The following is a 115,343-nucleotide window of genomic DNA, read 5'->3' on the forward strand; positions in this document are numbered from 1 at the left end:
GGGCTTGGCCGGTGGTTTCGTCGGACATCTGCTCACAGTTGCCATGGTCGGCGGTGATCAGGGCTTCGCCGCCGACTTTTTCCAGGGCCTCGACGATACGGCCGACGCACAGGTCGAGGCATTCCACGGCTTTTACTGCCGCTTCCAGGTTACCGCTGTGGCCGACCATGTCGCCGTTGGCGTAGTTGACCACGATCACGTCATAACGCTGGTGCTCGATGGCATCGACGATCTTGTCGGTGACTTCCGGCGCGCTCATTTCCGGCTGCAGGTCGTAGGTGGCGACTTTTGGCGACGGGATCAGGATGCGTTCTTCGCCCGGGAACGGTTCTTCGCGACCACCAGAGAAGAAGAAGGTCACGTGGGCGTACTTCTCGGTTTCGGCGATGCGCAGTTGGGTCTTGCCGTTTTTCGCCAGGTAATCACCCAGCACGTTTTCCAGGCTTCCCGGGGCAAAGGCCGACGGGGCCGGGATGTTGGCGGCGTATTGGGTGAGCATCACAAATTCGACTTTCGGCTGGCGGGCGCGCTCGAAGTCCTTGAAGCCAGCATCGACAAACACATGGCTCAGTTCACGGGCACGGTCGGCCCGGAAGTTCATGAACACCACGGCGTCGCCGTCTTCAACCTTGACCGGCTCGCCGATGGTGGTGGCCTTGACGAATTCATCGCTCTCGCCACGGGCGTAGGCGGCTTCGAGGCCTTCCTGGGCGGTGGCGGCGTTGAACTCGGCGTTGCCGTCGACGATCAGATTGTAGGCTTGAGAGACGCGGTCCCAGCGGTTATCACGGTCCATGGCGAAATAGCGCCCCACCAGGCTGGCGATGCGGCCCTTGCCCAAGGCAGAGAAGGTGGCGTCCAGCAGTTCGATGGATGATTGCGCGCTTTTCGGCGGGGTGTCGCGGCCATCGAGGAACGCGTGCAGATAGATCTTTTCGGCGCCGCGCTTGTAGGCCAGTTCGGCCATGGCGACCAAGTGGTCCTGGTGGCTATGCACGCCACCGTCCGACAGCAGACCCATGAAGTGCACGGCCTTACCGGCGGAGACGGCTTTATCTACCGCCGCGCAGATGGTCGGGTTTTCGAAAAACTCACCGTCGCGGATGGATTTGGTCACGCGGGTGAAGTCCTGATAGACCACTCGTCCGGCGCCCAGGTTCATGTGGCCGACTTCCGAGTTGCCCATCTGGCCGTCCGGCAGGCCCACGTCCATGCCTGAACCGGAGATAAGGCCGTTGGGTACGGTCGCGGTCAGACGGTCCAGTACAGGCTTTTTGGCCGAGTACACGGCGTTGTCGTGGTGGCTTTCACTGTGTCCGAAGCCATCGAGAATTATCAGGACCAAAGGTTTAGGCGTGGTAGTCATAGATCCTCTCGCGGCGGTAATTAATGAAGGGGATTGAAAAGGGAGTGGCAGTTTAAAGCGAAGTTCCGGTGGCGTCACCGCTTTACGGGGGTTGGCCGACCATGGCGGCTGTGTATACTTACCGCCATTTTAACGCCCTGGAACCTCCTTGATGGTTGATCACCTGATTGCATTCGCCACAACCCACTATTTGCTCGCCGGTGCGTTCGTCGTACTGCTGGCTCTGCTGATCGCTCACGAAATGAGCCGCGGTGGCCGCAGCCTCAGCACGGCCGAGCTGACCGCACTGGTCAACAAGGATGAGGCCGTCGTTGTCGACATCCGTCCCGCCAAGGATTTCGCCGCCGGTCACATTGTCGGTGCGTTGAATATTCCCCAGGACAAACTGATTTCGCGTCTGGCCGAGCTGGAAAAGCACAAGGCCAAGACCATCATTCTGGTGGACGCCCAGGGCCAGCACTCCGGCACTCACGCCCGCGAGATGCTGAAAACCGGTTTCACCGCCGCCAAACTGTCCGGCGGTATTTCCAGCTGGCGCGCTGATAATTTGCCGTTGGTGAAGTGAAATGAGCCAGGTTGTCGTTTACTCCAGCGATTGGTGCCCTTACTGCATGCGGGCCAAGGCTCTGCTTGAGAAAAAGGGCGTTGCCTTCGAAGAGATCAAAGTCGATGGCAAACCCCAGGTGCGCGCCGAAATGGCCCAGAAAGCGGGACGCACGTCCGTGCCGCAGATTTGGATCGGCGACAAGCATGTCGGTGGATGCGATGACCTGTTTGCCCTGGAGCGCGCCGGTAAATTGGACACGCTGCTTCACGTCTGACTCCTAAACCCTAAAAGACCCCAAGATCAAGAAGGATCTGAGATGACTGACCAACAGAACACCGAAGCGGCAGCAGAAGAGGCTCAAGGCCCACAATTTTCCCTGCAGCGTATTTACGTGCGTGACTTGTCGTTCGAAGCGCCAAAAAGCCCGGCGATCTTCCGTCAGGAATGGAGCCCAAGCGTTGCTCTGGACCTGAACACCCGCCAAAAGGCCTTGGAAGGTGACTTCCATGAAGTGGTGCTGACCCTGTCGGTAACCGTCAAGAATGGCGAAGAAGTGGCCTTCATTGCTGAAGTGCAACAGGCCGGTATCTTCCTGATCCAGGGTCTGGACGAAGCGTCCATGAGCCACACCCTGGGCGCGTTCTGCCCGAATATCCTGTTCCCGTATGCCCGTGAGACCCTGGACAGCCTGGTCACCCGCGGCTCGTTCCCTGCGCTGATGCTGGCTCCGGTGAACTTCGATGCCCTGTACGCTCAAGAGCTGCAGCGCATGCAACAGGAAGGCGCACCGACGGTTCAGTAAGACCGAACCTGACGCAGAACTAAATGTGGGAGCTGGTTTGTGTGGGAGCTGGCTTGCCTGCGATAGCATCACCGAGGTGTGACTGACACACCGAGGTGCTTGCATCGCGAGCAAGCCCGGCTCCCACTCAAGCCCGCTCCCATATTTGTTTTGTGTGTTACTTGAAGCCCAGTTGTCGCCAGCCTTCATAGACCGCAACCGCCACGGTGTTGGATAGGTTCAGGCTGCGGCAGCCTTCGCGCATGGGCAGGCGCAGGCGATGACCGTCAGGCAGTGCGTCGAGAACGTCTGCCGGCAGGCCACGGCTTTCCGGGCCGAACAGGAAGGCGTCGCCTTCGGCGAAGCTGGCATCATGAAACGGTCGCGAGCCTTTGGTGGTGAAGGCAAACAGCCGGGGATGGTTCAGGCTTTCCAGGCAACTGGCGAGGTCGGCATGGCGTTGCAGGGTGGCGTACTCGTGGTAGTCCAGCCCGGCGCGGCGCAGGCGCTTGTCGTCCATGTCGAAGCCCAGCGGCTCGATCAAATGCAGGTGGCAGCCACTGTTGGCGCAGAGCCTGATAACGTTGCCGGTATTCGGCGGAATTTCTGGTTGAAAAAGGATGACGTGAAACATGCACGGCTCCGAAGGCAAAGATGCGCTGCATTCTACCCCTGAAGAAGACCCCAGGCCGAAGCTATTGCCAAGGGTTTTGGGCTCGCTGGCAATTGTCGGCTTGATGGTGGGCTTGATGATCGGCCGGCTGACCACGCCTGACCCGGTTGAGCTGCAACAAGTCGAGCCTGCGGTCGATGGCTTGGTGGTGTGGTTCAACAGCGAACCCAAGCTGCACGGCGAGCATATCGACGGCACTGTGGCGTTGTTGTTCGACGCGCTTGGCAAGGCTCAAGGCGGGCAATTGAAGGTTAACGATAAGGACGTGAACTGGCGGCTGCGCAAGACTGATGGTGGCTTGCTGCTGAACCTGGTGGCGGCCAGGCCGTTGCGGGGGGAATGGTCGGGAGAGAAGGTCGATGGTCGCTGGCGATTGGAGATCCATCTCCAGGAGCAATAAAAGAGGGAATCCCCGGCCTGCCTGTACCAAGGTTCCCAAAACGGGCTGGGGCTACGGGCGGGTTGCCTCATAAGCCCCGGGTATAAAGAAGGGAGTTCCCGGCCTGCCTGTACCAGGGCTCCCAAAACGGCTGTGGGGCGCGACGCGATCCGCATCAAGCATCCCGGGTGTAAAGAGGGGATTCTCGGCCTGCCTGTACCAAGGTCCCCGAAACTGGGTAGTGACAGAGGTATTGCAGGGCGCGTGCCAGAGTTGTGGAACTGTGCCAAAAAACTTGTGCAGAAAGCGCAAAGCCCCGGATTACGGGGCTTTGGTGTTTTTGACGTTGGATGTTTTTTACGCAAGGCGGGTGTTTCAGGCTTTGGATAAGTGCGCGATGCCGGTTCGTGGTGCATTGAAGCGGTGCACGGTCTCAAGCCTTTTGAAGATCAAAATGTGGGAGCGGGCTTGCTCGCGAATGCGGTGCATCAGTCACCAGATATATTGACTGACACATCGAATTCGCGAGCAAGCCCGCTCCCACATTTTGGATCTTCAGTGGAATGGAGGGCGGCGATCAGCCCTCATCGCTCTCGTCATCATCCCCACCGTCAACCTTCATCCCCAGCTCCTTGATCTTGCGGGTCAAGGTGTTGCGGCCCCAGCCCAGCAGCACGGCGGCATCGCGACGGCGACCGGCGGTGTGCTTGAGGGCGGTTTCGATCATGATCCGCTCGAAGGCCGGTACGGCACTGTCCAGCAGGTTCGATTGGCCACGGGCCAACGCCTGATCAGCCCACTGGCGCAGCGCCTGTTCCCAGTTGGTCACGGGGGCCGAATCCTGCGGCAGGCTCAGCAGCTCCGGAGGCAGGTCGCTGATATGCACCTCGCGTCCGGACGCCATCACCGTGATCCAGCGGCAGGTGTTTTCCAGCTGACGCACGTTGCCCGGCCATGGCAGGTTCTTCAGGTATTCCTCGGTTTCGCTTTTCAGCAGCTTCGGCTCGACGGCCAGCTCCTGGGCGGCGCGGCTGAGGAAGTGGCGGGCCAGGGTCGGAATATCTTCGCGCCGGTCCGACATCCGTGGGATGTGGATGCGGATCACATTCAGGCGGTGGAACAAGTCTTCACGGAATTTCCCGGCATGCACCAGGGTTTCCAGGTTCTGGTGGGTGGCGGCGATGATCCGCACATCAACCTTGACCGGCGTATGCCCGCCAACCCGGTAAAACTCGCCGTCCGCCAATACCCGTAGCAGTCGCGTCTGGGTATCCGCAGGCATGTCGCCGATTTCGTCGAGAAACAGCGTGCCGCCATCAGCCTGTTCAAAACGACCACGGCGCAGGTTGGCCGCACCAGTGAACGCGCCCTTTTCATGGCCGAACAGCTCGGACTCCATCAAATCCTTTGGAATCGCCGCCATGTTCAAGGCGATGAACGGCGATGCCGCCCGTGGGCTGTGACGGTGCAGGGCGTGGGCCACCAGCTCTTTACCGGTGCCGGATTCGCCGTTGATCAGCACGGTGATGTTGGAGTGGCTCAAGCGCCCGATGGCGCGAAACACTTCCTGCATCGCCGGCGCTTCACCGATGATTTCCGGGGTGCGGGTCAAAGCGGGCACCACCTCCTGGTTCTGTTGTTCCTGGGCGTGCTGGTTGGCACGCTTGACCAGGGCCACGGCCTCGTCGACATCGAATGGCTTGGGCAGATACTCAAAGGCGCCGCCCTGATAGGACGCGACAGCGCTGTCCAGGTCCGAGTGCGCCGTCATGATGATTACTGGCAAGCGCGGGTGCTGCTCGCGAATCCGCGCCAGCAAGTCCAGGCCACTGGCGCCGGGCATGCGGATATCGGAGATGATCACGTCGGGCTGCTGGCGGGCCAGGCGGCTCATCACCCCGTCGGCGCTGTCGAAGCTTTGGGTGGTCATGCCCTCCTGTTGCAAGGCTTTCTCCAGGACCCAGCGGATAGAACGGTCGTCATCGACGATCCACACAGTTTCACTACGGCTCATGTCGATGGGGCTCCTTGTTCCAGTGGCAGAAAGATCGAGAAGGTGGTGTGGCCAGGATGGCTTTCACATTCGATCAAGCCCTGGTGCTGGCTGATGATGTTCTGGGTAATGGCCAGGCCCAGCCCGGTACCGTCCGGGCGGCCGCTGACCATAGGGAAGAAGATGGTTTCCTGCAGTTCTGCCGGGATGCCTGGGCCGTTGTCGATGATCTCGACCTTGGTCACCAGGCGATGGCGCACATGGCCAATGGTGAACTGGCGTAGGGCGCGGGTGCGCAGGCTGATGCGGCCCAGGCGCAGCTCGTTCTGGCTGCTGATGGCCTGCATGGCGTTGCGCACGATGTTGAGTACCGCTTGAATCATCTGTTCGCGGTCGATCAATACATCGGGAATGCTTGGGTCGTAGTCACGCACCAGGGTGATGCAGCCCTGGCTTTCGGCTTCAACCAGATGGCAGACGCGCTCCAGCACTTCATGGACGTTGGTCATCGCCAGCGACGGCAGCTTGTTGGAGCCAAGCATGCGGTCTACCAGGTTACGTAGGCGGTCGGCTTCTTCGATGATGACGTTGGTGTAGTCCTTGAGGTTCTCGTCTGGCAACTCACGGGCCAGCAACTGCGCTGCGCCGCGAATCCCGCCCAGAGGGTTCTTGATCTCATGGGCCAGGCCGCGCACCAGCATCTTGCTGGTTTCCTGCTTGGACAGTTGCGCCTCTTCCTTGGTGATCCGCAGTAGACGGTCACGGGGATGGACTTCCAGCAAGAGCAGCGTGGCACCGTGGCTCAGGATCGGGGTCACGGCGTAGTCGACGGTGAGGGTCTGGCCGGTGAGGGCCGTGAGCATCGCTTCGCGCTTGGTGAACGGGTGTGCCTGCTCCACGGCCTGACGCAAGGAACTCAACGCCTCGGCGGACTCGGTGAACAGTTCGCTGATGAATTGCCCATGGCTGCGCTGACCGCTGATGGCCAGCAGCATCTCCGCCGCGGGGTTCATGTACTCAAGGCGCAGTTCGTCATTGAGCAGGATGGTCGCGGTGGTCAGGTTGTCGAGTAGCAAACGGTGCAGTGCGTCGCTGATGGTCATTAGGACCTCTTTTGGAGCAAGGCGCAGGCTTGAGGCGCGCGCTGATACAAGGAAAATGCAAAAACCAAACCAAGGCTCCGAAAAGAAGCGTTAAAGCCCTGAAATAGGGGGTTGAGGCGCGAAACTGTGGCGTTCTGCCAGCTTGAGGGTGAAGTTTCGAACCAAAATGGGCTGGGTTAGTGGGAAGGGTGCAAGGTATTGCACCAATATAGTGCGGTTTTGCAAAGTCTGTTCAGGAAGCTGTCGCATCAGCACGTGAATGCACACAATCCAAATGTGGGAGGGGGCTTGCTCCCGATAGCAGGTTGTCAGTCAGCACCTGCATCAACTGACTCACCGTTATCGGGAGCAAGCCCCCTCCCACAATTTTTAATCGAGTGTGCAGCCCTTAACCTTTGTAGATACACAGCTCGGCGGTGGCGCGGATCATTGCCAGTTGGCGCAGCGGGTCGTTCAGAGGTTTGTGATTCGCCTGGGCCAACCACTGCGGACACTGTGGGTTGGTGCGCTCCGGGGTGAAGTCCGCGAGCTGTTGCAGCAGGCGCTTTTGCAACTGGTCCAGTTGCGGGCGAATGGTCCCGACCAGATCAGGGCGCGGGTCATTGGGTGCCTTGCCTTGCAACTGCCAGTCGGACAGGTGGGCGTACTGCACCAATTTATTCGCCTCGATCTGTGCCGAGAAAAATTGCTCGGCTGCCGCCGGTGCCAGTGTATAGCTCGGCGCCTGAGCCACCACGCTGGCAATCACATCCTGCTCCCGCTGCCGGTCTTCGACGGGCTTGTGGCTGTCCCATTTGCTCAGGGCGACCTGATCTGCGACGGCCAGTCGTTCGGCAATGCTGTCGAGCAGCGAGGCGAGGGTGGGGGGTGCAGCGAATGCGCTGGCGCTGACGAACATCAAGGCAAACACGAATCGAAATTTCAAAGGAGATCCCCTGTAGGAGCGAGCTTGCTCGCGAAGGCCGTTAACGATAACGCGTAAATGTTGAAGAAATGCGGTGTCTTTGCGTTTTTCGCGAGCAAGCACTAGGCGTCCCCTCGCTCCTACAAAATCTGCGCAAAAAAAAGACCTCCCGAAGGAGGTCTTTCTCGTTACGCCACGTTAAGCAGCGCTACCGGATCAGCAGCTGTAGTACAGCTCGTATTCCAGTGGGTGTACGAAGGTGCGGACCTTGATTTCTTCTTCGCTTTTCAGGGCGATGTAGGCATCGATAAAGTCGTCGCTGAACACGCCGCCTTTGGTCAGGAACGCACGGCCCTTGTCCAGCTCTTCCAGGGCTTCTTTCAGGCTGCCGCACACTTGTGGGATCTCTTTGGCCTCTTCAGGCGGCAGGTCGTACAAGTTTTTGTCGGCGGCGTCGCCTGGGTGGATCTTGTTCTGGATGCCGTCCAGGCCGGCCATTACCAGGGCAGCGAAAGCCAGGTACGGGTTGGCTGCCGGATCCGGGAAGCGAGCTTCGATACGGCGAGCGCGAGGGCTGGACACGTAAGGAATACGGATCGAAGCGGAACGGTTGCGAGCCGAGTAGGCCAGCATCACTGGTGCTTCGAAACCTGGGACCAGACGCTTGTAGGAGTTGGTCGACGGGTTGGTGAAGCCGTTCAGGGCCTTACCGTGCTTGATGATGCCGCCGATGAAGTACAGGGCGGTGTCGGACAGGCCGGCATAACCTTCGCCAGCGAAGGTGTTCTTGCCATCTTTGGCGATGGACAGGTGAACGTGCATACCCGAACCGTTATCGCCGTACAGTGGCTTAGGCATGAAGGTAGCGGTACGGCCGTAGGCATCAGCCACGTTGTGTACGCAGTACTTCAGGGTCTGGACTTCGTCAGCCTTGGCTACCAGGGTGTTGAACTTCACACCGATTTCGTTCTGGCCGGCAGTCGCCACTTCGTGGTGGTGAACTTCGATGACCAGGCCCATTTCTTCCATGGCGTTGCACATGGAGGTACGGATTTCGTGGTCATGGTCGAACGGAGGAACCGGGAAGTAGCCGCCTTTGATACCTGGACGGTGGCCTTTGTTGCCGCCTTCGATGTCCTGGTCGGACATCCAAGAACCTTGTTCGGAGTAGATTTTGAACATGGAGCCGGAGATGTCGGACTTGAACTTCACTTGGTCGAAGATGAAGAACTCAGGCTCAGGGCCTACGAATACGGTGTCGCCGATACCGGTGGACTTCAGGTATTCCTCGGCACGCTTGGCGATCGCACGTGGGTCACGGTCGTAGCCTTGCATGGTCGACGGCTCGATCACGTCGCAGACGATGATCAGCGTTGGGTCTTCGGTGAACGGGTCGAGTACGGCGGTGCTGTCGTCCGGCATCAGGATCATGTCGGAAGCTTCAATGCCTTTCCAGCCAGCGATGGAGGAACCGTCGAACATTTTGCCTTCTTCGAAGAAAGCATCATCCAGCGCGTCGCGAGCCGGCATGGTCACGTGGTGCTGAGTGCCTTTGGTGTCCGTGAAGCGCAGATCAATCCATTTGACGTCATGATCTTTGATGAGTTGAACCGACTTCGACATAGTGTCCTCCGGGTGGCTTCGGGCTGGGTAGTGGAGTAGCCCTTAGAATGTGGGTGATGCCGGCGCGAATACTCGACCAAGGCAACCTGCCTCACAAGGGAGCAAATTGCATGCCAGTGCGCCAACATGGCCTTTTTGCCTCAAAATGGCCCTTATAAAGGTGCAATCCGTTAAAACGGCACAAATCGCGCACTGCAATGTAGCGTTAAAAACCACAAATGCCCCGTTTTAGTGCGCTCAAAGCCGTTTGTATATTAACTGGTTAAACCTTGAGCTATTTCCGCTATAATCCGCGCCCCCCTTTTTCGGCTGGCCCTGTGCGCGCTGTTTCCATGAAATTAATCGTTAAAGTCTTCCCCGAGATCACCATCAAGAGCCGACCGGTACGGATGCGTTTCATCCGTCAATTGGCCAAGAACATCCGTGCCGTGCTCCGCGATCTGGACCCGGCTGTGGTGGTGAACGGCGTGTGGGACAATCTCGAGCTGGAAACCCGCATTACCGACCCCAAAGCCTTGAAGGACATGACCGAGCGCCTGAGCTGCATGCCGGGCATCGCGCATTTCCTGCAGGTTGACGAGTACCCGCTGGGGGACTTCGACGACATCACCGAGAAGTGCAAACAGCACTTCGGCGCTGAGCTCGAAGGCAAGATCTTTTCCGTGCGCTGCAAGCGTGCTGGCAAGCACCCGTTCAGCTCCATGGACGTTGAAAAATACGTCGGCAGCAAGCTGCGTCGTGAGTGCGCCGCCGCCGGAATTTCCCTCAAAGAACCGCAAATCGAAGTGCGGATGGAAATTCGCGACCAACGGTTGTTTGTGATCCACAGCCAGCACAACAGCATCGGCGGCTACCCGCTGGGCGCGCTGGAACAGACCCTGGTACTGATGTCCGGCGGTTTCGATTCCACCGTGGCGGCCTACCAGATCATGCGTCGCGGGCTGATGAGCCACTTCTGCTTCTTTAACCTGGGCGGGCGTGCACACGAATTGGGCGTGATGGAAGTTGCGCACTATATCTGGAAGAAGTACGGCAGCTCCCAGCGCGTGCTGTTTGTCAGCGTGCCGTTCGAGGAAGTCCTGGGAGAAATTCTCGGCAAAGTCGATAACAGTCATATGGGCGTAGTATTGAAGCGTATGATGTTGCGCGCTGCGTCCCGGATTGCCGATCGGCTACAGATCGAGGCGCTCGTGACCGGCGAGGCGATCTCTCAGGTGTCCAGCCAGACGCTGCCAAACCTGTCATTGATCGACTGTGTGACCGAGAAGCTGGTATTGCGCCCGCTGATCGCCAGTCACAAACAGGACATCATCGACCTGGCGAACGAGATCGGTACCGCCGACTTCGCCAAGCACATGCCTGAATACTGCGGGGTCATCTCGGTGAACCCCAAGACCCACGCCAAGCGTCACCGCGTGGAGTACGAAGAACAACAGTTCGACATGGCGATTCTGGAGCGTGCGCTCGAGAACGCCAAGCTGGTACCAATCGATCGCGTGATCGACGAACTGGGCCAGGATTTGCAGATCGAAGAAGTCAGTGAAGCGCTGGCCGGCCAAATCGTCATCGACATCCGTCACCCGGATGCCGCTGAAGATGAGCCGCTGGACATCACTGGCATCGACGTACAAACGTTGCCGTTTTATGCATTGAACGCACGTTTCAAGGAACTGGATGACAGCCGTCAGTACCTGTTGTATTGCGACAAAGGCGTGATGAGTCGCCTGCATGCCCACCATTTGCTCAGTGAGGGGCATGCCAATGTGCGCGTTTATCGACCGAGCTAAGAGCCCGGGGCTGTTTGCCTGTGGCCTGCGTCACCGGCCCCCCGACTCTGCCGTCAAGCTGTAACGGCAAGGCCTGACTCTACTGTTAATCGCTGCCACGACCTGTCAGCACACCGAATCCTCTGATCGAGATACACAAGTGATCGAAAATCTACGCAACATCGCCATCATTGCTCACGTTGACCATGGTAAGACCACCCTGGTAGACAAACTCTTGCGTCAATCCGGCACCCTGGAGCGCAACGAGCTCAACGACGAGCGCGTGATGGACTCCAACGACCAGGAGAAAGAGCGCGGTATTACCATTCTGGCGAAAAACACCGCCATCAACTGGAACGGCTACCACATCAACATCGTGGATACCCCGGGCCACGCCGACTTCGGCGGCGAAGTTGAGCGTGTAATGTCGATGGTTGACTCCGTTCTGCTGCTGGTTGACGCTCAAGACGGCCCTATGCCGCAAACCCGTTTCGTGACCAAGAAGGCTTTCGAAGCCGGCCTGCGTCCAATCGTGGTCATCAACAAGGTTGACCGTCCAGGCGCACGTCCGGACTGGGTTCTGGACCAGATCTTCGACCTGTTCGACAACCTGGGTGCTACCGAAGAACAGCTGGACTTCAAAGTCGTCTACGCCTCGGCCCTGAACGGCATTGCCGGTCTGGAACACACCGACATGGCTGAAGACATGACCCCGCTGTACCAGTCGATCGTCGACAACGTACCTGCGCCGAAAGTCGACCGCGATGGTCCGTTCCAGATGCAAATCTCCGCACTGGACTACAACAGCTTCCTGGGCATTATCGGCGTTGGCCGTATCGCTCGTGGTCGCGTCAAGCCGAACACCCAGGTTGTTGCGATCGATGCTGATGGCAAGCGCCGTAACGGTCGTATCCTGAAGCTGATGGGTCACCACGGTCTGCACCGTGTAGACGTTGAAGAAGCTGCTGCCGGCGACATCGTCTGCATCAGCGGCTTCGAGTCGCTGTTCATCTCCGACACCCTGTGCGACCCACAGAACGTTGAAGCGATGAAGCCGCTGACCGTTGATGAACCAACCGTTTCGATGACCTTCCAGGTTAACGACTCGCCGTTCTGCGGCCGTGAAGGCAAGTTCGTCACCAGCCGTAACATCAAAGAGCGTCTGGACAAAGAACTGCTCTACAACGTTGCCCTGCGCGTTGAAGAAGGCGACACCGCTGACAAGTTCAAAGTCTCCGGCCGTGGTGAGCTGCACCTCTCGGTACTGATCGAAACCATGCGTCGCGAAGGCTTCGAAATGGGTGTTGGTCGTCCGGAAGTGATCATCCGTATGGTTGACGGCGTGAAGCACGAACCGTACGAAAACGTGACCATCGACCTGCCAGAAGAATCGCAAGGTTCGATCATGGAACAGATCGGTATCCGTAAAGGCGACCTGACCAACATGGTTCCGGATGGCAAGGGCCGTGTGCGCCTTGAGTACAACATCCCGGCTCGTGGCTTGATCGGTTTCCGTAACGAGTTCCTGACCCTGACCTCCGGTGCAGGCATCCTGACCTCGATCTTCGACCGTTACGACGTGATGAAGTCTGGCGACATGTCCGGCCGTCAGAACGGCGTGCTGGTTTCGGTTGCTACCGGTAAGGCTCTGACTTACTCGCTGGAAACCCTGCAGGCTCGCGGCAAACTGTTCCTGGGTCACGGTGAAGACGTGTACGAAGGTCAAATCGTCGGCATCAACAGCCGCGACAACGACCTGGGCGTTAACCCAACCAAAGGCAAGAAGCTCGACAACATGCGTGCTTCGGGTAAAGACGAAACCATCGCTTTGGTTCCGCCTATCCGCTTCACTTTGGAGCAGGCTCTGGAATTCGTTCAAGAAGACGAATTGTGCGAAGTCACTCCTAAGTCCATCCGTCTTCGTAAGAAGATCCTGGGCGAAAGCGAGCGTACCCGCGCTGCGAAGAAGTCCGGTAACTAAGTCTCTTAGTTAGCTGACAAAAAAACGCCCCCGACCGCAAGGTCGGGGGCGTTTTTGTTTGTCTGGGGTTTGTGCGGTGACTTTGCCGGCCCCTTCGCGAGCAAGCCCGCTCCCACCTTTGACCGTGTTCCTTCAGGATGAACGCGGTCAAAGGTGGGAGCGGGCTTGCTCGCGAAGGCGGTGGTTCAGGCAACAACAAACTCAGAACTTATCGAGCGTCCTGAAATTAGTCTCACGCACCACTTCTTTCGGCTTGTACGCGCAATACCCCGGCCGTGGCCCGATCTTGGGGTGATTGCGGCAAGTATCCGGGCGCTTGTCATAAATAGTGCAGAAGCGGGTCTTACGATCCAGGTACAGACAATCGTTGTTGCTCATGCGCTGCAGGGTAAAGATTTCGGATTTTGAGTTGAAGCGCTCGACGATCCCTTCCTTCTGCAGCCGCTTGGCGATGTTCTTCGGCGGATCACCGCGCTCGAACTCATCGACGATGCCAATCCGGATCAGGTCCTTGATCTTCACCTCGACCGGCAAGGTGCAGCAGCTGGACACGCAGCCGCCGCACATGTGGCTGGAGTACTTCTGCCACGTTTCGAGACGGTCGAGTTCCGCGGCGGCGATCAGTTGAGGCTTCATCAGGTTTCCAAGAGGGGCGTTATCCGGGCGCGGGATGATACCGGGATTGGTGGTTTTTTGAACAATATTTTGCAGGTTTCAGCTCAAAGGCGGCTCTGAGGATTAAACGGGCACGGCCCCTGCATCCTTTTCCAGGCAATTGGGGATGATTGAAAAAACTGCCGAACCGCTGGCGTTGCCATTTGTCAGACCGTCTAGGCTCTAGCCTTTCCCTTCTTCTATCTCGCCCGAGGTCGCACCGATGTCTCAGGAACCGCTTGTACGAGAAGCAGAGGTAGCCGCATTTCGCGATGCCGTCTTGACCAAACTCACCTACGCGGTGGGCAAGGATCCCGATCACGCGTTCGACCACGACTGGTTCGAGGCCATTGCCCTGGCTGCGCGAGACCATATGGTCGACCACTGGATGGACCATACCCGGCATATCTACCGCAAGGGACAGAAGCGAGTCTATTACCTCTCTCTGGAATTCCTGATCGGCCGCCTGCTCTTTGACAGCTTGAGCAACCTCGGGCTGCTGGAGGTGGCGCGTGAGGCGTTGAGCGAGCTGGGCGTGGACCTGGAGCGCATTCGCCTGCTAGAGCCTGATGCGGCCCTGGGCAACGGTGGTCTTGGGCGGTTGGCGGCGTGCTTCATGGAAAGCATGTCGACCTTGGGGATTGCCGGCCACGGCTATGGCATTCGCTATGAGCACGGTTTGTTCCGGCAGGCGATTGTCGATGGCTGGCAGCAGGAACAGACCGAGCGCTGGCTGGATTTTGGCAACCCGTGGGAGTTCGAGCGGGCAGAAGTGATTTATCCGATCGGCTTTGGTGGTGCTGTGGAGACCGTGCTGGACGCCGCCGGCAAGTCGATCCAGGTTTGGACGCCCAATGAAACCGTACGGGCGGTGGCCTACGACACACCGGTCGTCGGCTGGCGCGGCGCCAGCGTCAACACCCTGCGGCTGTGGCGTGCGCGGGCGGTGGAAGACTTGCACCTGGAGCGCTTCAACGCCGGTGATCACTTGGGCGCCGTGGCCGAAGTGGCCCGCGCCGAAAGCATCTCTCGGGTGCTTTACCCGGCTGACAGCACCGAAGCGGGGCAGGAATTGCGCCTGCGCCAGGAGTACTTCTTCGTCTCTGCCTCGTTGCAGGATTTGCTGCGCCGCCACAAAAACATGCACGGCTCGGTGCTGAGCCTGGGTGAACACGCGGCGATCCAGCTCAATGACACTCACCCGTCCATCGCCGTGGCCGAGTTGATGCGCCAACTGGTGGACCTGCACGACATCGCCTGGGATGCGGCTTGGCAAGTCACCGTCGAAACATTGTCCTACACCAACCACACCTTGCTCCCCGAAGCCCTGGAAACCTGGCCGGTGGGTTTGATGGAGCGCATGCTGCCGCGGCACATGCAGATCATCTACCTGATCAACGCCCAGCACATCGACTCCCTGCGGGCCAAGGGCATTCATGATTTCGACGTGCTGCGGGCGGTGTCGTTGATCGAAGAAGACAACGGTCGCCGCGTGCGCATGGGCAACCTGGCGTTCCTCGGCTCCCACAGCGTCAACGGCGTGTCCGGCCTGCACACCCAGTTGATGCGCAGCACGGTGTTCTCCGAAATGCACAAGCTCTACCCGGAGCGGATCAACAACAAGACCAACGGCATCACCTTCCGCCGCTGGCTGTTCCAGGCCAACCCCAAGCTCACGGCGATGCTGGTGGAAGCCCTGGGCCCGGACATCCTCGACAACATCGAAACCCGCCTGGTGGAGCTGGAAACGTTTGCCGAGAAGCAAGCCTTCCGCAAAGCCTTCGCCGAGCAGCGCCTGCACAGTAAAAGGGCACTGGCGGACATCATTCATGAACGCCTGGGGATTTCGGTCAACCCGGCGGCGATGTTCGACGTGCAGGTCAAGCGGATCCACGAGTACAAGCGCCAACTGCTGAATCTGCTGCACACGGTTGCCTTGTACCAGGCGATCCGTGCAGAGCCGGGCACCGATTGGGTGCCCCGGGTGAAGATCTTCGCCGGCAAGGCGGCAGCCAGTTATCACCAGGCCAAGCTGATCATCAAGCTGACCAACGACATCGCCCGTACCGTGAACAACGACCCAACAGTGCGCGGTTTGCTCAAGGTAGTGTTTCTGCCCAACTACAACGTCAGCCTGGCGGAAAGCATCATTCCGGCTGCCGACCTGTCGGAGCAGATTTCCACTGCCGGCTTCGAGGCCTCGGGCACCAGTAACATGAAGTTTGGTCTCAACGGCGGGTTAACCATTGGCACGATGGACGGCGCCAACGTCGAGATGTGCGAGCGTGTGGGGGCTGAGCACATGTTTATCTTCGGCCTCAGCGCCCAGCAGGTGGAAGCGCGCAAACACGCCGGCGAATTCAACGCCGGGCCGGACATTGCCGCCTCCCATCGTTTGAACGACGTGCTGCAAGCGATTCGTGGTGGCGTGTTCTCGCCGGATGATCCGGGTCGTTATGCCGGGCTGATCGATTCGTTGGTCGACTACGACCGATTCCTGGTCTGCGCCGATTTCGACTCCTACTGGGATGCCCAGGCGCGGGTCGAGGCGCATTGGCACGACTCTAAAGAGTGGTGGCGCTCGGCGGTGCTCAACACGGCGCGCATGGGCTGGTTCTCGTCGGACCGGACGATCAGGGAGTACGCGACGGAGATCTGGAAAGCATTGGATTAGCGCTGAAAATCCAGTGTGGGAGTGGGCTTGCTCGCGAATGCGGTGAATCAGCCAGTAAATATATTGACTGACACCCTGTTTTCGCGAGCAAGCCCGCTCCCACAATGGGGCCTTGTCGATATACTAAGCGCCGGCTCTGCCCGCCTTGGGCTGCTTAGGGATATCGACCATGCAATGGATCTTCATGCTGATTGGGTTGCTGTTCGGTTGGACACTCGATGAGAGGTTCAGTGATGCGCTCATCGGCGGGCTATTCGGCTTGGGGGTTGGTCAGGCGATTCGTCTCTGGATGCTGGTCTCGCAGACGGACGAGCAGGGCCGTCAGTTGGAGTCGACCAAGAATGCATTGAAGGTGGTCGAACAACGCCTGGCATTGCTGGAAAGGCCTGGCGCAGAGCCGGTCGTATCCAGTGCTGCGGTTGAGTCCCCCGAGCCCCTCGAGCCTTTTTTTACCGAAGATCCAATTCCCGATACCCCAGCGGCAGCCCCGCCTACGGAGCTTGTCTGGGATTTACCCGTCGATCTGGAGCCTGCCTACTCCGCGATAGCGGTCGAACCGAGTCGCCCATTGCCAGCGGACGTCTGGAGTGCCGCGCCGGTTGAGCGCGCCCCTGAGCGACCGGCTGAGCCGGTTGTGCCACGTGGGCCCAACTTCATCGAGCGCGCCATCAGCGGCGCCCGCAACTGGCTGTTCGGTGGCAATACCGTGCTGCGGGTGGGTGTGGTGCTGTTGTTCCTCGGCCTGGCCTTCCTGCTGCGCTATGCCACTGAAGGTATGGTCGTTCCAATCGAACTGCGTTACGCCGGCGTTGCTGCCTGTGCCTTGGGCTTGCTGGGCTTGGGCTGGTGGTTACGACTGCGCAACAGTAACTACGGGTTGATGCTGCAAGGCACCGGGGTCGCTGTGCTGTACCTGACGGTGTTCGCCGCCATGCGCCTGCACCCGTTGTTGGATCCCGGCGCCGCGTTGGGCCTGCTGGTGGCGGTCACGGTGTTCTCGGCGATCCTGGCGATTACCCAGAACGCCTTGGGCCTGGCGTGCGCTGCGGCCCTTGGCGGGTTCGCCGCGCCGATACTCACCTCGACCGGTGCGGGCAGCCATGTGGCGCTGTTCAGCTACTTTGCGTTGCTGAACGCCGGCATCCTGGGGATAGCCTGGTTCAAAGCCTGGCGTCTGCTCAACCTGATTGGTTTTGTCGGCACCTTCGGCATCGGCTTCGCCTGGGGCATGCGCTCCTATACGCCAGAGTTGCTCTGGAGTACTGAGCCATTCCTGGTTCTATTTTTCCTGATGTACCTGGCTATCGGCCTGTTGTTCGCCCGACGAAAACTGCTGGAGATGACCGACGCCCCTGAAGACGACAGCCGTGGCGCATTGCTGCGCTGGTCGGCGGCCAAGGGCGATTATGTCGACGGCAGCATGCTGTTCGGCCCGCCGCTGGTAGGTTTTGGCTTGCAGTTCGCGCTGGTGCAGCACCTGGAGTTTGCCGCTGCGTTCAGTGCGTTGGGCCTGGGCATCATCTACATGGGCCTGGCTCGCCTGCTCCAGGGTGGTCGCGCCTTGTTGCTGGCGGAAACGTGCTTGGCCCTGGGGGTGATCTTTGCCAGCCTGGCCATTCCTCTGGGGCTGGACGCACGCTGGACTGCGGCCGCCTGGGCGGTGGAAGGTGCCGGGATCTTCTGGCTGGGCTTGCGCCAACAGCGGCCGTTGGCTCGCGCTTTCGGCTTGCTGTTGCAGGTGGGCTCGGCAGTGGCGTTCCTCAGTGAGCTGCGTGTGGGCGAGAGCAACCTGTTGGACGGCGCACCGCTGGGTGCCTTGCTGTTGGGCGCCGCGTTGCTGTTCAGCTTCTATCAGTTGCGCAAAGCCCCACTGGAGCAAGCTGCAGATTGGGAGCGTCAAGGTTTGCCAGTGCTGGCCAGTGTCGGCCTGGGCTTCCTGTATTTGCTCGCACCGTTGCTGCTGTCGACTCACGGCACGGCCATCAGTTGGGCGTTGGCGGGGCTGGTGACCTTGGTGGTCGGCCTGCGCATCGGTTCGCGGACCTTCCTGTTCACCGCGTTTGCCGTGCAGTTGCTGGGTGGTGCGTTGTTCCTGCTGCGCTTGCAGGGTGCGAGCAGCGATTCGGGGGCGGTATTCAGTGCCGGTTGGAGCGGCTTGCTCACAGCCTCATTGATTGGCCTGGCTTTGATTGGCGGCATGCTGCTGGCGGCACGGGATGAGATGGTGCGCAACGATGTGCGTTTGTTGCGCGGCCTGTCGGTCGTGCTGTTGGCTGGATTGGTGTTGATCAACCTCGCGGTGCTGTTTGTCCTGCCTTGGGAGACGGCGAGCGGCGTGTGGGCGGCCAGTGGTTTGCTGATCATCTGGCTGAGCCTGTACCTGCAACAGCGGGTCAGTTTTGTCTTTGGATTGCTGCTGCAGGTGATCGGCGGCTGCTCTTTCCTGCTGGCGATACCGGACCTGTTGGGGCCGCTGACCAGCGAAGGTTTGCGCCCGCTGGGTCATAGTGGTTTCTGGACGCCGATGGTGTTGGGGCTGGCCGCGTTGGTGGGCGCTTGGCGCTTGCAGCGAGGGAGCCAGTCGCCGGTGTTCGAAGTGCTGAAGCTGAACCAGATGTCCGATCTGCTGTTGGTGTGGGGCGCGGCCTGGTGGACGTTGGCGCTGACCAGCGAGGTGCTGCGTTTTGCACCTCAGGCTGTGCAGGGCACCTTGTTGTTGGCCGTCGCCGCCATGAGTGTGGCGATCTGGGCGGTGCTGGCTCTGCGCATGCAATGGGCGTCGCTGGGGCTGCTGTGCACGCTGCTGATACCCGCGGCGGGCGTGGTGTTGCTGGGGGGCTGGGATTCGCGTTATCACCCGGCGGCGAACTTCGCCTGGTTGGCCTGGATCGCGGTGTTTGCCGTGCACTTCGTCTCCTTGCGCCGCCTGGCTTTGATCATCCCGGGAAAAATCTTGAGCGCCGCCCATGTGCTGGGCTGCTGGCTATTGATTGGCGTGTTGGCGCTGGAGCTGCGTTACGGCCTGTTGCTGCTGTCGGAGCAGTACAACGCCTGGCGCTGGCTGGGTTGGGCGATTCTGCCGAGCCTGTACCTGGTGTTGGCGGCCTCGCCACGCAGTTGGCCATGGCCGGTGTCCGCCTATCCGCGCGAATACCGTGTGTTTTCCGCACTGCCGTTGTCGGTGTTGATGTTGGGCTGGTTCTGGCTGGCCAACATTTTCAGCGACGGGACTGCCGAACCACTGCCTTATTTGCCGCTGCTCAACCCCTTGGATCTGGGGTTGTTGTTCGCGCTGCTGGGTGTGTATTTGTGGTCGCGTAGCGCGGCACCACAGATGGGCGTTCAGGGTGAACGGATTGCCCAGGGCGTCGCGGGTATTTCGTTGTTCGTCTTCTTCACTGCGCTGGTGATGCGTACCGCACACCATTGGGGCGGCGTGCCGTTCCAGCTGGATGCGTTGCTGGAGTCGATGCTGGTCCAGGCCGGCCTGTCGATTGTCTGGACCCTGATTGCCCTGAGCCTGATGATCGGCGGCCATCTGCGCCATCGTCGTGAGGTGTGGCTGATTGGTGCTGCGCTGATTGCCGTAGTAGTGGCGAAATTGTTCTTTGTCGAGCTGAGCAACCGCGGTGGCCTGGCGCGGATCGTGTCGTTTATCGGCGTCGGCGTGCTGTTGTTGGTGGTGGGCTATTTCGCGCCGCTGCCGCCCAAGCGTGTTGAGCCTGTGGTTGAAACTGAAGGAGCGTCCTCTTGATCGGCAAGCTGAGTGTGGCGGTGTTGGGCCTGTGTACAACGTTATCGGCATGGGCCCAGGAAATGCCCGGTGACTTCACCACCCAAGTGCCGCTGGCGGTGAGTGGCGAAGGCCCGTGGTATCGCCTGGAGCTGCCGCTGGCGGTGCAATTGAGCGCTCGTCAGGCGGATCTGAGCGATGTGCGGGTGTTCAACGCCGCCGGTGAGCCGCAGGCTTATGCGTTGGCTCGGCAGTCGGCGCAGCTGTCGGAAAGCCGCAGCGTGGCCAACGTCAAATGGTTCCCGTTGTACGTCGCTGCTGATGCCAGTGAGGCCGCGCCCAGCGTGCGCGTGCAATCCAGCGCCAATGGCACGTTGGTGCAAGTGCAGCCGGCGAGTCAGCTGGAAGTGGGCGAAGAAGTGCTGCGTGGTTGGCTGCTGGACGCCAGCGCGATCAAGGCACCGTTGCAGCAACTGATTCTCGACTGGACCAGTGAGCGTGACGGCTTTCAGCGTTTCAGTATTGAGGCCAGTGACGATTTGCAAAACTGGCGATCGTGGGGTGACGGACAGGTTGCCCGGTTGTCCTTTGCCGACGAGCGGGTCGAGCAGCATGAAGTCGGTTTGCCAGGGCAGTCGGCGCGTTACCTGCGCCTGTTGTGGAAGGGTCAGCCAGCGCCGGTGCTGACGTCGGCCCAGTTGGAGAGTGCCAGCGTCCACAGCTTGCCATTGCCGTTGGTGTGGTCGCAGCCGCTTGCGGGCAGTCGGCTGAAGGCAGGGGAATACAGCTGGCAGTTGCCCACCGGGCTGAATGTCGAACGCCTGCGTATCGACTTGAGCCAGCCCAACAGCCTGGCGCCGGTGACATTATCCGGGCGACGGGAGAGCAATCAGGCCTGGCAGCCATTGAGCAGCGGTTTGCTCTACCGACTGACCCAGAATGGGCAGGACGTGGTGCAGAATGAATTGCAGTTGCCAGGTCAGACAGTGACCCAGCTCAAGCTGGACGTGGATGAGCGTGGTGGTGGCCTGGGTGTCGAAGCGCCGGCCTTGAGCTTTGCCGTGCGCGCCACGCAGTTGGTGTTCCTGGCGCGTGGCGAGCCGCCATTTACCCTGGCGTTGGGCAATCCTTCGGTGAAAGGGGCGAACTTGCCGCTATCGACGCTGATTCCCGACTATAGCGTCGAGCGCCTGGCCGGTTTGGGGCAGGCCAAGGTAGCGGGGCCGGTGTTGGTGCTCAGTGCTCCCGCCGTGCCAGCGCCAGCGCCTACGGGCACGAACTGGAAGAAATTCGGCTTGTGGGCCGTGTTGCTGCTGGGTGTGGCGGCGCTGGGGGCGATGGCCTACAGTTTGCTGCGCAAGCCACCGGTCAAACCTTAACGGCGTCTCATGAACTCTATCGGAGTTAAATCCTCTGATAGGAGGAAATACGCCTCGACTCGCGTTAAACTGCGCGGGTTTTTAGCCCCCCCCATTCTCCGGAGCCTTCCATGTCCCGCGTTACCCTGAGTCGCTATTTGATCGAGCAGACCCGCAGCAACAACACGCCTGCCGATCTGCGCTTCCTTATCGAAGTGGTGGCGCGTGCTTGCAAGGAAATCAGCCACGCCGTCTCCAAAGGCGCGCTGGGCGGCGTCCTGGGCAGCATGGGCACTGAAAACGTGCAAGGCGAAGTGCAGAAGAAGCTCGACGTGATTTCCAACGAAATCCTCCTCGAAGCCAACGAATGGGGCGGTCACCTGGCCGGCATGGCGTCCGAAGAAATGGACAATGCCTACCAGATCCCGGGCAAATACCCGAAGGGTGCCTACCTGTTGGTATTCGACCCGCTGGACGGTTCGTCGAACATCGACATCAACGCGCCGGTCGGTACCATCTTCTCGGTACTGCGTTGCCCGAACGAATACCTGAGCCAGAACGAAGCCTTGAACGAAAAGGCCTTCCTGCAGCCAGGCACCGAGCAGGTCGCTGCCGGCTATGCCATCTACGGCCCGCAGACCATGCTGGTGCTGACCCTGGGTGATGGCGTCAAAGGCTTTACCCTGGACCGTGAAATGGGCAGCTTCGTGCTGACCCACGAAGACATTTCCATTCCTGCGACCACTCAGGAATTCGCCATCAACATGTCCAACCAGCGCCACTGGGAAGAGCCGGTCACCCGTTACGTGGGCGAGCTGATGGCAGGCGAAGAAGGCCCGTTGAAGAAGAACTTCAACATGCGCTGGGTTGCTGCGATGGTGGCCGACGTGCACCGCATCCTGACCCGTGGTGGCCTGTTCATGTACCCACGTGACAGCCGCGAGCCGTCCAAACCGGGCAAATTGCGCCTGATGTACGAAGCCAACCCGATGTCGTTTCTGGTAGAGCAGGCGGGCGGTGCGTCCACCGACGGTCACCAGCGTATTCTCGACATCCAGCCTGAAGGCCTGCACCAGCGCGTAGCGGTGTTCCTGGGTTCGAAGGAAGAAGTTGAGCGCGTGACGGGTTATCACAAGGCCTGATTAAGTCCCCTTGTGGCGAGCGGGCTTGCCCGCGTTGGGCTGCGCAGCAGCCCTGAAATCTGACATTTCGTTTTTCTGACCCGCAGCAGCGCCCTTCATCGAGGGGTGCTGCTTCGCACCCCAACGCGGGGCAAGCCCGCTCGCCACAAAGGGCTTTTTTGTTTTCGTCTTTCGGGAACCAGACCCCCCTTTTCCCTTCTAAGCTTCTGGCAGACCCCCCAGGCTGCTTTGTCTCTCCAGGAGCTATTCCATGTCGTTACGCCGTCTTGCCCTGTTGTCGTTTTGCGTGCTTTTAGCCGCATGCAGCAAGGTCACCCAAGAAAATTACACGAAGCTTTCGGCAGGCATGCCCAAGGCCGAGGTGGAGTCGTTGCTGGGTAAGCCGACTGATTGTTCCGGCGCGCTGGGCATGTCCAGTTGCACGTGGGGCGATAAAAACAGCTTTATCAGCGTGCAGTACGCCGGTGACAAAGTTCTGATGTTCTCCGGGCAAGGCCTGAAGTAAACCGGGGCGAAAGCCTGCGGGAGAAAAACAATGATGCGTTTTGTTCTCTACCTCTGCGCCAGCCTGTTTTTGGCGGGCTGCGCCAGCCATTCTGGCGATGATCTGCAACCCAAGACCGTTGGCAGCGTCAACCTCCACCGTTACCAGGGCACCTGGTACGAGTTGGCCCGTTTGCCGATGTACTTCCAGCGCAACTGCGAGCAGTCCGAAGCCCGCTATTCCTTGCTGCCCGATGGCGACATGTCAGTGTTCAACCGCTGCCTGACGACCGACTGGAAGTGGGAAGAAGCCAAGGGTACGGCCACACCGCAGGTTGCCGGCAAGACCGACAAGCTCTGGGTTGAATTCAATAACTGGTTTACCGCGTTGCTGCCGGGCGTCGCCAAGGGCGATTACTGGGTGTTGTATGTCAGTGATGACTACAAGACCGCCATCGTCGGTAGCCCGAGCCGGCGTTATATGTGGCTGCTGTCCCGCACGCCGACGGTCAGCGCCGACACCCGCGAAGACCTGCTGAGCAGGGCACGGCAGCAGGGGTACGACACCACCCGATTGATCTGGCGAACGTCGGATAAGCAGATGGCGAAGTCTTCGCAATAATTTAAGAGCACCATCGATCTAATGTGGGAGCGGGCTTGCTCGCGAATGCAGAGTGTCAGTTGATAAGTATTTGACTGATATCCCGCATTCGCGAGCAAGCCCGCTCCCACATTTGTTATGTGTCGTTCTTAACCCAACAAATCCCGCAAGACCTGAGTAAACGCCCGGCTGCTGTCTTCTTCGCCAGCATGATGTCCGTCGCGGATCACCCACTGGCCGTTGACCAGTACATCGCGCACTTGCCGATCCCCACCAGCAAACAGCCAGCGATTCAGAATCCCGTCTTCACTGGCTGTTGCCAGGTACGGATCGTTGCCGTCCAGCACCAGCCAGTCGGCGCGCTTGCCGACTTCGAGTCGACCAATCGGTTGTCCCAATGCCTGAGCTCCGCCGTCCAGCGCCGCATCAAATAATGTGCGGCCGACCATCGGTTGATCGCTGCGGTACAGCCGGTTACGCCGCTGATCTCGCAGGCGCTGGCCGTATTCCAGCCAACGTAACTCTTCCACCACGCTCAGTGAGACATGACTGTCGGAGCCAATCCCCATGCGTCCACCCTGAGCCAGGAAGTCTACGGCCGGGAAAATGCCGTCGCCCAGGTTGGCCTCGGTGGTCAGGCACAGGCCGGCAATCGCCCGGCTCTTGGCCATTAGCGTGACCTCTTCCGGATTGGCGTGGGTGGCGTGTACCAGGCACCAGCGTTGATCGACCTCGGTGTTTTCATACAACCATTGCAGGGGACGACGGCCGCTCCAGCCCAGGCAGTCATCGACTTCTTTTTGCTGTTCGGCGATGTGGATGTGGATCGGGCACGCCTTGTCGCTGGCGGCCAACACTGCGCTGATCTGCTGCGGCGTAACGGCGCGCAGCGAGTGGAAGCACAGGCCCAATTGCTGCGCCGGTTGCGCTGCCAGAATGGGTTGCAGGCGCGACTGCAGGTTCAGGTAGTTTTCGGTGCTGTTGATAAAGCGCCGCTGACCTTCGTTGGGTGCCTGGCCGCCGAAACCCGAATGGCTGTACAGCACCGGCAGCAATGTCAGGCCGATACCGCTGCTGGCGGCGGCCTGGCTGATCTGCCGGGATAACTCTGTCGGGTCGGCGTAAGGCTGGCCGCTGACGTCGTGGTGTACGTAATGAAATTCAGCGACCGAGGTGTAGCCGGCCTTGAGCATCTCGATATACAGCTGGCGGGCGATGACCTGAAGTTGCTCGGGGCTGATCTTGCCCACCATGCGATACATCAGGTCGCGCCAGGTCCAGAAGCTGTCATTGGGGTTGCCGGCCACTTCCGCCAAGCCCGCCATGGCGCGCTGAAACGCGTGGGAATGCAGGTTGGGCATGCCCGGCAGCAGCGGGCCCCTGAGCCGTTCGGCACCGTCTGCGTGGGCATTGGCCTCAACGTTGGTCAGCAGGCCGTCGGCGCTGACTTCAAGACGTACATCATTGGCCCATCCATTAGGCAGCAGCGCGCGTTCGGCAAAGAAAGCGGACATGGTTCGTGCACCCCATCGTGTGTTATTTGTATATACATATACAGACGTTTGCCTGCTCGGTAAACTCCGGCAAGCTAGGCTTCTTTTTTCACCTGCAAGGATTTCCTGTGCCGACTCCGCCTGCCAACTCTTCGCTGGCTGCCCACATGGACGAAAGTCCGGCGCCCTTGTATGCCCGCGTCAAACAGATGATCAGCCAGCAGATTTTGAGTGGAAACTGGCCGCCCCATTACCGTGTGCCATCGGAAAGTGAACTGGTCAGCCAGTTGGGTTTCAGCCGCATGACCATCAACCGTGCCCTGCGTGAATTGACCGCCGAAGGCCTGTTGGTGCGCATGCAAGGCGTCGGTACGTTCGTGGCCGAGCCCAAGAGCCAGTCGGCGTTGTTTGAAGTGCACAACATTGCTGATGAGATCGCTTCCCGCGGCCATCGCCATACTTGCAAGGTCATCACCCTCGGCGAAGAGGCGGCAGGTTCCGAGCGCGCCGTCGCCCTGGAAATGCGCGAAGGCGGGCGGGTGTTCCACTCGTTGATCGTGCACTACGAAAACGATATCCCGGTGCAAATCGAAGACCGTTTCGTCAACGCCCTGGTCGCGCCGGAATACTTGCAGCAGGACTTCACCCAGCAAACGCCGTATGCCTATTTGAACCAGGTCGCGCCGCTGACAGAAGGCGAGCACGTGGTCGAAGCCATCCTGGCCGATGCCGAGGAATGCAAGCTACTGCAAATCGAAACCGGCGAGCCTTGCCTACTGATCCGCCGTCGCACATGGTCCGGTCGCCAGCCGGTGACCGCCGCCCGTTTGATCCACCCCGGTTCCCGTCACAGCCTGGAAGGACGTTTCAGTAAATGAGTGAAGTGAAAGTCTGGCGCGCAGCCGATTACGTGCGCATGCCGTGGAAAAATGGCGGCGGCAGCACCGAAGAAATCACCCGCGATGCCGGTGAGGGTCTGGACGGTTTTGGCTGGCGTCTGTCGATTGCCGACATTGCCGAGTCGGGTGGATTCTCGAGCTTTGCCGGGTACCAGCGGATCATCACTGTGCTGCAAGGCGCGGGCATGATCTTGACGGTGGACGGCGAGGATACGCGCGGGCTGTTACCGCTGGACCCGTTCCCGTTCAAGGGTGAAAGCCAAGTGTCCTGTCGGTTGGTGGGCGGGCCGATCCGTGATTTCAACCTGATCTACTCGCCGCAACGCTATCAGGCACGGTTGCAGTGGATGGATGGGGCGCAGCGCTTCTTCAGTGCTGCGCAAACGCTGTTGGTGTTCAGCGTGGCGGATGAAGTGGCCGTGCTCGGTGAAGTGTTGAGCCGCCACGATTGCCTGCAATTGGACGGTAACACTGGCTTGCTGGACGTATCCGTCAGCGGTCGATGCTGCGTGATCGAACTGACCGCGCGCGATTAAAAAATGTGGGAGCTGGCTTGCCTGCGATTGCGTTGGCACAGCCAATAAATCAGCTGCCCGACACTCCGCCATCGCAGGCAAGCCAGCTCCCACATTTGATCTCCACAAGCTCTGAAATCTGTTTCCCTACCCCGCACCAACTTGTTACCGAACGCCCCAGCATGGCGCAAAACCTTGTTTTGGTAACAAGCCTCCCTCGCTTCAAAAACTCTCTGTAAGAAATTTCATCAAGCTACGAAGCCTTATTTTCCAAGGCTTTCACATGGCCCACTAAAAAATCTTCAACCCTTGCCCGCCAAGTTGGCCGCTTGATTGCATATGCTTGTATGTACAAGTAAAGATGTGTGCGTAAGAGTCCATGAACATCCTCTTCGCACCAATCATGTTCGCGCATAGCGTTGAGGAGTTTTTTTCGTGACTACCAAGCCTACAAAATACCGTGACGTCGAAATCCGCGCTGCCCGCGGCAACAAGCTCACCGCCAAAAGCTGGCTGACCGAAGCGCCGTTGCGCATGCTGATGAACAACCTCGACCCACAAGTGGCCGAAAATCCGAAAGAATTGGTGGTGTACGGCGGTATTGGTCGTGCGGCACGTAACTGGGAGTGCTACGACCAGATCGTCGAAAGCCTGACCAACCTCAATGATGACGAAACCCTGCTGGTGCAATCCGGCAAGCCGGTTGGTGTGTTCAAGACCCACAGCAATGCCCCGCGCGTGCTGATCGCCAACTCCAACCTGGTACCGCACTGGGCCAGTTGGGAACACTTTAACGAACTGGATGCCAAGGGCCTGGCCATGTACGGCCAGATGACCGCCGGCAGCTGGATCTACATCGGCAGCCAGGGCATCGTCCAGGGCACCTACGAAACCTTCGTTGAAGCCGGTCGCCAGCACTACAACAGCGATCTGAAAGGTCGTTGGGTCCTGACCGCAGGCCTGGGCGGCATGGGCGGCGCTCAGCCTCTGGCCGCGACCCTGGCCGGCGCGTGTTCGCTGAACATTGAATGCCAGCAGGTGAGTATCGATTTCCGCTTGAGCAGCCGCTATGTCGATGAGCAGGCCACCGACCTCGACGACGCCCTGGCTCGCATCGCCAAATACACCAAGGAAGGCAAGGCGATCTCCATCGCGTTGCTCGGCAACGCCGCCGAAATCCTTCCGGAACTGGTCAAGCGTGGCGTGCGCCCGGACATGGTCACCGACCAGACCAGCGCCCACGACCCGCTCAATGGTTACCTGCCGGCCGGCTGGACCTGGGACCAATACCGCGCTCGCGCCAAGACCGAACCGGCTGCCGTGATCAAGGCCGCCAAGCAATCGATGGCCGTGCACGTTAAAGCGATGTTGGACTTCCAGAAAATTGGCGTACCGACGTTCGACTACGGCAACAACATCCGTCAGATGGCGCAAGAAGAAGGCGTGGAAAACGCATTCGACTTCCCGGGTTTCGTACCGGCTTACATCCGTCCGCTGTTCTGCCGTGGCATCGGTCCATTCCGTTGGGCTGCACTGTCGGGTGACCCACAAGACATCTACAAGACCGACGCCAAAGTAAAAGAACTGATCCCGGACGACGCCCACCTGCACAACTGGCTGGACATGGCGCGCGAGCGCATCAGCTTCCAGGGTCTGCCGGCGCGGATCTGCTGGGTTGGCCTGGGCCAGCGCGCCAAGTTGGGCCTGGCATTCAACGAAATGGTACGTAGCGGTGAGTTGTCCGCACCGGTAGTAATCGGTCGTGACCACCTGGACTCCGGCTCCGTAGCCAGCCCGAACCGCGAAACCGAATCCATGCAGGACGGTTCAGATGCTGTGTCCGACTGGCCACTGCTCAACGCCTTGCTCAACACCGCCAGCGGCGCGACCTGGGTCTCGCTGCACCACGGCGGCGGCGTTGGCATGGGCTTCTCCCAGCATTCGGGCATGGTGATTGTCTGCGACGGTACCGACGAAGCGGCCGAGCGTATTGCACGCGTGCTGCACAACGACCCGGCCACGGGTGTGATGCGTCACGCCGATGCCGGTTACCAGATCGCCATTGATTGCGCCAAGGAGCAGGGGCTGAACCTGCCGATGATCAAATAACAACCGGCTCGGTTCCTGTGGGAGCTTGGCTTGCCCGCGATGCAGGCGACTCGGTTTATCCGTAAACCGAGGTGATTCCATCGCAGGCAAGCCAGCTCCCACAGGAAAGCAGGTTTCACACAGGCTTATGAACAATCCATCAGAGGTTGAACACACATGGCTGCAAAAGACGCTCGTGCAAGCACCACCCCGTTGATCGAAAGGCGTTCGATCGACTACATCCCGGAAGCGGAAAGACACGGTCGTCTGTTAAGCCAGTTCACCCTGTGGTTGGGTGCCAACCTGCAAATCACCGCAATTGTCACCGGGGCCTTGGCCGTGGTGCTGGGCGGTGATGTGTTTTGGTCGTTGATCGGCTTGCTGATCGGCCAACTGCTCGGCGGCGGCGTCATGGCGCTGCACGCCGCCCAAGGCCCACAACTGGGCTTGCCGCAGATGATCTCCAGCCGCGTGCAGTTTGGCGTGTATGGCGCGGTGATCCCGTTGGTGTTGGTGTGCCTGATGTACATCGGCTTCTCGGCCAGCGGCTCGTTGCTGGCAGGGCAGGCGGTGGCGCAATTGCTCCACGTTGAAGACTGGGTCGGCATCGTGCTGTTTGCCGCCTTGATCATGATCTTCACCATCTTCGGCTACCGGGTCATCCACGGCATCGGCCGCGTGGCCAGTGTGCTGGGGGTGATTGCCTTTGTTTATCTGTTCTACAAGTTGCTGGCCGGTAATGACATCGGCGCGTTGCTCGGCAACAAGCATTTTTCCCTCAGCAGTTTCTTGCTGGCGATTTCCCTGTCGGCGTCCTGGCAGATTGCGTTCGGGCCTTATGTAGCGGACTACTCGCGCTACTTGCCACGCAGTACGTCGGCCTCCAAAACCTTCTGGGCCGTGGGCCTGGGTTCGGTGATTGGTGCGCAAGCCTCGATGGTTTTCGGTGTGTTTGCAGCGGCCCTGGCCGGCTCGCAATTCGCCCACCACGAGGTGTCGTTTATCGTTGGCCTGGGCGGTACGGGCATCGTCGCGGCGCTGCTGTATTTCAGCGTCGCCTTCGGCAAGGTCACCGTGACCACCCTCAATGCCTACGGCAGCTTCATGTCCATCGCCACCATCATCAGCGGTTTCCGTGGCAGCCGCCATATCTCCAGCGGTGTGCGCCTGCTGTACATCTTCATCATGGTGTCGATTGCCGCCGGGCTGGCGCTGGTGGGCAAGGATTCGTTCCTCAAGGACTTCTCCGCGTTCATCCTGTTCCTGCTGGCGTTTTTTACGCCGTGGAGCGCGATCAACCTGGTGGATTTCTACTGCATCACCAAAGAGCGTTATGACATCCCGGCCCTGTCCAATCCCAAGGGTCGCTACGGTCGCTGGAACGTCATGGGTATCAGCATTTATGTGTTTGGCGTGCTGATCCAGATGCCCTTCATCTCCACGCATTTCTACACCGGCCCATTGGTCGCCAGCCTTGGCGACACCGATATCTCGTGGATCATCGGCCTGGTGGTGCCGGCTGCGCTGTATTACTGGGCCGCGAAAAAGTGGCATAGCCCGATTCCTGAACGCCTGATCCTGCCGGTAGAGCAGGGCGCTACACCAACGACAAACGGGCTGGTTGCACAAGCCTGACGGGACGTGGACAAGGCAGGACGCCTTTTGACTGCCGTAATCCATTTCATGATTGGGAGCGTCACACAATGAAAATGAATAAGACCCTGCTGACCACGTTGTTCGCTGCAGGCTTGCTGGCCAGCGCTGGCGCCTCTCAGGCGGCAGGCTGGTGCGAGTCGGGCAAACCGGTGAAATTCGCAGGCCTGAATTGGGAAAGCGGCATGTTGCTGACGGACGTCCTGCAACTTGTGTTGGAAAAAGGCTACGACTGCAAAACTGACAGCTTGCCGGGCAACTCCATCACCATGGAAAACGCCCTGGGCAGCAATGATATTCAGATCTTCGCCGAGGAGTGGGTAGGCCGCAGCGAGGTCTGGAACAAGGCCGAGAAGGCCGGGAAAGTCGTCGGTGTCGGCGCTCCGGTGGTAGGCGCCATTGAAGGCTGGTACGTGCCGCGTTATGTGATCGAAGGCGACGCCAAACGCAAGCTGGAAGCCAAGGCGCCGGACCTGAAAACCATCGCCGACCTGGCCAAGTACTCTGCCGTGTTCAAGGACCAGGAAGAGCCATCCAAGGGCCGTTTCTACAACTGCCCGGCGGGCTGGACCTGTGAGCTGGACAACAGCGAAATGCTCAAGAGCTACGGCCTGGAAAGTACCTACACCAACTTCCGTCCAGGCACCGGCCCGGCGCTGGATGCCGCTGTGCTGTCGAGCTACAAGCGTGGCGAACCGATCCTGTTTTACTACTGGTCGCCAACGCCGCTGATGGGCCAGGTCGACCTGGTGAAGCTGGAAGAAAAACCAGGCGTGGATAAAAGCGTGACCATCAAGGTTGGTCTGTCCAAGACCTTCCACGAGCAAGCCCCAGAACTGGTGGCGGTGCTGGAGAAGGTCAACCTGCCGATCGACCTGTTGAACCAGAACCTGGCACGCATGACCAAAGAGCGAATCGAATCACCAAAACTGGCGAAAATTTTCCTCAAGGAACATCCTGAAGTCTGGCACGCATGGGTGAGCGACGACGCAGCCAAGAAAATCGACGCGGCCTTGTAGGTTGAGCGTTTTCGGTTGTCTCCACAGGCAGCCGGGCGCCCGGCCACAACCCACTGGATCGAGAGCACGATATGTTTCCTGAAAGTTTTACGTTTTCCATCGCCGATTGGGTCAACAGTTGGGTTGATTCACTGGTGACCAACTACGGCGACGTGTTCCGGCACATCTCCGACACCCTGCTATGGGCCATCGTCAACCTGGAAGGCGTGCTGCGTGCAGCGCCCTGGTGGTTGATGCTGGCGATCGTCGGCGGTATTGCCTGGCATGCCACCCGCAAAGTCGTCATGACAGCGGTGATCGTCGGCCTGCTGTTCCTGGTGGGCGCGGTCGGGCTGTGGGACAAGCTGATGCAGACCCTGGCGCTGATGATGGTGGCCACGGTGATCTCGGTGCTGATCGGTATTCCGTTGGGGATTCTTTCGGCCCGCAGCAATCGCCTGCGCTCTGTGCTGATGCCGCTGCTGGACATCATGCAAACCATGCCCAGCTTCGTGTACCTGATTCCGGTGTTGATGCTGTTCGGCCTGGGCAAGGTCCCGGCGATTTTCGCCACGGTGATCTATGCCGCGCCCCCACTGATCCGTCTGACAGACCTGGGCATTCGTCAGGTGGACGGCGAAGTCATGGAAGCCATCAACGCCTTCGGCGCCAATCGTTGGCAGCAACTGTTCGGCGTGCAATTGCCGCTGGCCCTGCCGAGCATCATGGCCGGGATCAACCAGACCACCATGATGGCGCTGTCGATGGTAGTGATTGCCTCGATGATTGGCGCTCGTGGCTTGGGTGAAGACGTGCTGGTAGGCATCCAGACCCTCAACGTTGGGCGTGGCCTTGAAGCCGGCCTCGCGATTGTGATTCTTGCAGTGGTCATCGACCGCATTACCCAGGCCTATGGTCGTCCACGGCATGAGGCGAGCAAATGACTACTGTCAGCAAGATTGAAGTCAAAAACGTATTCAAGATTTTCGGTGCTCGCTCCAAGGACGCACTGGCGCTTATCGGCCAGGGCAAGACCAAGGATCAGGTACTGGCCGAGACCGGTTGCGTGGTGGGTGTCAACGACCTGTCCCTGAGCATCGGCACCGGCGAAATCTTCGTGATCATGGGCCTGTCAGGTTCCGGCAAATCCACGTTGGTGCGTCACTTCAACCGCCTGATCGACCCGACCAGCGGCGAGATCCTGGTGGACGGCGAAGACATCCTGCAACTGGACATGGAAGCCCTGCGCCAATTCCGTCGGCACAAGATCAGCATGGTGTTCCAGAGCTTCGGCCTGCTGCCCCACAAAAGCGTGCTGGACAACGTCGCCTACGGCCTGAAAGTGCGCGGCGAAACCAAGCAAGTGTGTGCCGAACGGGCGCTGCACTGGATCGAGACCGTGGGCCTCAAGGGCTACGAAAACAAATACCCGCACCAGCTTTCCGGCGGCATGCGCCAACGGGTGGGCCTGGCCCGCGCGCTGGCGGCTGACACCGACATCATCCTGATGGACGAAGCCTTTAGTGCGCTCGACCCACTGATCCGTGCGGAGATGCAGGACCAGTTGCTGGAGCTGCAAAAGACCCTGCACAAGACCATCGTGTTCATCACCCACGACCTCGACGAGGCCGTGCGCATCGGCAACCGCATTGCGATTCTCAAGGACGGCAAGCTGATCCAGGTCGGCACCCCGCGCGAGATCCTGCATTCGCCGGCGGATGAGTATGTGGACCGCTTTGTTCAGCGGCGGGCGGCGGTGGTTTGATCCGGAATGTGTGGTGAGCCGGCTGGCCTCTTCGCGAGCAAGCCCGCTCCCACCTTTGACCTGTGTGAACCCGATCAAAAGTGGGAGCGGGCTTGCTCGCGAAGAGGCCGGTAAAGCAGCACAAGAATTCAAGTTTTCAGGAAGAGGCTCCCACATTTGACCTGTGTGAACCCGATCAAAAGTGGGAGCGGGCTTGCTCGCGAAGAGGTCGGTAAAGCAGCACAAGAATTCAAGTTTTCAGGAAGAGGCTCCCACCTTTGACCTGTGTGAACCCGATCAAAAGTGGGAGCGGGCTTGCTCGCGAAGAGGCCGGTAAAGCAGCACAAGAATTCAAGTTTTCAGGAAGAGGCTCCCACATTTGACCTGTGTGAACCCGATCAAATGTGGGAGCCGGGCTTGCCCGCGATGAGGCCGGCAAAGCTGCACAAGAATTCAGGTTTTAGGAAGAGGCTAAAGATGTCCCAGGCTGAAAAAATCATCATCGCCGACGCCCCTATGCGTTGGCAGGACGTGGTCGCCGTGGCCCGTCACGGTGCGGTCCTTGAACTGTCGGGCCAGGCCTGGGCGCGGATCGACAATGCCCAGGCCATCGTCCAGCGCATCGTCAGCAGCGGTGAACGCGCCTATGGCGTCAACACCGGCCTGGGCGCCTTGTGCAACGTCTCGCTCGAGGGCGAGCAACTGAGCCAACTGTCGCGCAATACGCTGCTTAGCCACGCCTGTGGCGTGGGGGCACCACTGAGCGACGAGCAGACTCGGGCAATCATCTGCGCTGCAATCATCAACTACAGCCACGGCAAATCCGGGCTGCACCCGCAGGTGATTCATTCGCTGCTGGCGCTGTTGAACCATGGCATCACCCCGCAGGTACCGTCCCAGGGCTCGGTGGGTTACCTGACGCATATGGCCCATATCGGCATCACGTTGCTGGGCGTCGGCACGGTCAGCTACCGGGGCCGCATCGTCCCGGTGCACGAAGCTTTGGCGGCCGAAGGTTTGCAGCCTGTGGTACTCGGCGCCAAGGACGGTCTGTGCCTGGTCAATGGCACGCCGTGCATGACTGGCCTTAGCTGCCTGGCCCTGGACGACGCGCATCGCCTGCTGCAATGGGCCGACGTGATCGGTGCCATGAGCTTCGAAGCCCAGCGCGGTCAGATCGACGCGTTCGATGAAGAAATCATCGCCCTCAAGCCACACCCGGGTATGCAGCAAGTGGGCATTAACCTGCGCGCGCTGCTGGACGGCAGTGAAGTGATTGCCACCAGTAAAGGGATTCGCACCCAGGACGCTTTGAGCATCCGTTCGATTCCCCAGGTCCACGGTGCGGCTCGTGATCAGTTGGAGCACGCCACCCGGCAGATCGAAACCGAACTCAACGGCGCCACCGACAACCCGTTGCTCCTCGGTACTGCGGACAACTATCGCGTGGTGTCTCAGGCCAACCCGCACGGGCAGTCGGTGGCATTGGCGGCCGACATGTTGGCCATTGCCATGGCGGAAATCGGCTCCATCGCCGAGCGTCGCCTGGACCGTCTGATCAACCCTCACGTCAGCGGCTTGCCGGCCTTCCTGGTGAGTAACCCCGGCGTCAACTCCGGGATGATGATCGTGCAGTACGTCGCCGCCTCGCTGTGCGGGCAAAATCGCCAACTGGCGCAACCGGCGGTGCTCGACAACTTCGTCACCTCGGGCCTGCAGGAAGATCACCTGAGCATGGGCACCAATGCTGCGCTGAAGCTGCATCAAGTGCTGGAAAACGTCACCCAGATCCTCGCCATCGAGTACCTGCTGGCGGCCCAGGCTTTCGAATTTCTCAAAGCACAACGTTTCGGCGCGGGCACTGATACCGCCTGGCGCGTGCTGCGTGAACAGGTTCCGGCTTACGACCAGGACCGTTGGTTGGCACCGGACATCGCTACATCGGCAGCGCTGCTGAAAGACACCGCCTTGCTGCAACGAACGCTACCGAATTTGCACTGAAAATTTTTCCAACAATAACCAGCGTGCCAAGCCGTCAGTCACTCAAAAAGAGGACAACGGCGGATAACGGAAGCATCCGGAGCGACTGGTAGTTAACAACACTCTCAAAAGGAGCATGAATGTGACTGCGCTAAAACTGATTCCAGGCCAACTGAGCCTTGCCCAACTGCGTGCCATCTACCAGCAGCCGGTAACCCTCAGCCTGGATGACAGCGCTTCGGCCCAGATCGAAGCCAGTGTCGCCTGTGTGGAGCAGATTCTCGCCGAGAACCGCACCGCTTACGGCATCAACACTGGTTTCGGCCTGTTGGCTTCGACCCGTATCGCCAGTGAAGACCTGGAAAACCTCCAGCGCTCCCTGGTGTTGTCCCACGCCGCCGGTGTCGGTGAACCCATCAGCGATGCGCTGGTGCGGCTGGTCATGGTGCTCAAGGTCAACAGCCTGAGCCGTGGCTTCTCCGGGATTCGCCGGCAAGTGATCGACGCGCTGATCGCCCTGATCAACGCCGAGGTGTATCCGCACATTCCCCTCAAGGGTTCGGTAGGTGCATCCGGTGACTTGGCACCTCTGGCCCACATGTCGTTGGTACTGCTGGGTGAAGGCAAGGCGCGCTACAAGGGCGAATGGATGGAGGCGACCGAAGCGCTGAAAGTCGCCGGCCTGACACCGCTGACCCTGGCCGCTAAAGAAGGCCTGGCGCTGCTCAACGGCACCCAGGTGTCCACTGCGTTTGCCTTGCGCGGCCTGTTTGAAGGCGAAGATCTGTTCGCCGGCGCCCTGGCCTGTGGCGGCTTGACGGTTGAAGCCGTGCTGGGTTCGCGTTCGCCATTTGACGCACGCATTCACGCGGCCCGCGGCCAACGCGGCCAGATCGACTCCGCAGCCGCTTACCGCGACCTGTTGGGCGAGAGCAGCGAAGTGTCCAAGTCCCACCAGAACTGCGACAAGGTTCAGGACCCGTACTCCCTGCGTTGCCAGCCGCAAGTCATGGGCGCTTGCCTGACCCAGTTCCGTCAGGCCGCCGAAGTGCTGGTGATTGAAGCCAACGCGGTTTCCGATAACCCGTTGGTGTTCGCTGCCGAAGGTGACGTGATTTCCGGCGGTAACTTCCACGCAGAACCCGTCGCCATGGCCGCTGACAACATGGCCCTGGCCATCGCTGAAATCGGCTCCCTGAGCGAGCGCCGCATCTCGTTGATGATGGACAAACACATGTCGCAACTGCCGCCGTTCCTGGTGGCCAATGGCGGCGTGAACTCAGGCTTCATGATCGCCCAGGTGACCGCAGCGGCCTTGGCCAGTGAGAACAAGGCGTTGTCCCACCCGCATAGCGTGGACAGCCTGCCGACTTCGGCCAACCAGGAAGACCACGTATCCATGGCACCGGCTGCAGGCAAGCGACTGTGGGAAATGGCGGAAAACGTGCGCGGTATTCTGGCAGTGGAATGGTTGGCGGCGTGTCAGGGCCTGGATCTTCGCGATGGTTTGAAAACCTCGCCGAAGCTGGAAAAAGCCCGTGGCATTCTGCGCAGCAAAGTGCCGTTTTATGAGAAGGACCGTTTCTTCGCGCCAGACATCAATGCTGCGAGCGAGCTGTTGGCCAGCCGTTGTTTGAATGAGCTGGTGCCGGCGAAGTTGTTGCCGAGCTTGTAAGCGCCTTGCTCAAACTGGGTCGCCAAGGTGATCCAGTGTGGGAGCTGTCGAGCTTCAGCGAGGCTGCGATGACGTCGGCACAGCTGGCATTAATGTCGCCTGACCCGCCGCTATCGCAGCCTCGCTGAAGCTCGACAGCTCCCACATGTGTTCAGCGCTTCACCTTCTCCGATAAGAACAATTAGGGACGAGAAATGCACCAGCAAGAAAAGGGTTTGAAACGCGGGCTGTCCGCCCGCCATATTCGCTTCATGGCACTGGGGTCGGCGATCGGCACCGGGCTGTTCTACGGTTCTGCCTCCGCCATCCAGATGGCGGGCCCCGCGGTGTTGCTGGCCTACCTGATCGGTGGTGCCGCCGTGTTCATGGTCATGCGCGCCCTCGGTGAAATGGCTGTACACGACCCGGTGTCCGGCTCGTTCGGCCACTACGCCAGCACCTACCTGGGACCGATGTCGGGCTTTATCCTCGGCTGGACCTACGCCTTTGAAATGATCATCGTCTGTCTGGCCGATGTCACCGCCTTCGGCATCTACATGGGCTTCTGGTTTCCCGAAGTCGCCCGCTGGGTCTGGGTGTTGGGCATCGTTCTGGTGATCGGCGGCCTGAACCTGTGCAACGTCAAAGTCTTCGGCGAAATGGAGTTCTGGCTGTCGTTGCTCAAGGTTGCGGCCATTGTGGCGATGATCCTCGGCGGTTTCGGCATCATGCTGTTCGGCATTCATTCGACGGTGGACGCACCGGCTACCGGCCTGAGCAATCTGTGGGCCCATGGTGGGTTTATGCCTAATGGCATCGGCGGTCTGATCGCCTCCTTTGCGGTGGTGATGTTTGCCTTCGGCGGGATTGAAATCATCGGCATCACCGCCGGCGAAGCCAAGGACCCGCAACGCGTGATTCCCAAGGCGATCAACGCCGTGCCGCTGCGCATCCTGTTGTTCTACGTGCTGACCCTGTTTGTGCTGATGGCGATCTATCCATGGCCGCAAATCGGCAGCCAGGGCAGCCCGTTTGTGCAGATCTTCAGCAACCTGGGCATCGGCTCGGCGGCGACCATCCTCAACATCGTGGTGATCTCAGCTGCGGTCTCGGCTATCAACAGCGACATCTTCGGCGCCGGCCGCATGATGTACGGCTTGGCCCAGCAAGGTCATGCACCCAAAGGTTTCGCCCAACTGTCGAAACAGGGCGTGCCGTGGATGACCGTGGTGGTGATGGGTGTGGCATTGCTGGGCGGCGTGGTGCTCAACTACCTGATCCCGGAAAACGTGTTCCTGGTGATCGCCTCGCTGGCGACCTTTGCTACCGTTTGGGTATGGCTGATGATCCTGGTGACTCAAGTGGCGATGCGTCGCTCGATGACCAAGGAGCAAATCGCCGAACTGAAATTCCCGGTGCCGTTCTGGCCTTACGCGCCTGCAGCGGCCATCGTGTTCATGCTGTTTATCTTCGGCGTGCTGGGTTATTTCCCGGACACCCAGGCCGCCCTTGTGGTCGGCGCCGTGTGGATTGTGCTGCTGATCGTCGCCTACCTGCTGTGGGTCAAACCTGCGGCGGGGCAAGCAGCCAAGGTTCATTACGACCCGGCTTTGACTCATCGATAACTGACGGAGACGTTGGATGAAAACGCTTTGGCAACACTGCCACGTCGCAACCATGGCCCAGGGCAAGTACTCGATCATCGAGGATGCCGCCATGGTGACGGCCGGTACGCTGATCGAGTGGATTGGCCCAAGGGCCGAGCTGCCGAGCGGCGACTACGCCCAGGTCCATGACCTGCAAGGGGCTTGGGTCACGCCGGGGCTGATCGACTGCCACACTCACACGGTGTTCGGCGGCAATCGCAGCGGTGAATTCGAGCAGCGGCTCGAAGGCGTGAGTTACGCCGAGATCGCAGCCGCGGGTGGCGGTATTGCCAGCACTGTGCGCGCCACCCGTGCCGCCAGCGAAGAGCAGTTGTTCGCCAGCGCCCACAAGCGCCTGCGCAGTTTGCTGCGTGACGGTGTGACCACGGTGGAGATCAAGTCTGGCTACGGCCTGGACTTGGCCTGCGAACGCAAGATTTTGCGGGTGATCCGGCGCTTGGGCACCGAGCTGCCGGTCAGCGTGCGTAGCACCTGCCTGGCGGCCCACGCTTTGCCGCCGGAATACGCCGATCGTGCCGATGACTACATCGAACACATCTGCCAAGAGATGCTCCCGGCCCTGGCGGCCGAGGGGCTGGTGGATGCTGTCGACGCCTTCTGCGAATACTTGGCGTTCTCCCCCGAGCAGGTAGAGCGGGTGTTTATCGTCGCGCAGCAACTGGGCCTGCCGGTGAAGCTGCATGCCGAGCAACTCTCGTCGCTGCATGGCTCCAGCCTGGCGGCGCGTTATCAGGCGCTGTCGGCGGACCACCTGGAATTCATGACTGAAGAAGACGCCATCGCCATGGCCGCTTCCGGCACTGTCGCGGTGCTGCTGCCGGGGGCGTTCTACTTCCTGCGGGAAACCCAGTTGCCGCCGATGGAGGCTCTGCGCAAGCACGGCGTGAAAATCGCCATCGCCAGCGACCTCAACCCCGGCACCTCGCCAGCCTTGTCCGTGCGCCTGATGCTGAACATGGCCTGCACTCTGTTCCGTATGACCCCGGAAGAAGCCCTGGCCGGCGCCACGCAACATGCGGCCACGGCTTTGGGCATGGGCGAGACCCATGGCTCGCTGGAAGTGGGCAAGGTCGCGGACTTCGTCGCCTGGCAGATTGATCGCCCTGCCGACCTGGCCTACTGGCTGGGTGGCGAACTGGATAAACGCGTCGTGCGCCACGGCGTCGACGTCACTGTTTAAGGCTGCCTTTGTGAATGAGGAGTATTGCTGTGGATAAGGTTCTGAACTTCAAACAAGGCCGTGTGCCGCTGCTGATCAGCATGCCCCACGCGGGCCTGCGCCTGGCGCCAGCCGTTGAGGCAGGCTTGATTCCCGAGGCGCAAAGTTTGCCGGACACTGACTGGCATATCCCCACGCTTTACGACTTTGCCGAAGAGCTGGGCGCCAGCACTTTGGCTGCCGAGTACTCGCGGTTTGTCATCGATCTCAACCGGCCCTCTGACGACAAACCGCTGTACGTCGGTGCGACCACCGGCCTGTACCCGGCGACGCTGTTCGACGGTGTGCCGTTGTTCCGCGAAGGGCTGGAGCCTTCGAAAGAAGAGCGGGCGACTTACTTGGAGCAGGTCTGGACGCCGTACCACCGTACCCTGCAAGAAGAACTGGCCCGGCTCAAGGCCGAGTTCGGCTACGCGCTGCTGTTTGATGCCCACTCGATCCGCTCGGTGATCCCGCACCTGTTCGATGGCAAGTTGCCGGACTTCAACCTCGGCACCTTCAATGGCGCTTCCTGTGATCCGCAACTGGCCAGCCAACTGGAGGCCATCTGCGCCGCTCATCCGCAGTACAGCCATGTGCTGAACGGTCGCTTCAAGGGTGGCCATATCACCCGGCACTACGGCAACCCGGCGCAGAACATTCATGCCGTGCAACTGGAACTGGGGCAATGCACGTATATGGAAGAATTTGAACCGTTCAAGTACCGGGCGGACTTGGCTGAGCCGACGCGGGTGGTGTTGAAGGAACTGCTGGAAGGGTTCCTGGCGTGGGGGCAAAAGCACTACCGGTAAGAACCGCCAGGGTCTGGGGCTGCTGCGCAGCCCAACGGGGGCAAGCCCCCTCGCCACAGTCGCCCCTGTGCAAAACCCTGTCGCCACAGGTCGCTTTCATTGAGGTTTCGCTGGGTAAGGTGTTGGGTAGGGCGCGTCAGACGCCATCCCCCGACAATAAAAACTGCCGAGTGAGACCTCTTTCATGAAAAGACTGTTCAACCGTTGTTTGTTGATCCTCACCGGCACCGCACTCCTGAGTGCCAACGCCATGGCTGCTGACCCAGCCGTCTGCAAAACTGTACGCATGGGCGTGGTCAGTTGGACCGACGTGGTGGCCACCAGCGGTGTGGCCGACGTGCTGCTCACCGGCCTCGGTTACGACAGCAAGCAAACCAGCGCCGTGCAGCAAATCATCTTTGCGGGCATCCGTGACAAGCGCCTGGACATCTTCCTCGGCTACTGGAAACCGGCGATGGACAACAACATCGCGCCGTTCCTGGCGGCCAAGCAGGTGAAGGTGTTTGATACGCCGAGCCTGTCCGACGCCCAGGCCACCTTGGCGGTGCCGCAGTACGTTTCTGACGCGGGCTTGAAAACCTTCGCTGACATCGCCCGCTTCAAGCAGCAATTGGGCGGGAAGATCTACGGCATCGAGCCGGGTAGCGGTGCCAACACCGACATCCAGAAAATGATCGACAGCAATCGCTTTGGCCTCGGAGGCTTCAAGCTGGTTGCTTCCGGCGAAGCGGGGATGCTGGCGGCGGTGCAGCGGGCGGTGAATCGCAAGGAGTTCGTGGTGTTTGTCGGTTGGACCCCGCACCCGATGAACATCAATATGAAGATGGCCTACCTGACCGGCAGCGAAGATGTCTTTGGCCCTAATGAGGGTGCGGCGACTGTCTCCACCGTTACCGCTCCGGATTACGCCGAACGTTGCCCTAACGTTAACCGTCTGCTGGAAAACCTTACGTTCACTGCGGCCCAGGAAAGCCAACTGATGGTACCGATCATGGACCGCAAGACGCCCCAGGACGTGGCCAAGCAGTGGCTGCGCGATAATCCTGAGGATTTGCAGCGTTGGCTGGCAGGCGTGACGACGCTTGACGGGAAAGATGGCGTAGCGGCCGTACAGGCCAGCCTCAAACCCTGACTCAACGAAGATCAAAATGTGGGAGCGGGCTTGCTCGCGAAGGCGGTGTATCAGTTGATACATGTGCAAGCTGACACACCGCCTTCGCGAGCAAGCCCGGCTCCCACATTGGATCTGTGGTGGCTGTTAAATCTTTGTCTTCAGGACGATCTCTTGCATGTCCCATTACCCGATATCACAGCAACTCTCAGCCTTTGTTGAAAAAACCGAATCCTTCACCAGCGCCGATACCTCCCTGACCGGTTTGCGCCAGGGTTACGACCGTATGTGCCGAGCCTTCACCCCGGGCCAACCCGAAGGGTTGCGGGTATCAGACTTTTCCTTGGCAGGTGTCGGTGTTCGCGGCTATCAACCGTCAGCACCAACGCCTCCCAACGGTTGGCCCTGCATCCTTTATATGCACGGCGGCGGCTGGGTAGTCGGTGGCTTGGACTCCCATGACTTCATCTGCCTTGAACTGGCCAGCACGTTACAGGTTCTGGTGATCGCCATTGATTACAGGCTTGCCCCCGAGCATCCGTTTCCAGCCGCGTACGACGATTGCCGGGCGGTCTGGCAGGCCATTCAGGTGGGCGAAGCGCCTTGTCACGTCGACCTCCAGCGGCTGGTGGTTGCTGGCGATAGCGCGGGTGGCAACCTCGCGGCAGCCTTGTGCCTAGGCCTGCGAGATGACCGGCAACCGCTGCCACGGGCCCAGGTGCTGATCTATCCAGGCCTGGGCGGCGCTGCCGACTTGCCCTCCCGGCGCGATTGCTTCGATGCTCCACTGCTCAGCACCAGCGACACCGAGTGTTACCTGACGCTCTATCTGCGGGGGGCGGGAAAACCGTCGCCTTACGCCATGCCGCTGCTGGCCGAGGACTTCAGTGGTTTGCCACCGGCGCTGATCGCCGTGGCGCAATTCGACCCGTTGCGTGATGACGGCATGCTCTACGCCGAACGCCTGCAAGGGGCAGGCGTGGCCGCCACGCTGTATCCGGGAAAAGGCCTGGTTCATGGCTGTTTGCGAGCGAGGGGGCAGGTGGGCGAGGTGGATCGGCTGTACGAATACCTGCTGGGCTACCTGCGCGAGGTTCTGTTGACGCAGGTCTGAAGCGTCAAGGACATGCTCATTGCACGATTCGGGTTTATGATGCCAGACGGCAAAATATTAGATGTCCCCCCAGGGATGAACTCGACCCCTTACGGAGCGCGCAATGCAGACTTTGTACCCGCAGATCAAACCCTACGCCCGGCACGATCTGGCCGTCGATGAAACCCATTTGCTGTATGTCGACGAAAGCGGTTCCCCGGAAGGTTTGCCCGTTGTGTTCATTCACGGTGGCCCCGGTGCCGGGTGCGACGCCAACAGCCGCTGCTATTTCGATCCCAACCTGTACCGCATTGTCACTTTTGATCAGCGCGGCTGCGGGCGCTCCACTCCACGGGCGAGTTTGGAAAACAACACCACCTGGGATCTGGTAGCCGACCTTGAGCGGATTCGCGAGCACCTGGGTATCGAAAAGTGGGTGCTGTTCGGCGGCTCCTGGGGTTCGACCCTGGCCTTGGCCTACGCGCAAACCCATCCAGAGCGCGTGCATGGCCTGATCGTGCGTGGCATTTTCCTTGCTCGGCCCCAGGATATTCAGTGGTTCTACCAGGCTGGCGCCAGCCGCCTGTTCCCGGATTACTGGCAAGACTACCTCGCGCCAATTCCCCAGGAAGAGCGCCACGACCTGCTCAGCGCCTACCACAAGCGCCTGACCGGTAACGACCAGATTGCCCAGATGCACGCCGCCAAGGCGTGGTCCACCTGGGAAGGCCGCATGTTGGGCCTGTGCCCGAACCCACAGTTGATCGAGCGGTTTTCCGAGCCCCAGCGCGCCTTGTCGATTGCCCGTATCGAATGCCACTACTTCACCAACAACTCGTTCCTTGAACCGAACCAGTTGATTCGCGACATGCACAAGATCGCCCATTTGCCTGGCGTAATCGTGCATGGCCGCTACGATATGATCTGCCCGTTGGATAATGCTTGGGAGTTGCATCAGGCTTGGCCCAACAGCGAGCTGCAGATTATCCGCGAGGCCGGCCATGCGGCTTCCGAGCCTGGAATCACCGATGCGCTAGTGCGTGCGGCGAGTGAAATGGCACGACGCCTGCTTGATCTACCGCCTGAAGAAGCATGAAAGGGCTTTTGCAACGGGTGCGAGGCGCCCGGGTCGAGGTAGAAGGGGAGGTTGTGGGGTCGATTGACCAGGGTTTGCTGGTGCTGGTGGCCGTGGAACCTTCAGATACCCAGGCTTGTGCCGACAAACTGCTGCACAAGCTGCTTAACTATCGGGTGTTCAGCGACGACGAGGGCAAGATGAACCTGTCTTTGAAGGACATTGGTGGCGGTTTGCTGCTGGTGTCGCAGTTCACGTTAGCCGCAGACACCAAGAGCGGCCTGCGCCCCAGCTTTTCCACGGCGGCTCCACCGGCCTTGGGAGAGGCACTTTTCGACTACCTGCTGTTACAAGCGCAACAATTGCATGGCAAGGTGGCGTCGGGGCGTTTTGGCGCGGATATGCAGGTGCATTTGGTCAATGATGGGCCGGTCACCTTCCTGTTACAGACCTGAATGTACTAAAAACGACTTTTAATGCCTAAAAACACAGGTTTTCGCTACAAATACTTCGCTACCCCTGATGCGTTGTCTCTCGGGCTACTAGATAATCGCGCGCTACGGGGATCAGCGTTGTTTGGTCCATTTTTGACTTAAGTAGAGCCTTGTCCGACAGCCTTTGGGGAATCATTTAGCCTCATCGGAGTCGGAACATTGCTCGCCAACCTGGCATATAGATAGCTGGCCGTTGGTTTTTTGATCTGTTTTCGGCGAGGGTTGCTCGTGATTGTTAGTCCCTGTAATGCACCAAAATTGTCTGCCAAACGGTTACGAAATGCACTGGTAACGGGCTCTGCCCTGTTTTGCCTGTTCGGCGCCGGTCAACTGTGGGCATTCAGTCTGGATGATGTGTCGGCCAAGGCAAAAGAGCTGGCCGGGCAGAAATACGAAGCCCCGCGCAGCAATTTGCCAAACGAATTCCGCGAAATGAAATTCGCTGATTACCAAAAAATTCGTTTCCGCAATGAGAAAGCCGAGTGGGCCGATCAGAAAACCCCGTTCAAATTGTCCTTCTATCACCAGGGTATGCACTTCGATACACCGGTGAAGATCAACGAAGTGACCGCCGACAGCGTCCAGGAAATCAAGTACGACCCCGCTCGTTTCGATTTCGGCGACGTCAAGTTTGATCCCAAGTCTACCGAACAGCTGGGTTATGCCGGCTTTCGCGTCCTGTACCCGATCAACAAGGACGATAAGCAAGACGAAATCATGACCATGCTCGGCGCCAGCTACTTCCGCGTCGTCGGCAAAGATCAGGTCTATGGCCTGTCTGCGCGTGGCATGGCCATCGATACCGCCTTGCCGTCCGGCGAAGAGTTCCCGCGGTTTACCGAGTTCTGGATCGAGCGTCCAAAACCGGGCGACAAGCATCTGGTGATCTTCGCCCTGCTGGATTCTCCGCGGGCCACTGGCGCCTATCGTCTGATCTTGCGTCCGGGCACCGACACCGTGGTCGACGTCAAATCCCAGATGTTCCTGCGTGACAAAGTCACCAAGCTGGGCATCGCTCCGCTGACCAGCATGTACCTGTTCGGCGCCAACCAGCCGTCCAAGGTCCTCAACTACCGTCGTGAACTGCACGATTCCAGCGGTCTGTCGATCCATGCCGGTAACGGCGAGTGGATCTGGCGCCCACTGAACAACCCTAAACACCTGTCTGTCAGCAACTTCACCGTGGAAAACCCACGTGGTTTCGGCCTGCTGCAACGCGGTCGCAACTTCAGCCACTACGAAGACCTCGACGACAACTACGACAAGCGTCCAAGTGCCTGGATCGAGCCTGAGGGCGACTGGGGCAAAGGTTCTGTCGACCTGGTGGAAATCCCGACCGCCGATGAAACCAACGACAACATCGTTGCCTTCTGGAGCCCGGAAACACTGCCAGAGCCAGGCAAACCGCTGGATGTCAGCTACCGCCTGCACTGGACCCTGGACGACGCTGCCTACCACTCGCCTGACAGTTCCTGGGTCAAGCAGACCCTGCGCTCGACCGGCGACGTCAAACAGTCGAACCTGATTCGCCAGCCGGATGGCAGCGTGGCTTACCTGGTTGATTTCGAAGGCCCTGCTCTCAAGAAGTTGCCGGCTGATGCTCCGGTTCGTAGCCAGGTCAGCGTCGGTGACAACGCCGAGATCGTTGAAAACAGCGTTCGCTACAACCCGCACACTCAAGGTTGGCGCCTGACCCTGCGTCTGAAGATCAAGGACGCGGGCAAGCCTACCGAGATGCGTGCAGCCCTGGTGCAGGACATCGTCAAGCCTGAGCCAGAGAAGGCTTCGAGCCAGGTGCTCAAGGCTGACAAGGTCTTGGCCAAGCAGCACGAGAAACAGGCCAAGAAAGAAGCCAAGGAAGCTAAAGACGCCAAGGACAAGGATGCCAAGCAGCCAGAAGCGGCTGCCCCAGCCACAACACCAGAACCGAACAAGACCGAACAAGTCCTGAGCGAGACCTGGAGCTATCAGTTGCCTGCCGATGAGTAATTCCCAAGCCCAACCAGAGACTCTTGCCGAGTACCTGGCGCACCTCCCGATGACTGATGAGCAGCGCGCCGAATTGGCGGGCTGCACGTCCTTCACCGAACTGCACGAGCGTCTGTCGTCGGCCACCTTCGATGCGCCTGTCGACGCTGCCCAAGCGTCGGTGGGCCGTCGTCTGACCCTCAACAGCGCCGAAGAGCTGCAAGATGCCGAAATGCTGGCGCTGGACGCCAGTGGTCGGGTCTGCCTCAAGGCCACGCCGCCGATCCGTCGGACCAAGGTGGTGCCTGAACCGTGGCGTACCAATATTCTGGTCCGTGGCTGGCGTCGCCTGACCGGTCGCACCAATCCTCCGGCGCCGCCGAAGGACGAACGTGTGTTGCCGGCTGCTCGCTGGCGCACCGTCGGTTCGATTCGTCGCTATATCCTGCTGGTGTTGATGCTCGGTCAGACCATCGTCGCGGGTTGGTACATGAAAGGCATCATGCCTTACCAGGGCTGGTCCTTCGTCGACCTGGACGAGATCCGCAATCAGACCTTGCTGCAGACGGCCACCCAGGTGCTGCCTTATGCCCTGCAAACCAGCATCCTGATTCTGTTCGGGATTTTGTTCTGCTGGGTCTCGGCTGGTTTCTGGACCGCACTGATGGGCTTCCTGGAACTACTGACCGGTCACGATAAATACCGTATTTCCGGGAAAAGTGCCGGTAACGAGCCGATCGCGAAAGAAGCGCGCACTGCCTTGGTCATGCCGATCTGCAACGAAGACGTGCCCCGGGTATTTGCCGGCTTGCGCGCGACCTTCGAGTCGGTTGCCGCTACCGGTGACCTGGATCGCTTCGACTTCTTCGTCCTCAGTGACAGTAACGAGGCCGATATCTGTATCGCCGAGCAGCAAGCCTGGCTCGACGTCTGCCGTGAAGCGGGTGGTTTCGGCAAGATTTTCTATCGTCGCCGTCGCCGTCGCGTCAAACGCAAGAGTGGCAACCTCGACGACTTCTGCCGTCGTTGGGGCGGTGACTACAAGTACATGGTGGTCCTCGACGCCGACAGCGTAATGAGCGGCGAATGCTTGACCAGCCTGGTGCGCTTGATGGAAGCCACGCCGGACGCCGGGATCATCCAGACCGCGCCGCGGGCGTCGGGCATGGACACCCTGTATGCGCGCATGCAGCAGTTTGCCACTCGCGTTTATGGCCCGCTGTTCACCGCCGGCCTGCACTTCTGGCAGTTGGGTGAATCCCACTACTGGGGGCACAACGCTATTATCCGCATGAAGCCGTTTATCGAGCACTGCGCCTTGGCGCCGTTGCCGGGTAAAGGTGCGTTTGCGGGTGCGATTCTCTCCCACGACTTCGTTGAAGCAGCGCTGATGCGCCGTGCCGGCTGGGGTGTGTGGATTGCCTACGATTTGCCGGGCAGCTACGAAGAGTTACCGCCGAACCTGCTGGACGAACTCAAGCGTGACCGTCGCTGGTGCCACGGTAACCTGATGAACTTCCGCCTGTTCCTGGTCAAGGGCATGCACCCGGTGCACCGCGCGGTGTTCCTGACCGGGGTGATGTCGTACCTGTCGGCGCCGCTGTGGTTCTTCTTCCTGGTGCTGTCGACGGCACTGCTGGCGGTCAACACGCTGATGGAGCCGCAGTACTTTATGGCGCCACGGCAGTTGTACCCGCTGTGGCCGCAATGGCATCCGGACAAGGCGGTGGCGCTGTTCTCCACCACTGTCGTGCTGCTGTTCCTGCCTAAATTGCTGAGCATCATCCTGATCTGGGCCAAGGGCGCGAAAGAGTTCGGCGGCAAGTTCAAGGTGACCCTGTCGATGCTGCTGGAGATGTTGTTCTCCATGCTGCTGGCGCCGGTGCGGATGATTTTCCACACTCGCTTCGTGCTCGCCGCGTTCCTCGGCTGGGCTGCGACCTGGAACTCGCCACAGCGTGACGACGACTCCACGCCATGGAGTGAAGCGGTCAAGCGTCACGGCCCACAGACCTTGCTCGGTTTTTTCTGGGCACTGTTGGTGGTGTGGTTGAACCCAAGCTTCTTGTGGTGGTTGGTGCCGATTGTCGGTTCGCTGATGCTGTCGATCCCGGTGTCGGTAATCTCAAGCCGGGTCAAGCTGGGCCTCAAGTCTCGCGATGAGAGCCTGTTCCTGATCCCTGAGGAGTACAACCCGCCCCAGGCGCTACTGTCGACCGACCAGTACACCCACGAAAACCGTTGGCACGCGCTCAATGACGGCTTTGTGCGGGCGGTGGTCGATCCTCAGCAGAATGCCCTGGCCTGTGCCCTGGCGACTTCCCGTCATGGTCAGGCCGAGCCGATTGAGTGGCTGCGCGTCGAGCGTGTTCGTCATGCGTTGAAAGTCGGCCCCGCCGGCCTCAACAACGGCGAGCGCCTGGCCTTACTCAGCGATCCGGTCGCCCTGGCTCGCTTGCATGAACAGGTTTGGAGCGAAGGTCACGCTGAGTGGTTGGCTGCCTGGCGTGAGTCGGTCAAGGCCGATCCTCATGCGCCATTGCTGCCTCTGAAACCGCAGTCGTCCCAGGCCCTGCCAGCCTGAATCTGACGCCCCCGAGCTAACGTCTCGGGGGCGTTCGATAGCCCCTTCCTACGGTGTTTTTCCCTTCTGTTTCATTGCGCCAAGCCCTTGTTATTTCGAAACAAAAGTCCCTCGTCTGGCCCGTACTTCCCGGCAGGGGAGTGGGTTAGGATCGCCCCCAAAATCTGACTCGTCTTTTCCTGTTTTGCACTGAGGGTGCGGGGACAGGTGCGCGAGTGCTTAATGGAATAGGGGCATTTGATGATCAAAAGGTATTTGTCGGCGCTGCTGCTTGGCATTGTTGTGCTTTCCCACGGCGGCCTGGCGCTGGCGGGTGCGATTGATGAGGCCGTCCGGCGTGGGGTGCTGAAAGTCGGGACTGATCCCACTTATGTGCCTTTCGAAATGACCGATAAGCGGGGCCGTGTCGTCGGTTTTGAAATCGATCTGCTGCGAGAGATGAGCAAGTCCCTGGGGGTGAAGCTGGAGTTGGTAACGGTGGCTTACACGGAGTTGCTTCCAGGGCTGATGGCCAACCAGTTCGACATGATTGGCAGCGGCATGACCGTGACCCAGGAGCGCAACCTCGCGCTCAATTTCAGTGATTCGTTCATCATCGTCGGGCAGACGGTACTGTTTCATCCTCGGTTGGCAGGCAAGGTGGGTAGCATCGAAGACTTGAACGAAGCGGGGTATCGGATCGTTGCAACCGAAGGCACCACGGGGGAGGCGGCGGCCAAACGGTTTCTTGGCACTGCACAACTGAACAGTTTTCCAACACCGGAAGAGGGTGTTAGCCAGGTGGTCGAGGGCAAGGCCGACGCCTTTATCCATGACGCGCCCTATAACCTGATCGCCATCGCCAGGCCGGAAAACAGCCAACTGTTGGCGTTGGAGCAACCGTTCACCTACGAGCCCCTGGCGTTTGGCCTGAAAAAAGGCGATTACGACAGCCTCAACTGGATCAATCACTTTCTCAACCAGATTGCCCAGGATGGCACCTACGATCGCCTGCACGACAAATGGTTCAAGGACACGGATTGGCTGGCGGAAATTGATTGAAGGTCATAACTACTTACACATCTGGAGAGGCTTGAGCACCTGCAGCGAACGGTCTACCCACGCTGTCTGCGCTGTATTTGTGGGGTTTTTCTGTCATATCCGCCAACAAACGTGGGCTAGACCTTTGTGCTATTGGGCGAGTGGGTTAGCATCGCACCCCGAAATGGTGCAGCCCTTTGCGCACCGACCTCACAATAAAATGAGTTCAGGGGACTTGATGATGAAAAAGTATCTTTCGATGCTGCTGCTTGGCGTCTCGGCGCTGGTGGCGGTCAATGCGGCGCACGCTGGTGCCATCGATGATGCCGTCAAGCGCGGGACACTGAAAGTCGGCATGGATCCGACCTACATGCCCTTCCAGATGACCAACAAACGCGGTGAAATCATCGGCTTTGAAGTCGACATCCTCAAGGCCATGGCCAAGTCCATGGGTGTCAAGTTCGAGCCGATCTCCACCGGCTATGACGGCATCATCCCGGCGTTGCTGACCAACAAGTTCGACATGATCGGCAGCGGCATGACCCTGACCCAGGAGCGCAACCTGCGCCTGAACTTCAGCGAACCCTTCATCGTCGTTGGCCAGACCCTGCTGATTCGCAAGGAACTGGAAGGCACCATCAAGTCCTACAAAGACCTGAACGATGAGAAGTACCGCCTGACGTCCAAGCTTGGCACCACAGGTGAGATGGTCGCCAAAAAGCTGATCGCCAAAGCCAAGTACCACGGCTACGACAACGAGCAGGAAGCGGTGCTCGACGTGGTTAACGGCAAGGCTGATGCCTTCGTCTATGACGCGCCGTATAACGTGGTCGCAGAGAAAAAAGTCGGCAACGGCAAGTTGGTATTCCTTGAAGAACCGTTCACCTTCGAACCCTTGGCGTTCGGGTTGAAGAAAGGCGATTACGACAGCATCAACTTCATCAACAACTTCCTGCACCAGATCCGTAACGACGGCACCTACGATCGCATTCATGACAAGTGGTTCAAGAGCTCCGAGTGGCTCAAGGACATGGAATAAAGCTGACCTGTGGCGAGGGGCAAGCCCCCTCGCCACAGAGGGGCACGCCTCGATCTTGATGGATGTTGAGCAATGAAACAGAAAAAAGCCCAATGGCCCTGGCACCTGCTGACGGTGGTCGTGTTGGTTGGCCTGGCTGGCGCCTTGTATTACGCCACCTCGCTGATGTCCTACGAATGGCGCTGGAACCGCGTGCCGCAGTACTTCGCCTATCAGGCCGAAGAGTCCCAGCGTGCAGCGGATATTTCCACCGTCGTTGAACTGGTACGCAAAGGCGATGTGGCCGAAGTCACCCTGCGTAATGACGCGGGTGTCGAACAGCACCTGACTGTTGCCGACAACAGCCTGCAAGTAGCGCGCGGTGACGATGTGGCTGAAGGCGACGTGGTGGGTGTGAACCGGCATTGGGCGTTGGGCCCGCTGATGTGGGGCTTGTGGACCACCTTATGGCTGTCGGTGGTGTCCGGTATTCTCGGCCTGGCGATTGGCCTGGCCACCGGTTTGTGTCGTTTGTCCAGTAACCCGACCTTGCGGGATTTATCGACGATCTACGTTGAACTGGTGCGCGGTACGCCGCTATTGGTGCAGATTTTCATTTTCTACTTCTTCATCGGCACGGTGCTGAACCTGTCCCGGGAATTCGCCGGGATCGCCGCCTTGTCGCTGTTTACCGGCGCCTACGTGGCAGAAATCATTCGCGCCGGGGTGCAGTCGATTGCCCGTGGCCAGAACGAAGCTGCCCGCTCCCTGGGTTTGAGTGCCGGCCAGTCAATGCGCCATGTGGTAATGCCGCAAGCGCTCAAGCGTGTGCTGCCGCCGCTGGCCGGGCAATTCATCAGCCTGGTGAAGGACACCTCCCTGGTGTCGGTCATCGCCATTACCGAACTGCTCAAGAGCGGACGCGAAGTGATCACCACCTCGTTCTCGCCGTTTGAAATCCTGTTCTGCGTTGCAGGCCTGTACCTGCTGATCAACCTGCCGCTGTCGAAAATCGCCAGTCGGCTTGAGCGGAGGCTCGCGCAAAGTGATTGAAGTCCGCGATCTGGTAAAAGTCTTCGACACCCGTGGGCACGTGGTCCGTGCGGTGGATAACGTCACCACTCAGGTGGCCAAGGGCGAAGTGCTGGTAGTGATCGGTCCGTCCGGCTCCGGCAAGTCGACCTTCCTGCGCTGCCTCAATGGCCTGGAGGAGTTCGACTCTGGCTCGGTGAGCATCGACGGCTTGCAATTGGCCGACCCGAAAACCGATGTGAATGCCTACCGCCGTGAAGTCGGTATGGTGTTCCAGCATTTCAACCTGTTTCCGCACATGACCGTGCTGGAAAACCTCTGTCTCGCGCAAAAGGTTGTGCGCAAGCGCGGCAAGAAAGAGCGTGAAGCCAAGGCCTTGGCCTTGCTGGAAAAGGTCGGGATTGCCCAGAAAGCCAATGAGTTTCCGTCGCGGCTTTCCGGTGGTCAGCAGCAGCGCGTCGCCATTGCCCGGGCGTTGGCCATGGAACCCAAGGTGATGCTGTTCGACGAACCCACCTCGGCGCTGGACCCGGAAATGGTTGGCGAAGTACTGGACGTCATGAAGACCCTGGCCCTGGAAGGTATGACCATGGTCTGCGTGACCCACGAAATGGGCTTTGCCCGGGAAGTGGCGGATCGGGTGCTGTTCTTCGATCACGGCAAGCTGCTGGAAGACGCCGCCCCGGCGCAGTTCTTCGATGCACCTAAGGATCCACGGGCCCAGGCGTTTTTGCGCCAGGTCCTGTAACGGTTCACACCTTGAACCTGCCCACCCACACCTGCAACTGCGCTCCCAGCCGTGCCAGTTCCACACTGGCCTCGGCGGTCTCCTGACTCGCGGCTGAGGTCTGCTCCGACACATCCTTGACCTTCAGTACACTGCGGTTGATTTCCTCGGCGACGGCTGTTTGCTCCTCGGCGGCGGCGGCGATCTGCGGGTTCATCTCCTGGATCACCGACACGGTGCGGGTGATACTGGAAAGGGCGTCGCCGGCGCGTCGAGTCAGTTCGACGCTGTTGTCGGTGAGGTTGCGGCTGTTGTCCATGATGTCTGCAACCTGCTGCGTGCCCCTGTGCAGGCTGCCAATCAACTCTTCGATTTCCTCGGCTGATTGCTGCGTGCGTTGCGCCAAACTGCGTACTTCATCGGCCACCACCGCAAAGCCCCGACCCGCTTCACCAGCGCGAGCCGCCTCAATCGCCGCATTGAGCGCCAGCAGATTGGTCTGTTCCGAGACGGACTTGATCACCTCCAATACGCTGCCAATCTTCTGGCTCTCCTGTTTCAGGCCTTGCATGGCTTGACTGGAACGGGCCATCTCCTGGGCCAGGTGCTCGATATGAGCAATGGCTTCAGCCACCACCTGATCACCCATGCCCGCCTGCCGGTCAGCTTCGGTGGCAGCCGCTGAGGCTTGTTCGGCATGGCGCGCGACCTCCTGGGATGTGGCGAGCATTTGGTTCATCGCGGTGGCGACCTGTTCGGTTTCCTGTTTCTGGTCGTTGATTCCGCTTCGGGTCTGTTTGGTCACGGCAGACAACTGCTCGGCGGCACTGGCAATTTGCCGGGCGCTGTCGCTGATGCCGCCGATCAAGCCCCGCAGGTTGACGGTCATTTGCCCGATACTGCGTTGCAACTGCCCCAGTTCATCCCGGCGCGTGGTCTGGACGTCGTGGCTGAGGTCGCCCTGGGCGATCCGATTGGCGGTCAGCAGGGCATGGCGCAGCGGTATGACGATCTGCCCGGAGATCAGCCACGCGGCCAGGGCGCCTACCAGCAGGGCTGCGGCGGTGACATTGAGCATCAGGGTGCGGGCCAGGTCTGCTTCTTTGTCACGTTGTTCGGTCTGGTACTGGCTCAGCAGGTCGCTTTGCTTGAGCAATTGATCCAGCCATTGCTCCAGTTGGTTCTGAGTAGTTTCGGTGGTGACCTGAGCGTCCTTGAGGCGGGTCAGTTGGATGCGGTAATCGGACTCGGCACTTTTAAGCGCAGTTGTGTCCACCGGCAGCGTCGCAACCGCCGCCAGTGAGCTGTCGAGTGCCTGGAGTGCGCCGGTGACGGCTTGTCCATAGGCATCCAGCGAGGCGGCCGCCCAGGCGGGGCTCTGGGCGCTGTCTTCGGCTCTTTCCATGGCTTGGCGCAGGTGTTCAATAGCGTCCAGCGCCTTCTCATCGTCCTGGTTGGGCAGGTCACTGGCCAACTGTGCGAGGGTGTCGCTGGCCTGGAGGGAGCTGTGTTTGAGCTGCGCACGTGTGCTTTCACGTTGTTCAATCAGGTTGGGCAGGCCGCCTAGAGCGGTTTTGAAGCTAGCCGTCAGACGGGTCGAGTCGTGTACTTGCTGCAGGCTGGCCGGGTGTTTCAGTCGGTCGGAGAGCTCGGCGAGGTAGTGGTCGATCTTCTCCATTTGCAGGCCAATCCTGGCCAGGCTTGCCGGGTCATTCAGGGTGCGGTAGACAATCCGGTCGGCGCGCAACTCCTCGCTCGTCACGGCCAATTGGGAAAGGACGGTCAATGATTGCGAGCGAAAGAGTGAGGCGTTCAAGGCTTGCCAGCCCGTCAGGGCAATAGCCAGGCTCAGTGCCAATACCAGGGCGAAACCGAGGATGAGTTTGAGGGTGACGCTGGTGTTGCCTAATACGCGGGTCAGTGGACGAAACATGGTGAGCCTCCAACGAATCAAAGAGAGCGTTTCGACAGTCCGGCTGACGCGGGTCAGGGGAGTTGAAACGCTACTTCTATTCGGCGCGAGGTGTGTAATCCACGACCTGAAAAACGTGTAGGAAACTTCACAAGTTGTCAGGGCGGCCATGTTGGCCGCCGCAACGGTTCAGGTCCTGAAGCGGCCCACGAGGGTTTGCAGGTAGATCCCCAGCCGAGCCAGTTCGGCGCTGGAAGCGGCGGTTTCTTCGCTGGCGGCGGAGGTCTGTTCGGAAACATCGCGCACGTTCAGCACGCTGCGGTTGATCTCTTCGGCCACGGCGCTTTGTTGCTCGGCGGCGGTAGCAATTTGTTGGTTCATTGCCTGGATAGCCGAGACTGTGCGGGTGATATTTTTCAAGGCGCTACCGGCTCGGCGAGTCAGTTCGACACTGCTGTCGGTGAGGCCGCGACTGTTGTCCATGACGGTCGACACCTGCAGGGTGCCGGCTTGCAGGCCGATAATCAGCTCTTCGATTTCTTCGGTGGACTTCTGCGTGCGCTGGGCCAGGCTACGCACCTCGTCGGCGACCACCGCAAAGCCACGTCCGGCTTCCCCGGCACGGGCGGCTTCGATGGCCGCGTTGAGGGCCAGCAGGTTGGTTTGCTGAGCCACCGACTTGATCACGTCCAGCACGCTGCCGATCTTGTCGCTTTCACGCTTGAGATGGCCCATGGCTTCGGTGGAGTTGCCCACTTCGCTGGCCAACCGTTCGATCTGTGCGATGGCTTCGCCGACCACCTTGTCGCCTTCACGAGCCTGCTGGTCAGCGGCGACGGCGGCCTCGGATGCCTCTTCAGCATTGCGCGCGACTTCCTGCACCGTGGCGGCCATTTCGTTCATGGCGGTGGCGACCTGATCGGTCTCGACTTTCTGGCTGTTGACCCCCGCGCTGGTCTGTTCGGTGACCGCCGACAGTTGTTCGGCAGCGCTGGCGATCTGGGTGACGCCATCACTGATGCCGCCAATCAATTCCCGCAGGCCCACGGTCATGCTTTGCATGGCCCGCTGCAGTTGGCCCAGCTCATCACGGCGCAGGGAGGTCAGGTTGTGGCTCAGGTCGCCAGAGGCCACACGCTCGGCGACTTTGAGGGTCTGGTTCAGCGGAATGACGATCTGCCGGGTGATCGCCCATGCCGCCACTATGCCGAAGACCAGCGCGAGGGCGGTGGCCAGCAGCAACAGGTTCTTGGCGTGTGCCGTGTCGGTGTCGCGGACCACGGTTTGCGAGATCGTGAGCTTTTTGCTGTGGTCCAGCAGGACGTCGCCTTGTTCGGCCATGATTTTCATCGCCGCCGCACTGGCTACCTGGGAATCTCGGTACTGACTGACAGCAGCGCGGTAGGCTTGCAGCGATACGCTGGCCTGTTGCAGGTTGGCCTGATATTGCTCCGGCAATTGGCCGTTAAGGCTGGTGATTTTCTTCAGGGCGTTGTCGATAGCGTCCAGGGCCGGCTGTTCTGCCTCAACCTTGGCACTGTAGGTGTAACCGCGCACTTGGAAGCGTGCCTGCTGGATCAGCTTGCTCAGGTCGACTACGTTGTTGAATTGACTGACGCTGTCGCCTTGCAGCAGCGACTTCTCGACTTCACCGACCTTGAGTACCGCGTTGTCGGCCGTATCACCGAGCTTGCTGCGGGCGTCTTCGCGATTGGCACCCGCCTGGGTCATGGCGGTAAATGCGCGCTTGTATTGCTCAACAGCAGCTAATTGCTCATCGATCAGGGCGATATCGGCCAGTTGTTCGATCAGGCTGCGAGCAGTTTTCAGGCCGGTGTCCAATTGGCCCAGCAGGTCGTTGACTGCCGCCGGACCCTGTTCGCCACGGCGCATTTCATAGTCCAAGCGCGCCAGGCGTAATTCCTGGGTCAGCTCATTGAGGCTGGAGATAAAGCCCAGCTTGTCACCGCGGCTGATCACGCCGCCAAGGCCGGTCCAGCCGGTGAAGCTGATCAACAAGGTCAATATCAACACCAGGCCAAAGCCTATGCCCAGCTTGCGATTGACACTCACATTCCCCAGATTCTCGGCTAACCAACGATACATGCTGCGAACTCCCTTTGAACAAGGCTTGGACTTATTCAAGGGCTATCGGCAGGGGCGCGGGATTCTGTAGGCGCTAAAGATTCTGTGGCGAGCGGGCTTGCCCGCGTTGGGCTGCGAAGCAGGCCCTCAAGTGGTTGAGGTATTTCAGGCAGGAAGGGGGATTATTGTCCCTGTGGTTGTCAGAACAGGCGGGCGAGCAGGGCTGTAACGGCGGTCTCGACTCGCAGGATTCGTGCACCTAGTTGCACCGGCTGCAAACCGGCCTTGGCCAGCAGGTCCACCTCGTAGGGGATCCAGCCGCCTTCCGGGCCGATGGCCAGGGTCACAGGCTCATCCAGGCCACGCGGGCAGGAAGGGTAGTCGCCAGGGTGGCCGATCAGGCCGAGCGTGCCGTGGGCCAGGGAGGGCAAACGATCTTCAACAAAGGGCTTGAAGCGCTTTTCGATGATGATCTCGGGCAGTACGGTGTCCCGGGCTTGTTCCAGGCCAAGAATCAACTGCTCGCGAACCGCTTCGGGCTCCAGGAACGGCGTCTGCCAGAAGCTCTTTTCCACCCGATAGCTATTGACCAGCACTACCCGTGGCACGCCCATGGAGGCCACGGTTTGCAGGACGCGACGGAGCATTTTCGGGCGGGGCAGGGCCAGCAGCAGGGTCAGTGGCAGTTTTGCCGGTGGCGGCTGATCGAGGCTGACCCGCAGCTCCGCTTCATGGGCTTCCAGGCGCAGCAACTCAGCGTTGCCCATCAACCCGCCAATTCGTCCGACTCGCAGGCTGTCGCCTACTACCGCACGATGAACTTCCTGCATATGCACCAGGCGCCGATCGCGCAGGATCACCCGGTCGGCCGCGATAAAGTCGGCCTCCTCAAGCAGCAGCAGGTTCACGGCTGAGTCGCTGGCGGCTGGTCGTCGTCGGCGGGCTGGTCATCCGGATGCTCGCCGCGCTTGCTCACCAGGCTGCCAAACAGGATGCCAATTTCGAACAGCATCCACATTGGTACGGCCAGCAAGGTCTGGGAGAAGATGTCCGGCGGAGTCAGGATCATGCCGACCACGAAGCAGCCGATGATCACGTACGGGCGGATCTTGCGCAGGTATTTGACGTCGACCACGCCGATCCACACCAACAGCACCACAGCCACCGGAATCTCGAAGGCCACGCCAAAGGCGAAGAACAACGTCATCACGAAGTCGAGGTAGCTGGTGATGTCGGTCATCATCTCCACGCCGGCCGGGGTGGCGGCGGCGAAGAACTTGAAGATCAGCGGGAACACCAGGAAATAGGCGAAGGCCATCCCGGTGTAGAACAGCAGGATGCTGGAGACCAACAGCGGCACCGCAATACGCTTCTCATGCTTGTACAGGCCCGGGGCGATAAAACCCCAGATCTGATGCAAGATCACCGGGATCGCCAGGAACAGCGACACCATCATCGTCAGCTTCAACGGCGTGAGGAACGGTGACGACACATCGGTGGCGATCATCGTCGCGCCGACCGGCAGGTAGTCGCGCAGCGGCGTGGAGACGAAGGTGTAGATCTGCTGGGTGAAGGCAAACAACCCGGCAAAGATCACGAAGATTGCCGCAACACACCGCAGCAGGCGGGTGCGCAACTCGGTGAGGTGCGAGACCAGCGGCATGTGCTGGTCGTTTTCCGGTTTATCAGCGCTCATGGGGCTCGCGGCGGCAATGTAGGGTCGTGGGGAGCGGGCGCTGTTGCGGGCGCCGGCGCGGGTTCTGTCGGGGCTGCGGGTGCAGGCTCTGTGGCGTGCACGGGTTCGACAAGCGGTGTTGGCGTTGGCGCAACGGGTGGGGCAATGGAGTGCTCGGCCACGGGTTCGACCGGCTTGGGCGTTTCCTGCACCGGAGAGAGAATCTTCCGTGCCTCCTGTTCCAACGACAGAATGTGCTCGTTGTGCAGTTGCCGGCGAATCTCGTCGGCACCGATTTCCCGTTCAACTTCCTGTTTGATGGCGTTGAAACTGCGTTTCAGGCGCCCGATCCACAGGCCAGCCGTGCGCGCGGCACCGGGCAGGCGTTCCGGCCCCAGTACCAACAGGGCAACGAGGCCGACGAGCAGCAGTTCAGAGAAGCTGATACCAAACATTAGTCAGTGCTCACGAGTCTTTGCGGGTCGGCTCTTGGACTTTCTCGGCCTGCACGTCGAAGGTGCGACGCTCGGTGATCGGCTGGGCGGCCTGGGGGTGGACAGGCTGCGCCGGTGGCACCGGGTTGGCGGCAGGGTCGGCCGGCTTTTCTTCGTCGTTCATGGCCTTGCGAAAGCCCTTGATGGATTCGCCGACGTCAGTGCCCAGGTTCTTCAGCTTCTTGGTGCCGAACACCAATACAACCACTACCAGAATAACGATCCAGTGTTTCCAGTCAAAAATGCCCATGCTGCAATTCCTCTCTAAAGATTATTCAGGCGGACGGGCGCGAGGCCTTTTCGGCGTGCCCGGACAAGCCGAAGCGACGGTCCAGTTCATCAAGCACGGCCTGCGGATGCTGCCCCAGTTGGGCGAGCATCACTAGGCTGTGGAACCACAAATCGGCTGTTTCATAGATCACATCGCTGCAGTCGCCGCTGATTTGTGCGTCCTTGGCAGCAATAATAGTCTCGACGGATTCTTCGCCGAGCTTTTCCAGAATCTTGTTCAGGCCCTTGTGGTACAGGCTGGCGACATAGGAACTGTCGGCGGCCGCACCTTTGCGGTCTTCCAGCACCTGGGCCAGGCGGTTCAGGGTGTCAGTCATGTTCAGTGTCCTGCCGAATAGATTGCGTGCGGGTCTTTGAGCACGGGCTCGACGGTCTTCCACTCGCCGTTCTCGAACACGCGATAGAAGCAACTGTGACGGCCGGTGTGACAGGCGATACCGCCGATCTGCTCGACCTTGAGGATCACCACATCGGCATCGCAGTCGATGCGCATCTCGTGCAGGGTTTGCACGTGCCCGGACTCTTCGCCCTTGCGCCACAGTTTGCCACGCGAACGTGACCAGTAGATGGCACGGTTCTCGGCGGCGGTGAGGCTCAGGGCCTCGCGGTTCATCCAGGCCATCATCAGCACGCGCCCGGTCTTGTAGTCCTGGGCAATGGCCGGCACCAGGCCGTCACTGTCCCACTTGATCTCGTCCAGCCAGTCTTTCATGTTCGACTCCGACAACCGGGCCCTGTCAGCCTCGGCAATTTACGACAGTGTATAACCGGACGGGCTATCGGCGCACGATCAGATACACACCCACGGCGACCATGATTCCCGCCGGCCAGTGGCCCAACTCGTTCAGTGGTCCGCCTGCGGCCAGGATCGCGCCGCCGGTCAGGTGGGCGGCGCCCAGCAGGCGCAGGAACCAGTCGTCCCTGCGCTTGTGCCACGGCGGTGCCGGGTCCTTCGCGTGGGGCTGGGACATGCGCTCCAGCAGGTCACGGGTCATGTTGGCCAGGTGCGGCAGTTGCTCGACCTGGCTTTGCAGGTTGCCCAACAGGGTTTTCGGGCTGACCCGCTCGCGCATCCAGCGTTCGAGGAACGGCTGGGCGGTGTTCCACAAGTCCAGGTCCGGGTACAACTGACGGCCCAGGCCTTCGATGTTGAGCAGGGTTTTCTGCAACAGGACCAGCTGCGGCTGCACTTCCATATTGAAGCGCCGTGCGGTCTGGAACAGGCGCATCAATACCTGGCCGAAGGAAATATCTTTTAACGGTTTTTCAAAGATCGGCTCGCACACGGTGCGGATCGCCGCTTCGAACTCGTTGAGCTTGGTTTCAGCCGGCACCCAGCCCGAATCAATGTGCAACTGCGCCACGCGGCGGTAGTCACGCTTGAAGAAGGCGAACAGGTTGCGGGCCAGGTAATCCTGGTCTTCCGGCGTGAGGCCGCCGACGATCCCGCAGTCGATCGCAATGTACTGCGGGCTCCACGGGCTCACCGTACTGACGAAGATATTGCCGGGGTGCATGTCGGCGTGGAAGAAGCTGTCGCGGAACACCTGGGTGAAGAAGATCTCCACGCCGCGCTCGGCGAGCATTTTCATGTCGGTACGCTGGTCGGCCAGGGTCGCAAGGTCTGTAACCTGAACCCCATAGATACGCTCCATCACCAGTACTTTTGGCCGGCACCAGTCCCAGTAGACTTGAGGCACATACAGCAGCGGCGAGCCTTCGAAGTTACGCTTGAGCTGGCTGGCGTTGGCGGCTTCGCGCAGCAGGTCGAGTTCGTCGTAGATGGTTTTTTCGTAGTCGGCGACCACGTCCACCGGGTGCAGCAAGCGCGCATCGGCGGAGAAGCGTTCGGCGGCGCGGGCGAGGATGAACAACCACGCCAGGTCCTGGCCGATGATCGGCTTGAGGCCCGGGCGGATCACCTTGACCACCACTTCTTCGCCCGTCTTGAGCTGGGCGGCGTGAACCTGGGCCACTGAAGCCGAGGCCAGAGGCTCGATATCGAAGCGGCTGAAGACCTCGCTGATCTTCTTGCCCAGTTGTTCTTCGATCAGTTTGACCGACTGTTGCGAATCGAACGGCGGTACGCGGTCCTGCAACAGCATCAGTTCGTCGGCGATGTCTTCGGGCAATAGGTCGCGTCGGGTGGACAGGATCTGCCCGAACTTGATGAAGATCGGCCCAAGGTCCTGCAACGCCAGGCGCAGGCGGGCACCACGGCTCAGCTCCAGGGTCTTGCGCGGGAACCAGCGCCACGGCAGTACGTAGCGCACCGCCAGCAAAAACCACGGCAGCGGCAGGGCGAACAGCAGGTCATCAAGGCGGTAGCGGATTACGACGCGCTGGATACGAAACAAACGGCGGACGGCAAGCAGCTTCATGCTTTATCGCTTGAATCAAGGGATTGGCTCAGGCGCTCGAAGCGCGCCTCCAGCCGTTCCAGGTCGAGTTTGGCCTGGTCGAGTTCACGAAAGCGCGCTTCGGCCTCCCGTTGTCCGACCAGGGTGCGCGATTCTTCGCTCAGGTATTCGGCCAGGTTCTGGTTCAGGCTGGCGAAGCCTTGCTGGTACCAGCGGGTGCGGCTACGCAGGTGGCCACTGATCAGTTGCGTGGCGACCGGGCCGAGCCAGCGGGACAGTTCGTATTCCCAGTCCAGTTCCAGGTCTTGCAGTACGGCGGCCAGGTCCATCAGCACCGTACTGTCACCTTCCAGTATGACGTCCGGGCCGTGAAGGATCGCCGTTTTGTCGCGGCTTAACGCCAGACGCAACAGGTTGGACGCGGACGCGCGCAGGGTACAGTCGGCATCGGCGGCCCATTGGGTCGCCAGCAGCAGGCCTTCATCGCTGGGCAGGATAAACAGCTGCAAGGCAGGGCTGGTGCAGTCGACGGCGATGACCTTGCCGTTCAAGTGTGCCAGCCGCGCCAGGGCGGTACTGTCCAGGCGCAGAACACGGTTGAGGCCGTGTTCAACGCTGGCGAGCAGGCCTGCGAACAGCATCAGGGCTTGATGCCGCGGTGCAGGGCGACGATGCCTGACGTCATGTTGTGGTAGGTCACGCGGTCGAAGCCGGCCTCTACCATCATCGACTTCAGGGTTTCTTGGTTCGGGTGCATGCGGATCGATTCGGCCAGGTAACGATAGCTTTCGGCGTCATTGGTGATCAGCTTGCCCATCAGCGGCATGAAAGCGAACGAGTAGGTGTCGTAGACCTTGGACATCAGCGCGTTGGTCGGCTTGGAAAACTCCAGCACCAACAGGCGACCGCCGGGCTTGAGCACCCGCAGCATGGAGCGCAGGGCGTCTTCCTTGTGGGTCACGTTGCGCAGGCCGAAGGCGATGGTCACGCAGTCGAAGTGGTTGTCCGGGAACGGCAGCTTTTCAGCGTCGGCCTGGACGAACTCAATGTTGCCGGCCACGCCTTTGTCCAGCAGGCGGTCGCGACCGACCTTGAGCATCGAGCCGTTGATGTCGGCCAGTACCACTTGGCCGGTAGGGCCGACCAGTTTCGAGAACTTGGCCGCCAGATCGCCCGTGCCGCCGGCGATATCCAACACGCGGTTGCCGGTGCGTACGCCGGACAGCTCGATGGTGAAGCGCTTCCACAGGCGGTGCATGCCGCCGGACAGCACGTCATTCATCAGGTCGTACTTGGCGGCCACCGAGTGGAACACCTCAGCGACTTTTTCCGCTTTCTGGCTTTCCGGGACGTTCTTGAAGCCGAAGTGAGTGGTGGGTTCGGCATCGCTGCCTTTGCGCTGATCAGTCATATCGCTGTCACCAAAAGAGAATGCGGGACATTCTAATCCCCAAGGCATGCTTTGTCTTGGCAACGGTGAAGGTAAGATAGGCCATCACCGAGACCTTTTGCCGCATGGAAGGTTTTCAAGTCTCTATAAAGAGGAGTCATTGCAATGGCCCGTATACACGTTGAGCGTGCCCACACTCTTGGTAAAGAAGCTGCCCGGGCCAAGGCCGACAAGTTGGCGCAAAAACTCAAAGATCAATATGGTCTGGAGCCTTCGTGGTCCGGCGACACGTTGAACCTTAAGCGCTCGGGGGTAAAAGGTACCCTGAAAGTGGCTGAAGACTCTCTGCGTATCGACGTTGAACTGGGCCTGTTGATGTCGGCCATGAGTGGCAGCATCAAGTCCGAAATCGAGAAGGCTTTGGATAAGGCCCTGGCGTGATATCGACCTTCTTAGGGTGCCGTTTCTAATTTTTCTGCCTACTTTGTGCATGAGCCCTCAACTCCTGTGGGCAGTTCCTCCACCCTTTTATGCGTGAGGTGCACCATGGCCAAAGTTATTTTGAAGAAAAAAATTGCTGCTTCGACTAACGCCTTCAGCGACGTTAAAACCTATGCCCGCAAGATCTGGCTGGCGGGTCTTGGGGCATATGCCAAGGTTGGAAGTGAGGGTGGCGAGTACTTCAAAGAACTCGTAAAGACTGGTCAACATGTTGAAAGTAAAGGCAAAAAAGTTGTGATTGAACAACTTGATGCTGCCAACAGTCAGATTGATCAAGTCAAGAGCAATGTCTCCAGCGTCAAAGGTCGCGTCGAAGTGCAACTGGATAAAGTCGAGAAGGCTTTTGATACTCGTGTTGCAAGTGCCTTGAATCGGATCGGCATTCCGTCTAAACATGACGTGGAGACACTCTCTGCTAAGCTCGATGAGCTGACGGCATTGCTCGAACGTGTCGCGCGTAAACATTAAGGAGACAACGGGATGGCTGTTCAAAAGAAAACTCAGAAAGAAGGCAGCTCGTGGATCGGGGAAGTTGAAAAATACTCCCGCAAGATCTGGCTTGCTGGTTTAGGCGTGTACTCGAAGGTCAGCAGTGACGGCGGTAAATACTTCGAGACTTTGGTTAAAGACGGCGAGAAAGCCGAGAAGTTGACCAAGACCACTGTCGGTAAACAAGTAGATGCAGCGAAAGGTTCTGCCAAGTCCCGCCTCGGTGCTGTAAAAGACCAGGCACTGGGCAAGTGGGATGAACTGGAAGGGGTTTTCGACAAGCGTCTGAACAGTGCCATTTCGCGACTGGGTGTCCCTAGCCGCAATGAAGTGAAGGCGCTGCACAGCAAGGTTGATACGCTGACCAAGCAAATCGAAAAACTGACCGGCGCTAAAGTGGCACCAGTGGCGGCGAAAACCGCAGCAGCAAAACCGGCTGCCAAGCCTGCTGCGAAAACGGCTGCTGCCAAACCTGCTGCGAAAAGCGCTGCCAAGCCACTGGTCAAGGCCGCTGCTAAACCAGCAGCCAAAAAACCAGCAGCCAAGGCGCCTGCAAAACCTGCCGCAAAAGCTGCTGCCAAGCCTGCCGCCAAACCGGCAGCGAAAACTGCAGCCGCTAAACCCGCCGCCAAGCCAGCAGCCAAGCCAGTCGCGGCCAAGGCAGCAGCAAAACCTGCGGCCAAGCCGGCTGCAAAACCCGCTGCAAAACCCGCCGCCAAACCTGCGGCGAAAACCGCAGCTGCCAAACCTGCTGCAGCCAAGCCAGCTGCCAAGTCGGCCGCTGCGAAACCTGCGGCAAAACCGGTTGCGGCCAAACCCGCCGCCAAACCTGCGGCTGCCAAGCCGGCTGCAAAGCCTGTCGCGGCAAAGAAACCTGTCGTAGCCAAGAAGCCAGCAGCACCCAAGCCAGCCGTTGCGGCCAAGCCTGCAACCCCGGTTCCATCGACCAATTCGGTCTCTGCGCCGACACACTCCACCGCTACCCCGACTGCAACGCCGGCAACCCCGACGCCTTCCAGTCAGTCCTGATTTCACGGGACATACAAAAACGCCCGGCCTGTGAAGGTCGGGCGTTTTTGTGGATGCGGTCCACGGCACCGCCGCTCCCACATTTTTATTGCGCGTCATCCAAATAGCGCAGCGCGAACCTTTCCGTTGCCTGTCGCGCCGGCATCAACAGGTGCGGTGCCACCAGCATCATGATCTGGTACACCACCACGCGCACCTCACCTTCACGGTCGAGAATCCGCTGGTAGTCCAGGGAAAACAGCAGGGTCATGGTGATTTGCTCCACCAGTTGCCCCAACGCCTGGGTATCACTGACGAGCTGCCCTTCGGTCTTGAGCCGCGCCAGCAACGAGGCAAGCGTGCGCTTCAGTGCCGTCAGAAGATGACGAATGCCTTTGGCCAGTTTCGGCAAGCGCCCTGCCAGATTCGAAAGGTCCTGGAACAGGAACCGATAGTGCGCCATGCGCTCGACGATCAGGTGCAGGAACAGCCAGTAATCCTCAGCCGCCAGTTGCACATCCGCCGGCGGATCAAGCAACGGCGCCAGTTCACCTTGAAAACGCTCGAACAGCCCAAGCACCAGCGGCTCCTTGCCATGGAAGTGGTAGTAGAGGTTGCCTGGGCTGATCCCCATTTCATTGGCCACCTCCATGGTCGATACATTCGGTTCGCCCTTGTGGTTGAACAACTGCAGGGCACATTCAAGGATACGGTCGCGGGTTTTCATCCAGTCTTCTTAGGTGATCGGTGAACCAAGGCGTCAGCGCACCCGCACATAAGTGCCGGGCGCCGCTTCCATCGGTGGGTAATTCTGGTTGCCCAGGGCGGTCAGGGTTTCGTGCTGCACGCCGGAGCGCTGCTGGATCCACGCAAGCCATTGCGGCCACCAACTGCCCTCGATGTGGCTGGCGTCGTAGTACCAGGCGCGCGGGTCGCTGCTCAGCCTGGGGTTCTCGACGAAGTTGGCCTTGGGGTTGCCCGGCGGATTGAGGATGCTCTGGATATGCCCGCTGTTGGACAGCACGAAGCGCTTGTCGCCGCCCAGCAGCAAGGTCGAACGGTAGACCGCATCCCACGGTGTGATGTGGTCGTTGATCCCGGCCACGCTGAAGCTGTCCACCGTGACCTTCTGCAGGTCGATGGGCGTGCCGCACACTTCCAGGCCACCGGGATGGCTCAGCGGGTTGTGCTTGAAGAAGTCCAGCAGGTCGCCATGCAGCGCGGCCGGCAGGCGTGTGTTGTCGTTGTTCCAGTACAGAATGTCGAAGGCCGGCGGTTCCTTGCCCAGCAGGTAATTGTTGATCCAGTAGTTCCAGATCAGGTCATTGGGGCGCATCCAGGCAAACACCTTGGCCATGTCCCGGCCGTCCAGCACTCCTTGCTGGTAGGAGCGACGCTTGGCGGCTTCCAGGGTCTGTTCGTCGGCGAACAGCGTGGCCGGGCTTTCGATCTGGCTGTCCAGCAGGCTCACCAGATAACTGGCACTGGAGATCCGCCGCAGCTGGCGCTTAGCTTGCAGGTGGCCTTGCAGCGCGGCGATGGTCAGGCCGCCGGCGCAGGCGCCCATCAGGTTGACCTCGCGGGCGCCGGTGATCGCCCGGCAGACATTCAATGCTTCTTCCAGGGCGGCGACGTAGGTGGAGAGGCCCCATTCGCGGTGGCGCACGTCCGGGTTGCGCCAACTGACCATAAACACCTGCAGGCCGTTTTTCAGCGCGTATTGGACGAAGCTGTTGGCCGGGCTCAGGTCGAAAATGTAGTACTTGTTGATTTGCGGCGGCACTACCAGCAGCGGCTTGGCGTACTGTTTTTCGCTCATGGGCTTGTACTGGATCAGCTCCAGCAATTCGCTGCGAAACACCACCGAGCCGGGCGTTGTGGCCACCGTTTTGCCGACTTCAAAGGCCTGCTTGGTGACTTGGCGCGGCAACCCGTTGTTGTGCAACAGGTCGTCAAACAGGTTGCTGACGCCACGCACCACACTGTTGCCGCCGGAGTTGAGCAGCTCCTTGATCGCCAGCGGGTTGAGCAGGGTGTTGGACGGCGACACGGCATCGTTGAGCAGGGAAAAGGCAAAGTGCGCCCGTGCCCGATCGTCGGCGCTCAGGGCACTGTCGTCGATCCAGTGGCGAGTCTGTTTCTGCCAGCTCAAATAGGCTTGCAGGCTGCGCCGGTAGAAGGGGTTGAGTTTCCAGGTGGGGTCGGCGAAACGGCTGTCACGAGGGTTGGGCTCGTGTACGGTTTCACCCAGCAGTACGCGGCCTAACTGTCCGCTCAGGGCCATGGCATGCCGTGCGCTGTGCAGCGGGTTGCGCAGGCTGTGGGCCGCGACGTTGCGCAAGGTCGACAGCAAATCCCGGCCACGCAGGCCGGTGATTGCACTTTGTGCATTGATGAACGCGGCGGGGATGGGCACCGCGTCCTTCATGGGTTTGTCTCGCATGAGTCAACACTCCTTCGTCAAGCCATCAACAAGCACGCCAATTCAGAACCATAGTCGGTTCTGGCTAAGTTGCGCGGGCGGGGTCTTCCTGACCCTGTGCGCGTTCCCTGCACCTACCCGTCGTAGCAGCTGTCGAGCGCCAGCGAGGCTGCGTAGGGCACACCTACGGTGTATCTGAAAGAACACGGTTGCATTCAACGCAGCCTCGCTGGCGCTCGACAGCTGCTACGTACGGGAGCTTTTGCTACAAGGCCGGCTGCGGATGAATCACCGCCCGCAAACGCTCTTCCTGGAGAAACTTCATGATGATCGGCGCCACGGCTTCGGCCCGGGTAATCAGGAACAGATGGCCGTCGTCGATGATGTGCAGTTGGGCATTGGGAATGCGCCAGGCCAACATGCGCATGTTGACCAACGGGATCAGTGGGTCGTCGTCGCCCGCCAGCACCAGGGTCGGCTGCTTGATCTTGTGCAGCCAGTGGATGCTGGTCCAGCCCAGTCCTGCGAACAGTTGCCAGTAATAGCCCAACTTGCCGGCCGAACGTACTTTGCTCGCATGTTCGGCCGCCAGTTTTGAATCCCGACGGAACGAGCCCCCATAGATCATCGGTGCAATGCGCACCACATGGGAGGGTTGGATATAGCGTCGAGGGCTTGCCATCAGCCACAGCACCTTTGGCTTGCCGGGGACCATGAACGCCCCGGCTGCCGTCGCCGCGAGGATCAGCTTCTTGCAGCGTTCCGGATAGTCGTAGGCAAATTGCTGCGCCAGCGCTCCGCCCCAGGAAACCCCCACCGCATTGACCTGGCCATAGTCCAGGTAATCGAGCATGCGGGCGGTGAGTTTGGCCAGGCCGGGAAAGCGATAAGGACGACTGGGTGTAGACGAACCGCCAACACCCGGTACATCAAAGGCAATCACTTCCAGGTCCGGATCCAGTGCCTGGACGAACGGAAACACCAGCTCAAGGTTGGCGCCGATACCGTTGAAAATCAGCAGCGGCGTCAAGTGAGACTTGCCCGGGCGTACCGCCGTGCGGATGGTTTGGCCATCCAGGTCGATGGTACGGAAGATGAACGGTTGCGGCATGCTCAAGCCCTGTGAAATGGCGCGCTATTTCCCTGTCGAAACTCGGTCAATGTGGGAGCTGGCTTGCCTGCGATGGCGGTATGTCAGGCACACTCATGTTGTATGTGCCTATGTCATCGCAGGCAAGCCAGCTCCCACACTGACCTCATTCCCGCCGCAAATTATGTTTACCGTTCGTGAACGTAAGTACCTGGCGCCGCTTCAGCTGCTGCATGCGCCTTGTTACCCAGCACCGTCGGTGCCTTCTTCAACTTGCCCGACCGCTCCGCCTGCCAGGCCTGCCAATGCAGCCACCAGGAATCGGTGTGCTTGGTAGCGTTTTCCTGCCAGTCCAGCGCCTTGCCCGGCATAGTGTCGCTGGTCTGGTAGCGTGACTTGGGGTTGCCCGGCGGGTTAAGGATGCTCTGGATATGACCGCTGCTGGACAGCACGAATTCCACCTTGCCACCAAACAGTTGCGCCGACTTGTAGCAGGACTGCCAGGGCGTGATGTGGTCGTTGGTGCCCGCCAGGGAGTAGATGTCCGCTGTAACCTGTTTGAGGTCAATCGGCGTGCCGCACACTTCCAGTGCATTGGCACGCACCAGCGGGTTGTTTTTGAACAATTCGATCAAGTCGCCATGGAAGGCGGCCGGCAAACGGGTGGTGTCGTTGTTCCAGAACAGGATGTCGAACACCGGAGGCTCGTTACCCAGCAGGTAGTTGTTGACCCAGTAATTCCAGATCAAGTCGTTGGGGCGCATCCAGGCGAACACCTTGGCCATGTCGCGACCTTCCAACACGCCAGCCTGATAAGAATGGCGCTTGGCCGCTTCCAGAGTCTGCTCGTCGACGAACAGCGCCACCTGGGTGTCCAGGGTGGTGTCCAGCACGCTCACCAGCAGGGTCAAGGCGTTGACCTTCTTCTCCCCCAATGCCGCGTAATGGCCCAGCAGCGCGGTGCAGGTGATACCGCCGGAGCAGGCGCCGAGCATGTTGACGTCTTTGCTGCCGGTGATGGCAGTGACCACGTCGACGGCCTCTTTCAGCGCTTCGATATACGTCGACAGGCCCCACTCACGCTGCGCCTTGGTCGGGTTGCGCCAGCTGACGATAAAGGTCTGCTGGTTATTGCGCAGGCAGAAGCGCGCCAGACTCTTATCCGGGCTCAGGTCGAAGACATAGAATTTGTTGATCTGCGGCGGCACCACCAGCAACGGGCGCTCGTGGACCTGTTCAGTGATCGGCCGGTACTGAATCAACTCCAGCACGTCGTTGCGAAACACCACGGCGCCTTCGGTGGTGCCCAGGCTCTTGCCCACTTCGAAGGCGCCCATGTTGACCTGGCTCGGCATGCCGCCGTTGTGTACTAAATCCTTGGCCAAGTGCGACAGGCCATCCAACAGGCTTTTGCCGCCCGTCTCGAAGAAGCGTTTGACCGCCGCGGGGTTGGCAGCGCTATTGGTCGGGGCCATGGCTTCGGTCATCAGGTTGATCACGAAGTGCCCGCGACTGATGTCATGTTCCGACAGGTTGCTGTCGCCAATCCAGTCGTGCAGCTCCTTGCGCCACGCCAGATAGGTTTGCAGGTAGCGTTTATAGAGCGGGTTCTGGCTCCACGCCGGGTCGTTGAAGCGACGGTCATCGCTCTCGGGTGCCAGCTCTGATTTGCCGAACACCACGTTCTTCAGCTCGACGCCAAAGTGGGCGACATGCTTGACGCTGTGCAACGGTTGCTTGATGGCTTGGGTCAGCACCATCCTCGCAGAAGCCAATAAATCCTTTTTACGTAACGCGATGATCGGGTTCAGCCCCAGGGTGTTTTCCGAGGCTTGGCGTTTCAAGTCATCGTTATTCTTGTTACTCATCTACGACGCTCCATTGTCCGAAAGACGAGTACCGGGTACCGCTGTGTCCTTGCTCTTGCGACACAGCACAAGCCAGGTACTGCTGCTCGGATGACCGTTGATACCGCATCGTCAAATGCAGGGAACTTGCCAGTTCCATTGGTTACCCGAGTTTAATTTTTTTCGCAAGCGGGCCAATCGTTGGCCACGCGACAGGGCATTCAAGCAGATGAAATTAGAAAATGCCCACTAATGAGCAAGAGGCTTGAGTTAGAGCATCAGCCTGACGACCGACTCGCTCGGATCGCGGGTTTTTCCGGCGGCTTTGAGTTCGGCCAGGTAATCGGCCCACAAATCGCCCTGACGCACGGCGAGCTGATAGAGGTAGTCCCAGGTGAACAGTCCGCTGTCATGACCGTCGTCGAAGGTCAATTTCAGTGCGTACTGGCCGGCCGGTTCGATCTTGGTCAAACCGACATTGAGCTTGCCGAATTGCAGGATCGGTTTGCCGTGGCCCTGGACCTCAGCGGAAGGCGAATGCACCCGCAGGAATTCGGCGGGCAGGTGGTAGACCTCGTCGGGACTGTACGTGAGGCCCAGGGTCTTGGAGGCTTTGTGCAGGTTGATGGCGGTGGGTATTTTAGACATTGGGTGAACCGCTCATGGATGATCCTGAAGGAACCGGCTGCAAAATGTGGGAGCGGGCTTGCTCGCGATAGCGGTGGATCAGTCGCTACCTCAGTGACCGGCACACCGCTATCGCGAGCAAGCCCGCTCCCACAGGCTTACAGGATATAACGAGACAGATCTTCGTTCTGCGCCAATTCGCCCAAGTGACCATTGACGTAGTCGGCGTCGATCTTGATCGCCTCGCCATTCTGCGCCCCAGCTAAGTCGCCGGCGCTGAAGGACACTTCCTCCAGCAGGCGTTCAAGCAAGGTGTGCAGACGACGGGCGCCGATGTTCTCGGTTTTCTCGTTGACCTGCCAGGCAATCTCCGCCAGGCGCTTGATACCGTCCGGCAGGAACTCGATAGCCAGGCCTTCGGTTTTCAGCAACTCGCGGTATTGCTCGGTCAGCGACGCGTGTGGCTCGCTGAGGATGCGTTCGAAGTCGCCCGGGGTCAGCGCCTTGAGTTCCACACGAATCGGCAGGCGGCCTTGCAGCTCCGGCACCAGGTCGCTTGGCTTACTCAGGTGGAACGCACCGGAGGCGATAAACAGGATGTGGTCGGTCTTGACCATGCCCAGCTTGGTGTTGACGGTGCAGCCTTCGATCAGCGGCAGCAGGTCGCGCTGTACGCCTTCACGGGACACATCGACGCCACCGGAGTTGCCACGCTTGGCCACCTTGTCGATCTCATCGATAAACACGATACCGTGCTGCTCGACCGCTTCCAGGGCCTTGGCCTTGAGTTCTTCCTCGTTGACCAGGCGCCCGGCTTCCTCGTCACGCACCAGCTTCAGTGCGTCCTTGACCTTGAGCTTGCGGCTTTTCTTCTTGCCCTTGCCCATGTTGGCGAACAGGTTCTGCAGCTGGCTGGTCATTTCTTCCATGCCAGGCGGGGCGGAGATGTCGACGCCGGACACTTCGGCGACTTCGATCTCGATTTCCTTGTCGTCCAGTTGACCTTCACGCAGGCGCTTGCGGAACAGCTGGCGGGTGTTGGAATCCGAGGTGGGCGCCGCGTCTTCGTTGAAACCCATGCGTGCCGGTGGCAGCAGGGCATCGAGGATGCGTTCTTCGGCGGCGTCTTCAGCGCGGTGGCTGACCTTGGTCATTTCCTGTTCGCGCAACAACTTCAGGGCGGCGTCGGCCAGATCACGGATGATCGATTCGACGTCGCGGCCCACATAGCCGACTTCGGTGAACTTGGTCGCTTCGACCTTGATGAACGGTGCGTTGGCCAGTTTGGCCAGGCGGCGCGCGATCTCGGTTTTACCGACCCCGGTAGGGCCGATCATCAGGATGTTCTTGGGGGTTACTTCAACACGCAGTTCTTCGGGCAGTTGCATCCGGCGCCAGCGGTTACGCAGGGCAATGGCGACGGCGCGCTTGGCATCGTCCTGGCCGATGATATGGCGATTGAGTTCGTGGACGATTTCGCGGGGAGTCATGGACATAATAATTGGCGGTCCTCAAGCAAGAAAAAGCCGACGGCTTATTCCGCGAGGTCCTGCTCCTCAATGGTGAAGTTGTGGTTGGTGAAGACACAGATGTCGCCAGCGATACCGAGGGCCGTCTCGACGATTTCACGGGCCGACAGATCGGTTTTCTTCAACAGTGCGCTGGCCGCGGCCTGGGCGTAGCCACCACCGGAGCCCATGGCGATCAGGCCGTGCTCTGGCTCTACCACATCGCCGTTACCGGTGATGATCAGCGAGGCGTCTTTGTTGGCGACCGCCAGCATGGCTTCAAGGCGGCTGAGGGAGCGGTCGGTGCGCCATTCTTTGGCAAGCTCGACGGCGGCGCGGACCAAGTGGCCCTGGTGTTTCTCAAGTTGGCCTTCGAAACGCTCGAACAGGGTAAAAGCGTCAGCGGTGGCGCCCGCAAAACCGGCGAGGACTTGGCCGTGGTACAGGCGGCGCACTTTTTTTGCGTTGCCTTTCATCACGGTATTGCCAAGGGAAACCTGGCCGTCGCCGCCCATGACGACTATGCCGTGGCGACGAACTGAAACGATGGTGGTCAAGGGGAGAGTCTCCACGCTGCGGGGCGAAAATGCCCTGATGGAACTCATATGGGGGTGGCGGGGGGATTTCAACTGTAGGAAGGGAGGGCGGACGAGTGGTGTTTACTGGCTTGGCGCACTCTTGAGGACAACAAAAACAAATGTGGGAGCCGGGCTTGCCCGCGATGGCGGTGGGTCAGTCACTGAAAATATTGACTGTTCCACCGCCATCGCGGGCAAGCCCGGCTCCCACATTTGACCGGCTGCGGTCTTGAAATCTAGACCGATCAGCGAGTCTGGCGCTGTTGTAACAACAGGTTGCTAAACCCTGCGCCGGCCAGTTGTTTCTGAGCGACGGTCAGTTGCTCGCGGTTGCTGAACGGGCCTACAAGCACTCGATACCAGGTCGCTTCCTTCACCGTCCCGGACTCCACCGTCACCGATTGCCCCAGCAAAATAATCTGCGCTCGCACCCGATCAGCATCCGCCTGTTTGGGGAATGAACCCGCCTGCAGGAAGAATTTGGTCACCGGTGCCGCCTTGGTGGTAGCGACGGGTGGCGGTGGCGGCGGGGTAATCCCGGCCAGTGCCGCCTGGGCCCGAGCGGTATCGATTTTCGCCGCTTCCGCTGGAGTCACAGGCGTCGTCGGTATCACGGGCACTTGCGGCGTCGGCAGGGTCTTCTCCGGCACGGCATCGGGTGGCACGATCACTTCCGATTCCGGCAGCAGCGTGTAGAAGTCGTATTTCGGCTTCACGGGTGCGGTTGGGCTCGGGACAGTCTTGTTCGCTTCGGCCATTTTCGTGGCTTTCTGCTGCTCCTGCTTGACCCGTTTGACGTCATCGCCCTTGCCTGGCTCCAGCTTCATCAGAAACACGATAAACGCGCCGACGGTCAGGCCGATGGCCATCCACAACCAGCCCGGAATGGGCTTCTTCGCCGGTGCCTGGTAGCGGCTGGCGCCGCGCTTGGGTGCAGGTTTTTTCTTGGCAGCCAACTTACATACGCTCCAGAGTTTCCAGGCCCAAGAGTTCCAGGCCTTGCTTGAGGGTCCGTCCAGCCAGTGCGGCGAGGCGCAGGCGGCTTTGCTTTTGCGCTTCGTCGTCGGCCGTCAGGATCGGGCAGTTCTCGTAGAAGCTGGAGAACAATCCGGCGACTTCGTACAAAAAGGTGCAGAGGATATGCGGTGTGCCTTTCTCGCCCACGCTGTTCAGCACTTCGCCGAACTGCGCCAGCTTGGCTGCCAGTTCGTGTTCTTGTGGCGCTTGAAGGTTGATCTGGCCTTGGACTTCACTGAAATCCTTGCCCAGCTTGCGGAACACGCCGGCTACCCGAGTGTAGGCATACAGCAAATACGGCGCGGTGTTGCCTTCGAAGTTGAGCATCAGCTCGAAGTTGAAGCTGTAGTCGCTGGTGCGGTGCTTGGACAGGTCGGCGTATTTCACTGCGCCAATGCCTACTACGCGGGCAATGTTACGCAGGTCGGTTTCGGCCAGTTCAGGGTTCTTTTCTTTCACCAGGGTGTAGGCACGCTCCTGGGCTTCGTTCAGCAGGTCAATCAGCTTCACGGTACCGCCGTCGCGGGTCTTGAACGGGCGGCCGTCGGCGCCGTTCATGGTGCCGAAGCCCATGTGCTCCATGTACATCGGATGGGTAACGAAACCGGCGCGGCGCGCCACTTCGAACACTTGCTGGAAGTGCAGGGCCTGGCGTTGGTCGACGAAATACAGAGCGCGGTCGGCTTTCAGCACGCCGCTACGGTAGCGCACGGCGGCCAGGTCGGTGGTGGCGTAGAGGTAGCCGCCATCGGCCTTGACGATGATCACCGGCAGCGGCTCGCCATCGGCGGTCTTGAACTCTTCGAGGAACACGCACTGGGCGCCGTTGCTTTCTACCAGCAGGCCTTTGGCCTTGAGGTCGTTGACCACGTTGATCAGGTCATCGTTGTAGGCGCTTTCGCCCATCACGTCGGCCGGGGTCAACTTGACGTTGAGCAGCTCGTAGATTTCCTGGCAGTGGGACAGCGAGATATCGCGGAAGCGGCTCCACAGCGCCAGGCACTCGGGGTCACCGGCTTGCAGCTTGACCACCAGGCCACGGGCACGGTCGGCGAACTCTTCGGATTCGTCGAAACGCTTCTTGGCGGCGCGGTAGAAGTTTTCCAGGTCGGCCAGTTCGTTGCTGGTGATCGGGTTTTCTTGCAGGTACGCCATCAGCATGCCGAACTGGGTGCCCCAGTCGCCTACGTGGTTCTGGCGGATCACGGTGTCGCCGAGAAACTCCAGGACCCGCGCCACGCCGTCACCAATGATGGTCGAGCGCAAGTGGCCAACGTGCATTTCCTTGGCCAGGTTGGGTGCCGACAGGTCGACTGCCACGCGCTGGGTCGGGCCAGCCTTGCGCACGCCGATCTTGGCGTCAGCCAGGGCAGTGTCCAGGCGCGAAGCCAGAGCCTGGGTGTTCTGGAAGATATTGATAAAGCCCGGGCCGGCGATTTCGGCCTTGCTGACTTGCGGGTCGGCGGGCAGCGCGGCGATGATTTTTTCCGCCAGGTCGCGAGGTTTCATGCCCGCAGGCTTGGCCAGCATCATGGCGATGTTGCTGGCGAAGTCACCGTGGGTCTTGTCGCGGGTGTTTTCCACCTGGATCGCCGGCGTCAGGCCTTCAGGCAACACACCTTCGTTGATGAGTTGGATGATGGCTTGTTGGATCAGCTGGCGAATGATGTCTTTCATGGTCTTCTCTTTCGACCGCAAGCGGCGGCGCGTCGATGCGCAGGTGGAAAAACTGGGCATTATCCGTGGCGAGGGCGGGCTTGCCAACCGTTCAGAATGGTTGGCGGACCTGCGGGCCTCATCGCAGGCAAGCCAGCTCCCACATTTGAAGGTGTTCACAAATCAAAGTGTGGGAGCTGGCTTGCCTGCGATAGCGTACTTTCTATCAATACAAATCTACAGGATCTACATCCAGCGACCAGCGCACCTGCCGCCCGCTGGGCATTTGTTCCAGGGCCAGCAGCCAACTGCTTAATAAACGATGCAACGGTGCCCGGGCAGTGGCTTGCAAGAGTAGCTGCGCTCGATAACGTCCGGCGCGGCGTTCCATAGGCGCCGGCACCGGGCCCAGCAACTCGACGCCGGTCAGCCCCAATTCACCCAGTAAACGCTCAGCCTCACTGCAGGCTTCGTCCAGAAAACCTTCGGCCTGGCCGGGCTTGTGGGCTTCGGCCCGTAGCAGTGCGAGGTGGGAGAATGGCGGCAAGCCGGCGGAGCGACGCTCGCTCAACGCCTGCTCGGCGAAGGCGAAATAGCCTTGTTCGGTCAGTTGGATCAGCAGCGGATGGTCGGCTAGGTGGGTCTGGATGATCACTCTGCCGGGCTCTTCGGCGCGTCCGGCGCGGCCGGCAACCTGGACGATCAACTGCGCCATGCGCTCGCTGGCGCGGAAGTCCCCGGAAAACAGCCCGCCGTCGGCATCCAGGATCGACACCAGGGTTACCCGCGGGAAGTGGTGCCCTTTGGCGAGCATCTGCGTGCCCACCAGAATGCACGGTTGGCCCTTCTGAATGGTGGCAAACAGCTGATTCATCGCGTCCTTGCGCGACGTACTGTCGCGGTCGACGCGCAATACCGGGTAATCCGGAAACAGAATCCCCAGCCGTTCCTCGGCGCGCTCGGTGCCGGCGCCCACGGGACGCAGGTCGACCTTGCCGCATTGCGGGCAATGGCGCGGCACTCGTTCCACATGCCCGCAGTGGTGGCAGCGCAGCTCGCCGGAGCGCTGGTGTACGGTCATGCGCGCATCGCAACGCTCGCACTCGGACATCCAGCCGCAATCGTGGCACAACAATGTGGGCGCAAAACCTCGGCGATTGAGGAACACCAACACTTGCTGGCCGGCCGCGAGGGTTTGGCCAATGGCTTGCTGCATGGGGCCGGAAATGCCGCTGTCCAGCGGACGACTTTTGACGTCCAGGCGCAGGAAGCGCGGTTGCTTGGCGCCACCGGCGCGCTCATTCAGGCGCAACAGGCCGTAGCGACCGGTGTAGGCGTTGTGCAGGCTTTCCAGGGAAGGCGTGGCCGAGCCCAGCACAATCGGGATGTTTTCCTGGCGCGCACGCACAAGCGCCAGGTCGCGGGCGTGGTAGCGCAGGCCTTCCTGCTGTTTATAGGAACCGTCGTGTTCTTCATCGATGATGATCAGCCCGGGATTTTTCATCGGGGTGAACAGCGCCGAACGGGTGCCGATAATAATATCGGCCTCGCCGTCCCGTGCCGCCAGCCAGGATTCCAGGCGCTCGCGGTCGTTGACCGCTGAGTGCACCAGGGCGATACGCGCGTTGAAGCGTTGCTCGAAGCGCGCCAGGGTTTGCGGGCCGAGGTTGATCTCGGGGATCAGCACCAGCGCCTGCTTGCCGGCTTCGAGGGTCTCGCGGATCAGTTGCAAATAGACTTCGGTCTTGCCGCTGCCGGTGACGCCAGCCAGCAGGAATGCGTGGAAACTGTCGAGGCCTGCGCTAATCGCCTCAAAGGCGGCGCGCTGTTCCGGGTTCAGCGGCAGTTCCGGCTGGGCCAACCAATGTTCGTGACGCTCCCTTGGTGCATGTTTGCGGATCTCCACCTGCACCAAACCCTTGGCGAGCAGCAGGTCCAGGCTGTCCTTGCTCAGCATCAGCTTGCTTAATAGCTGATGGGCTACGCCATGGGGGTGCTGGGCCAGCGTGGTCAGGGCGTCCCGCTGGCGCGGGGCGCGGGCGATGCGCGGGTCGTCGAGGCGGGCGCCGGGGACCATCGACCAGAAGCGTTCCTGCCGGGCTTCGGCCAGTTCGCCCTGGCGCAACAGCACCGGTAGCGCCCAGCTCAGGGTGTCGCCCAGGCTGTGCTGGTAGTACTGGGAGGTCCATAGGCACAGCTTGAACAGCGCCGGCGGCAGCGGTGGCGTGGCGTCGAGGATGGCCACGGCGGGCTTGAGCTTCTCGGCGGGCACTTCGCTGTGATCGGCCACTTCCACCAGAATGCCGATCATCTCGCGGCGTCCGAACGGCACCCGCACGCGCATCCCCGGCTGCAACTGCGACCGCAACACGCCAGCGGGTGCCCGGTAGTCGAACAGGCGGCGCAGGGGCGAGGGCAGGGCGAGGCGCAAAATGGCGTCGGGCACGCGGGAGGTTCTCATATGGCGGGCGGTGAAGAAGGGCGCGAGCCTAGCAGACCAGCGGTGGAAGTGTCCCCTGTCCTGTGGGAGCCGGGCTTGCCCGCGATGCAGGCGCTGCGGTATCTCAGGCACACCGTGGCGATACTATCGCGGGCAAGCCCGGCTCCCATAGTGTGTCGGGTTTGCCGGGCTTTTCTGATGAAAGGGCGAGTAGCGCCGCTTGCGCGTTTAAAAAGGTCTGGTAGAATCCGCGGCCTAATTACGTGCGGTATTCGACAATAGTGTCGAGTGGCGGCACGCTAGCCTGAGGAATACACCATGAAAGCCGATATCCATCCAGCGTACGAAACTATCCAAGTAACTTGCAGCTGCGGCAACAAGTTCGAAACCCGTTCGAACCTGTGCAAGCCACTGGGTACTGACGTATGCAACGAGTGCCACCCGTTCTACACCGGTAAGCAGAAGACTCTGGATACTGGCGGTCGTGTACAGCGCTTCGCAGACCGTTTCGGTGCTTTTGGCAAAGCCAAGACTCCTGCTGCAGAGTAAGGCTGAAGAGCCCGATGGGCTGTTCCCTGCTGTTAAAAAAGGCGTCCCTTGCGGGCGCCTTTTTTGTGTCTGCGATTTGGCTGGCGCCCGCCCAGGCGCAGGTGTTTTGCCCGGCTCCCAACGCCGTCGACACCTTTGAGGTGCAGCGAGTGGTGGATGGCGACACGGTTCGCCTGAAAGATGGTCGCAGCGTGCGCATGATCGGCGTCAACACCCCGGAAACCGGCAAGAGGGGGCGTTCCGACGAGCCCTTTGCCGTGGCTGCGCGGGAGCACTTGCAAGGCTTGGTGGATGCCAGCGGCGGTCGGGTGGGTGTGGTGCTCGGTCGCGAGAGCAAAGATCACTACGGACGCACCCTCGCCCATCTCTATGGCGCCAATGGGGCAAACCTGGAGGCGCAATTGCTCGCCGACGGCCTGGGTTTCCAAGTGGCCGTTGCGCCTAATGTCGACCTGGTCGCCTGCCAGCAGGACGCCGAGCGTAGTGCCCGGCAGGCCCAGCTTGGGCTGTGGCGCCAATCACCGGTCCTGAGTGCTGCGCAGATCAAGCGGTCCGGCTTTGCCGTCGTCAGCGGTCAGGTGAGCAAAGTAGAGCGCAATCGCGGTGGTATCTGGATCGAATTGCAGAACTCCCTGGTATTACGTATTGCTCCCAATCTGCTCGACCGTTTCGACAGTGCCCTGTTGAATCGTTTGCAGGGCCAGGAAATCGAGGTGCGCGGCTGGGTGGTGGATCGTTCCCGCCGTGGAGGCCTGGAAAATGGTCAGGCCCGCTGGCTTCTGCCACTGACTGACCCTGGCATGTTGCAGCTGGCGCAATAAGAAAAAATTGTAGACATTTATTCGTATGATTGTGAACAGTTGAGCCCTTGTATCTCGCGGCTCTTGGCCAAAAGTCGTAGGGTAGGGCCCTTGACACCTGTGACTGCCCAGTCTTGTAGGGACTTTGCGACACGCGTATCCTCGGCGGTCCGTCGTCCAACAGTAAAAGCGGAATGCCGATATGTCTGATTTGAAAACTGCCGCTCTCGAATATCACGCCAATCCTCGTCCAGGAAAGCTGAGTGTCGAGCTCACCAAACCCACTGCTACCGCTCGCGACCTGTCGCTGGCCTACAGCCCCGGTGTAGCCGAGCCCGTGCGTGAAATCGCCCGCGACCCTGAGCTGGCCTACAAGTACACCGGCAAGGGCAATCTGGTTGCAGTGATTTCTGATGGCACCGCGATTCTCGGCCTGGGTAACCTGGGCCCATTGGCTTCCAAGCCAGTCATGGAAGGTAAGGGCGTGCTGTTCAAGCGTTTTGCCGGCATCGACGTTTTCGACATCGAAGTCGACTCCGAAAGCCCGCAGGCTTTCATCGACACCGTAAAACGCATCTCCATCACGTTCGGTGGCATCAACCTGGAAGACATCAAGGCGCCTGAGTGCTTCGAGATCGAAAAGGCCTTGATCGAACAGTGCGACATCCCGGTATTCCACGATGACCAGCACGGCACCGCGATCGTTACCGCTGCCGGCATGATCAACGCCTTGGAAATCGCTGGCAAAACCCTCGGCGAAGCCAAGATCGTCTGCCTGGGCGCTGGCGCTGCGGCCATCTCCTGCATGAAGCTGATCGTGAGCATGGGCGCCAAGCTGGAAAACATCTTCATGGTCGACAGTAAGGGCGTGATTCAGTCCGAGCGTACCGACCTGAACCAGTACAAGGCCATGTTTGCCCATCCGTCCGAGAAACGTACCCTGGACGACGCCCTGAACGGTGCTGACGTATTCGTTGGCCTGTCTGGCCCGAACCTGCTGAGCGCCGAAGGCCTGAAGCTGATGGCGGCCAACCCGATCGTGTTCGCTTGCTCCAACCCGGATCCGGAAATTGCTCCGGCGCTGGCGCACGCTACCCGTGATGACGTGATCATGGCCACCGGCCGTTCGGACTACCCGAACCAGGTCAACAACGTACTGGGCTTCCCGTTCATCTTCCGTGGTGCCCTGGACGTTCGCGCCAAGCGCATCAACGAAGAGATGAAAGTCGCTGCCGCCAACGCCTTGCGCGAACTGGCCAAGCTGCCGGTACCTCAGGAAGTGTGCGACGCCTACGGCGGTATCAAACTGGAATTCGGTCGTGAGTACATCATTCCGAAGCCAATGGATGCCCGCCTGATCACCGTGATCTCCGATGCCGTGGCTAAAGCCGCCATCGAGACCGGCGTTGCCACCCTGCCGTATCCGAAGAACTACCCGCTGAAAAGCGTGGATGATGTGTTCAACGGCTAAGCCGTTGTAGCGCACCAACAAAAAGCCCCGGCTCGAATGAGTCGGGGCTTTTTGCTGTGTGGCGATTAGCTCAAGACTTGTGGAGATCCAAATGTGGGAGGGGGCTTGCTCCCTCCCACATTTTGGGCTTCGTTGGCTTAAGGTCGGGGTCAGAACAAATCGATCGGCGCGGCCTCATCTGCCGGCAGCGGACTTCCCGGCACAGCCCCATTACCCAGCTCATTGACCGACGGCGGCGTATCTTCGCTCTTGAACAGTTCGAAGTACGCATTCGGCGTGCCCGGTACGGCGGCACGGCCGCTGACGGGGTCGACCCGCAGGCTGAGGAGTCCTTCCGGCTCAGCCTGGCTGTGGGGTGGCATATCCTTGAGGGCCGCGCCCATGTAGCTCATCCAGATCGGCAACGCGACAGTGCCGCCAAATTCGCGACGGCCGAGGCTTTCCGGTTGGTCGTAGCCAGTCCAGACGGTGGTCACGTAGTCGGCGTTGTAGCCGGAGAACCAGGCGTCCTTGGATTCGTTGGTGGTACCGGTCTTGCCTGCCAGGTCCGTACGGCCCAGGGCCAGGGCGCGACGGCCGGTGCCTTTCTTGATGACGTCTTCCAGGATGCTGTTGAGGATATACGTGGTGCGGCCGTCCACCACACGCTCGGCCACTGCTGGCACTTGCGGGGCCGGTGGGGTAGCGGGTGCGCCAGTGGTCGGCGTCGCACCCGGCGTTGGTTCGATGGTGATGCCGCCATTGGTCGGTGCTGCCACGCCATCGGTAGCTGCGATGCCATTGACCACGTCACCCGGTACGCGCGGCGGGTTGGCGGTGAACAGCGTTTCCCCGTTGCGGCTTTCGATCTTGTCGATCAGGTACGGCGTGATCTTGTAGCCGCCGTTGGCAAACGTACTCCAGCCCGTGGCGATTTCCATCGGCGTGAGGGTTGCGGTACCCAGGGCCAGGGACAGGTTGGGTGGCAGGTCCTGCTTGTTGAAGCCAAAGCGGGTGATGTAATCGATGGTCTTGCCGACGCCCATCGCTTGCAGCAGGCGGATCGATACCAGGTTGCGGGACTTGTACAGCGCCTCACGGACCCGGATCGGGCCGAGGAAGGTGTTGGTGTCGTTCTTTGGTCGCCAGACCTTGTCCAGGTACTCGTCGACAAACACGATCGGTGCATCGTTGACCAGGCTGGCGGCGGTGTAGCCGTTATCCAGGGCTGCGCTATAGATGAATGGCTTGAAGCTGGAGCCTGGCTGGCGCTTGGCCTGGGTTGCGCGGTTGTAGTTGCTCTGCTCGAAGGCAAAACCACCTACCAGGGCGCGAATCGCACCGTTTTGCGGATCCAGCGACACCAGGGCGCCTTGTGCCACTGGCACCTGGCTGAATTTCAGGCTGTCGTCCTTCTGACGCTGCACGCGGATCAGGTCACCGACCTGCGCCACGTCCGACGGCTGCTTGGGCATCGGGCCCATGCTATTGGTGTTGAGGAATGGACGGGCCCATTTCATGCTGTCCCACGACACATGCTCTTCACCGGTGCGGGTCAGTACCTGCACGCCATCTTTCTTCACTTGGGTGACGATAGCCGGCTCGAGGCCGCTGATTGCACGCTGTTTACCCAGCTCAACGGTCCAGGCGCTCAGGGTTTTGCCCGGCAGGCGTGATTCGGGGCCACGGTAGCCGTGGCGCTGGTCATAGCTGATCAGGCCTTCGTGCACCGAGTGGTTGGCGATTTCCTGCAAGTTGCTCGGAATGGTCGTGGTAACACGGAAACCTTCGGTGTAGGCCTCGCTGCCATAGCGGCCAACCATCTCGGCCCGGGCCATTTCGGCGATGTACGGTGCGTTCACTTCAGGTGTCGGCACGTGATAGCTGGCGTTCAGCGGTTCGGCCACGGCGCTTTCATAGGCGGCTTGGTCGATCTTGCCCAACTTATACATGCGCCCCAGGATCCAGTCGCGACGCTCTTTGCTGCGCGCAGGGTTGGCCAAGGGGTTGAAGCGTGAAGGGGCTTTAGGCAGGCCGGCAATCATGGCCATCTGCGCCAGGCTGGCGTCGCGAATCGACTTGCCGTAGTACACCTGCGAAGCCGCCTCGATCCCATAGGCACGGTTGCCCAGGTAGATCTTGTTGACGTACAGCTCCAGGATCTCGTCCTTGGTCAGTTGCCGCTCGATCTGCAGCGCCAGGAGAATTTCCGTGGCCTTGCGGGAGAAACTGCGCTCGCTGGTGAGGAAGAAGTTCTTCGCCACCTGCATGGTGATGGTGCTGCCGCCGGACTGAATGTGTCCGCTTTTTACCAATTGAGTGGCTGCACGCACCAGGCTGCTGGGGTCGACGCCATAGTGATTGGCGAAGTTGTCGTCTTCGGCCGACAACAGGGCGTTGATGAAATTGGGTGGAATGTCGGCGAAACGGATCGGGGTGCGGCGCATTTCGCCGAACTCCGCGATCAGTTTTTCATCGCTGCTGTAGACCCGCAAAGGAATCTGCAACTGGATACTTCTCAGGGCCTCTACCGAGGGCAATCCCGGACTAAGGTAGAGATAGGCCCCGCTGAGAACGAGCATTAGCCCGCAGACGATAGCGACAATGGAGTACCCGAAAAACTTCAGCAGACGAATCAAGGCTTTTGGATTTCCAGAGAAAAGAATGAGTTAGGCGTCGGGGCATGCACGACAAACGATGGAGCAACCCGGCCTGCGGATAAAAAGCGGGAAAAAACGCTGGGCATTAAAGCATTTTTCGACTTGGGGCGTCATTCGCGCCTCTCAAACAAGCCGACCGAATGCATCAATCCAGACTGACAGTCAGGCCGTAAGACAGGGAAAGTTTTGGGGAGTTTTATGAGAAAGGGATTTTTCACGCAAAAAACCGATGCCGTCCTGGGTATCGACATCAATGATGCCGCAGTGAGGCTGGTGGAGCTGGAGCGCTCAGGTGCTGGTTACACGGTCCGGGCCTATGGCATCCAATACCTGCCGGCCCATGCCGTGATCGACAGCACACTGGTGGATCTTGACGCTGTGGGGCTGGCGCTTTCCAAGGTTTTATCACGTGCCCGCACATCCCTTAAAAGCGCAGCGGTTGCGGTGGCAGGGCCGTCAGTTATCACTCGGGTGATCGAGATGGACGCGGGGCTCGATGATGATGAGATGGTGCGCCGAATCAATCTGGAGGCAGACCAGTACATTCCCTATCCACTGGATGAGGTGGCAATCGACTTTCAGGTTCAGGGCGTCTCGGCCCTTGATCCCCAGCGCGTCGAGGTGCTGCTCGTCGCCTGTCTCAAGGAGCAGGTCGAGGCCCGTGAGGCCGTGCTGGCCTTGGCGGGGTTGGCGACACGGATAGTGGATGTCGAAGCGTTTGCATTGGCCCGCGCCAGCGGTCAGGCTTTCGACAGCATCGCGCCAGGCCATCGAGTCGATGGTGTGCAGTGGGCCAACGATGTGCAAGGGATGGGAGTTGCTTGCGGCTTGGCCCTGAGGAGTTTCGATTGATGACACGCATTAACCTTTTGCCTTGGCGCGAAGAGCGGGCCAAGCGTCGACGCCAATATTTCCTGACGTTTTTGTTCGGGATGGCGGGTGTGGCGCTGGCGGCGGTGTGGCTGGCGGATCGGGTGATCGACCAGGCGATTGATCGGCAAATGGCCCGCAGCAGTCACTTGGGCAAAGCAGTGACGGCACTTGATTCGCAGATCAAGAGCATCGATGAACTGCGCGAGCAGCGCTTGCAGCTTGTGGAACGAATGAAGGTCGTCCAGGGGCTGCAAGCCGATCGCTCGGCTGGCGCCTTGCTGTTCGACCAACTGGCCCGTGCTGTGCCGGATGGGGTGCAACTGCGCGAAGTCATTGTTGAGGGCGGCAATGTCGGGGTCCGAGGTAGCGCCGAGTCGAATCAGGACATTGCCCGGCTGCTGCGCGGCCTTGAGGCGAGTAATGACTTGCAGGCACCTCGGCTGCAGCATGTGCAGGCCGACGACGAGGGCGGCGGCAATGGTTTCCAGTTGATGGTTCGCCAAAGAGCGTCTGCCGAGGCGCTGCAATGAACCTGTCAACAAGCCTGCCAAGGCTGGCAGAACTCGAATTCGCTACGCTTTACCGCAACGCCGCGAACTGGTCCTTGCCTAGGAAAGCGCTGTTGGGGGGCGGGCTGATCTGCGTGTTGCTGGTGTTGGCTGACGTCTTCTACCTGAGCACTTCGCGGGAGAAGTTACACCAGCAAGAGGCACAGGAAGCGGTCTTGCTACAGCAATTTGCCCTGAAGTCGACCCTCGCCGGCAATCTTGAAGCCTATACCCTCCAGATCCAGGGCATGCAGGAGGCGTTCGCCAAGCTGTTGCAGCAGTTACCAACCGATACTGAAGTGCCGGGCCTGCTTGAAGACATTACTCGGCTGGGCATGGCCAACGGCTTGGCATTCGAGGGCATCAAGCTGCTGGACGAGCGGGTTCAGCCGCTTTACGTCGAGTTGCCTTTGCAGATTGGCGTTACCGGCGCCTATCACGACCTGGCGACGTTCATCAGCGCCTTGGCCGGATTGCCGAGGGTTATTACCTTGCATGACTTGGCCATCAGGCCGGCCAATCCTCAGGCGGGGCGGTTATTACGGCTTGAGCTGCTGGCCAAGACCTATCGCTACAACGAACAGGGGTTATTGCCATGAGCCGCGTCAAGGGTGTGTTCCTGGCCTTTGGCGTGGTATCGCTGGTCGGTTGCGGCGGTGGTGGTGATGTGCAGGCGTTGGAGGCTCAGTTGCGCGAGATTCGCCAACGGCCGCCGGTGCCCATGGAGGCGGTGCCGCAGCCTATTAGCCGCCAACGTTTTGTCTACGATCCGGCGTCCTTGCGTGATCCTTTCCAGCCGCCGTCTCGACAGGTCGAGCGTGCTACAGGGCGCTCGGCTCTCAGGCCTGATCCCGAGCGTCTGCGAGGGTTTCTGGAAGGTTTTGCCATCGAGCAATTCGAAATGGTCGGTACCTTGTCCCGTGGGGGGCAAACCTTTGCCCTGTTGCGTGGTGCTACGGCGGTACATCGCCTTGCGGTGGGCGATTACCTGGGGGCGGATCACGGACAGGTGACGGCCATTCATGACTCACACATTGAGCTTGTCGAGCTCTTCCCGGATGGCGAGGGCGCGTGGCTGGAACGCTCGCGAACCCTTGCCCTGAACGTGCACTCATAACGGAATCAAACAATGAAACGGACTTTTTCGTCCTTCGGTGTGGCGCTATGGATAGCGTTCATAGCACCGATGGCCAAGGCTGTGCCCAATCGGGTCGATCTGATTCACCTGCCGCCGCCTGGCGGTGCGCCACTCAATACCGAGCGTGCTGCGTTCAGTGGCGATAAGTTGAGCCTTAATTTCCAGAACATCGAAGTGCGTGTCGTCTTGCAGCAGATTGCCGACGTTGCCGGCCTGAACCTGGTGGCCAGTGATGAGGTGCAAGGTTCGATTACGTTGCGTCTCAAGGACGTGCCTTGGGATCAGGCTCTGGATCTGGTGTTGCAGACAAAGGGGTTGGGCAAGCGCGTGACCGCCAACGTGCTACTGGTCGCACCCGCCGAAGAGCTGGCGGCACGTGAGCTGCTGGTTCTGGAGTCGCGCAAACAGGTGGCCGAGCTGACACCGTTGCGCCGCGAGTTGCTCCAGGTGAACTACGCCAAGGCTTCTGACCTTGCCAAACTGTTCCAGTCGGTGACGGACGTTGAGGGCGCTACCGAAGAGCGAGGTTCGGTAGCGGTGGATGACCGGACCAACAATATCATCGCCTACCAGACCCAGGAACGCTTGGACGAATTGCGGCGGATCGTAGCGCAACTGGATATTCCGGTGCGCCAGGTGATGATCGAGGCGCGGATTGTCGAGGCCAATGTCGATTACGACAAAAGCCTGGGGGTGCGTTGGGGCGGGCGGCTCAACCGGGGTAATTGGAGCGCTGGCGGGATCAATAAGCCCGCGGCCGAAGGGGCAGAACTACCGGAGAATCTCCCGAGCTCACCCTTTGTTGACTTGGGTGCTATCAACGGCACGTCAGGCTTGGGCATCGCCTTTATCACCGACAACATCCTGCTGGACCTGGAGCTGACCGCCATGGAGAAAACCGGCAACGGCGAAATTGTCTCGCAGCCCAAGGTGGTCACTTCTGACAAGGAAACCGCTCGAATTCTTAAGGGCACCGAGATTCCCTACCAGGAATCCAGTTCCAGCGGCGCCACGTCAGTGTCGTTCAAGGAGGCCTCGTTGTCCCTGGAGGTCACGCCGCAAATTACCCCGGATGACCGGGTGATCATGGAGGTCAAGGTCACCAAGGATGAGCCCGACTACCTGAACAAGCTCAATGACGTGCCGCCGATCAAGAAAAATGAAGTCAACGCCAAGGTGCTGGTTAAGGATGGTGAGACCATCGTCATCGGCGGGGTTTTTTCCAATACTCAGAGCAAGGTGGTAGATAAAGTGCCATTTTTTGGCGATCTGCCGTATCTTGGCCGCCTTTTCCGGCGGGATGTGGTTTCGGAGAAAAAATCCGAGCTGCTGGTGTTCCTGACTCCGCGTATTATGAATAACCAGGCGATTGCTGTGAGTCGTTGATTCTGTGCGAAATTTGATTCTTGTTGGACCGATGGGGGCTGGAAAAAGCACCATCGGCCGTTTGCTGGCCAAAGAGCTGCGCCTGCCATTCAAAGACTCCGATAAGGAAATTGAATTGCGCACGGGCGCCAATATCCCGTGGATCTTCGATAAGGAAGGCGAACTGGGCTTTCGTGACCGTGAGCAGGCAATGATTGCCGAGCTGTGTGGCTGCGATGGTGTGGTATTGGCCACAGGTGGTGGCGCGGTGATGCGCGATGAAAACCGTCGTGCGCTGCATGCCGGCGGTCGGGTGGTCTATCTGCATGCGTCGGTTGAGCAACAGGTCGGTCGCACAGCCCGTGATCGCAATCGTCCATTGCTGCGTACGGCGGACCCGGCGAAAACCCTGCGGGATCTGCTGGCGCTGCGGGATCCGCTGTATCGGGAAATCGCCGATCTGGTGGTGGAAACCGATGAACGGCCACCTCGAATGGTGGTACTCGACATTCTGGAACGCTTACAGCGGCTGCCCCCCCGTTAAAGCCTGGCTCGAAATGCGCTATCCTCGGCGTCGCGCCATGGCCGTCAGAGTTGTGGCGTAGAGCCATCAGGCGGCGTCAGATCTCGACGTTGCCGACAAACGTAAATGTAGGGCAGGACACCTGCTTCCATCTTCAACGCGGGGACACATGCAGACACTTAAGGTCGATCTAGGCGAGCGCAGCTACCCGATCCATATTGGCGAAGGTTTGTTGGACCAGCCCGAGTTGCTCGCACCGCATATTGCCGGGCGACAAGTGGCGATTATCTCCAACGAGACGGTGGCGCCGCTTTATCTTGAGCGTCTGAGCCGCAGCCTTGAGGCGTTTTCCGTTATTTCGGTGGTGTTACCCGATGGCGAGGCCTTTAAGAACTGGGAAACCCTGCAACTGATCTTTGATGGCCTGCTGACTGCCCGTCACGACCGTCGCACCACTGTGGTTGCGCTCGGCGGCGGTGTCATTGGCGATATGGCGGGTTTCGCGGCGGCTTGTTACCAGCGCGGCGTGGACTTTATCCAGGTGCCCACCACCCTGTTGTCCCAGGTCGACTCCTCGGTAGGCGGCAAGACCGGTATCAACCACCCGCTAGGCAAGAACATGGTCGGTGCGTTCTATCAGCCCAACGTGGTGCTGATCGACACCGCCACCCTCAATACTTTGCCGCCCCGCGAGCTGTCGGCGGGCTTGGCGGAAGTCATCAAGTACGGGCTGATCTGCGACGAACCGTTCCTTACCTGGCTGGAAGAGCACGTCGATGCCCTGCGTGCCCTGGACCAAGTGGCGTTGACTGAAGCCATTTCCCGCTCCTGCGCCGCCAAGGCGTTGGTGGTCAATGCCGACGAACGGGAGTCCGGCGTACGCGCCACCCTGAACCTGGGCCACACCTTCGGCCATGCGATCGAAACGCACATGGGCTATGGTGTGTGGTTGCATGGGGAAGCTGTAGCGGCTGGCACAGTGATGGCGTTGGAGATGTCGCAACGCCTGGGCTGGATCAGTACCCAGGAGCGGGATCGCGGTATCCGCCTGTTCCAGCGCGCCGGTTTGCCGGTCATTCCTCCTGAGGAGATGACTGAGGCTGATTTTCTCGAACACATGGCGATAGACAAGAAAGTGATCGACGGTCGACTGCGACTGGTGCTGTTGCGCCGAATGGGCGAAGCGGTAGTGACCGACGATTATCCGAAAGAGATTTTACAGGCCACGCTGGGAGCGGACTACCGCGCCCTGGCCCAGCTCAAAGGTTAATAAGATCCCGATGACTAGTTTGCATGCCGACGAGGCCTTCCTCGGCCATTTCCAGTTAAACCATGACCCTTTTGCTCCACGGGTGCCTGGTTTCAAATTCTTCCCTGCGCAACGCAAGCCGGTGTTGGGCCAGTTGCACCACCTGGCACGCTACAGCCAGTTGCTGCTGGTGGTCACAGGCCCTCTGGGCAGTGGCAAGACGTTGCTGCGCCAGGCGCTTGTCGCCAGTACCAACAAGCAGTCGGTACAAAGCGTGGTGGTTTCGGCCCGTGGCGCCGGTGATGCGGCGGGCGTATTGCGCCAGGTCGCCCAGGCGCTGGACGTGGCCAATGCCGAGCCGAACGCGATCCTCAAGCAAGTGGTACAACTGGGCCTGACCGGCCAGGAAGTCTACTTGCTGGTGGACGACGCCGAGCAGCTCGACGAGTCCGCCCTTGAAGCGCTGCTGGCGCTGGCTGCGGGTACGCCTGAAGGTCGCCCGCACGTATTCCTGTTCGGCGAATCGTCGCTGATTGCCGAGCTTGAGCAGCTCAGTGGTGAGGAAGAGCGCTTCCACGTCATTGAGTTGCAGCCTTACGAAGAGGAAGAAACTCGCGAATACCTGGCCCAGCGTCTTGAAGGTGCCGGCCAGGGCATCGAACTTTTCTCCGCTGCGCAGATCTCTGATATTCACGAAAGCTCCGACGGCTGGCCTGGCACCATCAACCAGGTCGCCCGGGATGCCATGATCGAAGCCATGATTGCCAGCCGCTCAGCGGTGAAGCGTCCAAAGATGGGGTTCACCATGCCGAAGAAACACGTATTGGCGATTTCTGCAGTTGTCGTAGTTGCCGTTGCCGCCGCCTGGTTGATCCCGGGTCGCAGCAAGGCACCGGCCACCGGCGCGCCAACCGAACAAGCGCAGTTGCCATTGGGCAAGCCAACCCCTAACGTCGAGTTTGCCAACTCCGGCCAACCCACCAACCTGCCGATGGTTGGCCAACCCGTCATGCGTGGCCCATTGGCCGAAGCAGCTGGTGGTATCTCTGAAGGTGACGACGGTGTGCCGGTGGAAGGCTCCAGTGCTACACCGCCGACCGTTACCACCACCGCGCCACCTGCCGGCATTCCAGCAGGCCCTGCGCCGACACCAGCGGCCAAACCGACCCCGGCACCTGTCCAGGTCGCCACTGCCAAGCCAGCGCCTGTCGCCAAGCCTGCTCCGGCACCTGTGGCCAAACCGACTCCAGTGGCCAAACCGGTTGAAAAGCCGGTCACCGTCGCAAAAGCGGGTGCTACCGGCGGCAGTTGGTACACCAGCCAGCCAGCGGGTCACTACGTGGTGCAGATCCTCGGCACCAGCTCCGAAGCCAACGCTCAGAGCTTCGTGAAAGAGCAGGGCGGCGAGTACCGTTATTTCAAGAAAGTCCTCAACGGCAAGCCGCTTTACGTGATCACTTACGGCAACTTCCCTAGCCGTGCAGCAGCCGATACCGCTATCAAGGCCTTGCCAGCGAAGGTTCAGGCTGGTAAACCTTGGCCTCGCACTGTCGCCAGCGTCCAACAGGAACTGGCAGCAACTCGCTGAAGATTCGGCGGCCTTACCCAGGCCGCCTCTCCCGGCACCTCAAAAAAATCCGCAAGTGCGTGCTGCCTTCCAGGCCGCGCGCTTTGTGGTGTCCGCGCACGTCGCTTTTGAGTCGTAGCAGTCAGAATTAAAAAAGTTTTGACTAGCACAGCATATCGCTTTAAACCTTTCATAAATGCGACATAGATTTGCGACATTTCGTCGCTAAATTTGTGAGCGTCTGTGTCGGTGTGTACAATGACCTCCCTTTTGCCCCCGCTAAGCCGGCGTACGTTCGGCGTGGAAGGTAACCGGTTGAATTGAAAAGAAATTTGCCTCATAAAAAGAGGCAGCCTGGTGAGAAAGTGTCTATGAAAGCAGGTCTGTACCAACCCGATGAATTCAAGGATAACTGCGGTTTCGGCCTGATAGCCCATATGCAGGGCGAGCCCAGTCATACCCTTTTGCAAACGGCCATCGAGGCCCTGACCTGCATGACCCACCGCGGTGGGATCAACGCCGACGGCAAGACCGGTGACGGTTGTGGCTTGCTGATTCAAAAGCCCGACCAGTTCCTGCGTGCCGTTGCCAAAGAGCATTTCGGCGCCGATTTACCCAAGCAATACGCCGTGGGGATGGTGTTTTTCAACCAGGACCCGGTCAAAGCCGAAGCCGCTCGCGAGAACATGAACCGCGAGATCCTGGCCGCAGGCCTTACGCTCGTCGGCTGGCGCAAAGTGCCGATCGACACCAGTGTCCTCGGCCGCCTGGCCCTGGAGCGCTTGCCGCAGATCGAACAAGTGTTTATCGCAGGCGATGGCCTGAGCGATCAGGACATGGCGATAAAGCTGTTCACCTCCCGTCGTCGCTCGTCCGTGGCCAACGCCTTGGATACCGACCACTACATCTGCAGCTTTTCCCACAAGACCATCATTTATAAAGGCCTGATGATGCCGGCGGACTTGACCGCCTTCTATCCAGACCTTAAAGACGAGCGCCTGCAAACCGCGATCTGCGTGTTCCACCAGCGCTTCTCCACCAACACCCTGCCGAAATGGCCGCTGGCCCAGCCATTCCGCTTCCTCGCCCATAACGGCGAGATCAACACCATCACCGGCAACCGCAACTGGGCGGTAGCCCGTCGCACCAAGTTCGCCAACGATTTGATGGACCTGGAAGAGCTCGGCCCGCTGGTCAACCGCGTGGGTTCCGACTCTTCCAGCATGGACAACATGCTTGAGCTGATGGTCACCGGCGGCATCGACCTGTTCCGTGGCGTGCGCATGATCATTCCGCCTGCGTGGCAGAACGTCGAGACCATGGACCCCGATCTGCGGGCGTTCTATGAGTACAACTCGATGCACATGGAACCGTGGGACGGCCCGGCCGGTGTGGTAATGACCGATGGTCGCTACGCCGTGTGCCTGCTCGACCGTAATGGTCTGCGCCCGGCGCGTTGGGTCACCACCACCAACGGTTTCATCACCCTGGCGTCGGAAATCGGGGTCTGGAACTACCAGCCCGAAGACGTTATTGCCAAAGGCCGCGTAGGCCCTGGCCAGATCCTGGCCGTGGACACCGAAACCGGGCAGATCCTCGATACCGATGCGATCGACAACCGCTTGAAGTCGCGTCACCCGTACAAGCAATGGCTGCGCAAGAACGCCCTGCGTATCCAGGCGACCATGGAAGACAACGACCACGGCTCGGCTTTCTATGACGTTGACCAGCTCAAGCAGTACATGAAGATGTACCAGGTCACCTTCGAAGAGCGTGACCAGGTGCTGCGTCCACTGGGCGAGCAAGGTTACGAGGCCGTCGGCTCCATGGGCGATGACACGCCAATGGCCGTGCTGTCTCAGCGTGTGCGCACGCCGTACGACTATTTCCGCCAGCAGTTCGCCCAGGTGACCAACCCGCCGATCGACCCGCTGCGCGAAGCCATCGTGATGTCGCTGGAAGTGTGCCTCGGTGCCGAGCGCAACATCTTCCAGGAATCGCCAGAACATGCTTCTCGCGTGATCCTCAGCTCGCCGGTCATTTCCCCGGCCAAGTGGCGTTCGTTGATGACACTGGACCGTCCAGGCTTCGACCGGCAGATCATCGACCTGAACTACGACGAGAGCCTCGGCCTGGAAGCCGCTGTGCGTAACGTCGCCGATCAGGCTGAAGAAGCCGTGCGTGCCGGTCGTACCCAGATCGTGCTGACCGACCGTCACATCGCGCCAGGCAAGTTGCCGATCCACGCCTCGCTGGCCACCGGCGCGGTGCACCACCGCCTGACCGAAAAAGGCCTGCGTTGCGACTCCAACATCCTCGTTGAAACCGCCACTGCCCGCGACCCGCACCACTTTGCGGTGTTGATCGGCTTCGGCGCTTCGGCGGTGTACCCGTTCCTGGCTTACGAAGTGTTGGGCGACCTGATCCGTACCGGTGAAGTGCTGGGCGACCTCTACGAGGTGTTCAAGAACTACCGTAAAGGCATCACCAAGGGCCTGCTGAAGATCCTGTCGAAGATGGGCATCTCCACCGTTACGTCCTATCGCGGTGCGCAACTGTTCGAAGCCATCGGCCTGTCGGAAGAAGTCTGCGACATGAGCTTCCGTGGTGTGCCGAGCCGCATCAAGGGCGCACGCTTCGTCGACATCGAAGCCGAACAGAAAGCCCTGGCCGCCGAAGCCTGGAGCGCGCGCAAGCCGATCCAGCAAGGCGGCCTGCTGAAGTTCGTCCACGGTGGCGAATACCACGCCTACAACCCGGACGTGGTCAGCACCCTGCAAGCCGCTGTGCAGCAGGGCGACTACGCCAAGTTCAAGGAATACACCGCACTGGTGGATAACCGTCCGGTGTCGATGATTCGCGATTTGTTCAAGGTGAAAACCCTGGACACGCCGCTGGCCATCAGCGAGATCGAACCACTGGAATCGATCCTCAAGCGTTTCGACTCCGCCGGTATTTCCCTGGGGGCGCTGTCGCCCGAGGCTCACGAAGCCCTGGCCGAAGCCATGAACCGCCTGGGTGCGCGTTCCAACTCCGGCGAAGGCGGTGAAGACCCGGCGCGTTACGGCACCATCAAAAGCTCGAAAATCAAGCAGGTCGCCACTGGCCGCTTTGGCGTGACCCCGGAATACCTGGTCAACGCCGAAGTGCTGCAGATCAAGGTGGCCCAGGGTGCCAAGCCCGGTGAAGGCGGCCAACTGCCAGGCGGCAAGGTCAACGGTTTGATCGCCAAGCTGCGTTACGCAGTGCCGGGCGTGACCCTGATTTCGCCTCCGCCGCACCACGACATCTACTCCATCGAGGATTTGTCGCAGCTGATTTTCGACTTGAAGCAGGTCAACCCGCAGGCCCTGGTCTCGGTGAAACTGGTGGCAGAAGCCGGCGTCGGCACCATCGCCGCCGGTGTGGCCAAGGCCTATGCCGACCTGATCACCATCTCCGGCTACGACGGCGGCACCGGCGCATCGCCGCTGACCTCCATCAAATACGCCGGCGCGCCGTGGGAATTGGGCCTGGCTGAAACTCACCAGACCCTGCGCGGCAACGACCTGCGCGGCAAAGTCCGGGTACAAACCGACGGCGGCCTGAAAACCGGCCTCGACGTGATCAAGGCTGCGATCCTCGGCGCTGAAAGCTTCGGCTTCGGCACCGCGCCAATGATCGCCCTGGGCTGCAAATACCTGCGCATCTGCCACCTGAACAACTGCGCCACCGGCGTGGCCACCCAGAACGAGAAGCTGCGCAAGGATCACTACATCGGTACCGTCGACATGGTGGTGAACTTCTTCACCTACGTCGCCGAAGAAACCCGTGAGTGGCTGGCCAAGCTGGGCGTGCGTTCCCTCGAAGAGCTGATCGGTCGTACCGATCTGCTGGACATTCTCGAAGGCCAGACTGCCAAGCAACAACACCTGGACCTGACGCCGCTGTTGGGCAGTGATCACATCCCGGCAGACAAGCCACAATTCTGCCAGGTGGAGCGCAACCCGCCGTTCGACAAAGGCTTGCTGGCCGAGAAGATGGTTGAGATGGCTATCTCGTCGATCAACGACGCCAGCGGTGGTGAGTTTGCCCTGGATATCTGCAACTGCGACCGTTCCATCGGCGCACGGATCTCCGGCGAAATCGCGCGCAAGCACGGCAACCAAGGCATGGCCAAGGCGCCAATCACCTTCCGCTTCAAGGGCACTGCGGGCCAGAGCTTCGGTGTGTGGAACGCCGGAGGCCTGAGCATGTACCTGGAAGGCGACGCCAACGACTACGTGGGCAAGGGCATGACTGGCGGCAAGCTGGTGATCGTTCCGCCGGTGGGCAGCGTCTACAAGACTCAAGACAGTGCGATCATCGGCAACACCTGCCTGTATGGCGCAACCGGCGGCAAGTTGTTTGCGGCCGGTACTGCCGGTGAGCGTTTCGCGGTGCGTAACTCCGGTGCTCACACAGTTGTGGAAGGCACAGGCGACCACTGCTGCGAGTACATGACCGGTGGTTTTGTCGCGGTGCTGGGCAAGACTGGCTACAACTTCGGTTCGGGCATGACTGGCGGTTTCGCCTATGTGCTGGACCAGGACAACACCTTCGTCGACAAGGTCAACCATGAGTTGGTCGAGATCCAGCGGATCAGCGGCGAAGCGATGGAATCCTATCGCAACCACTTGCAGCATGTGCTGGACGAATATGTCGAGGAAACCAACAGCGAATGGGGTCGTAACCTCGCTGAAAACCTCGATGACTACCTGCGTCGTTTCTGGCTGGTCAAGCCCAAGGCTGCCAACCTGAAATCGTTGCTTTCCAGCATCCGTGCCAATCCGCAGTGATATGCGCCTGAAGAGTTTGATGAGGTTTTAACATGGCTGAACGTCTGAATAACGACTTCCAGTTCATCGATGTCGGGCGCAAAGATCCGAAGAAGAAACTGTTGCGTCAACGCAAGAAAGAGTTCGTGGAAATCTACGAACCCTTCAAACCCCAACACTCGGCCGACCAGGCTCACCGCTGCCTGGGGTGCGGTAACCCGTATTGCGAATGGAAGTGCCCGGTGCACAACTTCATTCCCAACTGGCTGAAATTGGTGGCCGAGGGCAACATCCTCGCCGCCGCCGAGCTGTCGCACCAGACCAACACCTTGCCAGAAGTCTGCGGTCGGGTGTGCCCACAGGATCGTCTGTGCGAGGGCGCTTGCACCCTTAACGACGGTTTTGGTGCGGTGACCATCGGTTCGGTGGAGAAGTACATCACCGACACCGCGTTCGCCATGGGCTGGCGCCCGGACATGTCCAAGGTCAAACCGACCGGCAAGCGCGTGGCAATCATCGGTGCCGGGCCTGCTGGCCTGGGCTGTGCCGACGTGCTGGTGCGTGGCGGCGTGACTCCGGTGGTGTTCGATAAGAACCCGGAAATCGGTGGCCTGCTGACCTTCGGCATCCCCGAGTTCAAGCTGGAAAAGACCGTGCTGAGCCATCGTCGTGAAGTCTTCACTGGCATGGGCATCGAGTTCCGTCTCAATACCGAGATCGGTAAAGACGTGACCATGGAGCAACTGCTCGAAGAATACGATGCTGTGTTCATGGGCATGGGCACTTACACCTATATGAAGGGCGGCTTTGCCGGTGAGGACCTGCCGGGCGTGTATGACGCTTTGGACTTCCTGATCGCCAACGTCAACCGCAACCTGGGCTTTGAAAAGTCGCCGGAAGACTTCGTCGACATGAAAGGCAAGAAGGTCGTGGTGCTGGGCGGTGGTGACACCGCGATGGACTGCAACCGGACTTCGATTCGCCAGGGCGCCAAGTCGGTGACCTGTGCTTATCGTCGTGACGAAGCCAACATGCCGGGTTCGCGCAAAGAGGTGAAGAACGCCAAGGAAGAAGGCGTGAAATTCCTCTACAACCGCCAGCCGATTGCCATTGTTGGCGAAGATCGCGTTGAAGGCGTGAAAGTGGTCGAGACCCGTCTCGGCGAACCGGACGCCCGTGGCCGTCGCAGCCCAGAGCCGATCCCGGGTTCCGAAGAGATCATCCCAGCTGATGCTGTGGTCATCGCCTTCGGTTTCCGCCCAAGCCCGGCGCCTTGGTTCGAGCAGTTCGAGATCCAGACCGACAGCCAGGGCCGCGTTGTAGCCCCGGAACAAGGCCAGTACAAACACCAGACCAGCAACCCGAAAATCTTCGCCGGTGGCGACATGGTTCGCGGTTCTGATCTGGTGGTAACCGCGATCTTCGAAGGGCGTAATGCTGCGGAAGGGATCCTGGATTACCTGCAGGTCTGATCCCAATCCCTGACTGGAATGGGATCAAAATGTGGGAGCGGGCTTGCTCGCGAAAGCGCTGTTTCAGTCACCAGATGTGTCGACTGACCCACCGCATTCGCGAGCAAGCCCGCTCCCACATTGGTTTCGGTGTATTCAAGACACCGCGACAAATTGACCCGATAGACAAAAGGCACGGCTCTTGCCGTGCCTTTTGCGTCGCGCTCTGAGAAAATGCCCGCACTTTTTTTGCGGATGCCGACATGACTGCCCTCAAGAACGACCGTTTCCTTCGTGCCCTGCTCAAGCAACCCGTGGACGTCACCCCTGTATGGATGATGCGCCAAGCCGGTCGCTACCTGCCGGAATACCGCGCCAGTCGCGCCCACGCCGGCGACTTCATGAGCCTGTGCATGAATCCTGCGTTCGCCTGCGAAGTCACGATGCAACCGCTGGACCGCTATCCACAGCTGGATGCGGCCATCCTCTTCTCCGATATCCTGACCATCCCTGACGCCATGGGCCAAGGCCTGTACTTTGAAACCGGCGAAGGCCCGCGTTTCAAGAAAGTCGTCAGCACCCTGGCCGACATCGAAGCCCTGCCGATCCCCGATCCCCACAAGGACCTGGGCTACGTCATGGACGCCGTCAGCACCATCCGCCGCGAGCTCAATGGCCGCGTGCCGCTGATCGGCTTCTCTGGCAGCCCATGGACCCTGGCCACCTACATGGTCGAAGGCGGTTCGTCGAAAGACTTCCGCAAGACCAAGGCCATGCTCTACGACAACCCGCAAGCCATGCACCTGCTGCTGGACAAGCTGGCGCAGTCGGTCACGTCCTACCTCAATGGCCAGATCATGGCCGGCGCCCAGGCAGTGCAGATCTTCGACACCTGGGGCGGCAACCTGTCGGCGGCGGCGTATCAGGAGTTTTCCCTGGCCTACATGCGCAAAATCGTCAGCGGCCTGATCCGCGAACACGAGGGCCGCAAAGTGCCGGTCATCATGTTCACCAAGGGCGGTGGCCTGTGGCTGGAAAGCATCGCCGATGCGGGCGCTGATGCATTGGGCCTGGACTGGACCTGCGACCTCGGTGAAGCCCGTCGTCGCGTGGGCAACAAGGTTGCGCTGCAAGGCAACATGGACCCGACCGTGCTGTACGCCAAGCCAGAAGCCATTCGCACTGAAGTCGGCCGTATCCTCGCCAGTTATGGCAAAGGCAGTGGCCATGTCTTCAACCTCGGCCATGGCATCACCCCGGAAGTGGATCCGGAGCACGCAGGTGCGTTCCTGCGGGCGGTGCATGAGTTGTCGGCGCAGTATCACGAGTGATCGTCGCCCAATAAAAACGCCCGGCTTATGCCTAATGCCAGTCAGTTAAGCGAGCACTGAACCTGTGGCGAGGGGGCTTGCTCCCGTTGGGTCGCGAAGCGGCCCCAAAAATGGGACTGCTGCGCAGTCCAACGGGAGCAAGCTCCCTCGCCACAGGTTACTTTTTACCCCCTTCTACTTCTTAACTGACTGGCATTACCGGCTTATGCCGGGCTTTTTTATGACCGTGTGTCAGGCTTTCACTTCACCCAACGGCGGCAGCTTCGCCAGCTTCAACGCCACCAGCAACGCGATAATCAACAACGCCACGATAAACGCGCCAATCCCATTCCATCCCGCGTAATGCCAGAAAAATCCGCCCGCCGTCCCGGCAATACTCGACCCGACGTAGTAGCTGAACAGGTACAAGGACGACGCCTGCCCCTTGGCCTTCAGCGCTCGGCGGCCGATCCAGCTGCTGGCCACCGAGTGGGCGCCGAAGAAGCCGAACGTGAACATCAACATGCCGACGACCACCAGCACCAGCGGCTTGAACAACGTCAGGGCGATACCCGCGAGCATCAGCACGATGGTGGCCCACAGCACACGGCGGCGGCCCAGGCGGTCAGCCAGGGAGCCAATCTTTGCTGAGCTGTAGATGCCCGAGAGGTACACCAGCGACAGCAGGCCGACGATGGCCTGGCTCAGGTCATACGGGGCGGCCAGCAAGCGATAGCCGATGTAGTTGAACAGGGTGACGAAGCTACCCATCAGCAGGAACGCTTCCAGGAACAGCCACGGCAGGCCGGCGTCCTTGAAGTGCATGACGAAGCCGTCCAGCAGGTTGCGGGGCTTGAGGCTGCTGGCGCGGAAGTTGCGCGATTCGGGGAGGATTTTCCAGAACACCGTGGCCGCGATCAGCGCCAGGGCGCCGATGATCAACATTGCCGTGTGCCAACTGACGAAGTCGATCAGCACGCCAATGATCAAGCGCCCGCTCATACCACCAATGGCGTTACCGCCGATATACAGGCCCATCGCCAGGCCGATGTGTTGTGGGTGGATCTCTTCGCTCAGGTAGGTCATCGCCACCGCTGCCAGGCCGCTGAGGGACAAGCCCAGCAGTGCCCGCATCAGCAGAATCCCTTCCCAGGTGGGCATCAGGCCGCTGGCGATGGTGCACAGTGCGGCACAGAACAGTGCGGCGACCATCACTGGCTTGCGCCCGAGGCGGTCGGAAATCGGTCCGGTGATCAGCAGGCCAAAGGCGAGCATGGCGGTCGCGACCGAGAGAATCAGGCTACTCTGCGCCGCATTGATGGAAAACTCGTCGGACAGCGCTGGCATCATCGGTTGCACGCAATAGAGCAGGGCGAACGTAGCGAAACCACCGGAAAATAGCGCCAGCACCGTGCGCATGAACATCGGTGTGCCTTTTTCGATGTACTGCTCATTGAGCTGTGCCACCACCTCATCCAGGGCAGTGGGTGGGCGTTCTTGAGCGAGTGGAGCGACAGCAGATTTCACGCGGGACCTCGGGGAGGAAAGGCTGCCAGGGCTGGCAATGCAAAAAAGAATATAGCTCCCTAATGATTCTTTCCAATATATTGTTCGACCTGTTTGATAGCTTTTACGACCTAATGGGGTTTGTATGGAATTGCGCCACCTGCGTTACTTCATCGCCGTGGCTGAAGAGCTGCATTTTGGCCGCGCTGCGCAGGTACTGGGCATCTCCCAGCCGCCGCTGAGCCAGCAGATTCAGGCGCTGGAGCAGGAGATTGGCGCACGGTTATTTGAGCGTACCAATCGTCGGGTTGAGCTGAGCGAGGCAGGACGGCTGTTCCTGCAAGAGGCGCGGCTGGTACTGGCTCAGGTCGATAAAGCAGCGGATGTGGCCCGGCGGGCTCAGTTGGGCGAACTGGGGGAGTTGAAGATCGGCTTCACCTCTTCTGCGCCGTTCAACTCCAGCATCCCACAGGCGATCTTTGCCTTTCGCCAGGCGTTCCCGGCGGTGCAACTCAATTTGCAGGAGATGAGCAGTACCCAAGTGGCTGAGTCGCTGGTGGATGAGTCAATTCAGGTCGGGTTGATGAGGCCCTTGCCGTTGCCTGATTCGTTGAGCGTAGTGGAGCTGATGCGCGAACCGCTGGTGGCCGTGCTAAGCGCAGGTCATCCGTTGGTAGAAGGGAGCGAGCGTGGCTTGCACCTGGCGCAATTGTCCGAAGAGCCGTTTGTGTTTTTCCCGCGAACCTACGGCAGCGGTTTGTACGCGCAGTTGCTCAACCTGGCCCGTGATGCCGGCTTCAGCCCGCATTTTGCCCAGGAAGCAGGGGAGGCGATGACCATCATTGGGTTGGTCGCGGCGGGGTTGGGGGTTTCGGTATTGCCAGCGTCGTATCAGCGAATGCGTATCGACGGCGTGGTCTATCGGACGTTACTGGACCCGGAAGCGGTGACGGCGGTGTGGCTGGTGCAGCGCAAGGACCAGCAATCGCCGATGGCCAAGGCGTTTGTCGAGTTGCTGACGCGTAAGGCGTTGGTGTAGCGACGATCACATATCAGGTAACGGAACCGCCTTAGAGATTTGCTCTGGAGTTGCCCAGAATCGCTCTTTTTCAGCAGAGTGTCATGGATGCCACTTCTCTATCAGCCCAAAGAAGGCAGTGTGCTGATCTGTGATTTTCGGGGTTATGAGGTTCCCGAGATGATCAAGATCCGCCCCGTCATTGTTATACGCAAGCACAGAACCAATAAGCTGTTGGTGACCGTTGTACCTTTGAGCACCACCGCGCCGCAAACGGTACTGGAACATCACTTGCAACTTGAAAGTCATCTGCAGGGGGCGAATCCGGTTTGTTGGGCAAAGTGCGACATTGTTGCCACGGTCAGTCTCGGGAGGCTTGACCGGATCAAGAGTAAGGACCGACATGGCAAACGAACTTACAAAATCGCGGAGCTTTCCAGCGAGCAATTTTTGGCGATAAAAGCGGCGGTGCGTAGTGCGCTTGGGTTGTGACGAGCGGGGCGGGTGATGAGAGGCGGTTCGCCACTGATTTCCCGACGCCGATTTTCAGGCATACTGGCCGGGTTCCCGAAAGGGGCTTGTGAGACTCTGAGGATCCTGGGCAACCAGCCATCGCAGAGCCAGGCAGGAATCGGCGATGACAAGCCAACCTGTTTGTGAAGAGGGCGCCGAAAGGCGCCCTTTGTCGTTTCTGATGCTTCAGTTTTACTTAGCAGTCCCGGTCTGCGGGAACACCTGCACCGCCGAACCCACCTCACTCGCACCAGTGGAACGCAACCCCGCCAGGATGTCCCGATCCAGCATGCTGATCCAACGGTTGTAGTTGCGATGAATCTTGCCGTCCTTGTAGCCCAGGTCGCGGCTGTCGCGGTAGGTGATGGCGTAGCTGTTGCGGGTGTAGCGGATGTCGATTTCAGCGTGGAATTGATTGCGCACGGTGATCTCGGCCTGGATCAGTTGCGGACTGAAGCGCTGCACCGTCCATTCGCGCTTTTCCAGTGCAGTGACGATGGTCTGTTTCATCTTTTCGTCGCTGACCTGCGCCGGCAGGTCCTGCTGGGTATTGAGCACCGGTTTGTTGGTGCAGCCGGCCGTGGTCAGCAGGGCCAGGGTGATCAGTGTTGCGCGTAGCAAGGAAGACATTCCGTTTTCTCCAATCAATAAAAAAGCTTACGGCCAGCGGCGAAAGATCAGCGAGGTGTTGACGCCGCCAAAGGCAAAGTTGTTGTTCATCACGTAGTCGCTGTGCAGCTCGCGGAACGCGTTGCGCAGGTAATCCAGTTCGCCGCAGCGTGGGTCAACCTCGTCGAGGTTGAAGGTGTGCACATACTGGTTGCTGTTCATCATCTCGATGCTGAACCAGGACTCCAGCGCGCCACAGGCACCCAAGGTGTGGCCGAGGAAACTCTTCTGCGAACTGATGGGCATGCGGCTGCCAAACAGGCTGCTGGTGGCCTGGGTTTCGGCGATGTCGCCTTGTTCCGTGGCGGTGCCGTGGCCGTTGACGTAGCCAATGGCGGCAGGCGCAAGGCCTGCGTCTTCCAGGGCCAGTTCCATGGCCCGGCGCATGGTGGTCTGTTCGGGGCGGGTGGTGTGCTGGCCGTCGGCGTTGCTGCCGAAGCCGACGATCTCGGCATGGATATGTGCACCACGGGCCAGCGCATGTTCCAGCTCTTCGAGCACCAGCATGCCGCCGCCTTCGCCAATCACCAGACCGTCGCGGCCACTGTCGTAGGGGCGCGGGCTGGTTTGCGGAGCGTCGTTTTTCAGACTGGTGGCGTACAGCGCATCGAACACCATGGCCTCGGTGGGGCACAGTTCTTCGGCGCCGCCGGCGAGCATCAGCGGCAAGCGTCCGAACTTGATGGCTTCATAGGCGTAGCCGATGCCCTGGCTGCCGCTGGTGCAGGCACTGGACGTTGGGATCAGGCGCCCGGTGAGGCCGAAGAAGATGCTGATATTGGCGGCAGTGGTGTGGGGCATCATGCGCACGTAGGAGTTGGCATTCAGCCCCTCCGCCACCGAGTTCAGCAGCATGTTGCCGAAGGCCTTGATCTCGTCGGTGCTGCCGGTGGACGAGCCGCAGGCGACGCCCATGCGCCCGTCCTTGATCGATTCGTCACCGAGTAAACCGGCATCCTGCAACGCCTGTTCTGCAGCCCACACTGCCAGGCGTGATACCCGGCCCATGCTGCGCAGTTGCTTGCGGGTCCAGTGGGCCGGCACCACGAAATCGTCGATAGGCCCGGCCAACCGTGTATTCAATTCACTGAAACGATCCCACTCATCCATGCGCCGGATGCCGCTGCGGTTAGCACGAAAGTTGGCGCAGATGCTGTCCCAATCACGGCCCAAAGAAGTGATACCGGCCATGCCGGTGACAACCACGCGCTTCATCAGCACAGGCCTCCATTGACTGCCAGCACCTGGCGAGTGATGTAGCCGGCTTCTGCCGACATCAGGAAATTCACTGCGCCGGCGACTTCTTCTGGGGTGCCCATGCGTTGGGCGGGGATCATCTTCATCAGTTCTTCCACCGGCACGTTTTCATCCAGCATCGCCGTGTCGATCAGCCCGGGAGCTACGCAGTTGACGGTGATCTTGCGTTTGCCCAACTCGATAGCCAGGGCCTTGGCTGCGCCGATCAAGCCGGCCTTGGATGCGCTGTAGTTGACCTGGCCGCGATTGCCGATCAGTCCGGAAACCGAGGTGATGCAGACTATCCGCCCTGCAGCGCGACGACGAATCATCGGCATCATCACCGGATGCAGAACGTTATAGAAACCGTCGAGGTTGGTGCGCATCACCACGTCCCAGTCCTCTTCCGACAGTGCTGGAAACGCGCCGTCGCGGGTCAGTCCGGCATTGAGCACCACGCCGTAGTAGGCGCCGTGTGTTTCTACGTCGGCTTCGAGGATTTGCTTGCAGGTGGCGCGATCCGAAACGTCGAATTGCAGCACCCGAGCCTTGCGGCCCAGTGCTTCAACTTCCGCTTGCACGGCATCCGCTTCGACGCGACCGCTGCGGCAATGCAGCACGATGTCATGGCCGGCCTGGGCCAGGCGCAGGGCAATGGCGCGACCGATACCACGGCTGGAGCCGGTAACCAGAACGGATTCAGTCATGGTGTTGTGTCCTTCGATTCATCTAAATAATTGGCCGCCTGGGGCGGTCGAAATACGTTCAAACGTGCACTGGCCTGGATGCCGTCCCCGGTAAGGTGGCATTCGAACACACCCATGCCGTTGTCGTCTTCCAGGGAGCGCAGGCCGTGGATGGTCAGTTCGGTGCCCGCAGGAAAGTGCTCGACATTGCATTCATATTTGCGGGTGCCCAGCAAGAACCCCAGTTCCACCGGGTCACCCTTCTGACGGGCACGGCAACCGGCGTAGGCGGCGACGCTTTGCGCCATCAACTCCACGCCAACCCAGGCCGGCAAGCTGCCGTCGGGACGGTTGAACAGGCCGTCGGGTTTGACGGTGAGGCGGGTGTGAATCTGCTCTTCATCAAACGCCAGGACCTGATCGATGAGGATCATGTCACCGGCGTGGGGCAGCAGTTCGGCGAGCGGCCAATCGATCATGGGGCGTCTCCGATAATCAGGCTGACGTTGTTGCCGCCAAAGGCGAAGGAATTGCTCATCAGGCAGCGCTTTTCCAGGGTGTCGGCGGGTGTGACCCACTGCAAGGCCGGCAGCGCTGGGTCGGCTTGGCCGTCCCAGACATGAGGCGGTAAGGCATGGGCAGTGTTGTCGGCAGACAAGCTTAGCCAGCAGAACGCGGCCTCCAGAGCACCGGCTGCGCCCAGGGTGTGACCGGTCATGGGTTTGGTCGATGAGCAGGCTACGCCGTTTGGAAACAGGCTGGCTACCGCCAGGCTTTCCATGGCGTCGTTGTGCTGGGTCGCGGTGCCGTGCAGGTTCAGGTAGCCGATCTGTTCCGGATTCAGGTGGGCACTGGTCAAGGCCTTGCCCATCGCCAACAGTGCGCCTTTACCGGACGGGTCCGGGGCGGAAATATGGTGGGCGTCGCAGCTGGCGCCACTACCCAGCAGGGCGATGGGGCCCGGTACTTTACTCATGAGAAACAGCGCAGCGGCTTCACCGATGTTGATGCCATTGCGATTGACCGAAAACGGATTGCAGCGCTGGCCGCTGACCGCCTCCAGGGACGTGAATCCATTGAGGGTCAGCTTGCACAGGCTGTCGACACCGCCGCACAGCACCACGTCGCACACGCCAAGGTCCAACAGGCGCTGGGCGCTCATCAACGCGCGGGCGCCGGAGGTGCAGGCGGTGGAAATCACATAGGCCGGGCCGCTGGTTTGCAACCAGTCGGCAAGAAACGTGGCCGGGGCACTGAGTTCCTGTTGCTGGTAGTTGTAGTCGCCGGGGAACTGCTGGTTGCGCAGGAAATGGGCGATACCGCGACTGGCCTCATCGATCCCCGAGGTGCTGGTGCCGAGGATGATGCCGATGCGGGACGCGCCAAAGGTCTGGATCGCATGTTGGATCTGGTCATGGATCTGCAACGCTGCTTCCAGCAACAGCTGATTATTGCGGCTGCTTTGTTGTTCCAGCCCAGGCGGGATTTCCGTCAGTTCGCCGTGTACGCCCGCCACCGGCAACACGCGTTCCGGCACCCAACCGCCTTCATCGTGCATGCCTGAACAGTCACCGGCAAACAGGTTGCGGCTGACTTCACGCTTGTCGCGGCCCAGGGCGCAGATGACGCCGAGAGCATTGAGATAGGCGGTCATCGGGCGGCCTCAAGCGGGCTGATGTGGTAGATCAGGTGTTGCCCGGGCAGGTTCACGCGAAACACCAGGGAGGAGTGATAAATGATCTGCCAGCGCGATGGGAGGGTGCGTGTCAGGTCCATTTCCTGAGTGCCAGGATACAGCGTGGAGACTTCATCCGCCGACGTCAGGGCAAACAGCAGGGCAGCAAACAACTCCCGAGCCTGAGGATTGGGCGGCAACAGACCGTCAGCCTGCCAGGCACCGTTGATCAACTTCTGCCGGGCCAGGGGAATGCCCAGCGGGTCCATCATCGACCAGCGAATCCCGCCATCTTCACGTTGGATCACCAGCAGCCAGTCCTGGCGCTGGCCGTCCTGCTCACGCACCACATGCAATTGCAGCGGCAAGCTCAAGGTCGGGTTATGGGTTGGCAGCGGTGGCTGGCTGGCGCAGGCGCTCAGCAGCAACAGACAACCCATCAGCAGCATGCGGATCATTGCCCGGCACCTACCAGGGGCTTGCGGGCGACCACGTTGACCAGGGTTTCTTCCCGCTCGCCAACGGGTTTCGGGCGACGCAGGCCCCAGCGTTCCAGCAAGCCGAAATCCGTGGAGCGGCTCCACCACAAGTACGGGTACGACACATTCTGCGGGCCGAATTCGAAACCCTGTTCGCGAATCATCTCCAGGTACTCTTCAGCGCTTTTTTGCACGTGCATGGGATGACGGAACAGCCAGCGAATGACCCAAGTGTCGATATAGGCCTCGGTGGATTCGGCAAACAGCAGATAACCACCGGGCTTGAGCACCCGATAGAACTCCGTCAGCGCCCGCTGCTGTTCCACCAGATGATGGAAGGTCTGGTGGCAGAGCAGGATATCGACACTCGCGTCAGCCACTTTGAGGGTTGCGCAGTCGCTGCCGATCAACTCGATGGCCAAGCCCTGGCGCTCAGCTTCAGCGCGGCTCAGCTCCAGGCTGTGGGGGTCGGCGTCTAGGCCAATCAAACGTTCTGGCGCAAACACCTGCTGCAAATACTGGAATGATTTGCCCTGGCCACAGCCGGCATCCAGCAGCACCGGAGCTGCCGGCAGCGGATCGCTGAACAGGCTGCGCAGGTCGTTGATAGCCACCCGCAACACATGGTGCTGCCAGGTGTGGCTGCGCAGGAACCAGAAACCGAACTTGGTCTCCTCGACGTAGTTTTTGCTCAAGTACTCTTTTTGATAAGAAGAACTGCTCATGGCGCATCCCCTGCACAAATTTCCGACAACATCCGTAACCGCCGCTTCGGCTCGCTGACAAACGGATTACGTTCATCCCAGGCGTAACCGGCGAGGATCGAGCTGATCATCCCGCGAATCGCCGGGGAACTGCCGGGATGAAAAATCACATCCTGGAAAGTCCCGGCGTACCAGCCTTCGACGTAGCAGCGGAAGGTGTCGACACCGCGCTTCAACGGCTCGGCGAACTGGGTTTGCCAGTCGACAGGTTTACCCTGTAACTGACGATGCAACAGGCCTGCCGCCATGCTCGCCGAACGCATGGCAATGGTCACGCCGGAAGAGAACACCGGGTCGAGAAATTCCGCGGCATTGCCCAGCAGCGCGAAGCCCGGGCCGTGCAAGGTTTTGACGTTGGCCGAGTAGCCGCCGATGGTGCGCGCCGGGGTATCCCAGACAGCATTTTGCAGCACGGTAGACAGACTCGGCGTTTCATCGATAAAGCTGCGCAAGCAGGCATCGAGGTCGGTATCGCGACCGTCAAAATGCTCCTTGGCGGCGACCACGCCCACCGAACAGCGCCCGTTGCTGAACGGGATGGTCCAGAACCAGATATCGCGCTTTGTCGGGTGAGTGGTGATGAGGATCTTGGTGCGATCAAATCCTGGGTGTTCGATGTGGTCTTCGATGTGGGTAAACACCGCTTGGCGCAACGGGAAATTCGAGGGTGCTTCCAGGTCCAGCAGGCGCGGCAACACGCGGCCATAGCCGCTGGCGTCGAGCACGAAACCGGCCTTGAGGTGATATTCGCTGCCGTTCTCCCGACGGACATGCAGATAGCGGCTGCCCGCAGCGAAGTCGACGCCGACGATGGTCTCGCCGTAGCGGATTTCCACCCCTTGCAGCTCGGCCTGGTCGGCCAGTAGCTTGTCGAAGTCAGCGCGCTGTACCTGGAAAGTAGTGGGCTTGCCGTTGCTGAAGGTATCGCCGAAATCGAAGGCACTGTGGCGCTCGCCCCAGGTAAACGCGGCGCCGGTTTTTACCTGAAACCCGGCGGCGTTGACCGCCTCGAGCATCCCGGCTTCTTCGATGAAGTCGATGCAGTGGGACAGCAGGCTTTCGCCGATGGAAAAGCGCGGGAAGTGCTGGCGCTCGATGATCAAGACGTCATGCCCGTTACGTTTGAGCAGGGCGGCAGCAATGGCGCCGGACGGGCCGGCCCCAATCACCACCACCTGGCGACGCTCTATTTCAACTGTGGACACGAGGGCTCCTTGACGCTTTGGCGATAATCGAATTCATGAGGTATGTCCCTGACGGCCGGCCCATGGCGCCAGGATAAAACTGAAGGCCAGCCCGAGGCTCACCGACAGGCCGAAATTACTCACCGCCGGCGTGCTGGAAATCGCCAGCAGGCCGAACGACAACCATGTCGTCACCGCCGCCAGCAAGGTGCCCAGCAGACTCACGGCGGCGCCGCCGATTTGCTCGCGCATCAGGATCGCGTAATCGACGCTGATGGCGGTCACCAGCAGCAGGCCGAACAGGCTGAACAACGTCAGCGGCTGTCCGAGCCAACCGAGGCTGGCCAGGCTGCACAGCGCAGCGAGCAGCGGCAGGGCAACGATCCGCAGGGCACCACCGAAGCCGAAAGGCAGAATCAACAGCAGCACGATCAGCACACAGGACATCAGCTTCAATTCGGCTGCGCTGATCTGGGTGGCGGCGAACACCCGGTTCAAGTCACCCAGGCGATCCACCAATTGCACACCGGGCAAATCCAGGGCCTGGACCCGCAGCAGCGCCGGGTTGTTCAGCCCTTGCAGGCTGACCATCGCCGCCACGCCGGTGTCGGTCGGGCCGAGCCACAGCAGGCGCCAAGGCTCGGCCAGCGGGCCGCTCAAGGCAGCATTGATGTCTTCGGTGGGCAGAGCTTGCAGTTGCGTCAGTTCGGCTTGCAGGGCGCTGGCCGGTACGCCGAGGTCCAGCAGCGGTTGCCAGAACTGCGGCAGTTTGCCCAGGGCTTCGCGTACTTGCTGCTGTTCGCTGGGTTGATTGACCAATTGATTCAGCGCCAGATAACCCTGGAGCTTGTCCATGTTCACCAGTTGATCCAGGCGCTGACCCAAGGCTGCCTGACGCTCCAGCAACTGTTGTTGATTGTCCGCCCGCACCAGAAAGAACTGACTGGTGGGTTGATAGCCGGTAATGCGCGCAATGGCCTGGGCTTCCTGCAGCAACTGCGGCGGCGCACCGATCCACTGGCGGATATCGTTTTTGCTGTTCAGATGCCACAAGCCACCGGCGCAAAACAGTAATACCAGCACCAGCAACACTGGACTCGGCAAGCGCTTGAGCAGGGACTCACGCAGGCTCAGCAAAAACTCGGCGATCCGCAGCGGCCATTGAGCCGGGCGCAGTTCTACGCCCTTGAGCAAAGCCGGCAGCAGGCACACCGCCGACAGATACGCACCCACCAGACCTGCGGCGGAGAACACCGCAATCTGGGTCAGGGCCGGGAACGGTGTCCAGGCCAATGCCAGATAGCCGATGCAACTGGTGGCCAGGCTCAGGCTCAAACCCGGCAAGGTCAGGCGCAAGGCCGGCCAACTGCGCCAAGGGCTCATGCTCCAGCTCTTGGACAGGTAATGCAGCGGGTAATCGACGGCCACACCGATCAGGCTTGAGCCCAGCACCAGGGTCATCACATGCATATGCCCGAACAGCGCAACGCACGCCACCGCACCGAACAGCATGCCCACCAGCACCGGCACAAACGCCAGCAACACCCGCCAACGACGGAATGCCAGTAACAGCAGCAATAGAATCCCGGCCGTGGCGCCGCCGCCGACCCAGGTGATTTCCCGGGTGGCCTGCTGCTGACCATTGGCGGCGTACAACAAACCGCTGGCTGCGAGCAATTGCACGCCTTGCTGATTGGCCTGTTCCCGGCTGGTCTTGAGTAAGTCGGCCACTTGCAGCGGCAGTTTCATATCGAAGGCATTGCCGGTGGTGCGCGCGCGCAGCAGCACCCAGCTCTTACCGTCAGCATCGGCGATCAAGGCGCCGCTGCCGATGTCCAGTTGCACCGAACCGTGCTGCGGCTGGCTGTTCTGGATACGTCCGGTCAGGCCCAGCCAGTCATCCTGGCTCGGTACCAGGCTGAACCCGGTAAAGGGATCGAACAGTGCCTGTACACGTTGTTGAATGAACGCCTGAGGTTGTTCGATCAGTTGCCCGCGGTCCTTGGCAGACAGCATCGCCAGCCGTCCTTGCAGCAACTGCTGACGCAACGCAGGCAGGTCGGCTTGCAGGTTCCATTGGACCTTTTCAAACAGGCCGCTGGCCTGCCAGCGTTCGCCCAACTGTTGAGCCATGGCCACCGCCTGTTGGCGATCGGCATGCCCCACCAGCACCAGCATTTCGCGGTTCAGCGGCTCCTGCATGCGCTGTTCGGCGCGCAGTTCCAGGGCATCCGGTGCGGTGCCCGGTACCAGCTCCATCAGGTTGGCCGACAGCGGCGCGCCATGGCGCCATTGCCAGCCGGCCAGGGCCAAGACGGCCACCAGCAGGATCAGGAACAGGCGCGGCAACCAGCGTTCACTGCGCAAAATCGTGCTGCTCCGCGTCGCTCAACGGTTGGCTGCTGGTACTGTCCTGCATGCGCAGTACGGTGCTGTCGCCTTGGGTTTCCAGCAGTTCGATTTTTTGCACCAGCTCACCGCCGTCGATATTGATCTGGATGAACACTTGCTTGAGCAGCAGCGAGCGTGGGATCAAGGTCAACTTCCACTGCTTGGCCTCGCCTTGCAGTTGCAGCTCGAAGTCGCGCTGCAAGCCGCTGCTGTCGCCTTGCAATACGGCGAGGAACAAGCGGTTCTGCTCGGCACCGGCGCTCTTGTTCGGCAGTGGCTGCCAGCCGTTGGCGTCGCGGCGGGCAATGCCTTGGGCGCTGATGCGGTAGTCCTGTTGCAGTGGGCTTTTCAGCAACCACAGCAGACCGTGATCCTTGGCCAGGACAAAGGTGCCCTTGCTGGTCAGCGGTTGTGGCAGGGCGCGCAGGTGTTTTTCCTGGATGAAGTTGCCGTGAATCACCGAAGGCTTGGCGAGTTGATCGCTGAGTTGTTGCAGGTCAAACGCCTGGGCCACGCCTGAAAACCCAAACAGCACGAACACTGTAGGGGCGAGCGTGCTCGCGAAGAACCCGAGGGCGCCGCGCACTGTCAGGCGGCCTGCGTTATCGTTGACGACCTTCGCGAGCAAGTTGAGTCGTCGCACCGCCGCTCCCACATTGGATCTCATTTCAAAGCCCTTTCGACAGCGTCTGTAAATACCTTGGGCGAGGCCAACTGCATTTCGCGGCTGGCAATCTCCACCGCCACTTGCACGGTGCTGGCGCGGGTCAGGCGCTCGCCGCTGGCCAGGTCGGTAATCAGGTAATTGACCTTCAAGCGGCTCTCCCACTCCACCAGGCTGGCGCGCACGTTGATGGTTTGGCCGAAGGTCGCGCCGCGTACGTAACGCAGCTGCATATCGATCACCGGCCAGGCGTAGCCCGATTCGAGCATCGTCGTGTAGTTGTGGCCGATCTTGTCCAGCAAGGCGCAGCGGGCCACTTCCAGGTACTTCACGTAATGGCCGTGCCACACCACATTCATGGTGTCGATGTCGAAAAACGGCACCAGGATTTCGGTGTCACTGTGCAGCACACCCTTGCTACGCATGCAGCCTCCAGTGTTGCTCGGCGATGCGTTGCAGGCACAGGCGCAGTTCGCCTTCCAGGGCGCGGTCTTCGATGACCGGCGGGAAGTCCTTGGCGAGCGCTTCGTGCATGGTAGCCAGGGCCGGTGGCAGAGGACGCGCGTCTTCGGCTTGGCCTCGCAGCCACACACCTTGATTGGCGGCGAGCAAGGCGGCGGCGGCGACCTGTTCGGTCAGCTCCAGCACGCGAATGGCGTCGCGGGCGGCGATGGTGCCCATGCTCACCTTGTCCTGGTTATGGCACTCGGTGGAGCGCGAGAACACGCTGGCGGGCATCGTATTTTTCAGGGCTTCGGCGGTCCAGGCGCTGGTACCGATCTGCACGGCCTTGAAGCCATGATTGATCATTGCCCGGTCGGCCGGGGCGCCCGACAGGTTGCTCGGCAAACCGTGGTTGTAACGCACGTCCACCAGCAGCGCCAGTTGCCGGTCCAGCAGGTCGGCGACGTTGGCCACCAGGGTCTTGAGGCTGTCCATGGCGAAGGCGATATGCCCACCGTAGAAATGCCCCCCGTGCAGCACGCGCTCAGCTTCGGCGTCGATGATCGGGTTGTCATTGGCGCTGTTGAGTTCGATCTCGATGAACGAACGCAGCCAGTTCAGGCTGTCGGCCAGCACCCCCAGGACGTGGGGTGCGCAGCGCAGGGAGTAGCGATCTTGCAGGCGATGCAACGGCGCGGTCGGCGCGTCGATGGCCAAATCCTTGCGCAGCCAGGCGGCGACTTGCATCTGCCCCGGATGTGGCTTGGCGGCGAATAGGCGTTCGTCGAAGTGCTCCGGGTTACCTTGCAGCGCCACCACGTTCATTGCCGTGATGCGCGTGGCCAGTTGCAGCAGGTAATCGGCGCGGGCGAAGGCCAGGCAGGCCAGGCCTGTCATCACGGCGGTGCCATTCATCAAGGCCAGGGCTTCTTTCGGACGCAGTACCAGCGGATCCCAACCCAGTTCGCGGTGTACGTCGGCGGCCTGGCGACGCTCGCCACGGAACATCACTTCGCGCTCGCCGGACAGGGTCGCGGCGACATAGGACAAGGGTGTCAGGTCACCGCTGGCGCCCACCGAGCCTTCTTCCGGGATCAGTGGCAGCACGTCGAATTCGAGGAAGGCGTGCAGGCGTTCCAGCAGCTCCACTCGCACACCGGACACGCCATGGCACAGCGACTGCAAACGCGCGGCGAGTACTGCACGGGTCGCTTGTGCATCCAGCAGCTTGCCCAGGCCGCAGCCGTGAAAGGTGTAGAGATGACGCGGCAACGCTTCGACGTGCTGCAATGGCACGGCCACCACGCAGGAGTCGCCATAACCGGTGGTGACACCGTAGATCACGCCTTCCTTGTCCAGCAGCGAATCAAGGAACTGCGCGCCTTTGGCGATGCGTTGGCGATACTCGGCATCGCCTTGCAACTGAGTCGGCACTTGGCGGTTGGCCAGGGCCAGCACGTCTTCGATGCGCAGAGGGAGTTCGCCGAAGGTTACCGGCTCAAGATGCGTCGTCATCGGTCTTCCAGAAAGGGTAAAAGTTGAACCATTGTTGGGGAGCTTGCAGGCAGAACTGGCCCAGGCGCTCGGCGTAGCGAGCGGTCCATTGGGCGATCACCTGCTGGCGGTTGCTGCGCTTCCATTCGATCAGTTGGGTGAAGGGCTCGATGATCAAGCGATAACGGCCTTCGTGCTTCAGGCACATCAACAGGTTGACCGGGCATTTCAGCAGGCCGGCCAGCAGCCACGGGCCTTGTGGAAATGCCGCGTCGTGGCCGAGAAAATCCACCCGGACCGTGCGCCCGCCATGCAGTGGTACGCGGTCACCGGCAATCGCCAGCCACTCGCCGTCGTCCAGGCGTTGGCTGAGCAGCAGCATGGTTGCCGGGTCCAGTTCGCTGACCTGGATCAGCCGCAAATTGCTGGCCCCGGCTTCGCCCAGCAGGCGATTGAAACGTTCGGCGTGCTTGGTGTGCACCAGTACGTTCATGGTGACTTTCTCACCCAGCTCCGCCAGCGCGCGGCACACTTCCAGGTTGCCCAGGTGTGCGCCCACCAGCATCTGCCCGCGTTCGCCGCGCAACTGATCGCGCAGTTTCGCCGGGTCGACAATTTCGATCTGTTCCAGGCGCAGCTTGCCGTTCCACACGTCGAGCTTGTCCAGCAAGGCATCGCCGAAGGCCATGAACTGGCCGAAGACTCTTTTATGGGTGGGGCGCAGATCGTCGCGACCACTCCACTCGGCCAGCCGCTGCTGGTACTGCCAGGCGCTCTGTCGGGCGGTGCGGCCGAACAGGAAGAAGTAGAAAACAATGGCGTACAGAAGCGGGCTCAACACCCGGCGGCCGAGAAATTTGGCACCGAATGCGGTGAGCTTCATCAGCCAGAAACTACCGCGCTCCTGGCGGTCGGCCCAATGCCGGGTGCTTTCGTTCATGCCTGCCACCGTCGCCAGAGAATCATTGGTGCGCGCAGCAGCATGCCGAAGAACAGCCGGGTGTGCATGGAGGAGATCAGGGCGTTGTCGTGGACCATCCGAAAGTGCGACAGGCCATCGGCGGGGTAATGCACCTTGGTGGGCAGCCAGCGCATCGGCTGGTTGCGCCACGACAGGCGCACGATAATGTCTGAGTCGAAATCCATGCGCTTGCCGATGTTGGCGGAGTCCATCAACGCCAATACGGGTCGTAGCGGGTAGATGCGAAAGCCACACATCGAATCACGAATCTGCAACGACAGGCTGTTGATCCACACCCACACGTGGGTCAGGTAGCGGGCATACAAGCGGCCTTTGGGCACGCTGTGGTCGTACTCCGGGTAGCCGCAGATCAGCGCTTCGGGATGGGTGCGCGAGGCGTCAAGGAAGGTGCTGACTTCCCGCAGGTCGTGCTGGCCGTCGGCGTCCACTTGTAGGGCATGGGTGAAGCCCAGGAGCGCTGCTTCGCGAAAACCGATCATCACGGCGCCGCCTTTGCCCTGATTGGTGGGCAGGGTCACCAGCGAGACGTTTTCGAGGGTGGCGAGCTGCGCGAGCACGCTTGCGCAGGCCGGGCCGCTGCCGTCGTCCACCAACAGGCATGGCAAGCCGGCGTCCAGCAGGCTACGGACCACGGCGGGCACGGCGGCCTCGTGGTTATAGACCGGGATCAGGGCGCAGGGGTTATGCACGTTTGATTGCCTCCTGCCGGTGCCGACAGGCCCTGTGGTGAGGGAGCTTGCTCCCGTTGGAGTGCGAAGCGCTCCCAAACCTGGCGCTGCGGTTTTTCAGGTAGATCTCGATTGTCTGTTTTAGGGCTGCTTCGCAGCCCAGCGCGGGCAAGCCCGCTCGCCACAATAGGTGTTCTGCCCACAAAAGCTCAGTCACTCGCCACCTCCAGCACGATCCGGCCACTGGAGCAGGCAGCCGTGTCGTTGCGGTAGACGAAGTACAACTTGCTGCGCTCGCGGTCGAAGCGCAGGTGCAGTTCAATCCGGTCGTCGGGGCGTACCAGTTGCTGGAATTTGAGCACTTCCATTGCGGCGAATTTGCCCGGTAGGTCGAGCAGTTGCTGGCCCAGGTTCAGCGCCCAATCCACCTGCACGACGCCTGGCAGTACCGGGGTTTGCGGGAAGTGGCCGCTGAAGTAGGCCAGGTCCGGCGGGATCGCCAGTTGCAGGGTCCACTCACCGTTGGCTTCAGCTGTTTCGAGCACTTCGGGTGCCTTGGGCCGAGGCGCGAGCAGCAGCGCTTCGACATCGGCCTGGGGCAGCTTGCCTTGGGCATTGAACGGCAACTGACGCAGCAGGCGCCAGCGACGGGGCAGCGCCAGGGCCTCGCAGTGTTGGCTCAGGTGCTGGCGCAGGGTTTGGGTGACAGTACGCCGG

98 protein-coding genes and 1 pseudogene (2 of these 99 only partly in view) are annotated in these 115,343 nt (G+C 60.2%); 53 read left to right on the plus strand and 46 right to left on the minus strand.

Annotated features, from left to right (window positions below; genetic code table 11):
- Nucleotides 1-1,366, minus strand: partial view of a 2,3-bisphosphoglycerate-independent phosphoglycerate mutase gene (gene gpmI, locus HKK55_RS27425; protein ID WP_169357449.1) — the 5' portion only. Its footprint begins 161 nt before the window's first position; the window shows 1,366 of its 1,527 coding nt (coding positions 1-1,366); its start codon is at nucleotides 1,364-1,366; its stop codon lies off the left edge, out of view.
- A 151-nt stretch (nucleotides 1,367-1,517) separates the two neighbouring features.
- Between gpmI and HKK55_RS27430 the strand changes: the two genes are divergently transcribed.
- The 3 genes from HKK55_RS27430 to secB are packed head-to-tail and all read left to right on the plus strand — an operon-like array spanning nucleotide 1,518 to nucleotide 2,715.
- Nucleotides 1,518-1,931 carry a rhodanese-like domain-containing protein gene (locus HKK55_RS27430; RefSeq protein ID WP_155582950.1) on the plus strand — a complete coding sequence of 138 codons (414 nt, stop codon included), beginning with the start codon at nucleotides 1,518-1,520 and terminating at the stop codon, nucleotides 1,929-1,931.
- Between the two features lies 1 nt (nucleotide 1,932).
- The gene (grxC, locus tag HKK55_RS27435; protein ID WP_155582949.1) at nucleotides 1,933-2,187 is read left to right on the plus strand and encodes a glutaredoxin 3; all 255 of its coding nucleotides are present in this window, start codon (nucleotides 1,933-1,935) and stop codon (nucleotides 2,185-2,187) included.
- Between the two features lie 42 nt (nucleotides 2,188-2,229).
- The gene (gene secB / locus HKK55_RS27440) at nucleotides 2,230-2,715 is read left to right on the plus strand and encodes a protein-export chaperone SecB (RefSeq protein WP_169357450.1); all 486 of its coding nucleotides are present in this window, start codon (nucleotides 2,230-2,232) and stop codon (nucleotides 2,713-2,715) included.
- 157 nt (nucleotides 2,716-2,872) lie between these two features.
- On the opposite strand, the gene HKK55_RS27445 is transcribed toward secB, so the two are convergent.
- Nucleotides 2,873-3,328 carry a tRNA (cytidine(34)-2'-O)-methyltransferase gene (locus HKK55_RS27445; protein WP_003218007.1) on the minus strand — a complete coding sequence of 152 codons (456 nt, stop codon included), beginning with the start codon at nucleotides 3,326-3,328 and terminating at the stop codon, nucleotides 2,873-2,875.
- Between HKK55_RS27445 and HKK55_RS27450 the strand changes: the two genes are divergently transcribed.
- Entirely contained in the window at nucleotides 3,327-3,767 is a 441-nt protein-coding gene (locus tag HKK55_RS27450; RefSeq protein WP_169357451.1) for a hypothetical protein, read from the plus strand. The two genes, HKK55_RS27445 and HKK55_RS27450, sit on opposite strands and share 2 nt — an antisense overlap.
- Nucleotides 3,768-4,323: 556 nt before the next feature.
- On the opposite strand, the gene ntrC is transcribed toward HKK55_RS27450, so the two are convergent.
- The 4 genes from ntrC to glnA form a co-directional block, all read right to left on the minus strand.
- Entirely contained in the window at nucleotides 4,324-5,760 is a 1,437-nt protein-coding gene (gene ntrC, locus HKK55_RS27455) for a nitrogen regulation protein NR(I) (protein ID WP_155582946.1), read from the minus strand.
- Nucleotides 5,757-6,842 carry a nitrogen regulation protein NR(II) gene (glnL, locus tag HKK55_RS27460; protein ID WP_155582945.1) on the minus strand — a complete coding sequence of 362 codons (1,086 nt, stop codon included), beginning with the start codon at nucleotides 6,840-6,842 and terminating at the stop codon, nucleotides 5,757-5,759. Before glnL ends, ntrC begins: the two co-directional genes overlap by 4 nt.
- 388 nt (nucleotides 6,843-7,230) lie before the next feature.
- A complete protein-coding gene (locus HKK55_RS27465; RefSeq protein WP_169357452.1) occupies nucleotides 7,231-7,767 on the minus strand; it encodes a chorismate mutase in 537 nt (178 codons plus the stop codon).
- 195 nt (nucleotides 7,768-7,962) lie between these two features.
- Entirely contained in the window at nucleotides 7,963-9,369 is a 1,407-nt protein-coding gene (gene glnA, locus HKK55_RS27470) for a glutamate--ammonia ligase (RefSeq protein WP_155582943.1), read from the minus strand.
- A gap of 332 nt (nucleotides 9,370-9,701) precedes the next feature.
- Between glnA and thiI the strand changes: the two genes are divergently transcribed.
- Together thiI and typA are read left to right on the plus strand one after the other, a co-directional pair.
- Nucleotides 9,702-11,156, plus strand: a complete 1,455-nt coding sequence (gene thiI, locus HKK55_RS27475) for a tRNA uracil 4-sulfurtransferase ThiI (RefSeq protein ID WP_169357453.1) — start codon at nucleotides 9,702-9,704, stop codon at nucleotides 11,154-11,156.
- Nucleotides 11,157-11,295: 139 nt separating this feature from the next.
- Entirely contained in the window at nucleotides 11,296-13,116 is a 1,821-nt protein-coding gene (gene typA / locus HKK55_RS27480; protein WP_169357454.1) for a translational GTPase TypA, read from the plus strand.
- Between the two features lie 201 nt (nucleotides 13,117-13,317).
- Here typA and HKK55_RS27485 read toward each other — a convergent pair whose 3' ends face one another.
- The gene (locus HKK55_RS27485; protein WP_169357455.1) at nucleotides 13,318-13,752 is read right to left on the minus strand and encodes a YkgJ family cysteine cluster protein; all 435 of its coding nucleotides are present in this window, start codon (nucleotides 13,750-13,752) and stop codon (nucleotides 13,318-13,320) included.
- A gap of 241 nt (nucleotides 13,753-13,993) precedes the next feature.
- On the opposite strand from HKK55_RS27485, the gene HKK55_RS27490 reads away from it, so the two are divergent.
- From HKK55_RS27490 to HKK55_RS27515, 6 genes are all read left to right on the plus strand, one after another.
- Nucleotides 13,994-16,444 carry a glycogen/starch/alpha-glucan phosphorylase gene (locus tag HKK55_RS27490; protein WP_169357456.1) on the plus strand — a complete coding sequence of 817 codons (2,451 nt, stop codon included), beginning with the start codon at nucleotides 13,994-13,996 and terminating at the stop codon, nucleotides 16,442-16,444.
- A gap of 169 nt (nucleotides 16,445-16,613) precedes the next feature.
- Nucleotides 16,614-20,198: a DUF2339 domain-containing protein gene (locus HKK55_RS27495; protein ID WP_169357457.1), complete on the plus strand. Its 3,585-nt coding sequence runs from the start codon at nucleotides 16,614-16,616 to the stop codon at nucleotides 20,196-20,198.
- Nucleotides 20,198-21,556, plus strand: coding sequence for a DUF3999 domain-containing protein (locus tag HKK55_RS27500; RefSeq protein WP_169357967.1), 1,359 nt, complete (start codon nucleotides 20,198-20,200; stop codon nucleotides 21,554-21,556). Before HKK55_RS27495 ends, HKK55_RS27500 begins: the two co-directional genes overlap by 1 nt.
- Before the next feature lie 110 nt (nucleotides 21,557-21,666).
- On the plus strand, nucleotides 21,667-22,677 hold the full coding sequence (locus HKK55_RS27505; RefSeq protein ID WP_169357458.1) for a class 1 fructose-bisphosphatase: 1,011 nt from the start codon (nucleotides 21,667-21,669) through the stop codon (nucleotides 22,675-22,677).
- Nucleotides 22,678-22,927: 250 nt separating this feature from the next.
- Complete coding sequence (locus HKK55_RS27510) at nucleotides 22,928-23,182, plus strand: hypothetical protein (RefSeq protein ID WP_155582936.1); 255 nt, start codon at nucleotides 22,928-22,930, stop codon at nucleotides 23,180-23,182.
- A 30-nt stretch (nucleotides 23,183-23,212) separates the two neighbouring features.
- Complete coding sequence (locus HKK55_RS27515) at nucleotides 23,213-23,782, plus strand: lipocalin family protein (protein ID WP_169357459.1); 570 nt, start codon at nucleotides 23,213-23,215, stop codon at nucleotides 23,780-23,782.
- Nucleotides 23,783-23,910: 128 nt separating this feature from the next.
- On the opposite strand, the gene HKK55_RS27520 is transcribed toward HKK55_RS27515, so the two are convergent.
- On the minus strand, nucleotides 23,911-25,275 hold the full coding sequence (locus tag HKK55_RS27520; protein WP_169357460.1) for a formimidoylglutamate deiminase: 1,365 nt from the start codon (nucleotides 25,273-25,275) through the stop codon (nucleotides 23,911-23,913).
- A 146-nt stretch (nucleotides 25,276-25,421) separates the two neighbouring features.
- Between HKK55_RS27520 and hutC the strand changes: the two genes are divergently transcribed.
- The 22 genes from hutC (at nucleotide 25,422) to HKK55_RS27630 (ending at nucleotide 52,605) form a co-directional block, all read left to right on the plus strand.
- Nucleotides 25,422-26,132 (plus strand): histidine utilization repressor, encoded by a 711-nt coding sequence (gene hutC / locus HKK55_RS27525; protein WP_155582985.1) that lies wholly within the window; start codon nucleotides 25,422-25,424, stop codon nucleotides 26,130-26,132.
- Nucleotides 26,129-26,689, plus strand: coding sequence for a HutD family protein (locus HKK55_RS27530; protein WP_169357462.1), 561 nt, complete (start codon nucleotides 26,129-26,131; stop codon nucleotides 26,687-26,689). The genes hutC and HKK55_RS27530 overlap by 4 nt, the downstream gene beginning before the upstream one ends.
- A gap of 414 nt (nucleotides 26,690-27,103) precedes the next feature.
- The gene (gene hutU / locus HKK55_RS27535) at nucleotides 27,104-28,777 is read left to right on the plus strand and encodes a urocanate hydratase (RefSeq protein WP_169357463.1); all 1,674 of its coding nucleotides are present in this window, start codon (nucleotides 27,104-27,106) and stop codon (nucleotides 28,775-28,777) included.
- A gap of 156 nt (nucleotides 28,778-28,933) precedes the next feature.
- A complete protein-coding gene (locus HKK55_RS27540; RefSeq protein ID WP_169357464.1) occupies nucleotides 28,934-30,391 on the plus strand; it encodes a cytosine permease in 1,458 nt (485 codons plus the stop codon).
- A gap of 68 nt (nucleotides 30,392-30,459) precedes the next feature.
- Entirely contained in the window at nucleotides 30,460-31,428 is a 969-nt protein-coding gene (locus HKK55_RS27545) for an ABC transporter substrate-binding protein (RefSeq protein WP_155582931.1), read from the plus strand.
- Between the two features lie 71 nt (nucleotides 31,429-31,499).
- Nucleotides 31,500-32,351: a proline/glycine betaine ABC transporter permease gene (locus HKK55_RS27550; RefSeq protein ID WP_169357465.1), complete on the plus strand. Its 852-nt coding sequence runs from the start codon at nucleotides 31,500-31,502 to the stop codon at nucleotides 32,349-32,351.
- Nucleotides 32,348-33,172: a glycine betaine/L-proline ABC transporter ATP-binding protein gene (locus HKK55_RS27555; RefSeq protein WP_169357466.1), complete on the plus strand. Its 825-nt coding sequence runs from the start codon at nucleotides 32,348-32,350 to the stop codon at nucleotides 33,170-33,172. The genes HKK55_RS27550 and HKK55_RS27555 overlap by 4 nt, the downstream gene beginning before the upstream one ends.
- 456 nt (nucleotides 33,173-33,628) lie before the next feature.
- Complete coding sequence (gene hutH, locus HKK55_RS27560; protein ID WP_169357467.1) at nucleotides 33,629-35,152, plus strand: histidine ammonia-lyase; 1,524 nt, start codon at nucleotides 33,629-33,631, stop codon at nucleotides 35,150-35,152.
- 115 nt (nucleotides 35,153-35,267) lie between these two features.
- Entirely contained in the window at nucleotides 35,268-36,806 is a 1,539-nt protein-coding gene (gene hutH / locus HKK55_RS27565) for a histidine ammonia-lyase (RefSeq protein ID WP_169357468.1), read from the plus strand.
- Nucleotides 36,807-37,000: 194 nt separating this feature from the next.
- Entirely contained in the window at nucleotides 37,001-38,410 is a 1,410-nt protein-coding gene (locus tag HKK55_RS27570) for an amino acid permease (protein ID WP_169357469.1), read from the plus strand.
- A gap of 16 nt (nucleotides 38,411-38,426) precedes the next feature.
- Nucleotides 38,427-39,632: an imidazolonepropionase gene (gene hutI, locus HKK55_RS27575; protein WP_169357470.1), complete on the plus strand. Its 1,206-nt coding sequence runs from the start codon at nucleotides 38,427-38,429 to the stop codon at nucleotides 39,630-39,632.
- 29 nt (nucleotides 39,633-39,661) lie between these two features.
- A complete protein-coding gene (gene hutG / locus HKK55_RS27580; RefSeq protein WP_169357471.1) occupies nucleotides 39,662-40,462 on the plus strand; it encodes an N-formylglutamate deformylase in 801 nt (266 codons plus the stop codon).
- Nucleotides 40,463-40,646: 184 nt separating this feature from the next.
- The gene (locus tag HKK55_RS27585) at nucleotides 40,647-41,594 is read left to right on the plus strand and encodes a choline ABC transporter substrate-binding protein (protein ID WP_169357472.1); all 948 of its coding nucleotides are present in this window, start codon (nucleotides 40,647-40,649) and stop codon (nucleotides 41,592-41,594) included.
- Between the two features lie 157 nt (nucleotides 41,595-41,751).
- Nucleotides 41,752-42,687: an alpha/beta hydrolase gene (locus tag HKK55_RS27590; protein ID WP_169357473.1), complete on the plus strand. Its 936-nt coding sequence runs from the start codon at nucleotides 41,752-41,754 to the stop codon at nucleotides 42,685-42,687.
- Between the two features lie 103 nt (nucleotides 42,688-42,790).
- Nucleotides 42,791-43,762: a prolyl aminopeptidase gene (pip, locus tag HKK55_RS27595; protein WP_169357474.1), complete on the plus strand. Its 972-nt coding sequence runs from the start codon at nucleotides 42,791-42,793 to the stop codon at nucleotides 43,760-43,762.
- Nucleotides 43,759-44,196: a D-aminoacyl-tRNA deacylase gene (gene dtd, locus HKK55_RS27600; RefSeq protein WP_169357475.1), complete on the plus strand. Its 438-nt coding sequence runs from the start codon at nucleotides 43,759-43,761 to the stop codon at nucleotides 44,194-44,196. Before pip ends, dtd begins: the two co-directional genes overlap by 4 nt.
- 267 nt (nucleotides 44,197-44,463) lie before the next feature.
- On the plus strand, nucleotides 44,464-46,224 hold the full coding sequence (locus tag HKK55_RS27605) for a glucan biosynthesis protein G (protein WP_169357476.1): 1,761 nt from the start codon (nucleotides 44,464-44,466) through the stop codon (nucleotides 46,222-46,224).
- Nucleotides 46,217-48,787 carry a glucans biosynthesis glucosyltransferase MdoH gene (gene mdoH, locus HKK55_RS27610; RefSeq protein ID WP_169357477.1) on the plus strand — a complete coding sequence of 857 codons (2,571 nt, stop codon included), beginning with the start codon at nucleotides 46,217-46,219 and terminating at the stop codon, nucleotides 48,785-48,787. The genes HKK55_RS27605 and mdoH overlap by 8 nt, the downstream gene beginning before the upstream one ends.
- Nucleotides 48,788-49,027: 240 nt before the next feature.
- A complete protein-coding gene (locus tag HKK55_RS27615) occupies nucleotides 49,028-49,828 on the plus strand; it encodes a transporter substrate-binding domain-containing protein (RefSeq protein WP_169357478.1) in 801 nt (266 codons plus the stop codon).
- Nucleotides 49,829-50,048: 220 nt separating this feature from the next.
- Nucleotides 50,049-50,846 carry a transporter substrate-binding domain-containing protein gene (locus tag HKK55_RS27620; protein ID WP_169357479.1) on the plus strand — a complete coding sequence of 266 codons (798 nt, stop codon included), beginning with the start codon at nucleotides 50,049-50,051 and terminating at the stop codon, nucleotides 50,844-50,846.
- Between the two features lie 72 nt (nucleotides 50,847-50,918).
- Nucleotides 50,919-51,878 (plus strand): amino acid ABC transporter permease, encoded by a 960-nt coding sequence (locus tag HKK55_RS27625; protein WP_169357480.1) that lies wholly within the window; start codon nucleotides 50,919-50,921, stop codon nucleotides 51,876-51,878.
- Nucleotides 51,871-52,605 (plus strand): amino acid ABC transporter ATP-binding protein, encoded by a 735-nt coding sequence (locus tag HKK55_RS27630; RefSeq protein ID WP_088423043.1) that lies wholly within the window; start codon nucleotides 51,871-51,873, stop codon nucleotides 52,603-52,605. The genes HKK55_RS27625 and HKK55_RS27630 overlap by 8 nt, the downstream gene beginning before the upstream one ends.
- A 4-nt stretch (nucleotides 52,606-52,609) precedes the next feature.
- Here HKK55_RS27630 and HKK55_RS27635 read toward each other — a convergent pair whose 3' ends face one another.
- The 11 genes from HKK55_RS27635 to ubiE all read right to left on the minus strand — a co-directional run bounded on the left by HKK55_RS27635 (nucleotide 52,610) and on the right by ubiE (nucleotide 62,812).
- Nucleotides 52,610-54,517 carry a methyl-accepting chemotaxis protein gene (locus HKK55_RS27635; protein ID WP_169357481.1) on the minus strand — a complete coding sequence of 636 codons (1,908 nt, stop codon included), beginning with the start codon at nucleotides 54,515-54,517 and terminating at the stop codon, nucleotides 52,610-52,612.
- 168 nt (nucleotides 54,518-54,685) lie between these two features.
- A complete protein-coding gene (locus HKK55_RS27640) occupies nucleotides 54,686-56,602 on the minus strand; it encodes a methyl-accepting chemotaxis protein (RefSeq protein ID WP_169357482.1) in 1,917 nt (638 codons plus the stop codon).
- 179 nt (nucleotides 56,603-56,781) lie between these two features.
- Nucleotides 56,782-57,489 carry a 16S rRNA (uracil(1498)-N(3))-methyltransferase gene (locus HKK55_RS27645; protein WP_169357483.1) on the minus strand — a complete coding sequence of 236 codons (708 nt, stop codon included), beginning with the start codon at nucleotides 57,487-57,489 and terminating at the stop codon, nucleotides 56,782-56,784.
- Nucleotides 57,486-58,277 (minus strand): twin-arginine translocase subunit TatC, encoded by a 792-nt coding sequence (gene tatC / locus HKK55_RS27650; RefSeq protein ID WP_169357484.1) that lies wholly within the window; start codon nucleotides 58,275-58,277, stop codon nucleotides 57,486-57,488. Before tatC ends, HKK55_RS27645 begins: the two co-directional genes overlap by 4 nt.
- Nucleotides 58,274-58,711: a Sec-independent protein translocase protein TatB gene (gene tatB, locus HKK55_RS27655; RefSeq protein WP_169357485.1), complete on the minus strand. Its 438-nt coding sequence runs from the start codon at nucleotides 58,709-58,711 to the stop codon at nucleotides 58,274-58,276. Before tatB ends, tatC begins: the two co-directional genes overlap by 4 nt.
- 10 nt (nucleotides 58,712-58,721) lie before the next feature.
- The gene (locus HKK55_RS27660; RefSeq protein ID WP_169357486.1) at nucleotides 58,722-59,000 is read right to left on the minus strand and encodes a twin-arginine translocase TatA/TatE family subunit; all 279 of its coding nucleotides are present in this window, start codon (nucleotides 58,998-59,000) and stop codon (nucleotides 58,722-58,724) included.
- Nucleotides 59,001-59,025: 25 nt separating this feature from the next.
- A complete protein-coding gene (locus tag HKK55_RS27665) occupies nucleotides 59,026-59,358 on the minus strand; it encodes a phosphoribosyl-ATP diphosphatase (RefSeq protein ID WP_017478214.1) in 333 nt (110 codons plus the stop codon).
- A 2-nt stretch (nucleotides 59,359-59,360) separates the two neighbouring features.
- A complete protein-coding gene (gene hisI / locus HKK55_RS27670; RefSeq protein ID WP_155582909.1) occupies nucleotides 59,361-59,753 on the minus strand; it encodes a phosphoribosyl-AMP cyclohydrolase in 393 nt (130 codons plus the stop codon).
- 64 nt (nucleotides 59,754-59,817) lie between these two features.
- Nucleotides 59,818-61,422 carry a ubiquinone biosynthesis regulatory protein kinase UbiB gene (gene ubiB / locus HKK55_RS27675; protein WP_169357487.1) on the minus strand — a complete coding sequence of 535 codons (1,605 nt, stop codon included), beginning with the start codon at nucleotides 61,420-61,422 and terminating at the stop codon, nucleotides 59,818-59,820.
- On the minus strand, nucleotides 61,419-62,042 hold the full coding sequence (locus HKK55_RS27680; RefSeq protein WP_169357488.1) for an SCP2 domain-containing protein: 624 nt from the start codon (nucleotides 62,040-62,042) through the stop codon (nucleotides 61,419-61,421). The genes ubiB and HKK55_RS27680 overlap by 4 nt, the downstream gene beginning before the upstream one ends.
- Nucleotides 62,042-62,812: a bifunctional demethylmenaquinone methyltransferase/2-methoxy-6-polyprenyl-1,4-benzoquinol methylase UbiE gene (gene ubiE, locus HKK55_RS27685; protein WP_003209306.1), complete on the minus strand. Its 771-nt coding sequence runs from the start codon at nucleotides 62,810-62,812 to the stop codon at nucleotides 62,042-62,044. Before ubiE ends, HKK55_RS27680 begins: the two co-directional genes overlap by 1 nt.
- A gap of 144 nt (nucleotides 62,813-62,956) precedes the next feature.
- On the opposite strand from ubiE, the gene HKK55_RS27690 reads away from it, so the two are divergent.
- The 3 genes from HKK55_RS27690 to HKK55_RS27700 all read left to right on the plus strand — a co-directional run bounded on the left by HKK55_RS27690 (nucleotide 62,957) and on the right by HKK55_RS27700 (nucleotide 64,810).
- Nucleotides 62,957-63,232, plus strand: coding sequence for a polyhydroxyalkanoic acid system family protein (locus HKK55_RS27690; protein WP_155582906.1), 276 nt, complete (start codon nucleotides 62,957-62,959; stop codon nucleotides 63,230-63,232).
- A 105-nt stretch (nucleotides 63,233-63,337) separates the two neighbouring features.
- Entirely contained in the window at nucleotides 63,338-63,760 is a 423-nt protein-coding gene (locus HKK55_RS27695) for a phasin family protein (RefSeq protein ID WP_169357489.1), read from the plus strand.
- A 12-nt stretch (nucleotides 63,761-63,772) separates the two neighbouring features.
- Nucleotides 63,773-64,810, plus strand: coding sequence for a phasin family protein (locus tag HKK55_RS27700; protein WP_169357490.1), 1,038 nt, complete (start codon nucleotides 63,773-63,775; stop codon nucleotides 64,808-64,810).
- Nucleotides 64,811-64,895: 85 nt separating this feature from the next.
- Here HKK55_RS27700 and HKK55_RS27705 read toward each other — a convergent pair whose 3' ends face one another.
- The 10 genes from HKK55_RS27705 to HKK55_RS27750 all read right to left on the minus strand — a co-directional run bounded on the left by HKK55_RS27705 (nucleotide 64,896) and on the right by HKK55_RS27750 (nucleotide 77,980).
- Nucleotides 64,896-65,516, minus strand: coding sequence for a TetR/AcrR family transcriptional regulator (locus HKK55_RS27705; RefSeq protein WP_169357491.1), 621 nt, complete (start codon nucleotides 65,514-65,516; stop codon nucleotides 64,896-64,898).
- Nucleotides 65,517-65,549: 33 nt separating this feature from the next.
- Nucleotides 65,550-67,232, minus strand: a complete 1,683-nt coding sequence (gene phaC / locus HKK55_RS27710; protein WP_169357492.1) for a class II poly(R)-hydroxyalkanoic acid synthase — start codon at nucleotides 67,230-67,232, stop codon at nucleotides 65,550-65,552.
- 244 nt (nucleotides 67,233-67,476) lie between these two features.
- Nucleotides 67,477-68,322 carry a poly(3-hydroxyalkanoate) depolymerase gene (phaZ, locus tag HKK55_RS27715; RefSeq protein ID WP_169357493.1) on the minus strand — a complete coding sequence of 282 codons (846 nt, stop codon included), beginning with the start codon at nucleotides 68,320-68,322 and terminating at the stop codon, nucleotides 67,477-67,479.
- A 167-nt stretch (nucleotides 68,323-68,489) separates the two neighbouring features.
- Nucleotides 68,490-70,169, minus strand: coding sequence for a class II poly(R)-hydroxyalkanoic acid synthase (gene phaC / locus HKK55_RS27720; RefSeq protein ID WP_169357494.1), 1,680 nt, complete (start codon nucleotides 70,167-70,169; stop codon nucleotides 68,490-68,492).
- A gap of 249 nt (nucleotides 70,170-70,418) precedes the next feature.
- Nucleotides 70,419-70,796 carry a gamma-butyrobetaine hydroxylase-like domain-containing protein gene (locus HKK55_RS27725; RefSeq protein WP_169357495.1) on the minus strand — a complete coding sequence of 126 codons (378 nt, stop codon included), beginning with the start codon at nucleotides 70,794-70,796 and terminating at the stop codon, nucleotides 70,419-70,421.
- A gap of 137 nt (nucleotides 70,797-70,933) precedes the next feature.
- Nucleotides 70,934-72,271, minus strand: a complete 1,338-nt coding sequence (gene hslU / locus HKK55_RS27730; protein WP_169357496.1) for an ATP-dependent protease ATPase subunit HslU — start codon at nucleotides 72,269-72,271, stop codon at nucleotides 70,934-70,936.
- A gap of 38 nt (nucleotides 72,272-72,309) precedes the next feature.
- Nucleotides 72,310-72,840, minus strand: coding sequence for an ATP-dependent protease subunit HslV (gene hslV, locus HKK55_RS27735; RefSeq protein WP_155582897.1), 531 nt, complete (start codon nucleotides 72,838-72,840; stop codon nucleotides 72,310-72,312).
- Between the two features lie 266 nt (nucleotides 72,841-73,106).
- A complete protein-coding gene (locus HKK55_RS27740) occupies nucleotides 73,107-73,817 on the minus strand; it encodes an SPOR domain-containing protein (protein WP_169357497.1) in 711 nt (236 codons plus the stop codon).
- Between the two features lies 1 nt (nucleotide 73,818).
- Complete coding sequence (argS, locus tag HKK55_RS27745; protein WP_169357498.1) at nucleotides 73,819-75,555, minus strand: arginine--tRNA ligase; 1,737 nt, start codon at nucleotides 75,553-75,555, stop codon at nucleotides 73,819-73,821.
- A gap of 205 nt (nucleotides 75,556-75,760) precedes the next feature.
- Nucleotides 75,761-77,980, minus strand: a complete 2,220-nt coding sequence (locus tag HKK55_RS27750) for a primosomal protein N' (RefSeq protein WP_169357499.1) — start codon at nucleotides 77,978-77,980, stop codon at nucleotides 75,761-75,763.
- Between the two features lie 312 nt (nucleotides 77,981-78,292).
- Between HKK55_RS27750 and rpmE the strand changes: the two genes are divergently transcribed.
- The 3 genes from rpmE to HKK55_RS27765 all read left to right on the plus strand — a co-directional run bounded on the left by rpmE (nucleotide 78,293) and on the right by HKK55_RS27765 (nucleotide 80,794).
- Complete coding sequence (rpmE, locus tag HKK55_RS27755; RefSeq protein ID WP_169357500.1) at nucleotides 78,293-78,523, plus strand: 50S ribosomal protein L31; 231 nt, start codon at nucleotides 78,293-78,295, stop codon at nucleotides 78,521-78,523.
- 14 nt (nucleotides 78,524-78,537) lie between these two features.
- Nucleotides 78,538-79,344 carry a thermonuclease family protein gene (locus HKK55_RS27760; protein ID WP_169357501.1) on the plus strand — a complete coding sequence of 269 codons (807 nt, stop codon included), beginning with the start codon at nucleotides 78,538-78,540 and terminating at the stop codon, nucleotides 79,342-79,344.
- 181 nt (nucleotides 79,345-79,525) lie between these two features.
- On the plus strand, nucleotides 79,526-80,794 hold the full coding sequence (locus HKK55_RS27765) for a malic enzyme-like NAD(P)-binding protein (protein WP_169357502.1): 1,269 nt from the start codon (nucleotides 79,526-79,528) through the stop codon (nucleotides 80,792-80,794).
- Between the two features lie 149 nt (nucleotides 80,795-80,943).
- On the opposite strand, the gene HKK55_RS27770 is transcribed toward HKK55_RS27765, so the two are convergent.
- Complete coding sequence (locus HKK55_RS27770) at nucleotides 80,944-83,412, minus strand: penicillin-binding protein 1A (RefSeq protein WP_169357503.1); 2,469 nt, start codon at nucleotides 83,410-83,412, stop codon at nucleotides 80,944-80,946.
- A 219-nt stretch (nucleotides 83,413-83,631) separates the two neighbouring features.
- On the opposite strand from HKK55_RS27770, the gene pilM reads away from it, so the two are divergent.
- From pilM to hemE, 11 genes and pseudogenes are all read left to right on the plus strand, one after another.
- Complete coding sequence (gene pilM / locus HKK55_RS27775; protein WP_169357504.1) at nucleotides 83,632-84,285, plus strand: type IV pilus biogenesis protein PilM; 654 nt, start codon at nucleotides 83,632-83,634, stop codon at nucleotides 84,283-84,285.
- Nucleotides 84,285-84,836: a PilN domain-containing protein gene (locus HKK55_RS27780; RefSeq protein ID WP_169357505.1), complete on the plus strand. Its 552-nt coding sequence runs from the start codon at nucleotides 84,285-84,287 to the stop codon at nucleotides 84,834-84,836. Before pilM ends, HKK55_RS27780 begins: the two co-directional genes overlap by 1 nt.
- Nucleotides 84,833-85,453 (plus strand): type 4a pilus biogenesis protein PilO, encoded by a 621-nt coding sequence (locus tag HKK55_RS27785; RefSeq protein WP_169357506.1) that lies wholly within the window; start codon nucleotides 84,833-84,835, stop codon nucleotides 85,451-85,453. Before HKK55_RS27780 ends, HKK55_RS27785 begins: the two co-directional genes overlap by 4 nt.
- On the plus strand, nucleotides 85,450-85,971 hold the full coding sequence (locus HKK55_RS27790; RefSeq protein ID WP_169357507.1) for a pilus assembly protein PilP: 522 nt from the start codon (nucleotides 85,450-85,452) through the stop codon (nucleotides 85,969-85,971). Before HKK55_RS27785 ends, HKK55_RS27790 begins: the two co-directional genes overlap by 4 nt.
- A gap of 150 nt (nucleotides 85,972-86,121) precedes the next feature.
- Nucleotides 86,122-87,378: pseudogene (locus HKK55_RS27795) on the plus strand (type IV pilus secretin PilQ); the annotation flags it as partial.
- 4 nt (nucleotides 87,379-87,382) lie between these two features.
- Nucleotides 87,383-87,901, plus strand: a complete 519-nt coding sequence (aroK, locus tag HKK55_RS27800; RefSeq protein WP_003187914.1) for a shikimate kinase AroK — start codon at nucleotides 87,383-87,385, stop codon at nucleotides 87,899-87,901.
- A gap of 148 nt (nucleotides 87,902-88,049) precedes the next feature.
- Entirely contained in the window at nucleotides 88,050-89,150 is a 1,101-nt protein-coding gene (gene aroB, locus HKK55_RS27805; RefSeq protein WP_169357508.1) for a 3-dehydroquinate synthase, read from the plus strand.
- Between the two features lie 10 nt (nucleotides 89,151-89,160).
- Nucleotides 89,161-90,717: an SPOR domain-containing protein gene (locus HKK55_RS27810; RefSeq protein WP_169357509.1), complete on the plus strand. Its 1,557-nt coding sequence runs from the start codon at nucleotides 89,161-89,163 to the stop codon at nucleotides 90,715-90,717.
- Nucleotides 90,718-91,067: 350 nt separating this feature from the next.
- Nucleotides 91,068-95,513 carry a glutamate synthase large subunit gene (gltB, locus tag HKK55_RS27815; RefSeq protein ID WP_169357510.1) on the plus strand — a complete coding sequence of 1,482 codons (4,446 nt, stop codon included), beginning with the start codon at nucleotides 91,068-91,070 and terminating at the stop codon, nucleotides 95,511-95,513.
- A 32-nt stretch (nucleotides 95,514-95,545) separates the two neighbouring features.
- Nucleotides 95,546-96,964 (plus strand): FAD-dependent oxidoreductase, encoded by a 1,419-nt coding sequence (locus tag HKK55_RS27820; protein ID WP_003209353.1) that lies wholly within the window; start codon nucleotides 95,546-95,548, stop codon nucleotides 96,962-96,964.
- A 242-nt stretch (nucleotides 96,965-97,206) separates the two neighbouring features.
- A complete protein-coding gene (hemE, locus tag HKK55_RS27825) occupies nucleotides 97,207-98,274 on the plus strand; it encodes a uroporphyrinogen decarboxylase (RefSeq protein ID WP_169357511.1) in 1,068 nt (355 codons plus the stop codon).
- A gap of 231 nt (nucleotides 98,275-98,505) precedes the next feature.
- On the opposite strand, the gene HKK55_RS27830 is transcribed toward hemE, so the two are convergent.
- On the minus strand, nucleotides 98,506-99,780 hold the full coding sequence (locus HKK55_RS27830) for an MFS transporter (RefSeq protein WP_178128865.1): 1,275 nt from the start codon (nucleotides 99,778-99,780) through the stop codon (nucleotides 98,506-98,508).
- A gap of 124 nt (nucleotides 99,781-99,904) precedes the next feature.
- On the opposite strand from HKK55_RS27830, the gene HKK55_RS27835 reads away from it, so the two are divergent.
- Both HKK55_RS27835 and HKK55_RS27840 read left to right on the plus strand, forming a co-directional pair.
- Nucleotides 99,905-100,798 carry a LysR family transcriptional regulator gene (locus HKK55_RS27835; protein WP_169357512.1) on the plus strand — a complete coding sequence of 298 codons (894 nt, stop codon included), beginning with the start codon at nucleotides 99,905-99,907 and terminating at the stop codon, nucleotides 100,796-100,798.
- A gap of 87 nt (nucleotides 100,799-100,885) precedes the next feature.
- On the plus strand, nucleotides 100,886-101,269 hold the full coding sequence (locus HKK55_RS27840; protein ID WP_169357513.1) for a type II toxin-antitoxin system PemK/MazF family toxin: 384 nt from the start codon (nucleotides 100,886-100,888) through the stop codon (nucleotides 101,267-101,269).
- 213 nt (nucleotides 101,270-101,482) lie between these two features.
- Here the strand turns inward: HKK55_RS27840 and HKK55_RS27845 are convergent, their stop codons facing one another.
- From HKK55_RS27845 to HKK55_RS27915, 15 genes are all read right to left on the minus strand, one after another.
- Nucleotides 101,483-101,920 carry a hypothetical protein gene (locus tag HKK55_RS27845; RefSeq protein WP_169357514.1) on the minus strand — a complete coding sequence of 146 codons (438 nt, stop codon included), beginning with the start codon at nucleotides 101,918-101,920 and terminating at the stop codon, nucleotides 101,483-101,485.
- Between the two features lie 27 nt (nucleotides 101,921-101,947).
- Nucleotides 101,948-103,174, minus strand: coding sequence for a beta-ketoacyl-ACP synthase (locus HKK55_RS27850; protein WP_169357515.1), 1,227 nt, complete (start codon nucleotides 103,172-103,174; stop codon nucleotides 101,948-101,950).
- The gene (gene fabG, locus HKK55_RS27855) at nucleotides 103,174-103,902 is read right to left on the minus strand and encodes a 3-oxoacyl-ACP reductase FabG (RefSeq protein WP_169357516.1); all 729 of its coding nucleotides are present in this window, start codon (nucleotides 103,900-103,902) and stop codon (nucleotides 103,174-103,176) included. The genes HKK55_RS27850 and fabG overlap by 1 nt, the downstream gene beginning before the upstream one ends.
- Nucleotides 103,899-104,360 carry a hotdog family protein gene (locus tag HKK55_RS27860; RefSeq protein ID WP_169357517.1) on the minus strand — a complete coding sequence of 154 codons (462 nt, stop codon included), beginning with the start codon at nucleotides 104,358-104,360 and terminating at the stop codon, nucleotides 103,899-103,901. The genes fabG and HKK55_RS27860 overlap by 4 nt, the downstream gene beginning before the upstream one ends.
- The gene (locus HKK55_RS27865; RefSeq protein ID WP_169357518.1) at nucleotides 104,357-105,535 is read right to left on the minus strand and encodes a beta-ketoacyl-[acyl-carrier-protein] synthase family protein; all 1,179 of its coding nucleotides are present in this window, start codon (nucleotides 105,533-105,535) and stop codon (nucleotides 104,357-104,359) included. The genes HKK55_RS27860 and HKK55_RS27865 overlap by 4 nt, the downstream gene beginning before the upstream one ends.
- Nucleotides 105,532-106,014, minus strand: coding sequence for a hypothetical protein (locus HKK55_RS27870; protein WP_169357519.1), 483 nt, complete (start codon nucleotides 106,012-106,014; stop codon nucleotides 105,532-105,534). The genes HKK55_RS27865 and HKK55_RS27870 overlap by 4 nt, the downstream gene beginning before the upstream one ends.
- The gene (locus HKK55_RS27875) at nucleotides 106,011-106,760 is read right to left on the minus strand and encodes a class I SAM-dependent methyltransferase (protein WP_169357520.1); all 750 of its coding nucleotides are present in this window, start codon (nucleotides 106,758-106,760) and stop codon (nucleotides 106,011-106,013) included. Before HKK55_RS27875 ends, HKK55_RS27870 begins: the two co-directional genes overlap by 4 nt.
- Nucleotides 106,757-108,004: an NAD(P)/FAD-dependent oxidoreductase gene (locus HKK55_RS27880; protein ID WP_169357521.1), complete on the minus strand. Its 1,248-nt coding sequence runs from the start codon at nucleotides 108,002-108,004 to the stop codon at nucleotides 106,757-106,759. The genes HKK55_RS27875 and HKK55_RS27880 overlap by 4 nt, the downstream gene beginning before the upstream one ends.
- Nucleotides 108,005-108,037: 33 nt before the next feature.
- On the minus strand, nucleotides 108,038-110,350 hold the full coding sequence (locus HKK55_RS27885) for an MMPL family transporter (protein WP_169357522.1): 2,313 nt from the start codon (nucleotides 110,348-110,350) through the stop codon (nucleotides 108,038-108,040).
- A complete protein-coding gene (locus HKK55_RS27890) occupies nucleotides 110,340-111,041 on the minus strand; it encodes an outer membrane lipoprotein carrier protein LolA (protein ID WP_169357523.1) in 702 nt (233 codons plus the stop codon). Before HKK55_RS27890 ends, HKK55_RS27885 begins: the two co-directional genes overlap by 11 nt.
- Nucleotides 111,038-111,463, minus strand: coding sequence for a thioesterase family protein (locus HKK55_RS27895; RefSeq protein ID WP_169357524.1), 426 nt, complete (start codon nucleotides 111,461-111,463; stop codon nucleotides 111,038-111,040). The genes HKK55_RS27890 and HKK55_RS27895 overlap by 4 nt, the downstream gene beginning before the upstream one ends.
- Nucleotides 111,456-112,997, minus strand: a complete 1,542-nt coding sequence (hutH, locus tag HKK55_RS27900) for a histidine ammonia-lyase (RefSeq protein WP_169357525.1) — start codon at nucleotides 112,995-112,997, stop codon at nucleotides 111,456-111,458. The genes HKK55_RS27895 and hutH (HKK55_RS27900) overlap by 8 nt, the downstream gene beginning before the upstream one ends.
- A complete protein-coding gene (locus HKK55_RS27905; RefSeq protein ID WP_169357526.1) occupies nucleotides 112,981-113,916 on the minus strand; it encodes a glycosyl transferase in 936 nt (311 codons plus the stop codon). The genes hutH (HKK55_RS27900) and HKK55_RS27905 overlap by 17 nt, the downstream gene beginning before the upstream one ends.
- Nucleotides 113,913-114,647, minus strand: a complete 735-nt coding sequence (locus HKK55_RS27910) for a glycosyltransferase family 2 protein (RefSeq protein ID WP_169357527.1) — start codon at nucleotides 114,645-114,647, stop codon at nucleotides 113,913-113,915. Before HKK55_RS27910 ends, HKK55_RS27905 begins: the two co-directional genes overlap by 4 nt.
- A 188-nt stretch (nucleotides 114,648-114,835) precedes the next feature.
- Nucleotides 114,836-115,343 carry the 3' portion of an AMP-binding protein gene (locus tag HKK55_RS27915; RefSeq protein ID WP_169357528.1) on the minus strand. The gene runs 1,163 nt beyond the window's last position, so the window shows 508 of its 1,671 coding nt (coding positions 1,164-1,671); the start codon falls outside the window, past its right edge; the stop codon is at nucleotides 114,836-114,838.

This window comes from Pseudomonas sp. ADAK18 (assembly GCF_012935695.1).
Taxonomy (GTDB): Bacteria; Pseudomonadota; Gammaproteobacteria; order Pseudomonadales; family Pseudomonadaceae; genus Aquipseudomonas.

Excerpts from the sequence above, each read along its gene's own strand:
- HKK55_RS27680 (WP_169357488.1), bottom strand. The coding sequence starts at position 62,042 with ATGCTGTTCGCAGGCCTGCTCGCCAGCGTTGAACACGGCCTCAACCGT.
- HKK55_RS27485 (WP_169357455.1), bottom strand. The coding sequence starts at position 13,752 with ATGAAGCCTCAACTGATCGCCGCCGCGGAACTCGACCGTCTCGAAACG.
- hutI (WP_169357470.1), top strand. The coding sequence starts at position 38,427 with ATGAAAACGCTTTGGCAACACTGCCACGTCGCAACCATGGCCCAGGGC.
- HKK55_RS27570 (WP_169357469.1), top strand. The coding sequence starts at position 37,001 with ATGCACCAGCAAGAAAAGGGTTTGAAACGCGGGCTGTCCGCCCGCCAT.
- HKK55_RS27430 (WP_155582950.1), top strand. The coding sequence starts at position 1,518 with ATGGTTGATCACCTGATTGCATTCGCCACAACCCACTATTTGCTCGCC.
- tatB (WP_169357485.1), bottom strand. The coding sequence starts at position 58,711 with ATGTTTGGTATCAGCTTCTCTGAACTGCTGCTCGTCGGCCTCGTTGCC.
- HKK55_RS27780 (WP_169357505.1), top strand. The coding sequence starts at position 84,285 with ATGACACGCATTAACCTTTTGCCTTGGCGCGAAGAGCGGGCCAAGCGT.
- HKK55_RS27860 (WP_169357517.1), bottom strand. The coding sequence starts at position 104,360 with ATGATCGATTGGCCGCTCGCCGAACTGCTGCCCCACGCCGGTGACATG.
- HKK55_RS27820 (WP_003209353.1), top strand. The coding sequence starts at position 95,546 with ATGGCTGAACGTCTGAATAACGACTTCCAGTTCATCGATGTCGGGCGC.
- hutC (WP_155582985.1), top strand. The coding sequence starts at position 25,422 with ATGGACGAAAGTCCGGCGCCCTTGTATGCCCGCGTCAAACAGATGATC.
- HKK55_RS27490 (WP_169357456.1), top strand. The coding sequence starts at position 13,994 with ATGTCTCAGGAACCGCTTGTACGAGAAGCAGAGGTAGCCGCATTTCGC.
- HKK55_RS27520 (WP_169357460.1), bottom strand. The coding sequence starts at position 25,275 with ATGTCCGCTTTCTTTGCCGAACGCGCGCTGCTGCCTAATGGATGGGCC.
- rpmE (WP_169357500.1), top strand. The coding sequence starts at position 78,293 with ATGAAAGCCGATATCCATCCAGCGTACGAAACTATCCAAGTAACTTGC.
- HKK55_RS27545 (WP_155582931.1), top strand. The coding sequence starts at position 30,460 with ATGAAAATGAATAAGACCCTGCTGACCACGTTGTTCGCTGCAGGCTTG.
- HKK55_RS27515 (WP_169357459.1), top strand. The coding sequence starts at position 23,213 with ATGATGCGTTTTGTTCTCTACCTCTGCGCCAGCCTGTTTTTGGCGGGC.
- HKK55_RS27555 (WP_169357466.1), top strand. The coding sequence starts at position 32,348 with ATGACTACTGTCAGCAAGATTGAAGTCAAAAACGTATTCAAGATTTTC.
- tatC (WP_169357484.1), bottom strand. The coding sequence starts at position 58,277 with ATGAGCGCTGATAAACCGGAAAACGACCAGCACATGCCGCTGGTCTCG.
- HKK55_RS27875 (WP_169357520.1), bottom strand. The coding sequence starts at position 106,760 with ATGAGCAGTTCTTCTTATCAAAAAGAGTACTTGAGCAAAAACTACGTC.
- HKK55_RS27870 (WP_169357519.1), bottom strand. The coding sequence starts at position 106,014 with ATGATCCGCATGCTGCTGATGGGTTGTCTGTTGCTGCTGAGCGCCTGC.
- HKK55_RS27505 (WP_169357458.1), top strand. The coding sequence starts at position 21,667 with ATGTCCCGCGTTACCCTGAGTCGCTATTTGATCGAGCAGACCCGCAGC.
- HKK55_RS27810 (WP_169357509.1), top strand. The coding sequence starts at position 89,161 with ATGACTAGTTTGCATGCCGACGAGGCCTTCCTCGGCCATTTCCAGTTA.
- fabG (WP_169357516.1), bottom strand. The coding sequence starts at position 103,902 with ATGACTGAATCCGTTCTGGTTACCGGCTCCAGCCGTGGTATCGGTCGC.
- phaC (WP_169357494.1), bottom strand. The coding sequence starts at position 70,169 with ATGAGTAACAAGAATAACGATGACTTGAAACGCCAAGCCTCGGAAAAC.
- HKK55_RS27760 (WP_169357501.1), top strand. The coding sequence starts at position 78,538 with ATGGGCTGTTCCCTGCTGTTAAAAAAGGCGTCCCTTGCGGGCGCCTTT.
- hisI (WP_155582909.1), bottom strand. The coding sequence starts at position 59,753 with ATGAAAGACTGGCTGGACGAGATCAAGTGGGACAGTGACGGCCTGGTG.
- HKK55_RS27700 (WP_169357490.1), top strand. The coding sequence starts at position 63,773 with ATGGCTGTTCAAAAGAAAACTCAGAAAGAAGGCAGCTCGTGGATCGGG.
- HKK55_RS27725 (WP_169357495.1), bottom strand. The coding sequence starts at position 70,796 with ATGTCTAAAATACCCACCGCCATCAACCTGCACAAAGCCTCCAAGACC.
- HKK55_RS27840 (WP_169357513.1), top strand. The coding sequence starts at position 100,886 with ATGCCACTTCTCTATCAGCCCAAAGAAGGCAGTGTGCTGATCTGTGAT.
- HKK55_RS27625 (WP_169357480.1), top strand. The coding sequence starts at position 50,919 with ATGAAACAGAAAAAAGCCCAATGGCCCTGGCACCTGCTGACGGTGGTC.
- HKK55_RS27590 (WP_169357473.1), top strand. The coding sequence starts at position 41,752 with ATGTCCCATTACCCGATATCACAGCAACTCTCAGCCTTTGTTGAAAAA.
- pip (WP_169357474.1), top strand. The coding sequence starts at position 42,791 with ATGCAGACTTTGTACCCGCAGATCAAACCCTACGCCCGGCACGATCTG.
- HKK55_RS27615 (WP_169357478.1), top strand. The coding sequence starts at position 49,028 with ATGATCAAAAGGTATTTGTCGGCGCTGCTGCTTGGCATTGTTGTGCTT.
- HKK55_RS27890 (WP_169357523.1), bottom strand. The coding sequence starts at position 111,041 with ATGAGATCCAATGTGGGAGCGGCGGTGCGACGACTCAACTTGCTCGCG.
- HKK55_RS27550 (WP_169357465.1), top strand. The coding sequence starts at position 31,500 with ATGTTTCCTGAAAGTTTTACGTTTTCCATCGCCGATTGGGTCAACAGT.
- phaC (WP_169357492.1), bottom strand. The coding sequence starts at position 67,232 with ATGCGAGACAAACCCATGAAGGACGCGGTGCCCATCCCCGCCGCGTTC.
- HKK55_RS27585 (WP_169357472.1), top strand. The coding sequence starts at position 40,647 with ATGAAAAGACTGTTCAACCGTTGTTTGTTGATCCTCACCGGCACCGCA.
- hutH (WP_169357468.1), top strand. The coding sequence starts at position 35,268 with ATGAATGTGACTGCGCTAAAACTGATTCCAGGCCAACTGAGCCTTGCC.
- HKK55_RS27785 (WP_169357506.1), top strand. The coding sequence starts at position 84,833 with ATGAACCTGTCAACAAGCCTGCCAAGGCTGGCAGAACTCGAATTCGCT.
- ntrC (WP_155582946.1), bottom strand. The coding sequence starts at position 5,760 with ATGAGCCGTAGTGAAACTGTGTGGATCGTCGATGACGACCGTTCTATC.
- hutH (WP_169357467.1), top strand. The coding sequence starts at position 33,629 with ATGTCCCAGGCTGAAAAAATCATCATCGCCGACGCCCCTATGCGTTGG.
- HKK55_RS27635 (WP_169357481.1), bottom strand. The coding sequence starts at position 54,517 with ATGTTTCGTCCACTGACCCGCGTATTAGGCAACACCAGCGTCACCCTC.
- HKK55_RS27530 (WP_169357462.1), top strand. The coding sequence starts at position 26,129 with ATGAGTGAAGTGAAAGTCTGGCGCGCAGCCGATTACGTGCGCATGCCG.
- HKK55_RS27495 (WP_169357457.1), top strand. The coding sequence starts at position 16,614 with ATGCAATGGATCTTCATGCTGATTGGGTTGCTGTTCGGTTGGACACTC.
- hemE (WP_169357511.1), top strand. The coding sequence starts at position 97,207 with ATGACTGCCCTCAAGAACGACCGTTTCCTTCGTGCCCTGCTCAAGCAA.
- gltB (WP_169357510.1), top strand. The coding sequence starts at position 91,068 with ATGAAAGCAGGTCTGTACCAACCCGATGAATTCAAGGATAACTGCGGT.
- HKK55_RS27765 (WP_169357502.1), top strand. The coding sequence starts at position 79,526 with ATGTCTGATTTGAAAACTGCCGCTCTCGAATATCACGCCAATCCTCGT.
- HKK55_RS27705 (WP_169357491.1), bottom strand. The coding sequence starts at position 65,516 with ATGAAAACCCGCGACCGTATCCTTGAATGTGCCCTGCAGTTGTTCAAC.
- HKK55_RS27660 (WP_169357486.1), bottom strand. The coding sequence starts at position 59,000 with ATGGGCATTTTTGACTGGAAACACTGGATCGTTATTCTGGTAGTGGTT.
- HKK55_RS27445 (WP_003218007.1), bottom strand. The coding sequence starts at position 3,328 with ATGTTTCACGTCATCCTTTTTCAACCAGAAATTCCGCCGAATACCGGC.
- ubiE (WP_003209306.1), bottom strand. The coding sequence starts at position 62,812 with ATGACTGATCAGCGCAAAGGCAGCGATGCCGAACCCACCACTCACTTC.
- HKK55_RS27695 (WP_169357489.1), top strand. The coding sequence starts at position 63,338 with ATGGCCAAAGTTATTTTGAAGAAAAAAATTGCTGCTTCGACTAACGCC.
- HKK55_RS27790 (WP_169357507.1), top strand. The coding sequence starts at position 85,450 with ATGAGCCGCGTCAAGGGTGTGTTCCTGGCCTTTGGCGTGGTATCGCTG.
- secB (WP_169357450.1), top strand. The coding sequence starts at position 2,230 with ATGACTGACCAACAGAACACCGAAGCGGCAGCAGAAGAGGCTCAAGGC.
- phaZ (WP_169357493.1), bottom strand. The coding sequence starts at position 68,322 with ATGCCGCAACCGTTCATCTTCCGTACCATCGACCTGGATGGCCAAACC.
- grxC (WP_155582949.1), top strand. The coding sequence starts at position 1,933 with ATGAGCCAGGTTGTCGTTTACTCCAGCGATTGGTGCCCTTACTGCATG.
- dtd (WP_169357475.1), top strand. The coding sequence starts at position 43,759 with ATGAAAGGGCTTTTGCAACGGGTGCGAGGCGCCCGGGTCGAGGTAGAA.
- glnL (WP_155582945.1), bottom strand. The coding sequence starts at position 6,842 with ATGACCATCAGCGACGCACTGCACCGTTTGCTACTCGACAACCTGACC.
- HKK55_RS27895 (WP_169357524.1), bottom strand. The coding sequence starts at position 111,463 with ATGCGTAGCAAGGGTGTGCTGCACAGTGACACCGAAATCCTGGTGCCG.
- HKK55_RS27850 (WP_169357515.1), bottom strand. The coding sequence starts at position 103,174 with ATGAAGCGCGTGGTTGTCACCGGCATGGCCGGTATCACTTCTTTGGGC.
- HKK55_RS27690 (WP_155582906.1), top strand. The coding sequence starts at position 62,957 with ATGGCCCGTATACACGTTGAGCGTGCCCACACTCTTGGTAAAGAAGCT.
- HKK55_RS27865 (WP_169357518.1), bottom strand. The coding sequence starts at position 105,535 with ATGACCGCCTATCTCAATGCTCTCGGCGTCATCTGCGCCCTGGGCCGC.
- pilM (WP_169357504.1), top strand. The coding sequence starts at position 83,632 with ATGAGAAAGGGATTTTTCACGCAAAAAACCGATGCCGTCCTGGGTATC.
- glnA (WP_155582943.1), bottom strand. The coding sequence starts at position 9,369 with ATGTCGAAGTCGGTTCAACTCATCAAAGATCATGACGTCAAATGGATT.
- HKK55_RS27450 (WP_169357451.1), top strand. The coding sequence starts at position 3,327 with ATGCACGGCTCCGAAGGCAAAGATGCGCTGCATTCTACCCCTGAAGAA.
- HKK55_RS27845 (WP_169357514.1), bottom strand. The coding sequence starts at position 101,920 with ATGTCTTCCTTGCTACGCGCAACACTGATCACCCTGGCCCTGCTGACC.
- argS (WP_169357498.1), bottom strand. The coding sequence starts at position 75,555 with ATGAAAGACATCATTCGCCAGCTGATCCAACAAGCCATCATCCAACTC.
- HKK55_RS27510 (WP_155582936.1), top strand. The coding sequence starts at position 22,928 with ATGTCGTTACGCCGTCTTGCCCTGTTGTCGTTTTGCGTGCTTTTAGCC.
- HKK55_RS27905 (WP_169357526.1), bottom strand. The coding sequence starts at position 113,916 with ATGAACGAAAGCACCCGGCATTGGGCCGACCGCCAGGAGCGCGGTAGT.
- mdoH (WP_169357477.1), top strand. The coding sequence starts at position 46,217 with ATGAGTAATTCCCAAGCCCAACCAGAGACTCTTGCCGAGTACCTGGCG.
- HKK55_RS27665 (WP_017478214.1), bottom strand. The coding sequence starts at position 59,358 with ATGACTGACACCCTGAACCGCCTGGCCCAGGTGCTGGAAGACCGCAAA.
- hslU (WP_169357496.1), bottom strand. The coding sequence starts at position 72,271 with ATGTCCATGACTCCCCGCGAAATCGTCCACGAACTCAATCGCCATATC.
- thiI (WP_169357453.1), top strand. The coding sequence starts at position 9,702 with ATGAAATTAATCGTTAAAGTCTTCCCCGAGATCACCATCAAGAGCCGA.
- aroB (WP_169357508.1), top strand. The coding sequence starts at position 88,050 with ATGCAGACACTTAAGGTCGATCTAGGCGAGCGCAGCTACCCGATCCAT.
- HKK55_RS27540 (WP_169357464.1), top strand. The coding sequence starts at position 28,934 with ATGGCTGCAAAAGACGCTCGTGCAAGCACCACCCCGTTGATCGAAAGG.
- ubiB (WP_169357487.1), bottom strand. The coding sequence starts at position 61,422 with ATGAAGCTGCTTGCCGTCCGCCGTTTGTTTCGTATCCAGCGCGTCGTA.
- hutH (WP_169357525.1), bottom strand. The coding sequence starts at position 112,997 with ATGACGACGCATCTTGAGCCGGTAACCTTCGGCGAACTCCCTCTGCGC.
- HKK55_RS27835 (WP_169357512.1), top strand. The coding sequence starts at position 99,905 with ATGGAATTGCGCCACCTGCGTTACTTCATCGCCGTGGCTGAAGAGCTG.
- HKK55_RS27620 (WP_169357479.1), top strand. The coding sequence starts at position 50,049 with ATGAAAAAGTATCTTTCGATGCTGCTGCTTGGCGTCTCGGCGCTGGTG.
- HKK55_RS27640 (WP_169357482.1), bottom strand. The coding sequence starts at position 56,602 with ATGTATCGTTGGTTAGCCGAGAATCTGGGGAATGTGAGTGTCAATCGC.